General features: G+C 57.3%; 98 protein-coding genes and 6 tRNA genes (2 of these 104 running past the window's edge). 56 read left to right on the top strand and 48 right to left on the bottom strand.

The genetic code is table 11. The features are described from left to right. The 11 genes from ACGHP1_RS13800 to ACGHP1_RS13750 all read left to right on the top strand — a co-directional run. A protein-coding gene (locus ACGHP1_RS13800; RefSeq protein ID WP_390509691.1) for a hypothetical protein crosses the window boundary here: on the top strand, positions 1-665 show its 3' portion. The gene continues 1234 nt to the left of window position 1, outside the view; the window shows 665 of its 1899 coding nt (coding positions 1235-1899); its start codon lies beyond the left edge, outside the window; the stop codon is at positions 663-665. Positions 666-823: 158 nt separating this feature from the next. Next, positions 824-2131 carry a hypothetical protein gene (locus tag ACGHP1_RS13795; RefSeq protein ID WP_223388546.1) on the top strand — a complete coding sequence of 436 codons (1308 nt, stop codon included), beginning with the start codon at positions 824-826 and terminating at the stop codon, positions 2129-2131. Between the two features lie 18 nt (positions 2132-2149). Next, entirely contained in the window at positions 2150-2857 is a 708-nt protein-coding gene (locus ACGHP1_RS13790; protein WP_005937958.1) for a response regulator transcription factor, read from the top strand. 428 nt (positions 2858-3285) lie between these two features. Then, positions 3286-4710, top strand: coding sequence for a HAMP domain-containing sensor histidine kinase (locus ACGHP1_RS13785; protein WP_097781266.1), 1425 nt, complete (start codon positions 3286-3288; stop codon positions 4708-4710). A 62-nt stretch (positions 4711-4772) separates the two neighbouring features. After that, complete coding sequence (locus ACGHP1_RS13780; protein WP_005937952.1) at positions 4773-5720, top strand: DUF1385 domain-containing protein; 948 nt, start codon at positions 4773-4775, stop codon at positions 5718-5720. Next, positions 5714-6688, top strand: a complete 975-nt coding sequence (locus tag ACGHP1_RS13775; protein WP_005937949.1) for a HemK/PrmC family methyltransferase — start codon at positions 5714-5716, stop codon at positions 6686-6688. The genes ACGHP1_RS13780 and ACGHP1_RS13775 overlap by 7 nt, the downstream gene beginning before the upstream one ends. A gap of 117 nt (positions 6689-6805) precedes the next feature. Then, entirely contained in the window at positions 6806-7987 is a 1182-nt protein-coding gene (gene recA, locus ACGHP1_RS13770) for a recombinase RecA (RefSeq protein WP_390509689.1), read from the top strand. Further along, the gene (locus ACGHP1_RS13765; RefSeq protein ID WP_390509688.1) at positions 7988-8497 is read left to right on the top strand and encodes a regulatory protein RecX; all 510 of its coding nucleotides are present in this window, start codon (positions 7988-7990) and stop codon (positions 8495-8497) included. Positions 8498-8535: 38 nt separating this feature from the next. Continuing rightward, complete coding sequence (rimO, locus tag ACGHP1_RS13760) at positions 8536-9861, top strand: 30S ribosomal protein S12 methylthiotransferase RimO (protein WP_005937940.1); 1326 nt, start codon at positions 8536-8538, stop codon at positions 9859-9861. Positions 9862-9879: 18 nt separating this feature from the next. Then, positions 9880-10479 (top strand): CDP-diacylglycerol--glycerol-3-phosphate 3-phosphatidyltransferase, encoded by a 600-nt coding sequence (gene pgsA, locus ACGHP1_RS13755; protein ID WP_390509686.1) that lies wholly within the window; start codon positions 9880-9882, stop codon positions 10477-10479. 79 nt (positions 10480-10558) lie between these two features. Continuing rightward, complete coding sequence (locus tag ACGHP1_RS13750; RefSeq protein ID WP_390509684.1) at positions 10559-11206, top strand: hypothetical protein; 648 nt, start codon at positions 10559-10561, stop codon at positions 11204-11206. A gap of 269 nt (positions 11207-11475) precedes the next feature. On the opposite strand, the gene ACGHP1_RS13745 is transcribed toward ACGHP1_RS13750, so the two are convergent. Beyond that, positions 11476-12633 carry a trigger factor gene (locus tag ACGHP1_RS13745; protein WP_390509683.1) on the bottom strand — a complete coding sequence of 386 codons (1158 nt, stop codon included), beginning with the start codon at positions 12631-12633 and terminating at the stop codon, positions 11476-11478. Positions 12634-12987: 354 nt separating this feature from the next. On the opposite strand from ACGHP1_RS13745, the gene ACGHP1_RS13740 reads away from it, so the two are divergent. The 8 genes from ACGHP1_RS13740 (at position 12988) to ACGHP1_RS13705 (ending at position 22330) form a co-directional block, all read left to right on the top strand. Next, a complete protein-coding gene (locus ACGHP1_RS13740; protein WP_005937919.1) occupies positions 12988-14160 on the top strand; it encodes an NADP-dependent malic enzyme in 1173 nt (390 codons plus the stop codon). Positions 14161-14175: 15 nt separating this feature from the next. Then, on the top strand, positions 14176-15015 hold the full coding sequence (locus ACGHP1_RS13735; protein WP_005937916.1) for a fumarate hydratase: 840 nt from the start codon (positions 14176-14178) through the stop codon (positions 15013-15015). A 12-nt stretch (positions 15016-15027) separates the two neighbouring features. Continuing rightward, on the top strand, positions 15028-15582 hold the full coding sequence (locus ACGHP1_RS13730; RefSeq protein ID WP_097774412.1) for a Fe-S-containing hydro-lyase: 555 nt from the start codon (positions 15028-15030) through the stop codon (positions 15580-15582). A gap of 186 nt (positions 15583-15768) precedes the next feature. Then, positions 15769-16161 (top strand): metal-dependent transcriptional regulator, encoded by a 393-nt coding sequence (locus ACGHP1_RS13725; RefSeq protein WP_390556587.1) that lies wholly within the window; start codon positions 15769-15771, stop codon positions 16159-16161. A 161-nt stretch (positions 16162-16322) separates the two neighbouring features. Beyond that, positions 16323-19625 carry an SNF2-related protein gene (locus ACGHP1_RS13720; RefSeq protein WP_390509681.1) on the top strand — a complete coding sequence of 1101 codons (3303 nt, stop codon included), beginning with the start codon at positions 16323-16325 and terminating at the stop codon, positions 19623-19625. A gap of 15 nt (positions 19626-19640) precedes the next feature. Then, positions 19641-20630, top strand: coding sequence for a dipeptidase (locus tag ACGHP1_RS13715; RefSeq protein WP_223388554.1), 990 nt, complete (start codon positions 19641-19643; stop codon positions 20628-20630). Between the two features lie 22 nt (positions 20631-20652). Next, positions 20653-21504, top strand: coding sequence for a serine hydrolase (locus ACGHP1_RS13710; RefSeq protein ID WP_223388555.1), 852 nt, complete (start codon positions 20653-20655; stop codon positions 21502-21504). 52 nt (positions 21505-21556) lie between these two features. Next, positions 21557-22330 carry a TSUP family transporter gene (locus ACGHP1_RS13705; protein ID WP_097774417.1) on the top strand — a complete coding sequence of 258 codons (774 nt, stop codon included), beginning with the start codon at positions 21557-21559 and terminating at the stop codon, positions 22328-22330. A gap of 155 nt (positions 22331-22485) precedes the next feature. Here ACGHP1_RS13705 and ACGHP1_RS13700 read toward each other — a convergent pair whose 3' ends face one another. Beyond that, positions 22486-23343, bottom strand: coding sequence for a DegV family protein (locus ACGHP1_RS13700; protein WP_044953264.1), 858 nt, complete (start codon positions 23341-23343; stop codon positions 22486-22488). A 210-nt stretch (positions 23344-23553) separates the two neighbouring features. On the opposite strand from ACGHP1_RS13700, the gene ACGHP1_RS13695 reads away from it, so the two are divergent. The 8 genes from ACGHP1_RS13695 (at position 23554) to ACGHP1_RS13660 (ending at position 27791) form a co-directional block, all read left to right on the top strand. Beyond that, a complete protein-coding gene (locus ACGHP1_RS13695) occupies positions 23554-23943 on the top strand; it encodes a CPBP family intramembrane glutamic endopeptidase (protein WP_332376802.1) in 390 nt (129 codons plus the stop codon). Positions 23944-23953: 10 nt separating this feature from the next. Beyond that, on the top strand, positions 23954-24436 hold the full coding sequence (locus tag ACGHP1_RS13690; protein WP_005937887.1) for a nucleoside deaminase: 483 nt from the start codon (positions 23954-23956) through the stop codon (positions 24434-24436). Beyond that, a complete protein-coding gene (locus ACGHP1_RS13685; RefSeq protein WP_143405584.1) occupies positions 24433-24618 on the top strand; it encodes a hypothetical protein in 186 nt (61 codons plus the stop codon). The genes ACGHP1_RS13690 and ACGHP1_RS13685 overlap by 4 nt, the downstream gene beginning before the upstream one ends. 81 nt (positions 24619-24699) lie before the next feature. After that, complete coding sequence (gene ymfI, locus ACGHP1_RS13680; protein ID WP_390509678.1) at positions 24700-25659, top strand: elongation factor P 5-aminopentanone reductase; 960 nt, start codon at positions 24700-24702, stop codon at positions 25657-25659. 70 nt (positions 25660-25729) lie between these two features. Further along, a complete protein-coding gene (locus ACGHP1_RS13675; RefSeq protein ID WP_005937878.1) occupies positions 25730-27106 on the top strand; it encodes a sigma-70 family RNA polymerase sigma factor in 1377 nt (458 codons plus the stop codon). 240 nt (positions 27107-27346) lie between these two features. After that, positions 27347-27422, top strand: a tRNA-Thr gene (locus tag ACGHP1_RS13670). 213 nt (positions 27423-27635) lie between these two features. Next, positions 27636-27712, top strand: a tRNA-Asp gene (locus tag ACGHP1_RS13665). A gap of 3 nt (positions 27713-27715) precedes the next feature. After that, positions 27716-27791 (top strand) — tRNA-Thr (locus ACGHP1_RS13660). 132 nt (positions 27792-27923) lie between these two features. On the opposite strand, the gene ACGHP1_RS13655 is transcribed toward ACGHP1_RS13660, so the two are convergent. Next, a tRNA-Trp gene (locus ACGHP1_RS13655) sits at positions 27924-27999 on the bottom strand. A 70-nt stretch (positions 28000-28069) separates the two neighbouring features. Next, positions 28070-28528: an Rrf2 family transcriptional regulator gene (locus ACGHP1_RS13650; RefSeq protein WP_005937871.1), complete on the bottom strand. Its 459-nt coding sequence runs from the start codon at positions 28526-28528 to the stop codon at positions 28070-28072. Positions 28529-28657: 129 nt separating this feature from the next. Between ACGHP1_RS13650 and ACGHP1_RS13645 the strand changes: the two genes are divergently transcribed. From ACGHP1_RS13645 to ACGHP1_RS13610, 8 genes are all read left to right on the top strand, one after another. Continuing rightward, positions 28658-28981 (top strand): rhodanese-like domain-containing protein, encoded by a 324-nt coding sequence (locus ACGHP1_RS13645; RefSeq protein ID WP_005937868.1) that lies wholly within the window; start codon positions 28658-28660, stop codon positions 28979-28981. Positions 28982-29001: 20 nt separating this feature from the next. Then, positions 29002-29442: a hypothetical protein gene (locus ACGHP1_RS13640; protein WP_154256342.1), complete on the top strand. Its 441-nt coding sequence runs from the start codon at positions 29002-29004 to the stop codon at positions 29440-29442. A 133-nt stretch (positions 29443-29575) separates the two neighbouring features. Beyond that, positions 29576-30793, top strand: a complete 1218-nt coding sequence (locus ACGHP1_RS13635) for a cysteine desulfurase family protein (RefSeq protein ID WP_097774421.1) — start codon at positions 29576-29578, stop codon at positions 30791-30793. A 2-nt stretch (positions 30794-30795) separates the two neighbouring features. Beyond that, positions 30796-31239, top strand: coding sequence for a Fe-S cluster assembly scaffold protein NifU (gene nifU, locus ACGHP1_RS13630; RefSeq protein ID WP_005937858.1), 444 nt, complete (start codon positions 30796-30798; stop codon positions 31237-31239). 343 nt (positions 31240-31582) lie between these two features. Further along, positions 31583-32158: a twin-arginine translocase TatA/TatE family subunit gene (locus tag ACGHP1_RS13625; RefSeq protein WP_291015257.1), complete on the top strand. Its 576-nt coding sequence runs from the start codon at positions 31583-31585 to the stop codon at positions 32156-32158. Positions 32159-32249: 91 nt separating this feature from the next. Beyond that, positions 32250-32453 carry a twin-arginine translocase TatA/TatE family subunit gene (gene tatA, locus ACGHP1_RS13620; protein WP_005937852.1) on the top strand — a complete coding sequence of 68 codons (204 nt, stop codon included), beginning with the start codon at positions 32250-32252 and terminating at the stop codon, positions 32451-32453. Between the two features lie 2 nt (positions 32454-32455). Then, complete coding sequence (gene tatC / locus ACGHP1_RS13615; protein WP_097781276.1) at positions 32456-33259, top strand: twin-arginine translocase subunit TatC; 804 nt, start codon at positions 32456-32458, stop codon at positions 33257-33259. A 483-nt stretch (positions 33260-33742) separates the two neighbouring features. Continuing rightward, positions 33743-35512, top strand: coding sequence for a glycoside hydrolase family 2 protein (locus ACGHP1_RS13610; protein ID WP_390509677.1), 1770 nt, complete (start codon positions 33743-33745; stop codon positions 35510-35512). 63 nt (positions 35513-35575) lie between these two features. On the opposite strand, the gene ACGHP1_RS13605 is transcribed toward ACGHP1_RS13610, so the two are convergent. From ACGHP1_RS13605 to ACGHP1_RS13590, 4 genes are all read right to left on the bottom strand, one after another. Continuing rightward, positions 35576-36694 (bottom strand): foldase, encoded by a 1119-nt coding sequence (locus ACGHP1_RS13605; protein WP_390509675.1) that lies wholly within the window; start codon positions 36692-36694, stop codon positions 35576-35578. Positions 36695-36713: 19 nt separating this feature from the next. After that, complete coding sequence (mfd, locus tag ACGHP1_RS13600; protein ID WP_390509674.1) at positions 36714-40187, bottom strand: transcription-repair coupling factor; 3474 nt, start codon at positions 40185-40187, stop codon at positions 36714-36716. Positions 40188-40610: 423 nt separating this feature from the next. Beyond that, positions 40611-41189, bottom strand: a complete 579-nt coding sequence (gene pth / locus ACGHP1_RS13595) for an aminoacyl-tRNA hydrolase (RefSeq protein WP_338427953.1) — start codon at positions 41187-41189, stop codon at positions 40611-40613. 167 nt (positions 41190-41356) lie between these two features. Further along, a complete protein-coding gene (locus ACGHP1_RS13590) occupies positions 41357-42115 on the bottom strand; it encodes a DapH/DapD/GlmU-related protein (RefSeq protein WP_005937832.1) in 759 nt (252 codons plus the stop codon). Between the two features lie 422 nt (positions 42116-42537). Between ACGHP1_RS13590 and ppdK the strand changes: the two genes are divergently transcribed. Further along, positions 42538-45204: a pyruvate, phosphate dikinase gene (ppdK, locus tag ACGHP1_RS13585; protein ID WP_390509672.1), complete on the top strand. Its 2667-nt coding sequence runs from the start codon at positions 42538-42540 to the stop codon at positions 45202-45204. A gap of 525 nt (positions 45205-45729) precedes the next feature. On the opposite strand, the gene ACGHP1_RS13580 is transcribed toward ppdK, so the two are convergent. Continuing rightward, the gene (locus tag ACGHP1_RS13580; RefSeq protein WP_390509671.1) at positions 45730-46242 is read right to left on the bottom strand and encodes a transposase; all 513 of its coding nucleotides are present in this window, start codon (positions 46240-46242) and stop codon (positions 45730-45732) included. 177 nt (positions 46243-46419) lie between these two features. Next, the gene (locus tag ACGHP1_RS13575; RefSeq protein ID WP_390509669.1) at positions 46420-47874 is read right to left on the bottom strand and encodes a BglG family transcription antiterminator; all 1455 of its coding nucleotides are present in this window, start codon (positions 47872-47874) and stop codon (positions 46420-46422) included. Between the two features lie 157 nt (positions 47875-48031). Between ACGHP1_RS13575 and ACGHP1_RS13570 the strand changes: the two genes are divergently transcribed. From ACGHP1_RS13570 to ACGHP1_RS13550, 5 genes are all read left to right on the top strand, one after another. After that, positions 48032-49495 (top strand): glycoside hydrolase family 1 protein, encoded by a 1464-nt coding sequence (locus tag ACGHP1_RS13570; protein ID WP_390509668.1) that lies wholly within the window; start codon positions 48032-48034, stop codon positions 49493-49495. Between the two features lie 22 nt (positions 49496-49517). Continuing rightward, positions 49518-50936, top strand: coding sequence for a PTS transporter subunit EIIC (locus ACGHP1_RS13565; RefSeq protein WP_390509667.1), 1419 nt, complete (start codon positions 49518-49520; stop codon positions 50934-50936). Between the two features lie 12 nt (positions 50937-50948). Next, entirely contained in the window at positions 50949-52448 is a 1500-nt protein-coding gene (locus ACGHP1_RS13560) for a family 1 glycosylhydrolase (protein ID WP_390509666.1), read from the top strand. Next, the gene (locus ACGHP1_RS13555; protein WP_390509664.1) at positions 52445-53350 is read left to right on the top strand and encodes a D-2-hydroxyacid dehydrogenase; all 906 of its coding nucleotides are present in this window, start codon (positions 52445-52447) and stop codon (positions 53348-53350) included. The genes ACGHP1_RS13560 and ACGHP1_RS13555 overlap by 4 nt, the downstream gene beginning before the upstream one ends. Before the next feature lie 330 nt (positions 53351-53680). Next, the gene (locus ACGHP1_RS13550; RefSeq protein ID WP_390509663.1) at positions 53681-54016 is read left to right on the top strand and encodes a hypothetical protein; all 336 of its coding nucleotides are present in this window, start codon (positions 53681-53683) and stop codon (positions 54014-54016) included. A gap of 255 nt (positions 54017-54271) precedes the next feature. On the opposite strand, the gene ACGHP1_RS13545 is transcribed toward ACGHP1_RS13550, so the two are convergent. The 7 genes from ACGHP1_RS13545 to ACGHP1_RS13515 form a co-directional block, all read right to left on the bottom strand. Beyond that, positions 54272-54445 (bottom strand): hypothetical protein, encoded by a 174-nt coding sequence (locus ACGHP1_RS13545; RefSeq protein ID WP_390509662.1) that lies wholly within the window; start codon positions 54443-54445, stop codon positions 54272-54274. A 98-nt stretch (positions 54446-54543) separates the two neighbouring features. After that, positions 54544-55101 carry a LemA family protein gene (locus tag ACGHP1_RS13540; RefSeq protein ID WP_390509661.1) on the bottom strand — a complete coding sequence of 186 codons (558 nt, stop codon included), beginning with the start codon at positions 55099-55101 and terminating at the stop codon, positions 54544-54546. Positions 55102-55227: 126 nt separating this feature from the next. Next, positions 55228-56517 (bottom strand): sensor histidine kinase, encoded by a 1290-nt coding sequence (locus ACGHP1_RS13535; RefSeq protein WP_390509660.1) that lies wholly within the window; start codon positions 56515-56517, stop codon positions 55228-55230. Continuing rightward, positions 56514-57248, bottom strand: a complete 735-nt coding sequence (locus ACGHP1_RS13530) for a LytR/AlgR family response regulator transcription factor (protein ID WP_390509659.1) — start codon at positions 57246-57248, stop codon at positions 56514-56516. Before ACGHP1_RS13530 ends, ACGHP1_RS13535 begins: the two co-directional genes overlap by 4 nt. Positions 57249-57287: 39 nt before the next feature. Then, a complete protein-coding gene (nagA, locus tag ACGHP1_RS13525; protein WP_097777211.1) occupies positions 57288-58424 on the bottom strand; it encodes an N-acetylglucosamine-6-phosphate deacetylase in 1137 nt (378 codons plus the stop codon). A gap of 273 nt (positions 58425-58697) precedes the next feature. Further along, positions 58698-59048, bottom strand: coding sequence for a type II toxin-antitoxin system PemK/MazF family toxin (locus ACGHP1_RS13520; protein ID WP_005942608.1), 351 nt, complete (start codon positions 59046-59048; stop codon positions 58698-58700). Between the two features lie 136 nt (positions 59049-59184). Beyond that, a complete protein-coding gene (locus tag ACGHP1_RS13515) occupies positions 59185-59592 on the bottom strand; it encodes a holo-ACP synthase (protein ID WP_097774455.1) in 408 nt (135 codons plus the stop codon). A 161-nt stretch (positions 59593-59753) separates the two neighbouring features. Between ACGHP1_RS13515 and ACGHP1_RS13510 the strand changes: the two genes are divergently transcribed. Then, positions 59754-59999 (top strand): IreB family regulatory phosphoprotein, encoded by a 246-nt coding sequence (locus ACGHP1_RS13510; protein WP_097774456.1) that lies wholly within the window; start codon positions 59754-59756, stop codon positions 59997-59999. Between the two features lie 198 nt (positions 60000-60197). Here the strand turns inward: ACGHP1_RS13510 and ACGHP1_RS13505 are convergent, their stop codons facing one another. Together ACGHP1_RS13505 and cysK are read right to left on the bottom strand one after the other, a co-directional pair. Then, the gene (locus ACGHP1_RS13505; RefSeq protein ID WP_349137539.1) at positions 60198-61142 is read right to left on the bottom strand and encodes a tRNA-dihydrouridine synthase family protein; all 945 of its coding nucleotides are present in this window, start codon (positions 61140-61142) and stop codon (positions 60198-60200) included. 93 nt (positions 61143-61235) lie between these two features. After that, positions 61236-62168 (bottom strand): cysteine synthase A, encoded by a 933-nt coding sequence (gene cysK / locus ACGHP1_RS13500; RefSeq protein ID WP_349137538.1) that lies wholly within the window; start codon positions 62166-62168, stop codon positions 61236-61238. Positions 62169-62390: 222 nt separating this feature from the next. Here cysK and ACGHP1_RS13495 point away from each other — a divergent pair, with 222 nt between their 5' ends. From ACGHP1_RS13495 to ACGHP1_RS13485, 3 genes are all read left to right on the top strand, one after another. After that, a complete protein-coding gene (locus ACGHP1_RS13495; RefSeq protein WP_005942625.1) occupies positions 62391-62822 on the top strand; it encodes an Rrf2 family transcriptional regulator in 432 nt (143 codons plus the stop codon). A 231-nt stretch (positions 62823-63053) separates the two neighbouring features. Beyond that, positions 63054-63386, top strand: a complete 333-nt coding sequence (locus ACGHP1_RS13490; RefSeq protein WP_242702883.1) for a CidA/LrgA family protein — start codon at positions 63054-63056, stop codon at positions 63384-63386. Beyond that, positions 63367-64074, top strand: a complete 708-nt coding sequence (locus tag ACGHP1_RS13485; protein ID WP_298638691.1) for an LrgB family protein — start codon at positions 63367-63369, stop codon at positions 64072-64074. The genes ACGHP1_RS13490 and ACGHP1_RS13485 overlap by 20 nt, the downstream gene beginning before the upstream one ends. Before the next feature lie 134 nt (positions 64075-64208). On the opposite strand, the gene ACGHP1_RS13480 is transcribed toward ACGHP1_RS13485, so the two are convergent. The 4 genes from ACGHP1_RS13480 to ACGHP1_RS13465 form a co-directional block, all read right to left on the bottom strand. After that, positions 64209-64649, bottom strand: coding sequence for a winged helix DNA-binding protein (locus tag ACGHP1_RS13480; protein WP_390509658.1), 441 nt, complete (start codon positions 64647-64649; stop codon positions 64209-64211). A gap of 21 nt (positions 64650-64670) precedes the next feature. Beyond that, positions 64671-66029, bottom strand: coding sequence for a citrate/2-methylcitrate synthase (locus ACGHP1_RS13475; protein ID WP_082210853.1), 1359 nt, complete (start codon positions 66027-66029; stop codon positions 64671-64673). A 441-nt stretch (positions 66030-66470) separates the two neighbouring features. After that, positions 66471-66543, bottom strand: a tRNA-Pro gene (locus ACGHP1_RS13470). Positions 66544-66629: 86 nt separating this feature from the next. Then, the gene (locus ACGHP1_RS13465; protein WP_005942639.1) at positions 66630-67514 is read right to left on the bottom strand and encodes a YitT family protein; all 885 of its coding nucleotides are present in this window, start codon (positions 67512-67514) and stop codon (positions 66630-66632) included. Between the two features lie 407 nt (positions 67515-67921). Here ACGHP1_RS13465 and ACGHP1_RS13460 point away from each other — a divergent pair, with 407 nt between their 5' ends. From ACGHP1_RS13460 to ACGHP1_RS13450, 3 genes are all read left to right on the top strand, one after another. Further along, entirely contained in the window at positions 67922-69580 is a 1659-nt protein-coding gene (locus tag ACGHP1_RS13460) for a glutamine--tRNA ligase/YqeY domain fusion protein (protein WP_005942643.1), read from the top strand. A 37-nt stretch (positions 69581-69617) separates the two neighbouring features. After that, complete coding sequence (locus ACGHP1_RS13455; protein ID WP_332376745.1) at positions 69618-70004, top strand: FMN-binding protein; 387 nt, start codon at positions 69618-69620, stop codon at positions 70002-70004. Positions 70005-70080: 76 nt separating this feature from the next. Beyond that, a complete protein-coding gene (locus ACGHP1_RS13450) occupies positions 70081-71532 on the top strand; it encodes an aminoacyl-histidine dipeptidase (RefSeq protein WP_390509656.1) in 1452 nt (483 codons plus the stop codon). 128 nt (positions 71533-71660) lie between these two features. Here the strand turns inward: ACGHP1_RS13450 and ACGHP1_RS13445 are convergent, their stop codons facing one another. Beyond that, positions 71661-72758 (bottom strand): dipeptide epimerase, encoded by a 1098-nt coding sequence (locus ACGHP1_RS13445; RefSeq protein ID WP_097774465.1) that lies wholly within the window; start codon positions 72756-72758, stop codon positions 71661-71663. 134 nt (positions 72759-72892) lie between these two features. On the opposite strand from ACGHP1_RS13445, the gene ACGHP1_RS13440 reads away from it, so the two are divergent. Beyond that, positions 72893-74056, top strand: coding sequence for a DUF819 domain-containing protein (locus tag ACGHP1_RS13440; protein WP_005942653.1), 1164 nt, complete (start codon positions 72893-72895; stop codon positions 74054-74056). 63 nt (positions 74057-74119) lie between these two features. Here ACGHP1_RS13440 and ACGHP1_RS13435 read toward each other — a convergent pair whose 3' ends face one another. The 6 genes from ACGHP1_RS13435 to ACGHP1_RS13410 all read right to left on the bottom strand — a co-directional run bounded on the left by ACGHP1_RS13435 (position 74120) and on the right by ACGHP1_RS13410 (position 80663). Further along, positions 74120-74833 carry an ABC transporter ATP-binding protein gene (locus ACGHP1_RS13435; protein ID WP_005942657.1) on the bottom strand — a complete coding sequence of 238 codons (714 nt, stop codon included), beginning with the start codon at positions 74831-74833 and terminating at the stop codon, positions 74120-74122. Positions 74834-74836: 3 nt separating this feature from the next. Then, the gene (locus ACGHP1_RS13430) at positions 74837-75676 is read right to left on the bottom strand and encodes an ABC transporter ATP-binding protein (protein WP_005942660.1); all 840 of its coding nucleotides are present in this window, start codon (positions 75674-75676) and stop codon (positions 74837-74839) included. Then, a complete protein-coding gene (locus ACGHP1_RS13425; RefSeq protein WP_223388610.1) occupies positions 75669-76694 on the bottom strand; it encodes a branched-chain amino acid ABC transporter permease in 1026 nt (341 codons plus the stop codon). The genes ACGHP1_RS13430 and ACGHP1_RS13425 overlap by 8 nt, the downstream gene beginning before the upstream one ends. A 13-nt stretch (positions 76695-76707) precedes the next feature. Beyond that, the gene (locus ACGHP1_RS13420; protein ID WP_223388612.1) at positions 76708-77586 is read right to left on the bottom strand and encodes a branched-chain amino acid ABC transporter permease; all 879 of its coding nucleotides are present in this window, start codon (positions 77584-77586) and stop codon (positions 76708-76710) included. Between the two features lie 171 nt (positions 77587-77757). Beyond that, complete coding sequence (locus ACGHP1_RS13415; RefSeq protein WP_097781300.1) at positions 77758-78975, bottom strand: ABC transporter substrate-binding protein; 1218 nt, start codon at positions 78973-78975, stop codon at positions 77758-77760. A gap of 266 nt (positions 78976-79241) precedes the next feature. Beyond that, the gene (locus ACGHP1_RS13410; protein WP_223388614.1) at positions 79242-80663 is read right to left on the bottom strand and encodes an MATE family efflux transporter; all 1422 of its coding nucleotides are present in this window, start codon (positions 80661-80663) and stop codon (positions 79242-79244) included. A 388-nt stretch (positions 80664-81051) separates the two neighbouring features. On the opposite strand from ACGHP1_RS13410, the gene eno reads away from it, so the two are divergent. Both eno and asnA read left to right on the top strand, forming a co-directional pair. Further along, positions 81052-82350, top strand: a complete 1299-nt coding sequence (gene eno / locus ACGHP1_RS13405) for a phosphopyruvate hydratase (protein ID WP_005942684.1) — start codon at positions 81052-81054, stop codon at positions 82348-82350. A 442-nt stretch (positions 82351-82792) separates the two neighbouring features. Beyond that, the gene (asnA, locus tag ACGHP1_RS13400) at positions 82793-83806 is read left to right on the top strand and encodes an aspartate--ammonia ligase (RefSeq protein WP_390509655.1); all 1014 of its coding nucleotides are present in this window, start codon (positions 82793-82795) and stop codon (positions 83804-83806) included. Positions 83807-84058: 252 nt separating this feature from the next. Here asnA and ACGHP1_RS13395 read toward each other — a convergent pair whose 3' ends face one another. The 11 genes from ACGHP1_RS13395 to ACGHP1_RS13345 form a co-directional block, all read right to left on the bottom strand. Further along, positions 84059-85624, bottom strand: a complete 1566-nt coding sequence (locus ACGHP1_RS13395; protein ID WP_390509654.1) for an MFS transporter — start codon at positions 85622-85624, stop codon at positions 84059-84061. Between the two features lie 97 nt (positions 85625-85721). Then, the gene (locus ACGHP1_RS13390; protein ID WP_390509653.1) at positions 85722-88724 is read right to left on the bottom strand and encodes a glycoside hydrolase family 3 C-terminal domain-containing protein; all 3003 of its coding nucleotides are present in this window, start codon (positions 88722-88724) and stop codon (positions 85722-85724) included. A gap of 53 nt (positions 88725-88777) precedes the next feature. After that, a complete protein-coding gene (locus ACGHP1_RS13385; protein WP_390509651.1) occupies positions 88778-90697 on the bottom strand; it encodes a glycoside hydrolase family 2 protein in 1920 nt (639 codons plus the stop codon). A 262-nt stretch (positions 90698-90959) separates the two neighbouring features. Further along, complete coding sequence (locus ACGHP1_RS13380; protein WP_390509650.1) at positions 90960-92243, bottom strand: GHKL domain-containing protein; 1284 nt, start codon at positions 92241-92243, stop codon at positions 90960-90962. Beyond that, positions 92240-92950: a LytTR family DNA-binding domain-containing protein gene (locus ACGHP1_RS13375; RefSeq protein ID WP_005942793.1), complete on the bottom strand. Its 711-nt coding sequence runs from the start codon at positions 92948-92950 to the stop codon at positions 92240-92242. Before ACGHP1_RS13375 ends, ACGHP1_RS13380 begins: the two co-directional genes overlap by 4 nt. 215 nt (positions 92951-93165) lie before the next feature. Further along, positions 93166-93462, bottom strand: coding sequence for a type II toxin-antitoxin system RelE/ParE family toxin (locus tag ACGHP1_RS13370; RefSeq protein ID WP_005942795.1), 297 nt, complete (start codon positions 93460-93462; stop codon positions 93166-93168). After that, positions 93452-93733, bottom strand: a complete 282-nt coding sequence (locus ACGHP1_RS13365; RefSeq protein ID WP_390509649.1) for a type II toxin-antitoxin system prevent-host-death family antitoxin — start codon at positions 93731-93733, stop codon at positions 93452-93454. Before ACGHP1_RS13365 ends, ACGHP1_RS13370 begins: the two co-directional genes overlap by 11 nt. 231 nt (positions 93734-93964) lie before the next feature. Continuing rightward, complete coding sequence (locus tag ACGHP1_RS13360) at positions 93965-96256, bottom strand: recombinase family protein (protein WP_390509648.1); 2292 nt, start codon at positions 96254-96256, stop codon at positions 93965-93967. Between the two features lie 274 nt (positions 96257-96530). After that, positions 96531-97049, bottom strand: coding sequence for a ClbS/DfsB family four-helix bundle protein (locus tag ACGHP1_RS13355; protein ID WP_117485977.1), 519 nt, complete (start codon positions 97047-97049; stop codon positions 96531-96533). Positions 97050-97393: 344 nt separating this feature from the next. Continuing rightward, positions 97394-97469 (bottom strand) — tRNA-Val (locus tag ACGHP1_RS13350). A 67-nt stretch (positions 97470-97536) separates the two neighbouring features. Beyond that, positions 97537-98139 (bottom strand): TetR/AcrR family transcriptional regulator, encoded by a 603-nt coding sequence (locus tag ACGHP1_RS13345; RefSeq protein WP_118526731.1) that lies wholly within the window; start codon positions 98137-98139, stop codon positions 97537-97539. A gap of 249 nt (positions 98140-98388) precedes the next feature. Between ACGHP1_RS13345 and ACGHP1_RS13340 the strand changes: the two genes are divergently transcribed. Together ACGHP1_RS13340 and ACGHP1_RS13335 are read left to right on the top strand one after the other, a co-directional pair. Next, a complete protein-coding gene (locus ACGHP1_RS13340; protein WP_044953801.1) occupies positions 98389-100488 on the top strand; it encodes an RND family transporter in 2100 nt (699 codons plus the stop codon). A gap of 7 nt (positions 100489-100495) precedes the next feature. Continuing rightward, a complete protein-coding gene (locus tag ACGHP1_RS13335; protein WP_390509646.1) occupies positions 100496-102406 on the top strand; it encodes a hypothetical protein in 1911 nt (636 codons plus the stop codon). A 280-nt stretch (positions 102407-102686) separates the two neighbouring features. On the opposite strand, the gene ACGHP1_RS13330 is transcribed toward ACGHP1_RS13335, so the two are convergent. Both ACGHP1_RS13330 and ACGHP1_RS13325 read right to left on the bottom strand, forming a co-directional pair. After that, complete coding sequence (locus ACGHP1_RS13330; RefSeq protein WP_390509645.1) at positions 102687-103832, bottom strand: glycoside hydrolase family 105 protein; 1146 nt, start codon at positions 103830-103832, stop codon at positions 102687-102689. A 4-nt stretch (positions 103833-103836) separates the two neighbouring features. Next, the gene (locus tag ACGHP1_RS13325) at positions 103837-105393 is read right to left on the bottom strand and encodes a glycoside hydrolase family 28 protein (RefSeq protein WP_390509644.1); all 1557 of its coding nucleotides are present in this window, start codon (positions 105391-105393) and stop codon (positions 103837-103839) included. Positions 105394-105608: 215 nt separating this feature from the next. Between ACGHP1_RS13325 and ACGHP1_RS13320 the strand changes: the two genes are divergently transcribed. Further along, positions 105609-106427, top strand: a complete 819-nt coding sequence (locus ACGHP1_RS13320) for a helix-turn-helix domain-containing protein (RefSeq protein ID WP_154256274.1) — start codon at positions 105609-105611, stop codon at positions 106425-106427. 84 nt (positions 106428-106511) lie between these two features. Here the strand turns inward: ACGHP1_RS13320 and ACGHP1_RS13315 are convergent, their stop codons facing one another. From ACGHP1_RS13315 to ACGHP1_RS13295, 5 genes are all read right to left on the bottom strand, one after another. Continuing rightward, the gene (locus ACGHP1_RS13315) at positions 106512-107369 is read right to left on the bottom strand and encodes a carbohydrate ABC transporter permease (protein ID WP_097777291.1); all 858 of its coding nucleotides are present in this window, start codon (positions 107367-107369) and stop codon (positions 106512-106514) included. 10 nt (positions 107370-107379) lie between these two features. Further along, a complete protein-coding gene (locus ACGHP1_RS13310; protein WP_097777234.1) occupies positions 107380-108309 on the bottom strand; it encodes a carbohydrate ABC transporter permease in 930 nt (309 codons plus the stop codon). A gap of 205 nt (positions 108310-108514) precedes the next feature. Continuing rightward, complete coding sequence (locus ACGHP1_RS13305) at positions 108515-109906, bottom strand: ABC transporter substrate-binding protein (RefSeq protein ID WP_390509641.1); 1392 nt, start codon at positions 109904-109906, stop codon at positions 108515-108517. 599 nt (positions 109907-110505) lie between these two features. Then, positions 110506-111123 carry a thymidine kinase gene (locus ACGHP1_RS13300; protein ID WP_097773806.1) on the bottom strand — a complete coding sequence of 206 codons (618 nt, stop codon included), beginning with the start codon at positions 111121-111123 and terminating at the stop codon, positions 110506-110508. A gap of 246 nt (positions 111124-111369) precedes the next feature. After that, positions 111370-112011 carry a redox-sensing transcriptional repressor Rex gene (locus ACGHP1_RS13295; protein ID WP_097780807.1) on the bottom strand — a complete coding sequence of 214 codons (642 nt, stop codon included), beginning with the start codon at positions 112009-112011 and terminating at the stop codon, positions 111370-111372. A 231-nt stretch (positions 112012-112242) separates the two neighbouring features. Between ACGHP1_RS13295 and ACGHP1_RS13290 the strand changes: the two genes are divergently transcribed. Both ACGHP1_RS13290 and ACGHP1_RS13285 read left to right on the top strand, forming a co-directional pair. Continuing rightward, complete coding sequence (locus ACGHP1_RS13290) at positions 112243-112953, top strand: ClpP family protease (protein WP_390509639.1); 711 nt, start codon at positions 112243-112245, stop codon at positions 112951-112953. A gap of 102 nt (positions 112954-113055) precedes the next feature. After that, positions 113056-115343: the 5' portion of a DNA translocase FtsK gene (locus ACGHP1_RS13285; protein ID WP_298637501.1), read on the top strand. Its footprint extends 640 nt past the window's final position; the window shows 2288 of its 2928 coding nt (coding positions 1-2288); its start codon is at positions 113056-113058; the stop codon falls past the right edge of the window.

Genomic DNA, 115343 nt, shown 5'->3' with positions numbered 1-115343 from the left:
TGACGGCGACCATTGAAGGCAGCGATGCGTCCGTACCGAGCGGCAGCGCTGTGCCGGTGGGTGAAACCGTGCACCTGACAGCCACTGTGCCGGATGGACAGCACTTCATCGGCTGGACGGTGCTGGTAGGCGGTGAGGAACAGAAAGCAGACACCTTCCTGACGACCCCGGACGAGAACGACCCCACCAAGGTGACCTTTACCATGCCGGATAAGAACGTGGAAGTAAAGGCAACCTTCGAGAATGACCCCATTCCTGAACCCGACCCGGTTGGACCCAGCGATACCGGCAACATTCAGGGCGCGATCTCTGCTGTGGTGATCGGTGCTGCCGCAGGTGCTATTATCTATGAAGCCGGCACCGGCATCTACCGCGTCATCAATATGCCCGGCATCCCCATGCCCTCCAACCGTATCGAGCTGGCCGAGCTGCTGTGGGAGCACGCCGGGAAGCCTGAGCCTGTAAGCACCGCCCTCTACAGCGACATCGACGAGGGCGATACCGACGCACAAAAGGCCGCCCGCTGGGCAGTGGAGCAGGATCTGATGAAGGACGATGCGGACAACAATAAATTCCACCCGGCCTTCCCCGTCAGCAAGCTGCGCACCTGCCTGACCTGGAACGCCGCAAAAGAAAAAGGCTTGTTTGACAAGACCGAAGAATAAAAATCAGGACCCCGAAAGGGCTGCTGCACCAAATGTGGTGCGGCAGCCCCTTTTCTCGTTTTCGGGTGTTGGAATTGCGCCCGGCCCGTGGTATACTGACAATAGCATGTTTTCGGCCTTTGGCCGGACAAGTTTTCCACACAGAGGAGGCGCAGCGGTTGAAACATCCGAATCATTTTGGCCGGTGGTTGGCTTGCGTGCTGCTGTGCCTGCTTCTGGCAGGCTGCAGCATGCCCGGTGAACAGGTGCAGGTGGAAGAGCTTCTGCGTGCGCCCAAGCTTTCCGGCGATTACGGCGATGTGCAGACTGCCCTGAACGACTGGCTGGGGGAGAGCGCACAGCTCAAATATCCCATGCAGGGCGACCTGCTTTCGCCTTTCCTGCTGCAGGATCTGGACGGTGACGGCAGGCAGGATGCCGCCGTGCTTTACACCACCGCCCAAAGCTCCAACGTGTGCATTGCCATCCTGCAGAAGGATGATGCCGACATCTGGCATGTGCGCCAGAACGTAGAGGGCCTTGCAGACACGGTAGAGTCGGTGGGGCTGGCCCAGCTGCAGCCCGGCGATGCCACCCAACTGGTGGTGGGTTATACAGCGGCACAGGGCGACCATTATCTGGCTGTGTATTCCTACACCGACGGCGTGCTTTCCACGATCCTGGAGCAGCAGTACCAGCAGTATCTGGTGGAGGATATCACCGGCGGCGGCAATCAGGACCTGATCCTGATGTCTACGCTGGAGGACGGCGGCGTGCAGATCGAACTGCTGACCGTGGATAAAGAGGGCAGCTTCCAGCAGGTGGCTGTTATGGGCCTTTCCGCCAATCGGTTCGCCGGCTGCGCCTCGGTGGCGGCGGGTGTGGGTGCGGACGGCAGGCATTATCTGGTGCTGGATGGCTGGACCGGCATTTCCGGCAACAATCTGGCCAGCGTGCTGCTGCGTTTTGACGAGGACACGCAGCAGATGGTGCCTGCCGATCAGATCAGCACCGAAAAGCTTTACACCGCATCCCTGCGCAATGTGCCCAGTCTGGTCAGTCAGGATCTGGACGGCGACGGCATCGTGGAGATCCCCACCCAGCCGGACGAAGCGGGCCTGCTGAACATGAGCCAGAGCCGCCGCATGGATTTTATCGTGTGGATGGACTATACCAGCCCGCACCCGGAAAAAAGCTTCGGGCTGCTGGACGAAGAGACCAACTGCTATATCGAGCTGCCCATGGAGTGGGAGGGCAACCTCAAACTGACCGACAGCGAACAATATGATGGTGCAGTGGAGCTGCGCACGGTGGACGAAGACCAGCTGGTAATGACCCTGCGTCTGGTGCGCACCACCTCCAGCCTGAAGGGCTGGACCCGCCTTGGCATCGTGGCATCCCGCCAGATGCAGGCGAAGCTTGCCCCGGATGTGGAGATCCGTGATAAAAATTACCGCCTGTCCAAGGCGCTGTATCTGCTCAACTAAAGAACGGAGGAACAGTTCATGGTACGAGTGCTTGTCGTTGAAGATGAAGCCAACATCCGCGAGATGATCGCGCTGAACCTGCGCCTTGCGGGCATGGAGGCTGTGGAGGCCGAAAGCGCCGAGGCGGCTCTGCCGCTGCTGGAGAAGAAGCCGGGCTGCGATGCGGCCATTCTGGATGTGATGCTGCCGGGCATGAACGGCTTCTCCCTGTGCGAGACCATCCGCCGCACCGATCAGAAGATCGGCATTATCATCCTCAGCGCCAAGGGACAGGAGCAGGACAAGATCCGCGGCCTTTCTATTGGTGCCGATGACTATATGACCAAGCCTTTCAGCGTAAGCGAACTGCTGGCCCGTGTGAAAGCGCTGTGCCGCCGCGTCGGCCGTACTGCAGGCGGGGACGAAAAAGAAAAGGAAAACCCGCTGGGGATGCTCACCAGCGGCGAATTTGTGCTGGACGAGAACCGCCGCGTGCTGCTCAAGGCAGGCCAGCCTATTGAGCTGACGCAGGTGGAATTCCAGATCATGGAGCTGTTCTTCCGCAACCCCGGCATTGCGCTGGTGCGCGAGAAGATCTTGAAGGGTGTCTGGGGCGAGAACTATTTTGGTGACGTGAAGATCGTGGATGTGAACATCCGCCGTCTGCGCATGAAGGTGGAGGATGAACCCAGCCATCCCACCCATATCCTTACTGTGTGGGGCTACGGTTACAGATGGGAAGAATGATGCTTCCTGTGCAGAGCGTAGTCGCGTGGGTTGGGTTTAAGGGCTTTTGAAAAATGTATCGCCGCCGGGTATGTTCTCTTTTGTGTGCCAAAAGAGAACCAGAAAAGCACCCGCTACTTTCGAGGCGCGGGAGGCACGAATTAAGGGCTACTCGCCCTTAATAATCCCAAAGCAGTTGGGCTCCATACAAAAAATCCAAGTCGCTTTGCTAAAGGATTTTTTGTGTTACGCCGATTGAGAGTCGCTGCGCGACAGCCGAAGGCTGACAGCAGCAGATGTCGTTAACTGTTACGACCCCTTCCGTGAAAAAGTAAATTAGAAAAATCCGCAGATTTTTCTAATTTACAAATATAAAAAATAATTTTTCCGCTGATATTGTCAGAGCGAAGCGGAGACAATTCTAAATCGTTTGAAAGGAGGAGAACGCCATGCGAAGCGGGATCACCCGCCGGTGGCTGCGGGGCAATCTGCTCATCACCGTGCTGCTGGTGCTGCTGGCCGAAACCATGTTCCTGTACAACTACACACGCAGCTATTATAACAGCGTGCAGCAGACCATGTACCGGCGGTTCTCTTCGGTGTCCGGCCAGCTGAAAATGTACACCGGCGATACGGTGCAGAGCACGGCGGCTACCCGCAGCGTGGCCCTGCGCCGCATGGTGGAGCAGTTTGCCGATAAGGACAAATACGAGTTCATGCTGCTGGACAGCTATGGCGGGGTCATTGCGTCCTCCAGCGGCACAAATGCGGACGGCATTGTGACCGGCATCGACTTTGAGCAGGCGCAGGAGGCTTCTGATGGCCTTGGTGTGGCGGTCTACCGCACCCAGTCCGGTGAGCTGGTGATGGCGGCCTGTTATCTGGTGCCCTATGCCGCCGAGGATGTGGCGGCGATGCGTCTTGTCACCAGTCTGACCCTTGTGGGAGCGCAGATCAAGAACGCCATCGCGGTAAGTGTTGTGATCGCGGCGGTGATCCTTGCTTTCACCGTGATGTCCGGCCTGTACTTCATCCGCAGCATCGTGGTGCCGCTGGGACAGGTGGAGCGCACCGCAGCCAGCATCGCCCGGGGTGAGCTGGATGTGCGCCTGCCGGTCACCGGCAACGAGCACGACGAGGTGGACCGCCTGCGCGGCACCATCAACCAGATGGCCGAAGGGCTGGAAGAGACCGAGAAGATGAAGAACGAGTTCATCAGTTCCGTCTCTCACGAGCTGCGCACGCCGCTCACCTCCATCCGGGGCTGGGTGGAGACCCTGCGCACACTGGACGACCCGGCAGACGAGAACTACCGCAAGGGCCTTGAGATCATCAACAATGAGACGGGCCGCCTGTACAACATGGTGGAAGAGCTGCTGGATTTCAGCCGTCTGCAGAACGGCCGCATCCGTATGGACTGCCGCCCGCTGGACCTTGTGGCAGAGCTGACCGATGCGGTGCTGTTCTGTGAAGCACGCATCCAGCGCGAGGGCCTTGTGCTCAGCTACACCGAGCCGGAGGAGATGATCCCGGTCTATGCCGACCCGGACCGTCTGCGGCAGGTGTTCATCAACATCATGGACAACGCCATCAAGTACTCGGCCCCCGGCGGGCGCATCACGGTCAAGCTGTGGGCGGGCGAATACAAGGCTTTTGCGGAGATCATCGATCAGGGCCGCGGCATCCCGCCGGAAGACCTTGAGAATGTCAAGACCAAGTTCTACAAGGGCAGCAATTCGGTGCGGGGCAGCGGCATCGGCCTTGCGCTGGTGGATTCCATCATGACTGCACTGGACGGCACCATGGACATCAAGAGCACGCTGGGCCGCGGCACAGTGGTCACACTGGGCTTGCCGCTGTACCATAAGGCGTGAAGATTTTGTCACAATTCTGTGGTAAAATAACCGGGAAAAATATGATCCGATAGGAGAACCCAATGAATCAACCCAAAAAGGAACGTTTTAAGACCAGCGTCGGCGGGCAGGCGCTGATGGAAGGCATCATGATGCGCGGCCCGAAGCTCATCTGCTGCGCCGTGCGCAAGCCGGACGGCACCATTGAGACCAAGATCGACCCTGTGAAGAACCACGGCATCTGGACAAAGATCCCGCTGGTGCGCGGTGCCATCTCCATGATCGAAAGCCTGATCGTGGGCTACCGCTACATGATGTACTCGGCTCAGGTGAGCATGGGTGACGACTACGACCCCGAAGAGGAAGAGACTGCCTTTGAAAAATGGGTGGGCGACCACTTGGGCAAAAAGGCAGAGGACGCACTGCTGGCCTGTGCCGCCGTACTGGGCGGACTGCTGGCGATTTTGCTGTTCACCGTGCTGCCCACCCTCATCGTGGGCGGCGTGAACCACTTTGTAACATTGGGCCGCTGGGCCAAGGTGGTGCTGGAAGCGGTGCTGAAAGTTGGCATCTTCCTCACCTATATGGTGGCCATCTCCAAGATGAAGGAGATCCACCGCGTGTTTGAGTACCACGGTGCCGAGCACAAGACCATTGCCTGCTATGAGGCCGGTGATGAGCTGACCGTGGAGAATGTGCGCAAGTACACTCGGTTCCATCCGCGCTGCGGCACCAGCTTCCTCATTCTGGTGGTCATCGTCAGCGTGTTCCTCTACAGCGTGCTGCCGTGGGGCAGCATCGGCCTGCGGGTGCTGTTCAAGCTGCTGCTTCTGCCGCTGGTCATGGGCATCAGCTATGAGCTGCTCAAGTGGTGCGGCCGGTCCGATAACATTGCCACCCGCATCATCCGCCAGCCCGGCATCTGGGTGCAGCACCTGACCGTGTTTGAACCGGACGACAGCATGATCGAGGTGGCTATTGCCGCTGTGACCCCTGTGCTGCCCGAGGACCCGGAGGATGGCAGATGGTAATTGCTGGTTTGACCCCGCGCGAAGCGGTGCGGGCCGTGGAAGCCCGGCTTTCCGCTGCAGGGTGTCCGGATGCCGATTACGATGCACGGGAGCTGTTCCGCGTGGCAGCCGGGCGGGATGCCCGCCTTTCCGACCGGGTGCTGACCACGGAGGAAGCGGAAAAGCTGGAAGCCCTCTGCACGCGCCGTGAGCAGCGGGAACCGCTGCAATACCTGTGCGGGATCTGGAGCTTTCTGGATTTTGACCTTGCCGTTGGCCCCGGGGTGCTCTGCCCCCGGGCAGACACTGAGGTGGTAGCGGAAGCGGCTGCCAATACCCTGACGGGCATTGCAGCGCCCCGGGTGCTGGATCTCTGCGCGGGGACCGGCTGTCTGGGGCTGGGCGTCAAGCGCTTCTGCCCGGCGGCGCAGGTGACCTGCGTGGAAAAAAGCCCGGAAGCTTTTGTTTATCTGGAAAAGAACTGCCGCTGCGCCCTGAAAGGGCAGGGCGGGCAGACGGAGGACTTGCTGGAGCCTACCGCGTTTGAGCAGGCAGATGCCCCGGCCTTTGACTGGGGGCCGGCGCTGAACGCTCTGCGCGCAAAGGCAAAGCCAGCCTATGCGGTGCAGCCGGTGGAGGGCGACCTGTTCACATACTGGCAGGGCCTGCCGGAAGGGCAGCTTGATCTGATCGTATCCAACCCGCCCTACCTCACCGCCGAGGAAATGCGGCACCTGCAGCCCGAGGTGGCACAGGAACCGGCCATGGCGCTGGAAGCAGGAAAGGACGGCCTTGTGTTTTACCGTGCCCTTGCAGAGCATTACCAGAATGCACTGCGGCCCGGCGGAGCGCTGGTGCTGGAGATCGGCTGGCAGCAGCGGCAGGCTGTGGCGGCACTGCTGGCTGCAAACGGCTGGGCAGATATTGAGTGCCGCAAGGATTTTGGCGGCAATGACCGGTGCATGATCGCCCACAGACCCGAAAAATAAAAGTGAAAATAGAAACAACTTCTTGTTGTAATATTTTGATTTTGTGGTATACTATACTGGAAAGTATACGGACAGCCCGCGCACGGCGGGCAGCAGGAAGAAAAGGAGCAGCACGCTATGGCAAAAAATCAGAACAACAACACCGTTGCCCCGGCGACCAAAAAGACCGAGCCGGAGGCCAAAAAGGATGCGCTGGCCACTGCGCTGGCCCAGATCGAAAAGCAGTTCGGCAAGGGTGCCGTGATGAAGCTGGGTGATAACGCCTCCATGCAGGTGGATGCCATTTCCACCGGCAGTCTGGGTCTGGATCTGGCTCTGGGCGTGGGCGGTGTGCCCCGCGGCCGCATCATTGAGGTGTACGGCCCGGAATCCAGTGGTAAGACCACGCTGGCTCTGCACATTCTGGCCGAAGCCCAGAAGCAGGGCGGCGAAGTGGCCTTCATTGACGTGGAGCACGCACTGGACCCCACCTATGCCGAAGCGCTGGGCGTGGACATCAACAATCTGCTGGTCAGCCAGCCGGACACCGGCGAGCAGGCCATGGAAATCTGCGAAGCACTGGTGCGCTCCGGTGCCATCGATGCCATCGTGGTGGACTCGGTTGCCGCCATGGTGCCGAGGGCTGAGATCGAGGGCGAAATGGGCGACAGCCATGTGGGCCTGCAGGCCCGCCTGATGAGTCAGGCCATGCGCAAGCTGACTTCGGTCATCGGCAAGACCAACACGGTCTGCGTCTTCATCAACCAGCTGCGTGAAAAAGTGGGCGTGATGTACGGCAACCCGGAGGTCACCACCGGCGGCCGCGCCCTGAAATATTACGCCTCGGTGCGCATCGACATCCGCCGCGTGGAGGGCCTGAAGGACTCTTCCGGCCAGTTCATCGGCAACCACACCCGCGCCAAGATCGTCAAGAATAAGGTGGCACCTCCGTTCCGTGAGGCAGAGTTCGATATCATGTTCGGCGAGGGCATTTCCAAGATGAGCGAACTCATTGATGTGGGCGTGAAGCTGGGCATCGTGCAGAAGAGCGGCGCATGGTTCAACTATGGCGATATCCGTCTGGGTCAGGGCCGCGACAACGCAAAGCAGTTCCTGAAGGACAATCCCGAGATCGCAAACGACATCGAGGGCCAGATCCGCGCCAATGCCGATAAGCTGTACGCATCCCGCCGCCCGGCAGGCAAGGGCGCTGCGACCAAGGCCGAAGAACCCGCCAAGGCTGCAGATGCCAAGGAGCCGGTGGTCAAGGCTCCTGCCCGCAGCAGCGAGAGCGAACTGGATATCATGGTGGAGGACTAAATGTCCTTTTATAAACGCCGCCGCCCGAAGCCGGAAGAAGAAAAGTGCGCCGACCCGGCCAAGGCCCGCGCCCGCGCACTGGATGCGCTGGCCTCGCGCGAGATGTCCTCGGCACAGCTGTATGAACGGCTGTGCTATGGCTTTACCGAGCAGGCTGCAGCGGCTGCTGTGGCTGAGATGGTGGAGCTGGATTACGTAAACGATGACCGCTATGCCGAAGCCCGGGCACACAGCCTGCTTGCCGCCCGCAAGAGCCGCCGTGCGGCGGCCCAGAACCTGCGGCAGAAGGGCCTTTCCGGCGCGCAGATCGAGCAGGCGCTGGAAAGCGTCTATGCCCCGGACACAGACGGCGAAAGCCCGGAGTTGGAAGCTGCCGCCGCTCTGGTGCGCAGCCGCTACATGAAAAAGCTGGCCGATGGCCGCCGCGACCTTGTGGTGGCCGCCCTGCAGCGCCGCGGCTTTGCGTATTCGGTCATAAAAGAAGCGATAAAAAGAGCGGAAGAAGAATAAAAAGCACCCCTCAAAAGAGAAAGAGAGTATCATCCCCTATGAAAATTGCGTGTATTTCCCTTGGCTGCCCCAAGAATCAGGTCGATCTGGATGTGATGGTGCACATCCTGCTGTCTGCCGGCCACGAGACCGTGGCCGATCTGGCCGAAGCAGATGTGATCCTTGTGAACACCTGCGGCTTCATCGAGAGCGCCAAGACCGAAGCCATTGAAAACATTCTGGAAGCCTGCTCCTACAAGCAGCAGAACCCGGAGCTGAAGGTCATCGTCACCGGCTGTCTTGCCGAGCGCTACCGCAGCCAGATCGAGGAAGAGATCCCCGAGGTGGACGCGGTGGTGGGCTGTGCCTCCAACAAGGCCATCGACACCATCGTGGCCCGCCTGTTCCATGGTGAGGACCATCTGGAAAGCTACGGTGCCAAAAAGGACTTTCCGCTGGGCGGCAAGCGTGTCATCGGCACGCCTGCCCACTATGCGTACTTAAAGATCGCTGAAGGCTGCAACAACCGCTGCCACTACTGCGCCATCCCCGGCATCCGCGGCCCGCTGCACAGCCGCGATATGGCCGACTGCGTGGCCGAAGCCCGCTGGCTGGCCGGTGAGGGCGTGAAAGAGCTGATCGTGGTCGCACAGGACCCCACCGCTTACGGCGAGGACTGGGGCAAACCCGGCAGCATCTGCGAGCTGCTGGATAAGCTGAACAAGGTGCCGGGCCTCGAGTGGATCCGCATTATGTACGCTTACCCGGAGCGCATCACGGATGAGTTCATTGCCGCCATGAAGCGCAATGAGAAGGTGGTGCCCTACCTCGATCTGCCCATCCAGCACTGCAATGACACCATCCTCAAGAATATGAACCGCCGCTCCAACCGCGCCGAGCTGCTGGAGGTGATCGGCAAGCTGCGCCGCGAGATCCCCGGCATCACCCTGCGCACCACTCTGATCGCAGGCTTCCCCGGCGAGACCGAGGAGCAGTTCGAGGATCTGTGCAATTTTGTCAAGGAAGTAAAATTTGATCGTCTGGGCTGCTTTGCCTACTCTGCCGAGGAGAACACTGTTGCTGCCAAAATGGACGGCCAGATCGAGCAGGAAGTCAAGGACAAGCGCGCCGAACTGGTGATGCAGATCCAGACCGGCATCATGGCCCAAAAGCAGGCCGAAAAGGTGGGCCAGACCGTGCATGTGCTTTGCGACGGCATCGATGAGGAGAGCGGTCTGTACCTGTGCCGCACCACCGGCGATGCTCCTGAGGTGGACGGCAATGTGTGCGTTTCCAGCGAGGAACCGCTGTACCCCGGCCAGTTCTACGATGTTCTGGTGGACGACAGCGACCTTTACGATCTGTATGGTACTGTTGCAAAATAACAAATTGGAGGAATCTGTATGAATCTGCCCAATAAACTCACTTTGACCCGCATCCTGCTGGTGCCGGTGTTCATGGTCTTTGTGTCCCTCACCAGCCTGAGCGGCATCGCGGATGGCTCCTTCCAGCCGACGTATTACCTGATCGCAGGCATTGTCTTTGCTGCCGCCAGCTTTACTGATTTTCTGGACGGCCATCTGGCCCGCAAGTGGAACATGGTAACGGACTTCGGCAAGTTTGCCGACCCGCTGGCCGACAAACTGCTCACCACGGTGGCCTTCATTTACATGATGCGGGACGGCGTATGCAGCCCGGTGGTGCTGTGCATCATTCTGGCCCGCGAGTTTGCGGTGTCCGGCCTGCGCATGGTGGCAGCCGGTGCCAAGGACGGCAAGGTGATCGCCGCCAATATGTGGGGCAAGGTGAAGACCGTGCTGCAGATGCTGAGCATCATCTTCTACTTCTTTGGCATGGCGATTGCGGCGAATGTGTCCTGGGATGCCACGGTCATGGTTGTGGGAGTCTCGGTGGTGCTGTGCTGGCTGGTGGCTGCCGTGACGGCCATTTCCGGCATCAAGTACCTGTGGGACAACCGCAGCTTCATCAACACCGCAAAATAAAGCGTTTTTTGAAAAAGGGCAGGGAGACCTGCCCTTTTTCAAATTTTCGAGGAAATATTACAAGACGGAAAGGCTTTCCATGAAAAAATTTGCTGATACGGCGCGCCGCCTGCTCTCCATCGCACTGAACCTGTTCATCGTCTGGGCAGAGCCCATTGCCCTGCCCATGAGCTGGGATTGGGGCAAAGAGCAGATGTTCATTTTTTACACCGAGGATTCCAACATCCTTTCGGCCTGCATCTGCGCCATGGTGGCGGTGGGCCAGCTGGTATGCATCTTTACCGGCAGGGAACTGCCGCACTGGCTGCACACCCTCAAGTACATTGCCACCTGCTGCCTGACCATGACCTTTCTCACGGTGGTGTTCGTGCTGGGTCCCATGTATGAGGACGGCAACGGCTGGTACATCATGCTGTGCACCAGCTCCATGTTGTACCATCACCTGCTCAACCCGCTGGCGGCCATCTTCTCCTTTGTGCTGCTGGAGCGCTCACCGCACCTGCCCCACAGTACGGTCAAGTGGGCGCTGCTGCCCACGGCGCTGTACGGCGGCATCATTTTGTGGCTGAACATCCAGCGCGTGGTAGATGGGCCATATCCCTTCATGAAGGTGTATGACCAGAGCGTGCAGGCGTCGGTGCTGTGGTGCATCGCCATCCTGCTGATGAATTACTTCTATGCTTGGCTGCTCTGGAAGCTGAACGGCGGGAAGAAAGAAAAAGCCTGACGATCTGAAATGCCCTCCGCTTCGCTCTGGGCATATTCAGAGGATAATTTATCTTTAATTTGCAGCTCCGAAAAGCCTGCGGGCTTTTCGGAGCTGCTTTTTCACAGGAAGGGCCGGAGCTTTCAGATGCTGTTTTTCTTTGCGGCCCCTTCTGTGAAAAATGCAATACCGGACAGACCGCAGTCTGTCCGGTATTGCTAAAAAAAATAGTATTTCCGCTATTTATGCCCAGAGCAAAGCGGAGGGCATTCTAAATGGTTCTTGTGTTTTTACGCTACGGTGGAATTCTCTTCCAGCCAGTCCAGCACACAGGACTGCAGGGCGTTCAGGTGCGCACGGTTCTCACCGTAGGTGTCGGCATAGGTGCTCTCGGCATCGTCCAGCTCTTCCTGCGTGGGAGCAAGGCTCTTGGTCTCGGCCACGGCCTGAAGGATCAGGTCCTGCTTTGCCAGATGCTCAAAGTAAGCGTCGGATGCGGCCAGCATGGCATCGGCATCGGTGTAGCCCTGCGTCTGGGCAAAAGCATTCAGATCCATGCCGTAGGCGGTGGCGTACTGGTTGTAGTAGTTCAGGAACATGCGGATGTAATAGCTGGTGATCTCGCTGGGCAGCTCCTTGAAGGTGGAGTTCGACATCAGGTAGTCCACGATGGCGTTCTCGTAGTTGGTGGCATACAGCGCATCGTTAAGGTGGCTGCGCAACTGGTCGGCGGTGTGCAGATCATCGCTGGTGCCAAAGTTGGAGTCCACCCACTCGTCGGTCAGCTCAGGGGTCACGCTTTCGGAAATGGAGTTCAGGGTCACGCTGAACACGGCTTCCTTGCCGCTGAGGGTGATCGTGTTGCCCTCGGCATCGGTGGAATCGCCGTAGCCGTCCGGGAAGGTGACGGTCACATCAAAGGTATCGCCCACATTGTGCCCGATGATCTGGTCCTCAAAGCCATCGATGAAGGAACCGCTGCCAAGGGTCAGGTCGTAGCCGGTGGCAGTGCCGCCGGTAAAGGCCACGCCGTCCACGGTGCCGGTGTAATCAATGTTGGCAACATCTCCGCTCTGGGCGGAACGGCCGGTAACGGGCTGGGAAGAGGTGTACTGGTTCAGCAGGTTGTCCACCTGCTGCTGCAGTTCATCTTCGGTGGGGGTCAGGTCGTTCTCCTTCAGGGCAATGGAGCCGAAGTCCTCCGGCAGGGTCACATAGTCCAGCGCTTTGATGCCGCTCCAATAGCCGTTTTCGTCCAGACCATCGCTGTAATCAAAGGCCTCGTAGTCGAAGTCGGCAACAGAGCCAAACTGCGAGACGGATGCGGCAGCTGAAGAAGCGCTGTCGGTCTGCTTGTGCTTTGTCAGCATGAAACAGGCAAAAATGACGCACACCACTGCGGCGATGGCCAGCAGGATGCACAGGAGTTTTTTGGTGTTGTTTTTCAAAAGAAATACCTCCATAAAAATCGGCCTGATGCACAGCAAAAGACCGGTACAGGCAGAACAGATACCCATTTATTATATACGTTCTGACGGCAAAAGGAAAGTTCTTTGCAAAATTTCCACAAATCCTGCGGCGGGTTTGTATCACTTTTGCCCGTCTACAGGCGCAAAAGTGACCAAAACCGGTGGAAATGGGCGGGCGGTTCTGTTACAATAAAAATAAGTGAGCCTTCCCGGGAATATAAGGCCCCTCCCTGAGGGGGTTGTCGAGCGTATGCGAGACTGGAGGAGTTCCTCCTTCCGTCATCGCTGTGCAATGGAGAGGGCGAGGACGGTAAGATATTGGAGGAAATTCAAATGGATTACAATAAAGCTGCTCTGGAAATGCACGAGACCCACAAGGGCAAGGTGGGCATCGTAAGCAAGGTGGAGGTCGCCACCCGCGATGACCTGTCCACCGCCTACACTCCCGGTGTGGCCGAACCCTGCCGCAAGATCAAGGAAAACCCCGACGACGTGTATAAGTACACCTTCAAGGGCAACATGGTGGCTGTCGTTTCCAACGGAACCGCCGTGCTGGGCTTGGGCGATATCGGCCCAGAAGCCGGTCTGCCGGTCATGGAGGGCAAGGCGGTGCTGTTCAAGGAGTTCGGCGGCGTGGATGCCTTCCCCATCTGCATCGACGCCCACGACGCTGCCAGCGTCATTGCTGCCTGCAAGGCCATTGCGCCCACCTTTGGCGGCATCAATCTGGAGGATATCAAGAGCCCCGAGTGCTTTGAGATCGAAGAAACGCTGGAGCGTGAGCTGGACATCCCGGTGTTCCACGATGACCAGCACGGCACCGCGATCGTGGTCACTGCTGCCCTCATCAACGCCCTGCGTGTGGTGGGCAAGAAGATGGAAGATGTGCACATCGTGCTGAACGGCCCCGGTGCTGCCGGTACTGCCATCATCAAGATGCTCATGACCGCCGGTGCAAAGGACATCATTGCAGTGGACCAGTTCGGCACCCTGTACAAGGGCTGCAACAGCGCCGAAGCCCACAAGAACTGGCTGGGTGAGGTGACCAATCCCCGTCAGGTCAAGGGCGGCCTGAAGGAAGCACTGGAAGGTGCCGACGTGTTCATCGGCGTTTCCAAGCCCGGCATCCTGACCACTGAGCTGTGCAAGACCATGAACAAGGATGCCATCGTTTTTGCCATGGCCAACCCCACCCCGGAGATCATGCCGGACGAGGCCAAGGCCGGCGGCGTGCGGGTGATGGCCACCGGCCGCAGCGACTTCCCCAATCAGGTGAACAACGTGCTGTGCTTCCCCGGCCTGTTCAAGGGCGCACTGAGTGTGCGCGCCCGTGACATCAACAATGAGATGAAGCTGGCTGCAGCCTACGCCATCGCCGACCTCATCACCGATGCCGACCGCAGCGAGGAGAACATCATCCCCGGCGCGTTCGACCCCCGCGTGGCCGAGGCTGTGGCAAATGCCGTGGCAAAGGCTGCCCGCGAGACCGGCGTTGCCCGTCTGTAAGCGGAGGAAGCGTTTATGAGAACCATTTCCGCACAGGAGATCACGGATACCGTTGCACGGCTGTGCATCGAAGCCAACACCCGCCTGCCGCAGGACGTGCAGGCGGCGCTGGACAAGGCCCGGCAGGAAGAGCCGTGGCCGCTGGCAAAGAGCACTCTCGACCTTTTGTGGTCGAACCTTTCCGCCGCAAAAGAAGAAAACCTGCCCATCTGTCAGGATACCGGCATGGCCTGCGTGTTTGTGGAGCTTGGCACCGATGTGCACATCGACGGCAGCTTTGAAGCTGCCATCCATGAGGGCGTGCGCCGGGGTTACACCGACGGCTACCTGCGCAAGAGCATCGTGGCAGACCCTTTGCGCCGGGGCAATACCGGCGACAACACCCCGGCGGCCATCACAGTGCATCTGGTGGACGGCGAGGGCTGCCGCATCACGGTGGCACCCAAGGGCTTTGGCAGCGAGAACATGAGCCAGATCAAAATGCTCAAGCCCGCCGATGGCGTGGAGGGCTTCAAAAAGTTCGTGCTGGACACGGTGAAGCTGGCAGGCTCCAACCCCTGCCCGCCCATCGTGCTGGGCATCGGCGTGGGCGGCAGCTTTGACAAGGTGGCGTATCTGGCGAAGAAGGCCCTGCTGCGTCCGCTGGATGTGCCAAACCCAGACCCCTATTACGCACAGCTGGAGCAGGAGCTGCTTGCCGCCATCAACGAGCTGGGCATCGGCCCGCAGGGCTTTGGCGGCAGGACCACCTGTCTGGGCCTTGCCATTGAGCAGATGCCTACCCATGTGGCGGGCCTGCCTGCGGCGGTGAATGTTTCCTGCCATGTGACCCGCCGTGCAAGCGCGGAACTGTAAGGAGGGGCAAAGATGGAATACAGACTGACGACTCCCTGCACGGCCGAGGATCTTGCCCCGCTCAAGGCGGGCGACACCGTGCTGCTTTCCGGTGTGGTGTACACCGCCCGCGATCAGGCCCACAGGCGGATGACCGAAGCACTGGAAAAAGGCGAACCGCTGCCCTTTGATCTGACCGGCAGCGCCATCTACTACGTTGGCCCCACGCCGGAACGCCCGGGCCAGGTGATCGGCTCGGCGGGACCCACCACCAGCGGCCGTATGGACGCCATGAGCCCCCGTCTGCTGGACCTTGGCAACAAGATCATGATCGGCAAGGGCAAGCGGGACGATGCCGTAAAGGCGGCTGTGGTGCGCAACGGGGCTGTGTATCTGGCAGCGCTTGGCGGGGCCGGTGCGCTGATGGCAAAAAGCGTGCAGACGCTGGAAGTGATCGCGTGGCCGGACCTTGGCTGTGAAGCCGTGCGCCGCCTGATTGTGAAGGATATGCCGCTGACGGTGATCCTGGATGCCCACGGCGGCGACCTGTACCAGTCCGGCCCGGCGGCATATCTGGAAGCAAAATAATTTATCGCCTTTGCACAAAACGCGGCCGACTAAAAACCGGCAAAACAGCAGATTTGCGCAGGATAAATTTAGTTTGTTTTAACAAACTTCCGCGAATTGCTTGCACATCGGCAAAAAGTGTGATATCTTGTACTATATGAAACCGTGGTGCTTTGCATCCCGGCACAGACAGGAGGCAAACATACCATGCAGATCCACCAATCCGCAGAAGATTATCTTGAAACGATCCTGATGCTGAGTCAGCGTATGGGTAAAGTGCGCTCCATTGACGTTGTCAATGAGCTGGGCTTCACCAAGGCCAGCGTCAGCATTGCCATGAAGAAGCTGCGCGAGAACGGCTATATCGCGGTGGACGGCGAGGGCAACCTGACCCTGCTGGCACCGGGCCGCGAGATCGCAGAGCGCATCTATAGCCGTTACCGTCTGCTGACCCACTTCTTTATGCAGCTGGGCGTGGACGAAAAGACCGCCGCCGAAGATGCCTGCAAGGCAGAGCATATCCTCAGTGAGCAGACGCTGGAAAAGATCCGTGAGCGCGCCATTGAGACGGATGCTGAGCTTGGCAAGACTGTCAAGTGATCCCCGCAGCATTCCAAGATCGTAAAATGATCCCGTTCCTGAAAAGGAGCGGGATTTTTTTGTATGGAAATTGGGCGGCAGATCCCTCTTGCATCCGGGGTGCGGGTGCGGTATTCTTATAAGATAAGAAGGTTTTACAGCCAAACCGGGAGGAAACAGCCATGGATGCAGACGAGATCCGCACGCTTTTGGGCGATAACATTTTTGAGCGGGCCAAGAAATACCGCAAGCGCATCCAGCAGAGCACCTGCACCGTGAACGCCGATGGCGTGCGGCATATTTCGGCCATGGTACAGGGCAGCGGCGGCAGCTATTACTATACGCAGGCATGGCTGCGGGAGAACGGCAGCTTTGTCAGTGCGTCCTGCAGCTGCCCGTATAACCAGAACGGCGAGGGCACCTACTGCAAGCATATCGGTGCATTGCTGCTGGACGATGCCGAAAAGAATGCCCCTGCACCGGCGGCAAAGCCGGATGCGATTCCCGGTGTTGTGCGCGGCGCGGCGGGCCTTGCCCCGGAACCGGCCCGGCGGGACAGCTATGCCTCCGGGCTGGAAATGCTGTTTGGCAAAAAGTGGCACGGCGAAACGCCGGAGTCGGATCACGAGGCCCGCAGGCTGCTGGATACCTACAAGGAAGCAGCCCTTGAAAACCTTGGTGTGGACGAGACCGCCCAGCGCACCGGCTTTGCCCATCTGGAACCGGAGCTGACCCTCGTGCCCGGCGCACAGCCATGGCTGCGGCTGCGCATCTCGGACGGCGGGCGGCAGTATGTGGTAAAAAGCATCCCGAACCTGATGGAAGCCGTCGAGATGGGCAAAAGCGTCAGCTACGGCAAGGCACTGGCTTTTGTGCACCGGTGGGATGCCTTTGATGAAGAGTCCCGTGCGCTTTTGCAGCTGCTGCGCCGTCAGGTGAACGCAAGGCAGAGCATGGACAAAGCCGCCGTGCGGGTGTACGGCGGGGCCGAACAAGGCCCGGCGGGAGGCATGATCCTGACCGGCGAGATCTTTGATGACCTTGTGCAGCTGTACGAACATAGCGGTTTTTTGGGCGGGTACGAGCTGCGGGAAGGTCTGCCCGTCATTACCATGACCGTGGAGCGCCGCCGCGGCGGTGTGCAGGTGGAAGGCGAACCCGCACTTTCCGCTGTGCAGGGCCTTGACTATGATTACCTGTTCAGCGAGGATACGCTCTGGCGGCTGCAGCGGCCCGGGTGCACCCGCATCCTGCCCGCATTGCAGGCGCTGGGCGGCAAAAGCCTGTTCTTTACCAGCGCAGATGCCACGGCCTTTTGCAGCTATGTGCTGCCGGAGCTGGGCAGCAAGCTGAACATCGTGGACCCGGAACGTCTGCTGCTGAACCAGATCCCGCTGGAACCGGTGGTGCAGTTCTATCTGGACGCACCGGACAGCTTCCGCATCGAAGCACACGCGGAGTTTTTGTACGGGGAGGATAAGGTCACGCCGTTCGTGCCGTCTCCGGCAGGGCTTTTGCGGGATGTGCGCGCCGAGAGCCGGGCAAAGCGGCTGCTGGCCTCTTATCTGCAGCCCGGTGTGGGCGGCAGAGAGGAAGTGTACGGCACCGCTGACGAGGACGAGATCTACCGCATGTTGGAGGAGGGCGTGCCGGCCCTGCTGGCCGAGGGGGAAGTATACCTGACGGATGCCTTCCGCAGCCTGCAGGCCGCGCCGCCCCGCATCACGGTGGGCGTTTCGGTGCACGGCAGTGTGCTGGATCTGGAAGTGGATACCGGCGAGTTCCCGGTGGCAGAGCTGAAAGACCTGCTGCGCTCCCTGCACCAGAAAAAGCGCTACCACCGCCTGCGGGACGGCCGTCTGCTGCGGCTGGACGACAGTCTGGAAGGGCTGGACGAACTGAACGATACACTGGAACTTTCCGGGGCCAAGCTCAAGAGCGGCCACGCCGAGCTGCCGCTCTACCGTGCACCCAGTCTCGACTGGGCGCTCTCGGGCCAGAACGGCCTGCGTTTCAACCGCGACGATGCGTTCCGCCGCATCAGCCGCAGCTTTCACGCCGTGAAGGACAGCGAGTATACTCCGCCGGAAAGCCTGCACAATGTGCTGCGCAAGTACCAGCGGGATGGCTACCGCTGGCTGCGCACGCTGGACGGCTACGGCATGGGCGGCATTCTGGCCGACGATATGGGCCTTGGCAAGACCGTGCAGGTGCTCAGCTACCTGCTGGCCATGAAGGAAAGCGGCCAGCGCCTGCCCAGCCTCATCGTCTGCCCGGCATCGCTGGTGCTCAACTGGCAGGAGGAATGCCAGAAGTTCACGCCGCAGCTTTCCTGCGTGGCGGTGGACGGCGACGCTGCTCACCGGGCAGAGCTGGCAAAGCAGTGGGCGGAAGCCGACCTTGTGGTGACCAGCTATGACCTGATGCGCCGGGACGAGGAGCTTTACAGCGGGCAGCAATTCTACGCCTGCATTCTGGACGAAGCGCAGGCCATCAAGAACCACACTACCCAAAAGTACAAGGCGGTGTGCGGGGTGAACAGCAAAGTGCGGTTTGCCCTTACCGGCACCCCGGTGGAGAACCGCTTGGGCGAATTGTGGAGCATCTTCTCCTTCCTGATGCCGGGGTATCTGCCGCCCTACAAGACCTTCTGCGCCCGGTTTGAAAAGCCTATCGTGCAGGAGGACGACAAAGACGCACTGCGCCGTTTGAACCAGCTCACCGGGCCGTTCATCCTGCGGCGCATGAAGTCCGAGGTGCTCAAAGAGCTGCCCCCCAAGACCGAGAATCTCCACCGTATCGAGCTGGACGAGCAGCAACGCAAGCTCTACCTTGCCGCTGTGGTGGACGCGCGGGAAAAGCTGCGCGCTGCAAAGCCGGAGGATAAAATGGCGGTGTTCGCAGTGCTCATGCGCCTGCGGGAGATCTGCTGCGACCCGCGCCTTGTGGCAGACAACTGGGACGGCGGCAGTGCCAAGCTGGACGCCTGCATGGAGCTGGTGACGGCTGCTGTGGAGGGCGGACACCGCATCCTGCTGTTCAGCCAGTTCACCTCCATGCTGGAACTGCTGGCAAAACGGCTGGACGAAGCGGGCGTGAGCCACTTTACCCTGCAGGGCTCCACCCCAAAGCCGGTGCGTGCAGAGCTTGTGCGCCGGTTCAACAACGGCGAAGCGGACGTGTTCCTCATCTCGCTGCGGGCGGGCGGCACCGGCCTGAACCTGACGGCGGCAGATATCGTCATCCACTACGACCCATGGTGGAACGTGGCTGCGCAGAATCAGGCCACCGACCGCGCCTACCGCATCGGCCAGCGCAATCCGGTGCAGGTGTACAAGCTCATTGCGCAGGACACCATTGAAGAAAAGATCGTGGAGCTGCAGCAGGCAAAGCAGGACCTTGCCGAGACGGTCACCGGCTCGGCAGACGGAGCGATCCTGTCCATGAAACCAGAGGAATTGCTGCAGCTGCTGCAAGAGGAATAAAGAGGAGAAAACATCATGAAAGTCTGGGATCTGCACTGCGATACCCTCAGCGAGCTGCGCAAAGCCGAACATGCGGGCCGGCCCAAGAGCTTCGCGCAGAACGATCTGCATATCGACCTTGAAAAATTACAAAAAGGCGACTATCTGCTGCAGTGCTTTGCAGCATTCGTCAATCTGGGTGATAAGACGCCCGGAGCGGACCCGCTGGTGACAGCGCTGGAAGAGATCGACCAGTTCAAGCGCATCATGGCGGCATACCCGGAAAAAATTGCTCCGGTGTACACGGCGGCGGACATCCGCCGGAATGCTGCGGCGGGAAAGATCAGCGGGATGCTCACCATCGAGGAAGGTGCCTGCTGCAAGGGCAGCGTGGGGGTGCTGCGCCGGATGTATGAGATGGGCGTGCGCATGATGACCCTGACATGGAACCACGAAAACGAGCTGGCAAGCCCGCAGCGGAACCCCGGCGGGGTGCTGGTGCCCCAGACCGAAAAGGGCCTGACCGGGAAGGGCTTTGAATTTCTGGCCGAGATGGAACGGATGCACATGATCGTGGATGTGAGCCACCTTTCGGACAAGGGCTTCTGGGATATCGTGGAGCACGGTACCCGGCCTTTTGCGGCCAGCCACTCCAACTGCCGCGCACTGGCACCCCACACCCGCAACCTGACCGATGAGATGATCCGCGCCCTTTCGGAGCGCGGCGGCATTGCGGGCCTGAACTACTATGCGCCCTTTCTGGACACCGACCCCACCCACCCGGAAAACTGCCGCAGCACGGTGGAGCTGATCGCGAAGCATGCGGGCCACTACAAACAGGTGGGCGGTGCGCAGATGATTGCCCTTGGCAGCGATTTTGATGGCATCGATGGCCCCCACCAGCTGGAAAATGCTGCCTTCCTGCCGCTGCTGGCGGATGCCCTGCGCAAAGAGGGCTTTACTGAGGACGAGGTGGAAGGTATCTACTACCGCAATGCCATGCGCTTTTTTGAGGAAAACCTGTAATAACAACGGAGAATATGCCGATATGGATAAAAACATGACGCTGGAAAAGCGCATTGCTGCGGAGCTGTACTGCTATCAGGGCAAAATGAGCGTGTTCGTGGACGACCTGCAGGGCCATACCGTGGAGGTGGGCGCGGACGAAGAATTTGAGACGGCATCCACCATCAAGGCGTTTATTCTCGCTGCATTGTATTTGCAGGCGCAGCGCGGCAAAGCAGACCTTGCCGAAGAGATCACCTATGAGCAGAGCCAGTTCGTGGACGGCAGCGGTATGCTGCGCGCGCTGGGCGTGGGCGCAAAGCTCAAGGTGAAGGACACCGCCACCATGATGATCATTTGCTCGGACAACATTGCCACCAATATGATTATTGACTATCTGGGACTGGATACCATTAACGCCTGCATCCGGGAGTTGGGCTTTGCGCATACTGTGCTGCACAATCCACTCCACTTTGACCGCTACCGCCGGCTTGGCACCACCACGCCGCGCGACTACGCGGCGCTGTTCGCCCGCATTGCAAAAGGGGAGCTTGTCAGCCGGGAAGCCAGCGCGGAGATGCTTGCCATTCTGCGCCAGCAGCACTACAACACCATGCTGACCCACGACTTCCCGCAGTATTACCTCGACTGCGAGGAGACCGGCGCGCCGGAGCTGATCTGGGTGGCCAGCAAGAGCGGCAGCATGAACGCCTGCCGCAACGACGGCGGCATCGTCCACACCCCCTACGGCGAGTATGTCATTGTGCTGATGAACAAGGACTTTCACGATATCATCGAGTACAATGAACACCCCGCCATGGTGTACGGTGCCCGCGTCTCGCGGATGATCCTGAATCAGGTGCTGGCCTGTGAGGGCCGGCTGTCCCTGTCCTGAGACGCACGTTCTCCCAAAGAACAAAATTGGAAAAATAAAAGGAATTATAACAATGGGTATCACGCTCTCGCCATGGATGATGGCGTTTCTCGTTCTGATGACGGGCTTTGCAGGCTTTGTGGATTCGGCAGCCGGAGGCGGCGGTCTTATCAGCCTGCCGGCCTATCTGTTTGCCGGGCTGCCGCCCCACTACACCTATGCTACCAACAAATTCAGCGCCGCCTGCGGCACCACTTTTGCCACAGCCAACTTTTTCAAAAACGGTGCAATGAACCTGAAGGTGGGCATCCTTGCAGCCATTGGCAGCTTTGCGGGCAGTGCACTGGGGGCACATATCGTGCTGCTGCTCAGCGATGAACTGCTGCGCACCATGATGTTCCTCATCCTGCCAGTGGCGGCGGTGGTCATTTTGTGGCAGCGCGACCTGCCGGACCAGAACCGGGACGACGGAACCCTGAACCTGAAAAAGATCCTGCTGGCGCTGGGCATCGGCTTGGGCATCGGCCTGTACGACGGCATCGTGGGCCCGGGCACCGGCACCTTTGCCATCATTGCCTTTACCACCCTGATGGGCTTTGACCTGCGCACCGCCAACGGCAACGGCAAGGTGCTGAATCTTGCCAGCAACTACGCCAGCCTGTTCACCTATCTGATGAACGGTCTGGTGGTGTTCCACATCGGCATCCCCTGCGCCGTCAGCAACATTCTGGGCAACCTGCTGGGGTCCCATTTCGCCCTGAAAAAGGGTGCGCGCTTCATCCGTCCCATGATGCTGGTGGTGCTGGTGCTGCTGCTGGGCAAGCTCATCTCGGACGCAGTGCTGTGAGCGCCGGGCGCGCCAGAGGCTCCCTCTCCGAGGAAGCTGGCAAAACCGTCAGGTTTTGACTGGGGGAGCTTGCGCCCGTTTCCCGCTGCAAAAAACAAGCCGGGCAGCCCGCAGGCTGCCCGACTTTGCTCGGATGATCTTTTTTCGGTGGTCGCTTATTCCAGCACCAACCCTTTGTCAAAGAATGCCAGACCAAATGCACCGGGGCCTGCGTGGGTGCCGATGACGCAGCCGATCTGGCGCACCAGCGGTTCGCCCATGTGCAGATTTTCACGGAAGTAGTTCTCGATGGGCTGCACTTCCCGCAGGCTGGAAGAATAACCGGCAACAGCGGCAAAGTCCGGGCTGATGCCGCCCAGCTCTTCGATCTTCTTGAACAGGGCCACATAGGCACCGGGCAGGCCGCGGGCCTTACCGGCCATGGCTACCTTACCGTCCTTGATGGTGATGAGGGGCTTGATGCCCAGCATCCCGCCCGCGACGGCCACAGCGGCAGGCAGACGGCCGCCCTTGCGCAGATACTTCAGATCGTCGATTGCGGCAACCAGATGCAGGTGCTCCTTGGCGTGCTCCAGATCGGTGGCGATCTGCACCAGCGTCTTGCCTGCGTCACGCAGCTGCACGGCCAGACGCACCAGCAGCGATTCGCCCAGACACACGGTGGCACTGTCCACAAACAGCACGTTGTCTACATTGGCGAGGTCTGCGGCCAGCTTTGCGCACTGCCATGTGCCGGACAGCTCGTGGGACAGGAAGATGCCCAGCACTTCGTCCCCGGCGGCAGCGGCTTCCAGATAGAACTTCTCGAACAGCTCCGGGCTGGGCTGGCTGGTGGTGGGCAGCTTGCGGCAGCTGGCCAGATGGGCATAGTACTCGGTGGGGGTCATGTCGATGCCATCCCGCAGGATGCTGCCATCCTCCAGCGTCACGTTCAGAGGGATCACGGTCACGCCCAGCTGCTCGGCTTCGGCGGGCAGGATGTCGGACGCAGAATCGGTGAGAATACGGATCATAAAATACCTCCGGATTTCCGGTAAAAACAAATTCAAGTCATGTTTCCCGACGCTTTGCAACAAAACGTCGGGAAACATTATACCAGAATCCACAGGGAAAAGTCAATTGCCTGAGCGAAAATTGCTTCGTCCCAGCGCAAAATACTTGCATAAAAGCCGCTGCTTATGATAAGATAGGCGCTGAGAACCGCACGGCAGGGAGGGCAGGCCATGGAGCAAAAGGCAAAAACAAGGGCGCTGCTGGCTGCGTTCGGCTGCGCACTGACCTACCTGCTGGCAGGAAAAGTGCTGGCATTTCTGCCTGCCCCGGCGTGGGATGTGCGGGCGCTGAGTTTTGTGCACCACTGCATCGCTGCACCTGTCGTGGAGGAACTGGTGTTCCGCGGGGTCATCCAGCAGCTGGCGCAGCCCTTGGGCAGATGGCAGGCCGCGGCGCTGCAGGCGGTACTGTTTGCGGTGCAGCACGGCACCCCGGCGGGCATGGCGTGGGCGCTTGGCTGCGGCCTTGTGCTGGGCGCACTTCGTGAACGCACCGGCAGGGTATGGCCGGGAATGCTTTTGCATACATTGAATAATCTGCTGGTTTTTGCAGCAGGATAAAGGGGAACCTATGACCGATTCTGAACTGATGGGCCTTGCGCTGGAAGAAGCCCGCAAGGCGGCTGCACTGGGCGAGGTGCCGGTGGGGGCCGTGGTGGCCCGCAACGGCGAGGTGGTAGCTGCCGCCCACAACACCCGCGAGACCGAAAAAAACGCCCTGCATCACGCAGAGCTGCTGGCCATTGATGCCGCCTGCAAAAAGCTGGGCGGCTGGCGGCTGTGGGAGTGCGAGCTGTTCGTCACGCTGGAGCCGTGCCCCATGTGCGCCGGGGCCATCATCAACAGCCGCATCCGGCGGGTGGTATACGGCGCGGCAGACACCAAGGCGGGCTGCTGCGGCAGTGTGACCGACCTGTTTGCAATGCCCTTCAACCACCACCCGGTGGTGGAGCAGGGGCTGCGCGCAGAGGAAGCACAGGAGCTGCTGCAGGCGTTTTTCAAGGATCTGAGGGCACGGCTTGCGGCCCGGCCGAAGTGGAAACCGCCTGTATGACCGGCATGGAATATGAAGAAACCGTAAAAAAGTGGAAGCTGCGTGAAAAAGTAGGCGGCTTCCACTTTCTTTTTTCGGCAAATTGTGCTATATTATTTAATGGTGTTTTGTCGAAACCCATCTTATGCAGCTGTCTGCCGCGCCGAGCACCGGACTTTGACCGGATAAGAAATGGACGCTGAACGGACGGCGATGGGCCGCACAGACATCTCCTGCACGGCATACCTTTGCAGTGCAGAGATCACGACAGGAGGACTATACTCTTGTACGAAGATGAATTTGAACTGACGTTCAATCTGTCGGGTGAGGAGCCGCAGCCGGAACAGGCTGCACAGGAGCCGCCCGTACCGCCAAAGCCAAAGGCGGCAGCACCCGTGGTGGACGAACCCACCCGGGTGATGGTGCTGGAAAAGCCCCAGCCTGCGCCGCAGCCGGAAATGCCGGAGCCTGTGCAGGAAGAGCCGGAGAAAACACCTGCACCTACCGTGCACACAGCAGCCAATGGCCGCTGTGTGCTGATCTCCGGCGGCGACCGCGGCATTGGTGCCGCTGCGGCCCGGGCGTTCTATGCGGCGGGCTACCGCGTGGCGGTGCTGTACCACAGCAATGCCAAAGCCGCTGCAGAGCTGGAAAAACAGCTGCCCGGCATCACCGCCGTGCAGTGCGATGTGGCATCCCGCGCCAGCTGCGAGCTTGCGTTCCGCACCGCAGAACAGGCACTGGGCCGTGTGGATGTGCTGGTGAGCAATGCGGGCATCGCCCAGCAGAAGCTGTTCACCGACATCACCCCGGAAGAGTGGCAGCATATGCTGGACGTGAACCTGACCGGTGCGTTCCACCTGTGTCAGCTGGCGCTGCCGGGTATGATCCGCCGCAAGGCCGGACGCATCCTGACCGTGAGCAGCATGTGGGGCCAGACCGGCGGCAGCTGCGAGGTGCATTACTCTGCAGCAAAGGCAGGCCTGATCGGCCTGACCAAGGCTTTGGCCAAAGAAGAAGGCCCAAGCGGCATCACAGTGAACTGTGTTGCGCCCGGGGTCATTGATACCGATATGATGGCAGCATTCACCGCCGAGGATAAGGCCGCGCTGGCCGAAGAGACCCCTGTGGGCCGTCTTGGCAGCGCAGACGAAGTGGCGCAGCTGCTGGTGTTCCTTGCCGGCGAGGGTGCGGGCTACATCACCGGTCAGGTGTTCGGCGTGAACGGAGGACTTGTGATCTGATGCGCAGGAACACTTTATTACAGGATTTCCCCCGGCGGGAGCATCCCCGGAGCAAGAAGGAGAGAGCAAAATGGGCATGACTTTAAAGGAACTGTTGACGAAAGGCGAAGGCACCATTTCGGCCAAGGAGGCCAAGGCGCTGGCTGCACAGTGCAGAATGGATGAGGAAACGCTCTACACCCTTCTGGAAGAACGCGGCATCAAGGTTCTGGAAGAGGATGCAGAGCCTACGCTGGATGTGGACAGCATTATGGCCGAGGTCGAGAATGCCGAGAACAACAACGATGATATGGGCATCAGCGAGGACGAGGAAGAGCAGAGCGAGGAGAACCCTGCAGACCTGAAGGCTGCCATGGACGAACTGCTGGACGACCCCGTTAAGAACTACCTCAAGCAGATCGGCCAGATCCCGCTGCTGAGCGCGGAGCAGGAGGTGGAGCTGAGCCGCCGCATCCATGCCGGTGCCGAGGCGGCGCACATCCTGCAGGCCGACCGCCAGAAGTACGGCGGGCCGGAGTACATCAAAAAGAACAGCGCCCGCTTCTCGTTTGAAGAGGACGAGAACAGCCGCAGCTATACCGAAGATCTGGACGAGGAGGGCAACGAGAAGCCCAGCGAGGATGCCGAGGAAAAGGCTGCCGAAGAGGAAGCTATGGAGGCTGTGGAGAACGGCCCCCTGAGCGACGAAAAGCGCGCTGAGCTGCTCAAGACCCGCCGCGATGGCCTGAACGCCCGCCGCAGCCTGAGCGAAGCGAACCTGCGTCTGGTGGTGTCCATTGCCAAAAAGCATGTGGGCCACAATCTGGCATTCCTGGATCTGATCCAGGAGGGCAACATCGGCCTGATCAAGGCTGCCGAGAAGTTCGACTGCGACCGCGGCTTCCGCTTCTCCACCTATGCAACCTGGTGGATCCGTCAGGCCATCACCCGTGCCATTGCGGATCAGGCCCGTACCATCCGCATTCCGGTGCACATGGTGGAGACCATCAACCGGATGCGTCAGGCCACCAACCAGCTGGTGTACCAGAACGGCCACGAGCCGACCCCGGAAGAGTTGGCAAAGGCCATGGATATGAGCGTGGAGCGTGTGCGCGAGATCCAGCGCATGGCACAGGAGCCGGCAAGTCTGGAAAGCCCCGTGGGTGAGGAAGAGGATTCCTCTCTGGGCGATTTCGTCGCAGACGAAAACGCCGAAGCCCCTGGCAAGGCCGCAGACCGCGCCATGGTGGCACAGCAGATCAATCTGGCTCTCAAGAGCCTGACCCCTCGTGAAGAGAAGGTCATCCGCCTGCGCTTTGGTCTGGACGATGGCCGTCCCCGTACGCTGGAAGAGGTTGGCCGTGACTTTGGCGTTACCCGTGAGCGTGTGCGCCAGATCGAGGCAAAGGCGATCCGCAAGCTGCACAGCCGCAAGTGCCTGTCCCTGCTGAACGGCCTGATCGAGTGATAAAGTAAAACTCCCTCAGCCATCGCTGCGCGATGCCAGCTCCCTCAGAGAGGGAGCCCTTGGCAAAACCGGAAAGTTGTCCGTACTGCCAAAGGCCCCATCTCCGAGGGGGCTGTCTGCGTAAGCAGACTGGGGGAGTTTTTGCGTAAAAAACGACTTTTTTGCAAAAATCCAGATTTTTTTGCAAAAACCTCTTGCCAAACGGTGGAAACTGTGGTATTATAACTGAGCTGTGATTGCGCTGCTATAGCTCAGTTGGTAGAGCGCATCCTTGGTAAGGATGAGGTCTCCAGTTCGAATCTGGATAGCAGCTCCAGCTCAGATGCCCTGAAGTCGAAAGATTTCGGGGCGTTTTTCTTTGTGTAGATCGTTTCTGCTGTGCGGGTCCGGAACAGGGCAGAGCGGGCTTTGAACTGCTCTTTCAGGCTTTTTTGCGTTTTTCGTAAATTCATGCTTGACAAGCGGACGCTTTTTCGATATAATAAAGCACGTTCCGGCGGTAAGCGCCGCGCGAAACTTGAGCGATCATGGCCCGGTAGCTCAGTTGGTTAGAGCACCAGCCTGTCACGCTGGGGGTCGTCGGTTCGAGCCCGATCCGGGTCGCCATTTGCTGCTATAGCTCAGTTGGTAGAGCGCATCCTTGGTAAGGATGAGGTCTCCAGTTCGAATCTGGATAGCAGCTCCATAGCAGACACCTCGAAGCCTTAGGACTTCGGGGTGTTTTTTTGTTGTATGACTGCAAAAGCAGGCTGACGGAGCGCGGATTGCTTTGAGTACAAAAACAAAACGCACAGGCTCCGAAGAACCTGTGCGTTTATGGCAGGGGTAGTAAGTTTCGAACTCACGGCACGCGGTTTTGGAGACCGCTGCTCTACCAGCTGAGCTATACCCCTATAGGCATTCGCTGAATGCTTTGTTATTATAGCCGATGCAAAGGCGAATGTCAAGCATTTCTTTCAAGATTCAGGCATTTTTCGTGCCGCAGCTGCAACAGCCTTCTTTTTTATCGGATGCAGGCAGCTGGCTGGAAAGCTGTTCCAGCGTTACGCTGTCGATATACTGGTTGATCACCTCATCAAGGCCGGTCCAGAAGGGCAGGGTGAAGCACTGCTCCCACATGGGGCACTCGTTGGTCTCGCTGCCAAGGCAGGGAATGGGTGCCACGCTGCCCTCAATGGCGCGCAGGATCTCGCCGGCGGTGTAGTCGGCAGGGGCTTTGGTCAGGCGGTAGCCGCCCTGACTGCCGCGCTCGCTTTTTACAAGGCCCACACGGGCCAGCGGGGTCACGATCTGCTCCAAATATTTCAGGCTCAGGTTCTGCCGCTCACTGATCTCCTTCAGGCTCACGGTGGTGCCCGGCGCATAACGTGCCAGCTCGGCCATCAGGCGCAGGGCATAACGGCTTTTGGTCGAAAATTTCATGGCGATCCTCTCCTTATTGCTTCCTATAGTATAGCACGTTGCTCGGATTTTGCAAAGGTATCCTCTTGTGCAAACAAAAAAGGTCTGCTATCATAGGATGGATAAGAGGATATTATAAGGAGTGAGAGTATGAGTGAGAAGATCACGGCTGCCGATGCCATCCGTCTGCTGGATGCACACGAGGCGGCTGCTGTAGATGTCCGGGAGCCGGACGAGTTTGCCGTGGGCCACATCCCCGGCGCAAAGCTGCTGCCGCTGGGTCAGGTGCTGAGCCGTGCGGCTGAGGTGCTGCCGGATAAGAACGCTGTATGGCTGGTCTACTGCCGCACCGGCCGCCGCAGTGCCGATGCCGTGCGCAAGCTGGAAAGCCTTGGCTACACCCGCCTGTACGATCTGGGCGGCATCCTGAGCTGGCCCTATGAGATCGAGGGCGACTTTGAAGGGCATTTTTAAAAAGAAAGAAGGATAACTCCATGTCGTTCCACGCAAAAGATTTTGCCGGCAGTCACTGCGGCTGCCGCTACCAGCAGGACTACCGCCCTACCTTGGGCCGCGACGGCAAAAAGGAATCCGGCACGCTGGAGGTCATCAAGTTCTATTACGATGGTGCCATCCGCTTTGAGCAGCACTGCTACGGCGAAGCCGCAACCTTCGTGTTCGGCGTATGGGCGTCCGGCATGGACAAGGACGGCACCCTGCACTGGGTGCTGCCCGACCGCCGCAAGAGCTACTACGACGAGGCGTATCTGCCCAAAAAGCTGGACCGCGTGGACGAGACGGGCAATCTTTACTTTGACGGCAGCAATTTTCCGTGGAAGCTGGCGGACGATTTTGCCGAGGATAAGCGCTGGGGCTACCCCAAGTGGAAGGTGGTACTGGGAAAACTGACCGGAAAGGGCAAAAAAGGTGACTGAATCACGAAAATCCAGTATTCATATTGACATACTAGGGAATGATATGGTATAACTTATCCGTTGAAAGGATTCCGCATCTGCACAGGGCATGCAAGGCTCCCGCAGACGCGTTCAATAAGAAAGGATCATTCCTATGGAAAACATGGAAAAAGTGGTTTATCTGGATAATGCTGCCACCACTCCCTGTGCTCCCGAGGCACTGGAATTGATGGTCAAAGCCCTGAGCGGTGCCTGCGGCAACCCCAGCAGCCATTACAGTGTGGGCTATGAGGCTAAGGAATTCGTGGACACCGGTCGTGCGCAGGTGGCAAAGGCCATCAATGCAAGTCCGGCTGAGCTCTTCTTTACCAGCTGCGGCTCCGAGGCTGACAACTGGGCCGTAAAGGGCACCGCCTTCACCAAGGCACGCCAGAACAAAAAGCACCTCATCACCAGCGCTTTTGAGCACCATGCCATCATGCACAGCATGGCTGCACTGGAGCGCATGGGCTTTGAAGTGACCTATATCAAGCCCACCGCCGAGGGCTACATCCGCCCCGAGGACGTGGAAGCTGCCATCCGTCCCGATACCGCGCTGGTCAGCATCATGATGGCCAACAACGAGATCGGCACCATCCAGCCCATCAAGGAGATCGCCGAGGTCGCTCACAAGCACGGTGTCTGGATGCACACCGACGCGGTGCAGGCTGTGGGTGCCATCCCCGTGGATGTGAAGGAACTGGGCGTGGATATGCTGTCCATGAGCGCCCACAAGTTCAACGGCCCCAAGGGCATGGGTGCCCTGTATTGCCGCAAGGGCGTATGGCCCCAGAACCTGATCGATGGCGGCAGTCAGGAGGCCCGCCACCGTGCAGGCACCGAGAACGTGGCCGGCATTGCTGCCATGGGCAAGGCGCTGGAGATCGCCACGGCGCATCTGGATGAGCGCATGGCCCACGAGAGCGAGCTGCGCGATTATGTCATCGACCGCGTCCTCAAGAACATCCCGGAAGCCCGCCTGAACGGCGGCCGCAGCCCCCGTCTGCCCAACAATGTGAACATCAGCTTCCCGGGTCTGGAAGGCGAGACCATCCTGCTGGATCTGGATATGCACGGCATCTGCGCCTCCACCGGCTCTGCCTGCAACTCCGACAGTCTGGACCCCAGCCACGTCCTGCTGAGCATCGGCGTGCCTGAGGAGATCGGCCACGGCTCCATGCGGTTCACCTTTGGCCCGCAGAACACCATGGAAGAAGCAAAATATCTGTGCGACGTGCTGGAGGAAGTGATCCCCCGCCGCCGTGCTATGAGTTGTATGTGGCTGCAGGGCCAGAACACGGCCCGCCAGTTCAGCCTGAAGGGAGAGCAGTAATTATGGCAAGCATGTATAGCGCAAAGGTCATGGAGCATTTTGCAAATCCGCACAATGTGGGTGAGATCCCCGACGCAAACGGCGTGGGCGAAGTGGGCAACCCCAAGTGCGGCGATATCATGCGCATGTACCTGAAGATCGAGAACAACGTGATCGTGGATGTCAAGTTCCTCACCTTCGGCTGCGGTGCCGCCATCGCCACCAGCAGCATGGCCACCGACCTCATCAAGGGCAAGACCATCGACGAGGCGCTCAAGCTGACCAACAAGGCCGTTGTGGAAGCTCTGGAAGGTCTGCCTCCCATCAAGGTGCACTGCTCTGTTCTGGCAGAGCAGGCCGTCAAGGCTGCTCTGTCCGACTACTACCGCCGTCAGGGCATCGATCCGGAACCCATCGTGGGTAAGCTCGAAGAGGACTGCGACCACTGCGAGAGCTGCGGCCACTGATCCCCGCAAAGGACGCTTCAGGGGACACCGTTTTGTGCGGTGTCCTCTTTTTTGCAAAAGACTGCGCTGTTGTATCCTATCCAAAACGTAATAAAGCAAGTGTAAAATATTATTTGTTTACAAAAATACCCTGAATATACACTCGTTCATGAAAAATTCATATATTGTTCAGAATGAGTTCACCACTTTTCGGTATAAGTAGGGCAACACAGGCGCAAAGAGCGCCGAACTCCCACGGAAGCGGACGAAGAACAGGGCAAAGAACGGTTCGCGGCACGCACTGCAATGCAGGTGCGTCGGCCCCGGAAAACGTCCCGCCGCACAGGAAAGGAAACGAGTTAGTATGAAAATTGGTTTTTGGGAACTTGTCGTCATCGTGATCGTGGCGTTCGTGTTCATCGGCCCGGATCAGCTGCCTGTCTACGCAAAGAAGATCGGCAAGATGCTGCGTGAACTGAAAAAGTACACCGGCGCTGCTTCTGAGGAGATCCAGAAGAACGTTGTGGAGCCGCTGAATGAAATCCAGGCTCCCCTGAAGGAAGCTGTTGCCCCGCTGACCGATATCAAGAAGGATATCGACAACAGCGTCAAGGATGTGACCAAGAGCTTTACCGGTATCGGCAAGACCAGCAAGGAGGAAGCTGCCAAGGCGGAAGCCGCCGAGGAAGTGACCGAGCTGACCGAGGAGCCGGTGGAAGAGCTGGAAGAGGACGCTGCATCTGCTGCCAAGGCAGAGGAGAGCGCTCCCGCTGAGGAGACCACTGCACCTGCCGAGAAGGCCGAAGAACCCGCCGCCCCGGTTGAAAAGGCCGAGCCTGCTGCAGAAGCGGCTCCCGCACAGGAAGCTGCCGAGGCTGCTCCTGCGGCCGAGCCGGTGGAGGAAGACCCTCGTCAGAATGATGTTCTGCCGAAGGACTGATTACTTACTGGATGCACCCGCGCCCGCGGTTGCCTGATACATGCAATAAGCCCGCCACGCGGCGCGGCAAAGTAAAAAGGAGATTTTTATTATGCGTATTGGTACTAACGAACTGCTGATCATCCTGGTCGTCGCTCTGCTGATCTTTGGACCCAAGAACCTGCCGAAGCTGGGCAAGATGTTCGGCAAGACCATCAACGGCTTCAAGAAGGGCATGGAGGACGAGGAAGGCTCCGATGATTCCGAGGAGAAGACCGAGAAGCAGGTTTCCAAGAAGGACGAAGACGAGGAGTAATTGTGGCTACGAACGTTAAGCGCAAAAAGAAAAAAGCCGAAGTCATGGCAGAGGACGGCAGCATGACGCTGACCGGCCATCTGAAAGAACTGCGGAACAGGCTGATCATCTGCGCGGTGGTGTTCGTGGTGGGTGTTGTGGTCTCGCTGGCATACGCCGACCGTCTGATCGATCTGCTCACTGCCATGGGCCGCGACTATTACGAGTTTGTTTCCATTGCCCCGCAGGAAAAGCTGATGCAGTATTTCCGCGTCTCCATTCTGGCAGGCGTGGTGGTCACTGTGCCGGTGGCGTTCTACCACATCTATGCATTTGCAAGGCCGGGTCTGAAACGGAGCGAGAGCACCTTCTTCAAGCTGGTCATGCTGCTGGGCCTTATCCTGTTCTGCGTGGGCGTGCTGTTCGCCTACAAGCTCATGATGCCCTTCATGCTGCGTTTCCTCAGCACCGGCATCGAGGGTGCCGAGTACATCCAGACCACCACCAGTATCGAGAGCTATGTCAACCTCTGCTTGACCATGTTCATCATTTTTGGCTGCGTGTTTGAGATGCCTCTGATCACCATCATCCTGTCCAAGATGGGCATTATCAACCCGCAGCTGCTCAAGCAGGTGCGCGGCGTTGCCATCGTGATCATCTTCTTCATCGCGGCCGTTGTCACCCCGCCGGATATCGTGTCTCAGTGCATGGTGGCCGGCCCCATGGTGCTGCTGTACTTCATCAGCATTCTCCTGAGCGGCATCTTCTATAAGCCGAAAGAGGACGATGATGACGAAGAGGATGACGAGGATGAGGACGAAGAGTAAGCTCTGACTTCTGGTTTTCTGTTTTATCATTGCAAAAGCAAAGGCTGCTGCGCCATTTGGTGCAGCAGCCTTTTTGTATGTGGAAAATGCTTCCGGTGCAGAGCGTAATCGCGTGGGGCAGATTCTATGGCTTTTGCAAAAGGCATTACCGCCGAATATGTACTCTTTTGCACGCACAAAAGAGTACCAGAAAGGACGGCGGTGCCCGTAGGGCATGAAAGCCCCGGTGGGGCTTTCAAGGCGCAGACCGGTTTGCGCAGCAAATGCTGTGTGTTCAACACAGCAAGGTCTCCGCTACTTTCGAGGCGCGGGAGGCGGCGGCCTGCGGCTCCCTGCGTCTGCTTCGTGCCTTGCGCGGTGCAGGCTGCTGCCCCAACTCGTCCAGAGCGAACGCGGCGGCAATTCCAAATCGTTGCTGCTCAGTCTATACAAGCCACCCGCCCTGTGCTAGAATGAAACCAACAAATCAAAGGCGGTGAAACCATGCACCCACTCCCGGAATATCCTCGCCCGGCTATGCGCCGGGACAGCTATGAGAACCTGAACGGCCTGTGGAAGTACGCCATTACTCAGACGGCAGAATACCCCGCTGCGTGGGACGGCAGCATTCTGGTGCCCTACTCTCCGGAAACAAAGGCCTCCGGCGTGGGCCGCACCCTGCAGCCCGGCCAGTGGCTGCACTACCACTGCACCTTTGCTCCCCCTCCGGGAGAAGGGGGTCGGGTGCTGCTGCACTTCGGCGCGGTGGACGATGCCTGTGCGGTGCAGGTGAACGGTCATCTGGTGGGCGGCCATCGGGGCGGCTACTGGCCCTTCACACTGGATGTCACCGCCCAGCTCAACGATACGGGCCGCAACAGCCTGTGGGTGGCCGTGCAGGACCCCACGGACAGCGGTACGCAGGCCCGGGGCAAGCAGACCCTGAAGCCCGGCGGCATGTTCTATCCGGCCCAGAGCGGCATCTGGCAGACGGTCTGGCTGGAGCGTGTGCCGGAAAACTACATCCAGTCGCTCACGGTCACGCCGGACTACGATGCCCGCACCGTGACCGTGAAAGCCCATACTTCCATGCCCGGAGGTGCAGTGAACCTGTGGGCCGTGGTGCGGGCCGGGGGCGTGACCATTGCCGAGGACTGGGGCAGCGACGAAGCGGACCGGGACGGCGAGGTGACGCTGAACATCCCGGAGGAACATTTCTTTCCGTGGAGCCCGGATACCCCGTTTTTGTATGACCTGACCGTGGGCACCACGCAGGGAGGAGAGGAACAGTTCGACACCGTGCACAGCTACTTTGCCCTGCGCAAGTGGAGCTGTGAGCCGGATGCGCGGGGCGTGCTGCGCTTCTGCCTGAACGGAAAGCCCATCCTGCTCAACGGCCTGCTGGACCAGGGCTACTGGCCGCAGGGCCTGTATACCCCGCCTTCCGATGCAGCGGTGGAGCGGGAGCTGAGCGAGGTGAAAGCGCTGGGATTCAACCTGCTGCGCAAGCACGCCAAGATCGAGCCGCAGCGCTGGTACTACCACTGCGACAGGCTGGGCCTTGTGGTCTGGCAGGACATGGTGAACGGCGGCAGCAGATACAACCTGTGGTTCGTCACCTACCTGACCAATGTGCTGCAGCCCCTTGTGCGCCGCCTGCCCGACGCAGAGCCGCTCTGGGGCCTGCTGAGCCGCGGAAAAGCATCCAGCCGGGAAACATACCGCAAAGAGCTGCAAGCCACCGTGGAAGCCTTGCACTGCCATCCGTGCATTGGCTGCTGGGTACCCTTCAACGAAGGCTGGGGCCAGTTTGATGCGGCCGGGGCAGTGCAGGCCATCCGCACGCTGGACGATACCCGCCTTGTGGACGAGGCCAGCGGTTGGTATGATCAGGGCGGCGGAGATGTGTGCTCCATCCACAACTATTTCTATCCGCTGCATGTAAAGCCCGGAAGCCGTACCGTGGCCTTGAGTGAATACGGCGGCATTGCATGGCCCATGCCGGGGCACGAAGCACCGGGCAAAACCTACGGCTACGGCACGGCCAAGAGCCGCGCAGACCTGACCGCCCGCTGCAAAAAGCTGCAATTGGGCACGGTGCTGCCGCAGCTCAAAAAAGGACTCTCGGCGCTGGTGTACACCCAGCTGACGGATGTGGAAGATGAGGTGAACGGTCTGTTTACCTATGACCGGGCCGAGATCAAGCCGGATGCCAATGCCGTCCGCTCGGTGAATGCTGCCCTTGCCGCAGAGTTCGCAAAAGTGACGCGGTGAAAGAAAAAACTCCCTCAGTCATCGCTGCGCGATGACTGAGGGAGTTTTATGTTACAGCAGCTCTCAGCTGTTGGCGCTGTTGTTCACGATCTTTTTGGCGGGCAGTTTGTTCATGGCAGAGCTGTCCAGATCGTGTGCCAGCTCTGCACCGCCTGCGGCCAGTGCGTCGTCCAGCTCGCCGCCCTTCATATCGCTCAGGATCTGGCTGCGCAGGTCGTCCAGCGAAGAAACGCTCAGCGGGTCTACACGCACCATCAGGAGTAGGGTGGAGCCGTTGATCTGCACGGCAGCGGCTTCGCCGTAGGAAAGGCTGCGCAGAGCATCGGCAGCACCGTCCTGCGTAAAGGCCGAAGCAACATCGCTCTCGGTCAGCAGCTCGGTCTGGACGCTGGCGCTGTCGTCGGAGGTTTCGCTGTCCAGCACAGCGTAGATGTCCGGCAGGGCATTCTGTGCGGCCTCATGCAGGACACTCACCTGATCCGAGACCGTCTCGCCGCCTGCGGCGTTGACGCTGTCGGCAGCGGCCTGTGCCAGCTTGAGCATCTCGGCCTTCTGGTCATCGTCCGCAGAGGCGTAGGTGCTGGTATTGTACAGCGGGATGCTGATGTAACAGATCTCATACATGCTGTCGTCCAGATGGCTGGTCAGCTCGTCGTCCTCCACTGGGGTCTCGCCGTCCGGGCCGTAGACCATATCCAGCAGGGCGGTGTGCTCCACCTGCAGACGTTCATATGCCTTGACGGTCTCCAGACCAATGCCGTTGGCGGTGTAGGTGTCGCCGTACTGGTCCATCATCTGCTGGGCATAGCTGTCGGAAGAAGAGATCTGTTCGTCGGTCAGCTTGCCGCCCAGCTCCTTGAAGCGGGCATCCACAGCGGCCAGCGTTTCCAACGTTTCCTGCGTTTTCTGGGCCACATAGTCGCTCACAACTGCGGTCTCGCCGCTGTCAGAGTCGGTGGTGATGGTCTCTTTCAGGAAGGCTTTTACGTCGGTGGTGTCCTGATCGGTGCCGGCAAGCTGGGCGGCCTGCTGGTAAGCACCGTACTGTGCCAGCAGATACATGCCGGAGGTGATCTCAAAATCACCGATGCTGCCCACGGTGTTCGGGGCGGAAATGGTGCAGCCCACAAGGCTGAACACCAGTGCAAGTGCGCAGATCAGCGCGAGAAGTTTCTTTTTCATGGTAATGCTCCTATGATGTTTATTTTTGCTCGGCGGAGGCAAGGATCTCTGCCATCGCCTTGAGGATGCTTTGCAGCAGCTCCAGCGGCTTTTCGTCGGGCTGAAGCGTGACCGAGAGATAGGGCCGGTTGCCTGCACCGGCGGTGACGCGGCCATTGAAGGCCACCAGCAGGCCCCGGATCATGGGCAGCTCCAGACTTTCCAGCTGCAGGGTGAGGGTGTCCTTTTTCTGGGTCACTTCGGTCACGCCCACAGTGCTGGCCTGCACGCGCACCAGCGACACGTTCACCAGATCGCTCACCGAGGGCGGCGGGTCGCCGTAGCGGTCGATGAGCTCGTCCAGCACATCGGCGGCATCCTCTGCCGTCTGGATGGCGGCAATGCGCTTATAAGCTTCAATGCGGCCCGGGCCGTCTGCGATATATTTCTCCGGGATGAAGGCATCCACCCGCAGGTCCACAAGGCATTCGCTCTTGTCCCGCCGGACAGGTTCGCCCTTGGCCCGGGCAATGGCCTGCCCCAGCATCTTCACGTAGAGGTCGTAGCCCACGGCCTCCATGTGGCCGTGCTGGCTGTGGCCCAGAAGACTGCCCGCACCCCGGATCTGCAGATCCCGCATGGCGATGCGGAAGCCGGAGCCGAAGGCCGTGAACTCCCGGATAGCGGAGAGCCGCTTCTGGGCGATATCGGTCAGGGTCTTGTCCCGCCGGAAGGTGAAGTAGGCATAGGCCTTGCGGCCGGAGCGGCCCACCCGGCCTCTTATCTGGTACAGCTGGGCAAGGCCCATGCGGTCAGCGTCCTCGATGATGAGGGTGTTGCAGTTGCGCACGTCGATGCCGGTCTCGATGAGGGTGGTGCACACCAGAATATCGATCTCGCCGTTCAGCAGATGCTGCCACACGGGGTTCAGCTCTTCCTCGGTCATCTTGCCGTGGGCAATGCCGATGCGTGCGCCGGGCACCAGCTTGCTCACATGGGCGGCGCAGGCTTCGATGTTGTCCACCCGGTTGTGCAGGTAGTACACCTGCCCGCCCCGGGCAAGCTCCTTCTTCATGGCTTCGGCAAGGATCACGTCGTTGTATTCCAGCACAAAGGTCTCCACGGGCTGCCGCTCGATGGGCGGCTGCTCGATGGTGGAAAGGTCCCGGATGCCGCTCATGGCCATGTTCAGCGTGCGGGGGATGGGGGTAGCCGAAAGGGTGAGCATGTCCACCCCGATGAAGTTCTCCTTGAGCTTTTCCTTGTGCTTCACACCGAAGCGCTGCTCTTCATCGATGATGACAAGGCCGAGGTCATGGAACTTCACGTCCTTGGACAGCAGCCGGTGGGTGCCCACCACGATGTCCACACTGCCCGACTGCAGGCCCCGGAGGGTCTCCTTCTGCTGTTTTGCGGTGCGGAAGCGGGACATCATCTCCACCTTTACGGGAAAAGCTTCCATGCGGGAGAGGATGGTGTTGTAGTGCTGCCACGCCAGCAGGGTGGTGGGGGCAAGGATGGCGCACTGCTTGCCGCCCATCACGCACTTGAAGGCGGCGCGCAGGGCCACTTCGGTCTTGCCCACGCCCACGTCGCCGCACAGCAGGCGGTCCATGGGCCAGCCCTTTTCCATGTCCTGCTTGATCTCGGCGGTGGCGTTCAGCTGGTCGTCGGTCTCGTCGTAGTCAAAGCGGGTCTCAAAGTCCCGCTGCCAGTCGCCGTCCGGCGGGAAGGCGTAGCCCGTGGCCTGACGGCGGCGGGCGTAGAGCTCGATCAGTTCCTGCGCCATCTCCTCGGTGGCTTTTTTTACCTTGGCGCGGGTGCGTTGCCACTCGGCGCCGCCCAGCTTTGCCAGCTTTACCTTTTCCTCGTCGCCGGGGGCGGTGTAGCGGCTCAGCAGGTCCAGCTGGGTCACCGGTACATACAGCACGTCCGAGCCGGAGTACTGCACCTTCAGGTAATCTTTCGTGGCACCCTGCACTTCCAGCCGCTGGATGCCCGCATACATGCCAATGCCGTGGCTCTGGTGCACCACATAGTCCCCGGGCTTGATGTCCGAAAGGCTGGAAAGGGCGTTCTTGTTCTTTTTGCGCTTTTTGGTCTCGGCGGAGGTCTCTTCCTCCAGACCGTGCCTGCGGCTGGACAGCACCGCCGCATGGGCAAACGGAAAGGTGCACCCGGCGGTCAGATGGCCCGGCAGCACCTGTACGATGCCTTTTGTGGGCCGCACATCCCGGCTCATGCTCACGGAGTAGCCCTTGTCGGCAAGGTCGCGGGTGAGGGCGGCGGCACCCTTGGGCGTTCCGGAGAACAGGGTGACGGCATAGCCCTGCGCAATGAGCGGGTCAAGGTCTTCCCGCAGGGAAGCAAGGTCGCCGTTCCAGTTGGGGGCGGCAAAGGCCTCGGCGTTGATGAGGTCTTTCAGCTTAAATTCGTTCATGCCGCGCAGGAAGTTCTCGCACAGCAGGGTGCTCTGCTTCTGGGCGGCAGCGGCAAGGTCGTCCATGGTCTGGTAGAGTACATCCAGCCCGGGGCAGAGCACACCCTCTTCCAACAGGCCGGTCAGCTCTTCGCTGCGACGGAACTCGGTGGCCTTCTGGGCATCCCGGATGCCGCCCACCTCGTCCAGAATGAACAGCGGTGTGTCCAGATGATCCAGCAGGGTGGCCGGGCTCGGATAGCGCAGGCCGTAGTATTTATCCATGGCTTCCGGCATCAGGCCGGAGTCCAGCTGAGCAAGGTCGGCTTCCGTGGCCTTTTCCAGTGCGGTGCGGTGCCGGCCACGTGCCTTTTTGATGGCGGCACGCAGGGCCTCGGCAGTCTCGGCGGTATCGCCGAACAGCACCTCGCGGGCAGGGGAAAGATAGATCTTTTCCAGTGCGCTGTCCCGCCGCTGGGTGAGCAGGTCGAAGGAAGAAATGGAATCGATCTCGTCGTCCCAGTACTCCACGCGGGCAGGCTGGCGCATATCCGGCGCATAGATATCCACGATATCGCCGCGCACACTGAACTGTCCCGGGCCGTCCACCTGACTGCGCCGCACATACCCGGCGGCGAACAGCCGGGCCACAAGACCCTCACGGTTATACACCATGCCGGGTTTGAGGGTAAGAGTGTTCTTTAAAAATTCATCCCGGGGCACGGTGTACTGCAACAGCGCTTCGGCGGGCACGCAGACCGCGTTCAGCCGCCCGCCTGCAAGGGAACCCAGCACCGAAAGGCGGCGGTACTCGTACTCGCGGCCCGCGCCCTCCACTGGGCGCAGCATAAAGTCCCGGGGCGGGAACACCGCAGCGGCAAGCCCCAGTGCCTTGAGGTCGTCCGCAAAGTGGGTGGCCTCGGCCTCGCCGGGGGTCACGATGCACAGCACCCGGCCAAGGTCTTTTTGCAGCGCGGCGTACAGCAGGGCACGGCCTGCGGGCGGCAGACCGAACAGCGCTACCGGGCCGGGCTGTGCAAAGCTGGCGGCGATCTTCTGATATTCCGGTGTGGCCTTGAGTAAGGCTTCGTACATGGAAAAACCTCCTTTCCTACTGGGATGACGATTTGAAATTGCCGCCGCAGACGGGTTGCGGCACCCAGCATCTGCTTCACGCCTTGAGCGGCGCTCGCATCTTGCTGGCCGCTGCCCCAACAACTCCTCCCTGTTTCCGCCACTGGCGGCGGTCGTCGCTGTTGCGCTTTGGCAATGGCAGAGGAATGATTATTTTTTATTTGCAGCAGAGAAAAGCCTGCGGGCTTTTCTCTGCTGCTTTTTCACGAGAGGGGGCGTGACCTCAAAATGCATCAAAGAACATAAATGCAGCTTGCCAGTGCTGCCCCACTCGGTGAAAATGTGTTTGGAGCGGCCCGCAGGCCGCGACAAACACAAACAATAAAAATAAAATTCCGCTGAAAATGCCCAGAGCGCAAGCGGAGGGCGTTTTAAATGGGGCTCTTACCCGTTATATTTGCTCTGTGCCAGACTCAGCTTGCCGTCCATGATGAGCTTTGCGGCGGCTTCCAGATCAGGGTAGCGGCCGCTCAGAGCCTTGGCATCCTCTGCCGGGAACTTGCCCAGCACCCACGCGGCAAGGTCGTAGTCCGGGTGGGGCTTGGCACCCACGCCGATGCGGATGCGGGGGAAGTTCTCCCCGCCCAAGCGGGCGATGATGCTCTTCAGGCCGTTATGTCCGCCTGCGGAGCCGGAGGGCCGGATGCGCAGCTTGCCGGGGCTCTGGGTGATATCGTCGCACAGAACGATGACGTGGTCGGCGGGGATCTTGAAAAAGCCCGCCGTGGGGGCGATGGAGTCGCCCGAAAGGTTCATGTAGGTCAGGGGCTTGAGCAGCACCACCTTGTGGCCGTCCACTTCGCCCTGACCCCACAGGCCTTCAAATTTGGTTTTGCTGACCGAAATGCCCCACTTGTCGGCCAGATAGTCCAGCGCGGCATAGCCCGCATTGTGGCGGGTGCCGTCGTATTTTGTTTCCGGGTTGCCAAGACCGGCGATCAGCCAGATGTCATTTGTATTCATGAGTGTTATATTTTCCTTTTTGTGATAAATTGTCCGATGCAAGTCCTAAGTATAACATACGCGCGTGCAAAAAGATATACATTATAAGCGAAAAAGATGCACCTGCAAACAAAAACCGCCGCGCAGGGCCATCCTGTGCAGCGGTCTGTACGCGAAAAACGGACAGCTTACTTGCTCTGCTCGTCTTCCAGCTTCTTTTTTTTGGCAATGTAGGCTTCCATCTTGGGCTCTGCCCAGCCCTCCAGATTGGTCTGGCGGTCACGGGCGATGCCCAGCGCCTGTGCGGGCACGTCCTTGGTGATGGTGCTGCCGGCGGCGGTGTAGGCACCATCGCCCACCTTCACGGGGGCTACAAGGTTCGTGTTGCAGCCGATGAAGCAGTAATCGCCGATTGTAGTGCGGAACTTATCCTTGCCGTCGTAGTTGCAGGTGACGGTGCCGCAGCCGAAGTTGCAGTACTTGCCCACGTCGCTGTCGCCGATATAGGTCAGGTGGCTCACCGTGTTGCCACGGGCAAAGTTGGAGTTCTTGGTTTCTACATAGGCACCCAGATGCACGCCGTAGTCGGTGACGGTGTTCACCCGCACATGGGTGAAGGGGCCGATGTTGTTGTGAGGGCCGATGTGGCTGCTGTACACCTGACTGGCGTTGACGGTGCTGCCCTCGTCTACGATGCTGTCCTCAATGAGGGTGTTGGGGCCGATGATGCAACCCGCACCGATGACCGTTCTGCCGCGCAGGATGGTACCGGCCAGAATGACGGCACCCGGGGCGATGACCACGTCCGGTGCGATCTGCACGGTGCGGCTGTCGATGATCACGCCGTTTGCGATGTGCTGCAGCAGAATGACCTCGCGGGCGGCTTCGGCGGCATCCAGCTGCTCACGCGCTGCATTCAGCGCAGCAGAAGAAACAGAATTTTCCATACGATAGATCTCCCTTCCGGCACGGCGGCTCCCGGCGGGTGGATGATAAGGCCTGACCCGGAAAAATGATGCATCCATATCCAAAGATGGATACAACAGAAGCTTTGCGCCGACAAAAAAGAAAAGCTGAAATTACAGGGATAGAAAGTTGTATCCAACAGACGGATAATCCGCGTCAGAAAACAAAAAACCTCTCGAACTTTCTCCCATTTTATACTACCTTAAAACTTGGCAAATTTCAAGGGATTTGCATAAAAAATAACAGACAAATTCGGGATTTTGCATGGTGGAAAGGAATGGATTTTCTGGTATAATAGTTTAGCATTCACAAACAATGTTCATCGGTCGAGTTTTTAAGACAAGGCAAACGATGAGACTGCGGTGCGGCTGTGCTGCAGTCACGAATGGGAGGTAAACAACGCATGAGCAAAAAGTATCTGTACTACTTCAGCGAAGGCAATGATGCTTTCGGCGGCGACAAAGTCACCATGAAGAATACTCTGGGCGGCAAGGGTGCTGGTCTGGCAGAAATGACCGCAGCCGGTATGCCGGTGCCGCAGGGTTTCACCATCACCACCGACGCCTGCACCCAGTATTATGCAGACGGCCGTCAGATCAATGACGAGATCACTGCTGATATCTTTGAGCACCTCAAGGGTCTGGAAGAGATCACCGGCAAGAAGTTCGGCGATAACCAGAACCCCCTGCTGGTCTCCGTCCGTTCCGGCGCACGTCAGTCCATGCCCGGCATGATGGACACCATCCTGAACCTGGGCCTGAACGACGAGGCTGTTGAAGGTCTGGCAAAGAAGACCGGCAACGCCCGTTTTGCATACGACTGCTACCGCCGCTTTGTGCAGATGTTCGCGGACGTCGTTATGATGGTCCCGAAGAGCCTGTTCGAGGTCGAGATCGACAAGATGAAGGAAGCCAAGGGCGTCAAGAACGACGTTGACCTGACTGCTGATGACCTGAAGGAACTGGTCGGCACCTTCAAGAAGATCTACGAGGAGAACGAAGGCCGTCCCTTCCCGCAGGATCCCCGCGATCAGCTGATCGAGGCTGTCAAGGCCGTCTTCCGCAGCTGGGACAACCCCCGTGCAAATGTCTATCGTAAGATGAACGAGATCCCCTACGAGTGGGGCACCGCAGTCAACGTTCAGCAGATGGCATTCGGCAACTCTGGCGACCGCTCCGGCACCGGCGTTGCATTCACCCGTGACCCCGCCACCGGCGCTAAGAAGCTGATGGGCGAGTACCTGATCAATGCACAGGGCGAGGACGTTGTGGCCGGCGTGCGCACTCCTTCTCCCATCAGCCATCTGAAGGATCAGATGCCTGAGGTGTACGATCAGTTCGTTGAGATCGCGACCCGTCTGGAGAACTACTTCCGCGATATGCAGGATATGGAGTTCACCATCGAGGACGGCCATCTGTACATGCTGCAGACCCGTAACGGCAAGCGTACCGCTCAGGCTGCTCTGCAGATCGCATGTGATCTGGTGGACGAGGGCATGATTACCGAGCAGGAAGCTGTCCTGCGCGTGGAGCCCAAGCAGCTGGATACCCTGCTGCATCCCCAGTTCGACGCCGCTGCCCTGAAGGCCGCCGAGGTCGTCGGCAAGGGTCTGGCAGCTTCTCCCGGTTCTGCCTGCGGCCAGATCGTCTTTACTGCTGAAGAGGCAGAGGAGATGGTCAAGTCCGGCAAGATGAAGAAGGTCGTTCTGGTCCGTCTGGAGACCAGCCCCGAGGATATCGTGGGCATGCAGGTCTCTCAGGGCATCCTGACCGTCCGCGGCGGCATGACCAGCCACGCAGCTGTTGTTGCCCGTGGTATGGGCACCTGCTGTGTCTCCGGCTGCGGCAATGACAACGAGGTCAAGATCGACGAGGAAGCAAAGACCTTCGAGATCAATGGCCACAAGTTCGCCGAGGGTGACTGGATCTCCATCGACGGCTCTACCGGCAACATCTACGGCGAGCAGGTCGCTACCGTGGCCGCTACCGGCAATAAGAACTTCAACCGCTTCATGGGCTGGGCAGACGCTGCTCGTCAGCTGCTGGTCATGACCAACGCTGATAACCCGCGCGACGCACAGCAGGCAGTGGATCTGGGTGCTGAGGGCATCGGCCTGTGCCGTACCGAGCACATGTTCTTCGCAGAGGATCGCATCAAGGCTGTGCGTGAGATGATCTGTGCACGTACCGTGGAAGAGCGCGAAGCTGCTCTGGCCAAGGTCGAGCCGTTCCAGCAGGGTGACTTCGAGGCCATGTACCGCATCATGGGTGAGCGCCCGATGACCATTCGTTATCTGGATCCGCCTCTGCACGAGTTCCTGCCCACCAAGGACGAGGACATCAAGGAGCTGGCTGCCGATATGGGCATGACCTTCGATGATCTGAAGAACGTGGTTACTTCTCTGCACGAGTTCAACCCCATGATGGGTCACCGTGGCTGCCGTCTGGCTGTTACCTACCCTGAGATCGCTGCGATGCAGACCCGCGCTGTGATCAAGGCTGCTCTGAACGTCTCTGCTGAGACCGGCCATATGATCACCCCGCACATCATGATCCCGCTGGTCGGCGAGGTCAAGGAGCTGAAGTTCGTCAAGGACGTTGTGGTCAAGGTCGCAGACGAGCTGATCGCTGCTGCAGGCGTTGAGATGAAGTATCAGGTCGGTACCATGATCGAGATCCCCCGTGCAGCCCTGACTGCCGGCGAGATCGCCAAGGAAGCCGAGTTCTTCAGCTTCGGCACCAACGACCTGACCCAGATGACCTTCGGCTTCAGCCGTGATGATGCCGCCAAGTTCCTGGGCGCATACTACGAGAACAAGATCTACGAGAGCGATCCGTTCCAGCATCTGGATCAGATCGGCGTTGGCAAGCTGGTCAAGATGGCTGCCCACGACGGCCGCGAGACCCGTCCCGATCTGGGTCTGGGCATCTGCGGCGAGCACGGCGGCGACCCCACGAGCGTGGAGTTCTGCCACAATGTCGGTCTGGACTACGTCAGCTGCTCTCCCTTCCGTGTGCCTATCGCACGTCTGGCTGCCGCTCAGGCTGCTATTAAAAACCCGAGAGCATAAGGCTTTTATAACGAATTATCGTTAAAAATCGAGAATAAAATAAGGCTCACCGTCAATTTTGGCGGTGAGCCTTATTTGTTTGCTCATGTATGAGATGAATCATGTTTAACACAGAGCTGCTTCCCAGAAGCATCACAGATACACCTCCACGGTAAGGTCGGTCCACGCTGCACGGCGGAACTGGTGGGGCATCTGGTTGGCTTCCCGGTAACGTTTGGCGGTTTCAAAGTCGATGGTGAAGGTGAGGATTCAGAATACGCTTATTGCTGGTCAGAATGCCGTAATCCTTTTCCAGATCATCCCGGATCCTACGGTGACCTTTATCCGGGTGTTCTGCGTAAATCTGTTGGATCGACACAGAAATTTTCTCGCTTTCGAGTTCGTGCCGACTTTTTGGATGGTTCAGCCATTTGTAATAGGATGAACGTGCAATATGTACGAGCGGGCACAAATCCTGAATGGAGTATTCTTTCTCTTCATGCAGGATTTTTACTGTCTGGTATCGAATCAGAAGTCTGGTTAGGCTCAACGATTCCCCCTCTCCAGCTCTTGCAATTTTTTTAGCACGTCATTCTCCATCTGTGCTAAATAGAGCTGACGCTTCAATGTGGCAACTTCTAACTTAAGCTGTTCCTCTTCTGTCTGCGGAGCGTAATCTTTCTTGTGCCGGCCACGGTGATCTTTTAAAGCTGCTTCTCCTTTTTCTTTGTATTTCTTGACCCATGTATAGATTTTCTGATAACCGACCTTGTACTTTTTCACTATCTCTCCGTAATTGTACCCTTTTTCAATGCACTCTCTTACAAGTGCGATTCGTTCCTCGTAGGTAGTACTTCTCCCTTTGGTCATACGGCTGCCTCCTGTATAGCTCTTTAATTCCGTATGACTATTATACATCTTTATCCAGTTTCGCAACTGCCGATCTGACAAAATCCCATATTTTTTGCAGACCGTATCTAGCGTTTTCTGCCCCTTTAGATATTCTCCTACCGCTTGATATTTTAATTCGGATGAGTAGTGATGGTTTTTTCTTGACATGAAAATACCCCCAGAGTATTCAGAGTTTTTGTTTTTACTCTGTCTACTCTAGGGGTAGCATATCATTTCTGCACACCGGCTTTATGTGAATTATTATTGTACAAATCACGACCTTATCCCTTTACTGGGCAGACAACGGGAAGGCTTTTCTCTATCTGCAAAATCGACGCCTGTTGATTATTTATGATAGGAACGGTTATTCCGGAAGAAATAATCGTTCAGCAGGTTGATGTCCTGCTGGTTCAGGATTGGAGAGATGCGTAGCATGTCGATCTCCGTGGCAAAGGGGATGGCTGTTGTTGCAAGGATCAGTTCCACCGGTAAAGAGGAGGCCGTTAGCATCTTTTCCAGCTGATAGGCCGGGCATGTTCCAAGAAAATCGATCTCTCGAGAAAAGTAGTGCCGCAGTTTTAGACGAAGCAGATCAGCATAGCTGGCGCTGTCCACGATTACTAGCGTGCGTTTACGCTGAGGAGTCTCATCCATTGCAACAACCAGCCGCACTGCCAGGCGAGACACTTCGTTTTCCAGCAGATGATAGCCCATGATTTCTTGTGCAATCGGGATGATACGACAGGCAACTTCATAGGCAAACGGATAATTTTGCCTGATTTCTGAAACCAGCATGGAACGTTTGCGGAAGGTAAGATGATGGTAGGTCAGCATGGCAAAAATATGATCTTGCAGCGTAGGATTACTGCGGAAATCGAAGCCGTATTCCTTCTGGATCGTATCAAAAAAACGCTGCGATACTGCACTCATCTGCTGATTGTGGGATTCCAGCATGGCAGGCGAATGAAGAAACCGTTTATACCGAAGCTGCTGGAACATACAGATACGATCCATGTTGGTAAGCGTGATGCCGAACAGTGATTCTATTTCCTGAAACGGCAGCGGTATCTCCATGTATTCCAACTCCAGGTTAGAGGTCAGCTCATGGCCGGCCAGTTTTCGCTGAAAAAACAAAAAGTATTCCATTGCCAGCAATGTCATACTGATTCCGGTCACTACAAGTCCCTGCTCCAGAAGGGCATCTATCAGAAGATAGTACAGTTTGTCCAGCATACCATGCTGAGCATAAAACCGATTAATGGTTTTGTGCAGACAGTCCATGAATTGCATTTGGTAGTAAAGAAGGATTCCGGAGATCAGCCGCCGGATGCACTGTTCTTCCCCCTGTAGAATGATTCCATTTTTGCGTGAGATTTTCAGCGAGATACCGTTCACTGCGTTAATCAAATCCATCATGGAGTGAATATCGCGAGAGATAGTCGTTTTGGAGGTATACAGCTCGTTGGCAAGGGTGTCCATGGTCAGATAGTCCTCGGCGGTTAGCAGACGGAAGTAAAGATAAATCTCCCGTTCCTCGGCAAGCGTTGGCAGACTATTTGGAACATTGCTCGGGATCTGTTGTGTCAATAGCGTCCGATCCTGACGGCTTAACCAGTAACCGCTGCGGGGCGACGAATGAATCGTGATGGAAAGCTCCTCCAGATATTCGTTGATGATTCGCATTTCTGTACGCAGTGTCCGGGTGGAGATTCCGAGCGATGCAGCAATCTCACTGCCAAATACCGGTTTGTCATGTCCGGTCAGATATTTTAGGATCAATTCCTGACGGTTTGTCAGCACAACGACCACCTCCTCCTGAGCAATGCTAACAAAAACGTTTCAAAATGTCAACATCATTTCCGCACAAAGCGGAAAAAGAAAGAATGGCATTTGGGGCAAACTCCTTTTATACTGAATACACAACAAATGAACTCCGCAGCAGAAAGGAAGACCTTTTATGAAAAATTTTCCGAGTGACTTTTTGTGGGGCGGTGCTACTGCCGCCTGCCAGTGTGAAGGAGCCTGGCAGGAAGGTGGACGCGGCCTGTCAGTAGGTGATATGAAACCGTATCGTCCGCAATACAAGCGTACCGATTTGGAAAAGCAGCGAACTATGAACAGTGAGATTCTGAAAAAGGCTCACGAGGAAAAAGGATACGGGATTTATCCAAAACGATATGGCATCGATTTCTACCACAGGTTCAGGGAGGATATTGCCCTGTTTGCCGAACTCGGACTGAAAAGCTTCCGAATGTCAATTGCATGGACAAGAATTTTTCCAAACGGTAATGAGACTGAGCCGAATGAAGAAGGCTTACGATTTTACGATGAAGTATTTGATGAGTTGAAAAAATACGGAATCGAACCAATGGTTACTATGAACCATTACGATACCCCGCTTTATCTGATTGAGCACGAGGATGGGTGGAAAAATCCCAAAATGCTGGATTACTGGGAGCGGTACGTCCGTACCATTATGACCCGGTATAAAGGCAAGGTGAAATACTGGCTGCCGTTCAATGAAATCAATGCTATCCTGTTTATCCATTATATGGGGGCTGGCCTGCTGACCGATGTGGAAGGCGATCATATGGAGCAGTCTAAATACCAGATTGCACACAATCAGATCGTAGCAAATGCACTGGCCTGCAAGATCGGACGCGAGATTGATCCGGATGCTCAGTTCGGCTGTATGATTGCACGTTTTACCATGTATCCCGCAACATGCCGTCCGGAGGATGTCATGCAGTGTACACTGGATGAAAACTATGACAACTACTATTTTACGGACTGCCTGTTGCGGGGAGAGATCCCGGCCTACATGGAACGTTTCTATGAAGAAAAGGGCCTGCACATTGCAGTGACGGAAAAAAACCGGAAGATTCTGCGGGAGGGTATTGCCGATTGGGTCGGTTATTCTTACTATCAGTCCTCAATCGATAGCGCAGACAAGGAAAATATGGAGCAGACCAACTCTAACCTGATCACAGCCGTCAAGAACCCCTATCTGGAGTCCAGCGAATGGGGCTGGCAGAAGGACCCCATTGGTCTGCGCTATTCGCTGAACCAGATGTATGACCGGTATCATAAACCGATTTTCATTCTGGAAAATGGCCTGGATGCCGTTGACAAGTTGGAGGCGGACGGAAGCATCCATGACCCGTACCGCATTGATTATCTGGCCTCTCATATTGCACAGCTCAAGGAAGCTGTGCGGGATGGAGTGGATGTGCGCGGATATTATATGTGGGGTATAATCGACCTGATCTCTTCCGGAACACACGAGATGAGCAAGCGTTATGGTGTGATCTACGTGGATCAGGATGACTATGGAAAAGGAACTCTGCGACGTTCAAAAAAAGATTCCTTTTCATGGTATCAAAAATGTATTCGGTCAAATGGAGACGATTTGACAAGATAAAAAAGAAAAGGAGCATTATTCAATGGCGAACTATTCAAAAATGGCAAGTGAGATCATTGCCTGTGTAGGCGGAAAAGAAAACATCCGGGATTTGTTTCACTGCGCTACTAGATTGAGATTTTCTCTGGTCGATGAATCTAAGGCAGATCAGGAAAAGATCAAAAAGATTGATGGAGTATGGGGTTGTGCCAGCAAGATCGGGCAGCTGCAAATTATCATCGGGCAGACTGTTCCAGATGTTTATGCTGAGGTCTGTAACCAGACCGGCATTACTGCCAAAGCTGCCGTAGCAGATGACGAAAATACCCGCGAAGATCAGAAAAAGAGTCACCATAATATTCTGACGAAGTTCATGGACTTTATGACAGCATGCTTTAATCCGCTGATCCCTGCATTGGCCGGCGCAGGTGTGCTAAAAGGACTGCTTACCCTCGCAAGTACATACCAGTGGATTGATAATACGACTGGCATGTACGCCGTGTACAACGCTGCCGGTGATGCCGTATTCTATTTCCTTCCGTTCCTGCTGGCGGTTACCGCAGCCAAAAAGCTGAAAACAAGCGAACCTCTGGCCGCCGTGCTGGCTGGCATCCTGATGTACCCCAATATTTTGAACAACGCTGGCACCGCCAGTACGTTCTTTGGCATCCCGTTCACAATGGTCAAATACTCCAGCTCCGTTCTTCCGATCCTGATGAGTGTCTTTATCATGAGCTATGTATATAAGTGGCTCACGAAAGTTGTCCCTGATTTTCTGCGTGTTGTGTTTGTACCTCTGGGCACTCTGATTGTCATGGCACCTGTTGTACTGGTAGTCCTCGGGCCAATCGGCTACTACTTCGGCATCTATGTGGGCGAAGGCATCAAATTCCTGTTTGAGGTATCGCCGTTGCTCGCCGGTGTCATTGTTGGCGGCACAAGACAGTTTGTTGTCTTTGCAGGAATGCATATGAGCCTTGCACCTATCATGATCAACAATATCGGCACACTAGGTTATGATATGATTGGACCGGTCAACTGCGTTGCTACGATGGCTTGCGCAGGCATGTGCTTTGGCACATTCCTGAAGGCAAAGAAAGCTGAAAACAAGGCCAGCGTTGGTTCTGCATTCATTTCTGCATTCATCGGCATTACAGAGCCTGCTCTGTACGGCGTTGGTTTCCGCTTCAAAAAACCACTGATTGGTGCCGTTGTTGGCGGTGCTGTGGCTGGCGGTTTTGTTGCAGCCGCTGGTGGCAAGGCTGTTTCCTACGCAATGCCATCCATCATCTCTCTGCCTGCATACACAGGTACGATTCCTGTGATGCTGACTGGCCTGGCAATTGCATTTGTTGTATCGGCCATTGTTTCCTATGCAGTCGGTTTGGACGAGGAAATTGCAAAGGATGAGCGCACACTGGCTGCCGAAAAAAAGAATGTCAAACTGGGCAAGCGGAAGTAACGCTCAAGCCGGATGAACAAGTCTGAAAAGGAAGGTATCGTCATGCAAAAGGGGTTTCCGAAAAATTTTCTATGGGGTGGTGCAACAGCTGCTTCACAGGTAGAAGGTGGCTGGAATGCAGGTGGAAGAGGAGTGGACACGCAAGATTGTCGTCCCAACAATGCAGGCCTGACCCGTGCCCAGCGCAACAGCTGGGAAAACAAACAGATGACCAGCGAAAAATTTGAAAAGGCGCTAACCTGTCAGGACGAGGGTGATTATCCTTTCCGATGGGGTTCCCGTCAATACGACCACTATAAGGAAGATGTTGCCCTGTTTGCCGAAATGGGCATGAAGGTCTACCGGATGTCGGTAAGCTGGTCGCGCCTGTTTCCAAACGGAGATGACCCGACCCCCAATCCTGAGGGGCTGGCCTATTACCGGGCCGTATTTGAAGAGTGCAAGAAATACGGCATTAAAATTTTTGTAACAATGCTGCATTATGCTATCCCGGTACATCTGGTAAATGAATATGGTGGCTGGAAAAATCGCAAACTGGTCGAGTTCTATTGCCGCTACGCCCGTGCCCTGTTTGAAAATTACGGTGATATCGTAGACTATTGGCTGCCATTTAACGAGATCAATGCAGGACGGTTCAACCCGTATAATGGCTGCGGACTGATCAAAGATCGCGAAAAGAACTATGACCAGGCTGTACAGCAAGCGCTCCATCATCAGTTTGTGGCAAATGCACTGACGGTAAAAATGGCGCATGAAATGCTTCCGGGTAGTAAAGTCGGTTGCATGATTGCCCGCTTCTGCTACTATCCCGCTACTTGTCGCCCGGAAGACGTGATGCAGCAAATTCATGACGAACAGTATACCAACTGGTATTTCACGGATGTAATGGCGCGCGGCTATTATCCGGAATACATTCTGAACTATTTTGAACGGAAAAACATCCAGATTCAGATGGAGCCGGGCGATGAAGAGCTGCTCCGCAAATACACGGTTGATTTTATTTCCTGTTCCTACTACTTCACTCAGATCTCTACCACGGATACCGCATGGGAAAAGACAGACGGCAATCTGATCATTGCCAGCAAAAATCCTTATTTGGAATCCAGTGAATGGGGCTGGCAGAAGGATGCTCTCGGTCTGCGCATTACGCTGAACCAGATGTACGACCGCTATCATAAGCCGCTCTTCATTGCTGAAAATGGCCTTGGTGCAGTTGATAAAGTTGAAGCGGACGGAAGCATTCACGACCCGTACCGCATTGACTACCTTCGGGATCATATCCGCTGTATGAAGGATGCTATCGTAGAGGATGGCGTTGACCTGTTTGGTTATACGATGTGGGGCATCATCGATCTCGTATCCTGTGGTTCCATTGAGATGAGCAAGCGTTACGGCGTGATTTATGTGGACTGCGATGACTGGGGGCATGGCACCTTCGAGCGCAAAAAGAAAGACAGCTTTGAGTGGTATAAAAAGTGCATCCTGTCCAATGGCGAGGATCTTGGTGAATGAATATTGTCTGCAAAAAGCCTTATCTGATCTCCGGGCTTCGAGAAGCATTTCCCGAGGACCAGATTTTGGAAGAGAATCTTGAACAGGCGGATATCCTGATCTCAGAACCAAAGAATCTGCATCCACAGCTTCTGGAACTTATGCCGGCGCTGAAGCTTGTACTTGGTTCCAGAGCAGGCTATGACGTTGCCGATCTCGGCTATCTGAAATCCAGAGGCATCGCATTCTGCAATGCAAGAGGATTGTACTCAGTTCCTATTGCAGAAGATATCGTCTGCAAAATTCTGACATTTTCCACGAATGCCTGGCTGTACACCGAACAGAAAGCACGACGAATCTATCAAGCAACAGCTGAGCGCCGCTGTCTAAGCAGCCTGACCATTGGTTTTCTGGGAACCGGCTCCATCGCCAGTGAAGCAGCCAAACGTCTGGACCGCTTCGGGTGCAGGGTCATCGGATATAAGCACACAAAAGTTGACACGCTCCCATGGTTCCACGCACTGTACTATGGAGAAACCGGGCTGAAGACAGTCCTGGAACAGAGCGATATCGTAGTTGTTGCAGTCGATCTCAATGCTGGAACAAAACATCTGCTTAATGCGCAGACAATTCAGTGGATGCGAAAAGGTTCTGCTCTGATCAACATTGCAAGAGGCGGTGTAGTCGAGGAAGCTGCTTTGATCCAGGCACTGCGCAGTGGAAAACTGGGCTATGCTGGGTTGGATGTGTTTGAAACTGAGCCATTGCCAGCAGATTCCCCTCTATGGAACCTGCCGCAGGCAGTGATCACCCCACACGCCGCCGGCCTGTGCTATGAAAACCACGCCATGCTGGAACAACTTGTGATTGAAAATATCCAGAATTATAAAGCCGGGAGGCCTCTGCATAATCAAATCTTGTAAGAAGCTGCCTGCACATGGAAAATGATGATTCCTTAAAAAGTCTGCACGGATGATTTTTCGTTGCACCATGTAAAAAATCAGGCTTTTTCTGTTTTCTCTCTTTGCGGAAATATGCGACTGACAGATAGCATATTTCCGCAAGGGGAGTCTTTGTTTGTGTTATTGCCAGAATCCGTTTGGGGGAATTTATCGCTCAACAAGTATTTTATCATAGGGGACTTTTTATGGCTGAAAATCGTAGAAAATGCATTGACGCTTCTGTTATTTTCAGGTATGATAAAGAAGTCGTTCTATTAACAAAATGTGAATTGCCAAGAAAGAAGGAACATCATGAACTATGGCCTCCTGAGTCTGCTGCCGCCTGTTGTTGCGGTCATTCTCGCCATCTGGAGTAAAAATGTTATCCTTTCGCTGTTTTGCGGCGGCTTTGTGGGTGCAATGATCTTCTGCGGCGGAAACCCATTTGCAGCAGTACATTCAATGATCGGTGATTATTTTTTTATTCAGCTTACAGATTCCTATAATACTGCGACAGAACTCGTGAAGAAGCGGAAAGATGCATATAAAACAGCAGAGGATATGCTGATGGTTCTGGATGAGGATAATGAATTATCCCCGGAAAGAGTGGAAGAAATCATTGCCGATATGCAGGCTCAGGATATCTGAGACGAGTACGTAGGCGTGACAATGTTTGTTCTTCGGCAGGGGATTTGATAAAACGACGTACCACCGCAAACCCTAATGCTCTGCAATTTTGGCACCCGCTCAGGCTGCGATCAAGAATCCCCGCAAGTAATGGCGTAAGGGCTTGAACCGACACAAATAACACAAATAAAGCATAACAAATACCCCTCGGTTTCCTGCTACGGAAGCCGAGGGGTGTTTTGCGTATTAAGGGTGGAACGAATGCGCACCGTGATTTTATTCTGCCTTCAGGCGGAGCAAGGTGCCGGACTTTTCAATGCGGTAAAAGTCTGCGCTGCCGTCCACGCCGAAGTGCTTTTGCCGCATCCGCTGCTCTGCACGATCCGGCTCGACCACCACAAGGCAGTCGTACTGGCTGAGCAGGTTTTCCAGGGTATAATTTACCAGCATGGACACCAGCCGCGCCCCAACGGTGGCCGCGGCAATGCGATGAAAAAGCCCGGCGGCTCCGTAAGGAACTGCCGGGCTTTTACGATGAAGAAGAAGTTTTATTCGGGTCCCCGCCGAAAAGGCTGCGAGGGCTGGACAGGACAGGCCACCGGTGCATCCGGTGCAAACTGCAGGTATTCCCGCGGGGCAATGCCCAGCAGACCGGCCAGCAGGCCAAAGCGCTTTTGCTCCAGTGCACAGTTGAGCCGGGTGACGGAATCGTTGTAGATCAGGCTGCTGGTATAGACCATCCGGCTGTAGCAGTTGGCCGCTTCCATGCAGCGCTGGTAGGCGGGGTCTGCTTTCAGGGAAGGGTGGCTCTTGGCCGCAACGGTGATGTAGGACATGGCCTGTGCAAGATGCTGCTCCTGTTCCAGCACCTGCGCCGGTGTGGACAGGGCATTGATGGAGGGCGGCAGCAGCACCAGCTGGGCCGAAAGGCCGTGGGTGCGGGCCAGTTCCAGCAGGGCTTCCAAAGCACGGAAGCGGGAAGAAAGCTGCAGGCCGATCTGGTTCATGGCAGTGTTGACATTCTCGTTCAGCTCGCTGAGACGGCGGCGGACATAGCTGAGCCAGACCACGGCCAGCAAAATGACCGGGATGAGCAGAAATGCCATAGAAGACCCTCCCTGAAAAAATAAGCTCAGGCGGCAGTAGAACCGTCTGAGCTTACTATAGCGCAAAAGCAGTGCCGACTGGTGCAATTGGCACGAGTCGCCCATAAAATGCATTGAATCGACCTTTTACAGAGAGATGCGCAGCACAAACTGGTCCTGCTGCTGCGAAAAGCTGTACATGCCGCCATACTGCTCCACAATGGCGCAGATGCTGCGCACGCCAAGGCCGTGGCCGGGCTGGCTGGTGGTGGGGATGCCCTCGGCACAGAACTGCACCGGGAAGCTGCAGGAGTTTGCGATCTGTAAAAACAGTCTGCCGTCCTTTTGGTAGGCGGTAGTCTCCACAACAGCGGGCTTTCCAGCCTCGCGCTGGCGCTGCCCGGCGTGCAGGGCATTTTCCAGCGCGTTGGAAAGCAGCACACACAGGTCGCTGTCCGGCAAAGGCAGCACCAGAGGGATGGCGGCATGCACCCGGAAGTCGATGCCGCTGTTCTGCGCGCGGGTTGCAAAGGCCGAGAGAATGAGGTTTGCGGCCTCATTTTCACAGTAGACGTTCACCTTGCTGGCTTCGATCTCTGTGCACACGCTGTGGATGTATTCCTGCGCGGCTTCGGCACGGCCATTTTCGATGCAGGCGGAAATGTACTGTAAATGATGGCGCAGGTCGTGGCGGTAGGTGCTGGCCTTGCGCTGGCTTTCCCGCAGGGCATCGATCTCGCGCACAGCCTGCGCTACCTGCAGGTTCAGGCTGTTCTGGGTCTGCTCCAGCTGGCTGCGCAGCTTCTGCTCCTGTGTGGTCTGCAGCACAAAGACCAGATAGGCCAGACTACACACAAAGGGCATGAACTCCACTGCAGCCTGATTGCCGCTGGAGAGCAGATCGGTATAAATGCGGGTAAAGTAGTCAAAGACATAGCTCAGCAGCGGGATCACGCCGAACTGCAGCTGCAGCTTGAGCGAAGAGTGCGACAGCGCGCGCACCGAAGGCGCGATCCAGTGCACCAGTGCCAGCAGCAGCGGCAGGGTGACGACCAGCTCGGTGGCATCCTGCAGCGCGGTGCCGCCTGTCGGGAACAGCGCAATGACCAGCAGTGCGGCCCAGCGCCGCAGCTGGCAGCACAGGTAGGCTGTCAGCACGGCGATCAGTGACCAGAGCACCTTGCGGGTCATGGCGGCCAGCAGTATGACCAGCGGCAGGTGGGTAATGACCGGGTAGAGATACCGGGCAAAGCTGGTGCTCCACCGCAGGCTCACAACGCCCTGCAGCGCCAGCATCAGCACGGTGCATCCCGCAAGCAGGAGCTTGCGCTGGCGGGTCCATTCCAGCTCACAGAACGCGGCGGACAGCACGATGCCGAAAATACCCACCGAGGTAAGGTTGCACAGCGAAAGCGCATCTGCAAAGGGTGTGCTCATATCATCACCTGCTTTCGGCGGAAGGCATATTCCAGATACTGCCGCCGGATCTCCGCGGACTTGCCGTGCGGAATGGGGATCTGCGCAAGGTTTGTCAGGGTAACGGCGCGGGTGGAGATGTTCTGGATATACTCCATATTTACAAGGAAAGAGCGGTGCGTGCGCAGAAAGCTCTCGTGAGGGATCAGCTGGCGGGCCAGTTCGTCCATGCTGCCGGTGCTTTCCAGCACGGTGCCGTCCACCAGATGGAACAGCAGGGTGCGGCCCAGCACTTCACAGTAGAGCAGCTGGTCCAGATCGATGCGGGAGATGCCGGTCTTGCAGCGCAGGATCAGGCTGCGCTGGTCGGCGCGGCGGCACTCGGCGATCACCGAATCCGTCAGACGGAAAAAGCTGTCCTCCCAGATGGGCTTGATCTGGTAGAAATAGGCACCCACCACATAGGATTCCACTGCAAACTCGGCGGAAGAAGTGAGAAAGATGATCTTGACGACGTTATCGTACTGCCGGATCTCCTTGGCGGCGGTAATGCCGTTTTCGGCCGGCATGATGACATCCAGAAACAGGATATCGTACCGGGTGCCCTTTTCGATCTCGGCCAGCAGATCCAGCGGGCTGTGAAAGGCTGTGCACTGGATCTGGACACAGCGCTGGGCGCGATATTTTTCCAGCAGGGCAGAGAGCTGGTCCAGAACTGTTTGGTCATCGTCGCAGAAGGCGATCTGGATCATAACGGGTTTAACACATCCTTTGTTCGCGTCAGCCAGAAATTACAGCTGGGCCTTGCCCATGCAGTAGGTCTGCAGCACATCGTAGTTGTCGTCCAGCACCACAAGGTCGGCATCCTTGCCGATCTGGATGGAACCCTTGCGGTCATCCAGATGCAGGCAGCGTGCCGGGTTGATGGTGCAGGCGTTCAGTGCATAGTTGAAGGGCACCATGGCCTCCTCCACCAGAATGCGCAGGCCCTTGTTGATGTTCAAAGTGGAACCGGCCAGCGTGCCGTTGTCCAGATGGGCGCTGCCGTCCGGGTAGATGGTGATATGGTTGCCGCCAAAGATGTACTCGCTGCCAATGGGGGTGCCCTTGGCCATCAGTGCATCCGAGATCATGATGGCGTAATCCGGGCCTTTGCTCATGAAGTAGTTGTTCAGGGCAGCAGGGGTGGAGTGGCAGCCGTCGCAGATGATCTCGCCGTACATGGTGCGGATGCGGTAGGCTGCGCCCACCAGACCGTTGGCGCGGTGGGCGAAGGGGGACATGCCGTTGTACACATGGGTCATGGAGCGGGCACCGTTGGCATAGGCCATCACGGCCTGCTCATAGGTGGCGGCACTATGGCCGATGCTGACCACCACGCCGTGCTCGGTCAGGTAATGGGTCAGTGCAAACCCTTCGTCGTGTTCCGGTGCAAGGGTCACATAGCGGATGTGGCCGCGTGCTGCCTGCTGGTAGTGCTTGAACTGCTCCACGCTGGGCTTTGCGATGTACTCCGGAGGCTGTGCGCCCTTGTACTTCATATCGAGGTAGGGGCCTTCAAAGTGGATGCCAAGGATCTCGGCACCTTCGTAGCTGCCCTCCATCACGTCGGCCACATTGGCCACGGCGTTGGTCAGCACCTCCACGCTCTGGGTGACGGTAGTGGCCAGAAAGCTGGTCACACCCTCAGAGACGATATGCTTTGCCCAGTAGCGCAGGCCCTCCGGCTTTGCGTCGTTGGTGTCGAACTCGTAGGCACCATGGCAGTGGATATCCATAAAACCGGGCACGATGCGCTTGGAGCCATAGTCCACATCGGCCTGCTTTTCACCATAGGGGAAGATGCCGGTGATCTTGCCCTGCTCCAGCTCGACTGCGGCAGAAATGAACTGGTCGGCGATCCATACTTTTTTGCTCTGGATGATCATATAATCAGCCCTCCGATATCATCATAAAACCTACATATGCTGCACACGACAGCACAACCATTCTGCAGAAAAGTATAGCATTTTCTGGCGGGAATAACCAGCCTTCGCGCGCCTTTTCAAAAAAATTAAGCTGGAAAATGAAAAAACGATCGCAGTTTGCACAAAGAAACAGCGTAAAATCAGAAACCCGGAGCCTTTTTGAGCCGTTTTGGCCGAAAAAAGGTTCCGGGTTTTGTGCATGATCTTTTCAGAGAGCTGTTTTGCAACAGCCCCTTAATATGAAGTAAGCCCCAGGCTTACATCCAAAGCCTGATCCACACGTTTCTGATCTTCCGGCGTGATCTGCCCGGCCCGCTCCCGCAGGCGGTGTTTATCCAGCGTGCGGATCTGCTCCAGCAGCACCACGCTGTCCTTGGCAAGGCCGGTATCCGCTGCCCGGATATTGATGTGGGTGGGCAGGCGGGCCTTGTCCAGCCGGGATGTAATGGCCGCAGCGATCACGGTAGGGCTGTGCCGGTTGCCGATCTCGTTCTGCACGATCAGTACCGGGCGCACGCCGCCCTGCTCCGACCCCACCACCGGCGAAAGATCTGCGTAAAAAACTTCTCCTCTGTGTACCTCCATGGAATCTCCCTCCCTGCATTTGGAGGATGCGCCCCGCTTATGTGATGCGTCCGGCGCATCTTCGTCTGATCTCAGTATGAGCCGGCTGCGCGCCGGTTATGCAGCGCAGGGGATATTCCATTGTATGCACAAAGGCTTATAGAGTTTCCAGTATGCAGAAGGCCAGCGCCATGCCGCCCTCGTGGCTCAGAGAAAGCCGGGCGGCAAGGCCATGGGCCTGCATCCATTCCGCCGTTTGGCCGGAAAAATGATAGGCAGGTGCACCGCTTTCCAGCCGGACAGCCTCGATCTCACACAGGGAGAACGGCTCCCGCAGGCCGGTGCCTGCCGCCTTTAAAAAGGCTTCCTTGGCGGCAAAGTTGGCTGCGGCGCTGGCAAGCCGGTGGGCGGCGCTGCGCCCGGCGGGCAGTGGTTCGTCAAGGCTCAGCGCAGCGCGTTCGGCCTCGCCGTACACCCGGCGGATAAAGGCTGCAGCGTGTGCGCCGGTAAGGCTTTTTTCCAGATGCGCGATCTCGCACAGGTCGCAGCCGATGCCATACAGCATAAAGGCCCTCCTTCTGCCGCATTTGCGGCGGTGCAGGCCGTCAGCCTGCAAAATCAGGACCGGAAATTTTATGCAAACTGTGCAAATCCGGTCTGTTTAGCTTGAAGTTTCCTCGCAATTCGTGTACAATGAATGTAGTTCTTCCTAAGGGGGTGTATTCCGTGAGTGGCGAGACCGCTATTTTTTCGATCCACGACAAAAAGGACTATGAGATCCATGAGATCGTACAGCAGGTGTACGATGCTTTAAAGGAAAAAGGCTATAATCCGGTCAATCAGCTGGTGGGCTATATCTTGTCCGAAGACCCCACCTACATCACGACCTATAAAAATGCCCGTTCCATGATCCGCAAGGTGGATCGTGACGATCTGCTGCAGGCCATGCTGCGCAGTTATCTGAACGTCTGATATCGCTTGTCTGCTCATGCCCCGCCGTCGCTATGATGGCGGGGCTTTTTCATAATAGAATGCAGATGCCGTTTACCGTTACAGCCCCTCCGGTGAAAACGCAATTCAGAAAAATCCGCAGATCTTTCTGAATTGCAACTATATAAAATAAAATTTTCGCTGAAGATGGCCAGAGCGAAACGGAGGCCATTCCAACCGTCACGGCCGGAACGGCAGCGTAAAGATCTGGTTTACGACGACCTCATATTCCCACGGTTCCCGCGCCTTGCGCAGCTGCTTTTCCAGCTTTTCGGCCCCCTCAAACTTGTGGATGAGGTAGAACCAGTGTCCCTTCATGCGGCTCACCGCGCACCCGGCGCTGCCGAACAGTTCGGAGTATCCGTGGTAGAGGTCGTCAAGGTATCCGCGCAGCTCTTCCCGTGCGGCCGGTGCGCCGCCGCGTGCTTCACGGAAGAGCGCCGGGTCCGCAATGATGCCGCGCCCCACCATGATGCCGGACAGCTGCGGATACTGCGCTTCCAACGTGTGCAGGTCCGCAGCGGTGGTCACATCGCCGTTGTAGCACACGGGCATCCGGCACCCGGGCAGGGAGGCAGCAAAAGCGGCACGGTCGGCCTGCCCGCGGTAGAGCTGGCGCATCACACGCGGGTGGATGGTCAGCTCACAGATGGGATACCGGTTATAGATGTCCAGAATGGCAGCAAATTCTGCCGGCTTTTCCACGCCCAGCCGGGTCTTGACCGAGATAGGCCCTTCCGCATTGGCAAATACGGCGGCAAGAAAAGCGTCCAGCTTGACGGGGTCGCGCAGCATCCCGGAACCCTTGCCTTTGGCGGTGACGGTGCCGGAAGGACAGCCGAGGTTCAGGTTCACCTCGGTGTAGCCAAGGCCGCGCAGCTCGCCGATCATCCATGCGGCAAGTTCGCCGTCCTTTGCCAGCAGCTGCGGGATCACCGGTGCGCCGGGGTTTGCCGCAGGGGCAAGCTCGGCCATCTTCTTTTTAATGAGAACCCGGTTCTCCGGCGGGGAGATGAAAGGGGCATAGTAGCGGTCGGCATTGCCAGCAGGGCCGAACCATTTCTGGTGTGCCTGCCGCCACACCCGGTCGGTCAGGCCCTCCATGGGGGCAGCATAGTAATTCATGGGCAAATCTCCAAAGTGTTTGATAGGGATATTGTAACAAAAAACTCCCATCCTGTGAAGTCACAGAACGGGAGAAGTGAGCTTTTTGAAAGATCAGTCTGCAAACAGCGGGGTGGACAGGTAGCGGTCACCGGTATCGGGCAGCAGGACCACGATGTTCTTACCGGCATTCTCCGGGCGCTTTGCCAGCTGCAGGGCAGCATAAACAGCAGCACCGGAGGAGATACCCACCAGCACGCCTTCCTTGTGGCCGATCAGACGGCCGGTGGCAAAGGCATCGTCGTTCTCCACGGCGATGATTTCGTCATACACCTTGGTGTCCAGTACGTCCGGCACAAAGCCCGCGCCGATGCCCTGGATCTTGTGTGCGCCTGCGGTGCCCTTGCTCAGCACAGGAGAGGAAGCAGGCTCTACAGCCACCACCTTGACGTTCGGATCCTTGCTCTTCAGGTACTGGCCCACGCCGGTCACGGTGCCGCCGGTGCCCACGCCTGCCACAAAGATATCCACCTTGCCGTCGGTGTCCTCCCAGATCTCGGGGCCGGTGGTCTCGATGTGGGCCTGAGGGTTGGCCGGGTTCACGAACTGGCCGGGGATGAAGGAATTCGGGATCTCCTTTGCCAGCTCGTCGGCCTTGGCAATGGCACCCTTCATGCCTTTGGCACCCTCGCTCAGCACCAGCTCTGCACCGTAAGCCTTCATCAGCTGGCGGCGCTCCACGCTCATGGTCTCGGGCATCACGATGATGATGCGGTAGCCCTTGGCGGCTGCCACAGCGGCCAGACCGATGCCAGTATTGCCGGAGGTAGGCTCAATGATCACGGAACCTTCCTTCAGCAGGCCCTTTTCCTCGGCATCATCGATCATCTTTTTGGCGATGCGATCCTTGACAGAACCGGCCGGATTGAAGTATTCCAGCTTGGCAATGATGTGGGCAGGCAGCTCCTGCTCCTTTTCAATGTGGGTCAGCTCCAGCAACGGAGTATGACCGATCAGCTGATCTGCGGCAGTATAAATCTTGCTCATTGTAGTTTCCTCTCTGATACAGTTATGGGCACATGTGCCCTGCTGGACGACCCGATTCTAAAACCTTTATACCAACATCATTTGTGGGTTTGATGGTATTATAGACCCGTTCTGTGCGGTTGTCAATGGATTTTTTGAAAAAAGTGGGATTGAAATATTATTTACCCTGTTGTATAATAGGTTAAAAACTCAATCTATAACCAACAAAGGAAGTACACTATTATGATCGTGTCCACCAAAGGGCGCTATGCACTGCGCGTGATGATCGACCTTTCCGAGCATCAGTCTGAAAAATATGTCCCTCTCAAGGAGATCGCTGCCCGGCAGGAGATCTCGGAAAAATATCTGGAAAACATCCTTAAGGTGCTGGTGCAGAACGGCTTTCTGGAGGGCTTGCGCGGCAAGGGCGGCGGCTACCGGCTCACCCGCAGCCCGGATCAGTACACCGTGGGCGAGATCCTGATGCTGACCGAGGGCAGCCTTGCGCCGGTGAGCTGCCTGACCCCCAATGCGACCCCCTGCTCCCGCATGGCAAACTGCCGCACCTACGAGATGTGGAAGGGGCTGGACGATCTGATCTCCAATTATTTCGGCAATATCACACTGGCCGATCTCGCCCGGCCTGATCAGGCTGGGAATGATTATGTGATCTGACGGTATTTCTGATAACATGCAAAAAGGCGCACCGGCTTGACCGGCGCGCCTTTTTTTGCACAGTTCTCGGCGAAATGTGCAATTTTTCTTATCCAGAATCACGGTTGATGGATTGGGGCTCCTGCGGTATACTTTACCCTTGATGTGTCCATTTACGCTTTTGATCGAGGAAAGGGGAACTTTACTACGAAATATATTTTTCAGTTTGCGCGCATTCTTGCGTTTTGTTTTTTGGGCGAGATCCTTCATGTAGTGCTGCCACTGCCGGTCCCGGCCAGCGTCTACGGTCTGGTGCTGCTGCTGGCAGCGCTGAACTTCAAGCTGGTAAAGCTGGACGATGTGAAAGAGGTTGGAACCTATCTCACAGGCATCTTCCCGCTGTTGTTCGTGCCCGCTGCCGCCGGTGTGATGGAACTGTGGGCAGAGATGGGCGAGATGCTGCTGCCCATCCTCGTTGCCATTATCCCGGTCACTGTGCTGGTGATGGTGAGTGCAGGCAAGACCACGCAGGCCCTGACCGGCCGCAAGAAAAAGGAGGCTGACAATGACGCAGCTGCTGAATGATTTTCTGTCCGGCTCCGCAGCATGGGGCGTTCTGCTTACGCTGGCCGCGTTTGCACTGGGCACCCTTATCAATAAAGTGACAGGCAAAGCCATTTTTAACCCGCTGCTGCTGGGCAGCATCTTTGTGATCATCTTTCTGTCGGTGTGCGGCATCCCGTATGCAGACTACAAGGCCAGCGCGGCACCGGTGAACTATCTGCTGCTGCCCGCCACCGTGGCACTGGCCATTCCGCTGTATGAAAAGATCGACCTGCTGAAAGAGAACGCCGCCGCCATCATTGCGGGTATCTCGGTGGGCACGCTGGTGAGCCTTGGCAGCGCACTGGCGCTGGCACTGGCGCTGGACCTGACCCGTGAGCAGTATGCCACCCTGCTGCCCAAATCCGTGACCACCGCCATCAGCATGGATGTGGCCGCTGAGCTGGGCGGCATTGCTGCCCTGACCGGTGCGATCGTCATTGTTACCGGCATCGTGGGAGCGCTGCTGGCTGAGACGGTGTGCAAGATGTTCCACATCACCGACCCCATCGCCAAGGGCGTGGGCATCGGAACTTCGGCCCATGCCGTGGGCACCAGCAAAGCCCTGCAGATGGGCGAGGTGGAAGGTGCCATGAGCGGCCTTTCCATTGCGGTGGCCGGTGTGCTGACCGCAGTGCTCTGCCCGGTGTTTGTGAACCTGATCCGGTAAACGATTTAAAATAGCCGCTCTGGCTTTTTTCAGTAGAATTTATTTGTTGACCCGGGAACCTCAGTTTACAACAAAAAATGAGATAGGCAACCCCTTTCGGGGAAGTCTATCTCATTTTTTCGTTGAGGCTGTTTTTATACGCCGCTGTGTTCCCGTTCATCCTTCAGGATGGCCGTCACGCTCTGCATGGTGCTTACTGCACGATGCAGTTCTTCGTCGCCAAGCTCTGCACGCAGGCGGGCGTAACAGCGCTGCATGAACGCGCGCTCCTCCGCCATCAGCTCCACAGCCTTGCTGGAAAGCTCCACATAGGTGCGGCCCGCTTCACGGTCGGTCTTCCATGCCACAAAGCCCTTGTCCTGCAGCTTTTCAACGGCCTTGGAAAGCTCTGTCACCTTCAGGCCCATCACGGCAGCAAGGTCAGCCAGATAAACCTTACTGTCCGGGTGCTGTTCAGCCTGCATCTTGATGTAATATAAGATCAGGTAATCCGCCCGCTGGATGGTGCTGAACACCTTGTCGATATCAAAATTGTGCAGGAAGAACCATTCTTCCGGGTGATGTTTCAGTTCCATGCTCATCATGTATCCTCCCTGTTATTCCCGCTCATTGCGGCGGATATATTCGTGGGTGCCGCCAAGGCTCTTGTAGGCCGGGCGGATGATCTTGTTTGCGCTGAGCAGCTCTTCAATGCGGTGGGCGCTCCAGCCCATCACGCGGGCCACGGCGAACAGCGGCGTGTACAGCTCCATGGGGATGCCCAGCATATCGTACACAAAGCCGCTGTAGAAGTCCACATTGGGGCTGACACCCTTAAAAATTTTGCGCTCCTCCGCGATCAGCTGCGGGGCCATGTGCTCGATCTTGTTGTAAAGGGCAAGGTCCTTGTCGCGGCCCTTCTCGTGGGCCAGCTGTTCCACATAGCCCTTGAATACTACCTCACGGGGGTCACTGAGGGAGTACACCGCGTGGCCCATGCCGTAGATCAGGCCTTTGCGGTCAAATGCTTCGCCGTGCAGCAGCTTTTTCAGGTAGGCTTCCAGCTCTTCATCGTCCTCGGTGTCGTGCAGGTTTTCGCGGATGTTCTGCATCATCTGCATCACCATCAGGTTGGCACCGCCATGGCGCGGGCCTTTGAGGGAGCACAGGGCAGCCGCCATGGCCGAGTAGGTATCGGTGCCAGACGAAGTGACCACGCGGGTGGTAAAGGTGGAGTTGTTGCCGCCGCCGTGCTCGGCGTGCAGCAGCAATGCCACATCCAGAACGCGGGCTTCCAGCTCGGTGTACTTCATATCCGGGCGCAGCATCCGCAAAAAGTTCTCTGCGGTGGAAAGCTCCGGGTCCGGCCGGTGGATGTACATGCTGCCGTCTTTTTCGTAGTGGTTATAGGCATGGTAGCTGTACACGGCCAGCATGGGGAAGATGCCGGCCAGCTGGATGCTCTGGCGCAGCACATTGGAAATTTCCAGATCACCGGCCTTGGGGTCGTAGGATGCCAGTGTGAGCACGCTGCGGGCCATGGAGTTCATGATATCGTGGCTGGGGGCCTTCATGATCACATCACGGGTAAAGTTGGTGGGCATGGTGCGGCACTCGCCCAGCACGCGGCAGAACTCTTCCAGCTTTTCCTGCGTGGGCAGCTCACCAAACAGTAGCAGATAGCCCGCTTCCTCAAAGGCAAAGCGGCTGCCGGACGACCCGCGGATCAGGTCTTTCACGTCGTAGCCGCGGTAGAGCAGCTGACCGTCGGCAGGCTTTTTCACTCCGTCCACATACTGGAAGGCGCGGATATCGGAGATATTGGTCAGGCCTGCCAGCACGCCCTTGCCGTTTTCGTCGCGCAGGCCCGCTTTAACGCCAAACTCCTTGTACAGGTCCTTGCTGATGCGGTCGTGTTCGGCGCACAGCGGCTGCTGCTGGTCGAAGTATCCCATTACGTTCTGCAGATGATCCATTGGTAGTTGCTCCTTTCCCATTGCCGTCAGCTTGCGCTCACTTGGCAGGCCATCAGGAAGTTTTCTCTGCGAACAGCCCGGAACTTCAGTCCCGCCCTACTGCCTGTGGCAGCAGGGTACCACCCCCAGGACATTCGCTGGAGAAACTTCCTGCCGTCCTGCCCGAAAAAACCGTATTGATTCGGGACGGCATTCACTTACATTCAGAATACTCTTTAAGATTACAAAAAGGATATTTCGGTGTCAAGGTACTGTTTGTAAATAAAAAAAGAACAAAATCGGAAAGCTGCCGGGTGCGCATTTGCCCTTTAGCGCAGGGGCGGTTTTTAAGATGGTAACGCACAAATAAGGTATCTTCCAGCCGAATCTCAGGGGACTGGCAACAAATAAAGCCACGACGAAACCGCATTTGTAAACGGTTCATCGTGGCTTTTTGTCATATCGGAGTGGCGAGACTCGAACTCGCGGCCTCCTGCTCCCAAAGCAGGCGCGCTACCAACTGCGCAACACCCCGGCATCCGGCGGCACTGCTGCACCGCCGGAATATAGTATATCGTTTTTGGAGCGGTTCGTCAATAGCGGCGTGGCCCTGCCGTGCCTTTAATTAAAGGAGCGGAAGCCCTTGCCGATGATCTCGCTGGAGTTGACGATGGTGATAAAGCTCCGGGGGTCGTTCTCCCGCAGGAAGTTGCGCAGCTGCAGGGCCTGACGGCGGGTCAGCACCGTCACCAGCACGCTCAACTCGTGGTGGGTGTAAGCGCCGTAAGCCTTTTCCACGGTAGCGGAACGGTTCATTTCCTTGATGATGAAGTCCAGAATGGGCTGCGGGTTGGACGTCACGATGGTGCACACCTTGCGCAGGCGGATGTTCTCGATGGCACCGTCCACCACAAAGCTCTTGCCGATCAGGCCAAGGATGCAGTAAAGGCCGGTGCCCATGCCGAACCGCCATGCCGCCGCCAGCACAATGAGGATATCGCTGACCATCAGGGCTTTGCCGATCTCCATAGAGGTATATTTTGCCAGAATCAGGGCCACAATATCCGTACCGCCGGTGGATGCACCGATGTCGAACACGATCGCCGCACCCAGAGCCGGCAGGAACACGGCGAACACCAGATCCAGCATGGCATCGCCGCTCATGGAAACGTTGACGGGATAGAGCCACTCGCACACCGACACAAAAAAGGACAGCGCAAAGGAAGAATAGATCGTCCAGCCCATGGTCTTGATGCCCAGAAAGACGAAGCCCAGCACCACCAGAATCAGGTTGATGATCCACATAAAGCCGCCCACGTTGATCTTAGGGAACAGGTCTGCCAGCAGAATGGACAGGCCCGAGGTGCCGCCAAATGCAAAATGATTGGGATTTTTAAAGTAAACGATGCCGACCGCCGTCAGGATCAGGCCGAGATTCAGCTCACCGAAGAAATTTAAATTCTTCAGCATATTTTTCCTGCTGAACGCTTCTTTTAAACTGTTCATGGGGTTCCTCCTATTTTAAACACGGCAAAATGCGCTGTATGCCATGCAAAAATATACTCTCCTTGCACGGCGGTGTCAAGGGATAGGGAAAAAGTTGTGGAAAACAACATGAATTGGGGATTTTTCGGATGGGAGAACTCCTTCAGTCAAAGCCTGACGGCTTTGCCAGCTCCCTCGGGGAGGGAGCCTTTGGCAAAGAGAGAAAGCTTTACCGTACTGCCAAGGGCCCCATCTCTGAGGGGGCTGGCACCGAAGGTGACTGGAGGAGTTAAGCTCCCCCTCTCGGGGGAGCTGGCGAGCGTATGCGAGACTGAGAGGGTTTTCTCTTGAAGAAATCGGCAGAATAGTGTATTATATAGTATTATGGAATATATAGGCACTTTGTGCCTTTGACAGGGGGAAAACACATGGCAGATAAAAACTTTCTGACCGACATCATCGACGCTGATCTGGCCGAGGGCAAGATCAGCGAGATCCATACCCGCTTCCCGCCCGAGCCAAACGGCTACCTGCACATTGGCAGTGCCAAGGCCATCTACATCAACTGGTCCATTGCAAACCAGTACGGCGGTAAGTTCAACCTGCGTCTGGACGACACCAACCCTGCCCGCGAGGGTGAGGAGTACGTGAACAGCATCATCGAGGATCTGCACTGGCTGGGTGCCGACCCCAACGGCGGCATCTTCTACGGCAGCGACTACTTTGATAAATGCTACGAGTATGCCGAAAAGCTCATCATGGAGGGCAAGGCCTACGTGGACGACCTGACCCGCGACGAAATGCGCGAGTACCGCGGTGCCGATGCCGGCAAGCCTTCCCGTCCCTCTCCGTGGCGCGACCGCACCCCGGAAGAGAATCTTGACCTGTTCCGCCGGATGCGTGCCGGTGAGTTCCAGGAGGGCGAAAAGACCCTGCGTGCCAAGATCGATCTGGCCAGCCCCAACATGAACATGCGTGACCCGGCTATCTACCGCATCAAGTACGCCGAGCATCACCGTCAGGGCAGCAAGTGGTGCATCTACCCGATGTACGACTTCGCACACCCCATTCAGGATGCCATTGAGGGCATCACCCACAGCATGTGCAGTCTGGAGTTCGAGAACCACCGTCCGCTGTACAACTGGGTCATCGAGAACATTTTCGGCACTGCCTTCCCCAAGCAGCGCGAGTTTGCACGCCTGAACATGACCAACACCGTCATGAGCAAGCGCTACCTGCGTGAGCTGGTGGAAATGGGCATTGTGGACGGCTGGGACGACCCCCGTATGCCCACCCTGTGCGGCCTGCGCCGCCGCGGCTACACCCCCACCTCCATCTTCACCTTCGTGCGGGAGGCCGGCATTTCTAAATCCGACAACCTGATCGACATGCGCCAGCTGGAAGCCTGCATCCGCAGCGAGCTGGACCTGACCGCTCAGCGCCGCATTGCCGTGCTGGACCCCGTAAAGCTGATCGTAGACAACTACCCGGAGGACAAGACCGAGTACTTTGATGTAGCCAACAACCCCAACCGCGAAGCCAACGATACCACCACCCGCAAGGTGGCCTTTACCAAAGAGCTGTGGATCGAGAATGAGGACTTTGCCGAGGTGCCGCCTCCCAAGTTCAAGCGCCTGACCATTGGCGGTGAGGTGCGTCTGATGGGCGCTTACATCGTCAAGTGCACCGGCGTGGAGAAGAATGCCGACGGCAGCATTGCCGCCATCCACTGCACCGCCGACCTTGAGACGGGCAACGGCAATCCCGCCGACGGCCGCAAGGTCAAGGGCACCATCCATTGGGTGAGTGCCGCCCATGCCGTGGATGCCGAGGTGCGCCTGTACGACAAGCTGTTCACCGAGGCCAACATGAACGCCATCCCCGAGGGCAGCGACTACAAGGACTACCTGAATCCGGAAAGCGTTGTTGTGTGCAAGGGCTGCAAGCTGGAAGAAAGCCTGAAGGACGCAAAGCCCGGTGAGAAGTTCCAGTTCGTGCGCACCGGCTTCTTTACCCCGGACTCCAAGAACCCCGGCGTTTACAACCGCGTCGTCACCCTGCGCGACAGTTTCAAACCCGCAAAGTAAAAAATATATCACGTCAAAAGGGAGCATTTGATCTTTTATGAAGAAACTCACCCGGAATGTTATCATCATGGCTGTTGTCACTGTCATTATGGCAGTTGTGCTCGGCCTGTACATCAAGAACACCGGCACTGTGCCCGCTGCCGACAACGCCGCCAGCCTGACGGATGGCATCTATACGTCCAGCGCTCAGGGCTGCCTGAGTGATGTGACCGTCACCGTCACTGTCACCGGCGGCCGGGTGACCGGTGTGGAGATCGATGCATCCGGCGAGACTCCCGAACTGGGTGGCACCGCTGCTGAAACTCTGGCAGACCAGCTGACCAAGGCCGGTTCCACCAGCGGTGTGGACGCTGTTGCCGGTGCTACCATGACCAGCGACGCTGTGTTCACCGCCATGGACGACTGCCTGAGTCAGGCAGAGTAAAGACCCGAAAGACCGGCATGGCTCACAGCTCTGCCGGTCTTCTTTCTTAAAATACAGCACAAGGAGAGGGAACATTATGGGCGTATTATCCAATCTGGAACCAGCTTCGGTTTTTTATTACTTTGAGGAGATCTGCGGCATTCCGCACACCTCCCACCACGAAAAGGCACTGAGCGACTACTGCGTGCAGTTCGCCAAGGCCCACGGCCTTTCCTGCCGTCAGGACGAGATGGGCAATGTGCTCATTAAGGCACCGGCCACACCCGGATACGAGAAGGAGCCGGGCCTGATCCTGCAGGGCCATCTGGACATGGTGGGCGACAAGACCGCCGACTGCCCGCTGGATCTTGAGAAGGATGCCATCCACCCGGTCGTAGACGGCGGCTATGTGTGCGCCGAGGGCACGACCCTTGGTGGCGACGACGGCATTGCCGTGGCCTATGCGCTGGCTGTTCTGGACGCAAAGGACATTCCCCACCCTGCGCTGGAGGTCGTGCTGACCGTCTGCGAGGAGGTGGGCCTGCTGGGTGCATCTGCCATGGATTTTTCTGACCTTGAGGGCCGGATTCTGGTGAACATCGACTCCGAGGAAGAAGGAGTGCTGACCGCAGGCTGTGCAGGCGGACGCCGCGTTGAATGCCATCTGCCCATTGCCCGTGTTCCTGTGACCGGCACCGCCGTGAAGGCGGACATCGCGGGGCTTGCGGGAGGGCACTCCGGCACCGAGATTCACAAAGGCCGCGCCAACGCCATCGCTCTGCTGGGGCGCTACCTGACCCTGCTGTCTGACCACGGTGCAGAGTACGCTGTGCTCACCCTCTCCGGCGGTGCAAAGGAAAACGTCATCCCGAAAGAAAGCAGCGTTACGCTGGTGCTGCCCGCCGGTATCACCGAAGCCGTGCGCGCTGCCGGGGCAGACTTTACCGCGCAGATGAAAGCAGAATTCGGCACTGCAGACCCCGCCATCTGCCTGCAGCTCACCGAGGAGGGCTGCGGCGAATACGATGCACTGGATGCGAACTCCGCCGAGCGTCTGCGCAAAGCCCTGCTGCTGATGCCCTGGGGTGTGCAGAGCATGAGCATGGATGTGCCCGGCCTTGTGGAGACCTCGCTGAATCTGGGCGTTGCCGAGATGGACGAGCAGGAAGCCATTCTGCGCTTTTCCATCCGCAGCTCGATGCCTTCGGCCAAGGAGCTGCTGTGCTGCAAGGTACAGACCCTGACCGAGCTGCTGGGCGGCAGCGTGCGGTTCCACGGCGACTACCCTGCTTGGACCTACGCCCGCGAAAGCGCCCTGCGCGACCGCTGCGTAGCTGTGTACGAGGCGCAGTACGGTGCAAAGCCCCAGATCGTTGCCATTCATGCGGGCCTGGAATGCGGTATCCTCTCGGGCAAGATCGAAGGGCTGGACTGCATCTCCTTCGGCCCGAACCTGCTGCACGTCCACACCCCCAATGAGCGCGCCGACATTGCATCGGTGGCCCGTGTGTGGGAATACCTGAAGGCTATTCTGGCTTACAAAGAGTAAAACCCTCTCAGTCACAGCTTGCGCTGTGCCAGCTCCCCCGAAAGGGGGAGCTTTCTTTGTGCTGACTGTAAAGATGCAAAAAGCTCCCCCTTTCGGGGGAGCTGCTGAACGAAGTGAAGCTGAGAGGGTCAGTCCAAATACTTGATCTTGCCCGGCTCAATGCCCTTGATGCCAAGGCCCGGCTCGTTGGAAACCGTGATGTCTTTTTCGTTGAACACTGCACCGCCGAGGATGGGGTCCTCACTGCACAGCACGGGGCCGTCCAGATCCACGCGGGTGATGATCTGCTTTGCGCAGGCCAGATGCACGGCGGCATTCACGCTGATCTTGGCTTCCAGCATACAGCCGATCATGCACTCCACGCCGTACACCTCGGCAGCGGATGCGATCTTGAGGGCGTTGTACAGGCCGCCGCACTTCATCAGCTTGATGTTCACGAGGTCTGCGGCTCCCATCTGCATGATGGTCAGTGCGTCCTGCGGGGAGAACACGCTCTCGTCGGCCAGCACCGGCACATAGGAGCGCTCGGTAACATACTTCAGGCCTTCAAAATCGTGGGCCTTGACCGGCTGCTCCACGAATTCAAGATCAAGGCCCTTCTCCTGCATTCCGTTCAGGATGCGCACGGCTTCCTTGGGGGTCCAGCCCTGATTTGCGTCGATGCGGATGCAGGTCTCCTTGGGCACAGCACCGCGGATGGCGCTCAGGCGTGCAATATCCTTTTCCGGCTCCTTGCCCACCTTGACCTTCAGGCAGTCGTAGCCGCGGTCGATGGCGTTCAGGGCATCGCGCACCATCTCTTCGGGGTCGTTGACGCTGATGGTGATGTCGGTGACGATGGACTTCTTTGCGCCGCCCATCAGCTTGTACACAGGGATTTTGTACAGCTGGCCGTACAGATCCCACAGGGCCATATCCACAGCAGCCTTGGCGCTGGTGTTCTTCTGGATGCAGGCATTCAGTGCGATCATCAGGTCTTCAAAGTCGTCCACATCGCGGCCGATGATGGTCTTTGCGATATGGTCGCGGATGGCACCGATGATGGCACCGGTGGTGTCGCCGGTGATCACACCGGTGGGAGGTGCCTCACCATAACCCACAGCGCCGGTGTCGGTGTGGATCTCTACGATCACATCCTCCACGCTGCTGACCGAGCGCAGAGCCGTCTTAAAAGGCACGCGCAGCGGCACGGAGATCAGACCGAGACGTACTTCCGTGATTTTCATGCAAAAACCTACCCCTTTCGATAAAAAAATGTTGCCAGATTATGAAATCTATGGTAGTATTGTATACGAAATTGTCGATATTGTAAAGACAATTGTCCGCAAAAAATTGCACAAAAAGAAAGGGGATTGGGTTCATGATCACAAACGGTTTCACCTACATCGCCGTGCTGGTGTTCATTGCCGCACTGCTGGTGTGGCTGCAACGCTACACGAAGTCGAAATTCTTCGACTATGCACCACCTATCGTTCTGCTGTACCTCATTACCATGATTCTCTGCACGCTGGGTGCATGGGACATGGAGGCCACCAAGCCTGCCTACTCCGTGCTGAAAAACAACCTGCTGTATGCAATGATCTTCCTGATGCTGCTGCGCTGCGACATCCGCAAGATCATCAAGCTGGGTCCCAAGATGCTGGGCGGCTTCTTTGCCGCTTCCGTCTCCATCTCGTTGGCCTTCATTGCCACCTTCGCCATCATGAAGGGGCCCCTTGGCTCCGAAGCATGGAAGGCACTGGGCGCTCTGTGCGGCAGCTGGATGGGCGGCTCCGGCAACATGATCGCCGTGCAGGCTGCGCTGGACATCGGCGAAGCTGACATGGCCTACGCACTGGTGGTGGACTCCATTGACTACTCCATCTGGGTCATGTTCCTGCTGTGGGCCATCAACCTTGCTCCCAAGTTCAACAAGTGGGTCAAGGCCGACACCACCACGCTGGATGAAGTGTCCCGCCGTCTGGAAGAGGACGCAAAGGGCAACGAGGATAAGGCCAGCTTTGTCAACCTGATCTTCCTGCTGGGTCTGGCTCTGGTGATCTCCGCCTTCGGTCAGGACATCGGCGCAGCCCTGAACGGCGCAATGCCCTTCCTGGACAAGGCCACCTGGACCGTCCTGCTCATCACGTTGTCCGGCCTGATCGGCGCTGTCACCCCCGTGGGCCGCATGGCAGGCAGCACCGAGCTGTCCAACCTGCTGCTGTACTCCGTGGTGGCATTGCTTGCCTCCCGCGCAAGCTTCCTGGAGCTGACCGATGCACCCGCATGGATCCTGGCAGGCTTTATGATCCTGGCCATCCACGGCATCATTCTGGTGCTGCTGGCAAAGATCTTCCATCTGGATATGTTCACCTGCGGTGTTGCATCTCTGGCAAACATCGGCGGTTCCGCATCCGCTCCCATTCTGGCTGGTGCCTACAGCGGCGCTCTGGTGCCTGTTGGCGTTTTGATGGCTCTGATGGGCTACGTCATTGGCACGGCAGGCGGCTTGATCACCGCAAATATCATGTCTCTGCTGGCATAACAAATACTGCAAAAAAGGGGCTGTTGCATGTGCAACAGCCCCTTTTCTTATACGATTTTTTGCTTAGCCGCCCAGATATGCGCTGCGCACGCGCTCGTTGGTCAGCAGTTCGGCACCAGTGCCCTCCATGACTACACGGCCCGTCTCAAGGACATAGGCACGGTCTGCCACGGAAAGAGCCATCTGTGCGTTCTGCTCCACCAGCAGGATGGTCATGCCTTCCTTGTGCACGTTCTGGATGATGTCGAAGATCTCCTGCACCAGCAGCGGCGAAAGGCCCATGGAAGGCTCGTCCAGCATCAGCATGGAAGCGTTGCTCATCAGTGCACGGCCCATAGCCAGCATCTGCTGCTCGCCGCCGGACATGGTACCGGCCAGCTGCTTGCGGCGCTCCTTCAGGCGGGGGAACAGCTCAAACACCTTTTCCTTGTTGGGTGCAATGGTGGAAGCAGGCTGGGTGTATGCACCCATGTCCAGATTTTCTTCCACGGTCATGTGCAGGAACACATGGCGGCCTTCCGGCACATGGGCAAGGCCTGCTTCCACGATCTTGTGGGCGCGCATGCCCTTGATGCTGCTGCCCTTGTACAGGATGTCGCCGGTCTTGGGCTTCAGCAGGCCGGAAATGGTCTTTAAGGTGGTGGATTTGCCAGCACCGTTGGCACCGATCAGGGTGACAATCTCGCCCTGATCCACCTCGAAGGAGATGTCCTTGACGGCGTGGATGTTGCCGTAATAGACGTTGATGTTATCAACTTTCAGTAACGTATCAGCCATGGCTTAGCCCTCCTTCTTGCCCAGATAGGCTTCGATGACCTGCGGGTTGTTGCGGATCTCATCCGGCGTGCCCTTGGCGATGATGCGGCCGAAGTTCAGCACGGCAATGCCCTCGCAGATGCCCATGACCAGGCTCATATCATGCTCGATCAGCAGCACGGCGATGTTGAACTCGTCGCGGATGCGGCGGATGGTCTCGGTCAGCTCTGCAGTCTCGGAGGGATTCATACCGGCAGCAGGCTCGTCCAGCAGCAGCAGCTTCGGGCTGGTGGCCAGTGCACGCATGATCTCCAGACGGCGCTGTGCGCCGTAGGGCAGGCTGCCTGCCTGCACATTGGCGAGGTCTGCCATGTGGAAGATATCCAGCAGCTCCAGAGCACGCTCGGTGCACTTCTTCTCTTCCTTCCAGTAGTTGGGCAGGCGGATCAGGGAGGAGGCCAGATTGTACTTCATGGACTCGTGCAGGCCCACCTTGATGTTATCGATGACGCTCAGTTCCTTGAACAGGCGGATGTTCTGGAAGGTACGGGCCACGCCCATGCGGTTGACCTGATAGGTCTTTTTGCCGGCGGTGGGCATACCATCGATCAGGATGGAGCCGCGGGTGGGCTGGTAGACGTTGGTCAGCAGGTTGAACACGGTGGTCTTACCGGCACCGTTGGGGCCGATCAGACCGGTAATCTCGTTGCGGCCGATCATCAGGTTGAAGCCATCCACGGCGGTCAGACCGCCGAAGTCGATGCCCAGCTCACGCACGTCCAGAATGGGCTTTTTGTCCTTGTCGCGGTCGGTCAAAAAGCCGCCGGAGGGCACACTGTGCAGCTTAGTCTGGTATTCACTCATGGTCCTTGCCCTCCTTTGCTTTCTTCTGGAACAGTTCGCCGTTCATGATCTTTTCCACAATGCGGTTCATGGAGAAGTCGTAGCTGCCAAGCAGGCCGCCCGGACGGAAGATCATCATGAGGACCAGCACCAGCGAGTAGACTACCATGCGGTAGCTGTCAAAGCTGCGGGTCGCCTCGGGCAGAATGGTAAGCACGGTCGCGGACAGGATGGAGCCCAGCATGGAGCCCATGCCGCCCAGAACCACCATGACCAGAATTTCGATGGACTTCATGAAGCCGAAGGTGGAGGGGTCCAGAACGCCCAGATAGCAGGCGTACAGGCCGCCGGCCAGACCGGCAAAGGCGGCGGAGAATGCAAAGGCCATGACCTTATAATAAGTAGTCTGGATGCCGCAGCTTTCGGCAGCGATCTCGTTATCGCGGATGGCCAGCACGGCACGGCCGTGGCGGCTCTTCATCATGGCGTGGATGGCAAAGCAGGTAATGACCACGCAGATGAACACATTGGCGAAGTTAGAATACTTGGGGATGTTCTTCAGGCCCTTGGCACCGTAGAACAGCTTGAAGCCCAGCACATCATCGATGTTGTTCAGGGTGATGCGGATGATCTCGCCAAAGCCCAGCGTCAGGATGGCCAGATAATCACCGGTCAGGCGCAGAGCAGGAATGCCGATCAGCACGCCGAACAGGCCCGCCACGATGCAGGCCAGCACCAGACCCACGACAAAAGCGACACCGGAGGGCAGATTGCTGTATTTCGTGAACAGGGCACAGGTGTAAGCACCCACGGCCATGAAACCGGCGTGGCCCAGCGGCAGCTGGCCCAGATAACCGGTGGCAACGTTCAGCGAGACAGCCAGAATGATGTTGATGCCCACGGTGAGAAGCACCTTGTTCTGGTAGGTGGACAGCACGTTCTGGGTGAGGAAGGACAGGCCCACGAACAGCAGAGCCACCAGCACGGCGTTCATCAGGTAGCGCACGGGCATTTTGAGCGTTTTGCGTTTGGTATTCATCTTCATGCCCTCCTTACACCTTTTCCTGAACCTTGCGGCCAAGGAAGCCGGTGGGCTTGACCAGCAGCACGATGATCAGGATCGCAAACGTGACGGCATCCTTCCATGCGGAAAGGCCGATGGCGGAAACAAAGCACTCACACAGGCCGATGGCGATGCCGCCGATCATGGCACCGGGGATGGAGCCGATGCCGCCCAGAACGGCTGCAACGAAGGCCTTCAGGCCAAGCATGGAGCCCATGGTGGGGGTCGCCTGCGGGTAGCTGCAGCAGTACAGCACCGAGCCGATACCGGCCAGTGCGGAGCCCACCGCAAAGGTAAAGGAAATGGTGCTGTTGACGTTAATGCCCATCAGGCGGGCAGCGTCCATATCCTCAGACACGGCACGCATGGCCTTGCCGAGCTTGGTCTTCTGCACAAGGAAGGTGAGCACCAGCATGGACAGCACCGTGACCAGCAGGGTGATGACAGAGGTGAGGCCCAGCGGCACAGAGCCGATGCGGAAGGTCTGGTTGGTGTAGTAGGCCGGAATGACCTTTGCACCGGAACCAAGGATCAGCTCTGCAGTGTACTCCAGGAAGAAGGACACGCCGATTGCCGTGATCAGCAGGGAGATACGGGGTGCGCTGCGCAGCGGGGTGTAGGCGATCTTCTCGATCACAACGCCCAGCAGCGTGCAGGTGATGATGGTGGCGCACACAGCAGTGACCGGGCCAAGGCCCAGCTGATTCATCACGAACCAGGACATGTACGCACCAACCATAATGACATCGCCATGGGCAAAGTTCAGCAGCAGGATGATGCCGTACACCATGCTGTAACCCAGTGCGATCAGTGCATAGATGCTGCCAAGGGACAAGCCGTTGATCAGCTGGCTAAAAAACACTGTCATGGACTGATACTTCCTTTCTTTGCGGCGTTTGCACGCCTTTTGGGGAATGCACTTTTTTACCAAAAAAGCGGAGACGGCCGAGCAAAACCTGTTCCGGCGGTCTCCGCAATGGGTCTTTTATTTCTGAGTGCTGCCTTTATGCCGCACACCGGTGCGCAGGATCAAAGCAGATCAGAACATTTCCTTCAGAACGGGGGTTGCACCGTCGAAGCACAGGATAGCGGTCTGCTTGACGGGGTTGTGGTGCTCATCGAAGGTGAAGGTGCCGGTGATGCCATCGATGGTGCCGCCTGCGATAGCATCGATGACGGCCTGCTTATAGTCGTCATCACCGGCAGCCAGACCGGCATCCTCAGCAGCCTGAATGCCATAGACAACGGTCATGGCAGCATCGTAGCCCAGAGGAGCGAAGCCGTTGGGGTACTCCTCACCGTACTCAGCCTTGTAGGCATCCTCAAAGTCGGGGTTGGAGCCCTTTGCGTAGTTTGCGCAGAAGTAGGCATCCTTCAGCTGGTCGGCAGTTGCGTAGCCTTCCAGACCATCCCAGCCGTCGCCGCCCAGGAAGGGAACTGCCAGACCGATGCTCTCAGCCTGAGCCAGGATCTGACCGACTTCCTGATAGTAGTTGGGGCAGAACACCACTTCGGGAGCCTTGCCCAGAATGGTGGTCAGCTGGGTCTTGTAGTCCACATCGCCCTCAGAGTAGGTCTCCTGATCGACGATGGTGCCGCCCAGGCTCTCGAACTCGTTGACGAAGTTCTCTGCCAGACCCTCGTTGTAGTCAGCGCCCTTCTGGAAGATGACGGCTGCCTTGGTGTAGCCCAACCGCTGGTAAGCGTAGTCAGCCATCTTGATGCCCTGGAACGGGTCGGTGAAGGTTGCGCGGAACACATTCTCGTTCACGGTGTCGGTCTCGGCATCGTAGGTGACAGCCTCAGCGGTAGCGGAAGCGGTGACCATGGGCATGTTGTAGTCTGCGCTCTCGGCAGCAAGTGCCAGAGTCGGGGTGGTGGTAACATCGCCCACCAGAGCGGTGATGCCCTGATCGCACATCTTGGTGAAGCAGGTAACAGCCTGAGTTGCATCGCCCTGCTCATCCATGGCGATGATCTCCAGCTGCTTGCCGTTGATGCCGCCCTTTTCGTTGACCTGCTTCAGGTACAGGGTAGCGCCGTTGACAACGGCCTGACCGTAAACGGAAACATCACCGGTCAGAGGTCCAAGAACGCCCACCTTGATGGTGTCGCCGGAAGCAGCGGCACCAGAAGCTGCGGTAGAGGCGGAAGCAGCAGTGCTGTTGGAAGAACCGCCGCATGCAGTCAGAACGCCGGCTGCAGCAACAACACCTGCAGCGGCCAGGAAATTACGACGAGAAATCATCTTTTTCATAGTGAATATCCTCCTTAGGAGCATTCGTGCTTCAGTATAAAAACGGAAGCAAGGCCCTCTTTCCCTCAAAGCGACCTTGCTTCGTTATCAATATTATAGACCTGTGAGCCAAAATCCGCAATTCACAAACCGTCCATACTTTCAGGGGCATTTTGTGGACTTTGTCGCCAAAATAGCCAAAAGCAATGGGTCTGTTTTGTGCACTATTTCAATTGCTTCATTTTGTTTGTGTGTCAGGTGAACACAATTCACAAGTTGCAAAAGGGTTACAGGGTCTCCATTTCGGCATCTGCGGCGAACTCGGCCTCTGCACGTGCCTCGGCAGCTTTGCCCTCTGCTTCCGCTTTGGCCAGAGACTCTGCAAGGACCTTGCGGATGGCGGTGAAGTAGAACACCAGCGACAGGCCGGTGCCGATGCACCAGCCCACGGGCCATGCCATCCAGATGCCCGTGCTGCCCAGAGCAGTGCTGCTCAGCACAATGGCGATGCCCACGCGCAGGATCAGGTCGGAGAAGGTGGCGATCATAAAGCGCACCATCATGCCGCAGCCGCGCAGGATGCCGTCAGTGACCAGCTTGAGCGACACCACAAAATAGAAGGGAGACAGGATGCGCAGGAACAGCATACCGGTGTCGATGGCCGGACCCTGCGGGTCATTCATGAACAGCAGCAGCAGGAAGCGGCCGAAGAAGAAGTACAGGAGCACGATGGGCACGCAGATGATCCACACCAGATTGCGGCCTGCGCCAAAGCCCTTGTGCACACGGTCCATCTTGCCCGCGCCCATGTTCTGGGAGGTGTAGTTGGAGATGCCGTTGCCCAGCGTGGTAAAGGAAGTGATGACCATGTTGTTCAGCTTGACGGCTGCAGAGTAGCCTGCAATGACGCTGGCACCAAAGGTGTTGATGACGCTCTGCAGGATGATGTTGCCCACAGAGACGAAGCTCTGCTGCAGGATGCTGGGGATGGCGACCATGGCTACCTTGCCCAGCATGTTCCAGGAGAACAGCACGACCTTGTTCTTGGATTTGAAGGCGCTGATGCGGCGGAACACCACCACCATGGCCAGCACGCAGCTCACACCCTGACACAGGAAGGTGGCCCATGCCACACCGGCTACGCCCATCTTGAGACCGGCCACGAACAGGATGTCCACGCCGATGTTGGACAGGGACGAGACTGCCAGAAAATAGAAGGGCGTTTTGCTGTCGCCCAGAGCGGAGAAGATGCCGGTGGCGATGTTGTAGAAGAACATGAAGGGCAGGCCCAGCACGTAGATATCCAGATACAGCGAAGAATCCGCAAGGATCTCCTCCGGGGTGTTGATGAGCTCCAGCAGGCTGTGGCAGCCCACAAGGCCGATCAGCATCAGCACGGCGCACAGCACGGCAGAGCCGATCAGGGAAGTGTAGACCGAAGTCTTCATCTCATCGTAGTCCTTTGCGCCAAAGTAGCGGGACACGATGACCGAGCAGCCAATGTTGCAGCCAAAGGCAAATGCAATGAAGATCAGGGTGATCTCGTAGCTGTTGCCCACAGCAGCCAGTGCATTCTCGCCGATGAACTTGCCTGCAACAAGGCTGTCGGCAATGTTGTACAGCTGCTGGAAGATGATGCTGCCGAACATGGGCAGGCAGAACTGCCACAAAACCTGTGACGGCTTGCCGACCGTCAGATCCTTATTCATATAGAAAATCCTCCTCTATCTACCATAAAGAAACATATTAGAACCAAAAACAGTATAGAGTCATCCTGACAAAAAGTAAAGAAAAATTTTAGTATATCTGCCATATTAAATTAATATGATAGGCATGACGCATCCCCGCTGCTGCCAGTGGGCAAACTGTAGAGACCAGCTGTTTCCTGCTTTGCCGGAATGTTCTGCCCCATCAGCTGCCGTTTTTTGCCCCTTAAAAAGTTTACATCCACAAACATGCGCATCGGCTCTTGCACCGGGCCGGAAAGCGTGGTAGGATACTATTGGTTAGTTAGACATAACTATCATAATTGGCCGTCACCCGTCTGCCCGTCCCGGGCAGCACAGGGAAGGAAATGATATTCAGGAGGTTTTCGAGATGAACTATCTGGAAATTGAATCTGTTGTAGGCCGCGAGATCCTGGACTCCCGCGGCAACCCCACCGTGGAAGCGGAGATCACTCTGGCCGACGGCACTGTGGCACGCGGCTGCGCACCTTCCGGCGCATCCACTGGTGAGTTTGAAGCTCTGGAGCTGCGGGACGGCGACAAGGGCCGCTATCTGGGCAAGGGCGTGACCAAGGCTGTTGAGAACATCAACACCGTCATTGCTGATGCTGTTGTGGGCATGGATGCCTCCGACATCTACGCCATCGACGCTGCCATGATCAAGGCCGACGGCACCAAAGATAAATCCAATCTGGGCGCAAACGCCATTCTGGCCGTGTCCATTGCCGCCTGCCGTGCAGCCGCTGCTTCTCTGGATATGCCGCTGTACCGCTTTCTGGGCGGTGTGAACGGCAACCGCCTGCCCGTGCCCATGATGAACATTCTGAACGGCGGCGCACACGCCACCAACACCGTGGATACGCAGGAGTTCATGATCATGCCCGTGGGCGCGCCCTCCTTCAAGGAAGCTTTGCGCTGGTGCGCGGAGGTATTCCACGCTCTGGCTTCCATCCTGAAGGCCAAGGGGCTGGCTACCTCCGTGGGCGATGAGGGCGGCTTTGCCCCCAACCTGTCCAGCGACGAGGAGACCATTGAGACCATTCTGGCCGCCATCGAAAAGGCCGGTTACGTGCCCGGCAAGGACTTCATGCTGGCTATGGATGCCGCGTCCTCCGAGTGGAAGAGCCCCAAGGGCAAGGGCTTCTACAAGCTGCCCAAGGCCGGCACCGAGTTCACCTCCAGCGAGCTGATCGCACACTGGAAGAGTCTGGTGGAAAAGTACCCCATCATCTCCATCGAGGACGGCCTGGATGAAGAGGACTGGGAAGGCTGGCAGGAGATGACCCGCGAGCTGGGCGGCAAGGTCCAGCTGGTGGGCGACGACCTCTTTGTGACCAACACCGAGCGTCTGGCCAAGGGCATCGGGCTGGGTGCAGGCAACGCAATCCTGATCAAACTGAACCAGATCGGCTCTGTTTCCGAGACGCTGGAGGCCATCAAGATGGCCCACAAGGCCGGTTACACCGCCATCAGCTCTCACCGCTCCGGCGAGACCGAGGACACCACCATTGCCGATCTGGCCGTGGCGCTGAACACCTGCCAGATCAAGACCGGTGCTCCCAGCCGTACCGAGCGTGTTGCAAAGTACAACCAGCTGCTGCGCATTGAGGAGCAGCTGGGCGGCAGCGCCGTTTACCCCGGCATGGCAGCTTTCAACGTAAAGCGCTGAAGCTGTTGAAAACCAATTGATCTTCCGGCACCCGTACTGCTTTTGCAGCGGCGCGGGTGCCGTTTTGTTTTCTCCCAATTTTTTCCTGCAATCCGCTGCTCTGCCCAGCCGTATTCCATGCATGCCGGGCATTTTGGCCCGAAATTGCAAAAAAGGAGCAAAACATTCATGTTATCTACTCTGATCTCTCTGCACAAGCTGCTGGGCACCGGCGATTTTGTAAAAGTGCTGCTGATCCTGCTGAAGGGGCTTTTCGGCTGATGCAAAGCCGCCCTTCTCACTGCGGAAACGGGACTGCCTTACCGGCGGTCTCTTTTTTTGCCTTCTCACTTTACTTTCTTAAAAAAATATGCCATAATGAAACAAGTATTTTCCGGTTCAAAAGCCGTGCCCTGTACTGGGAAATCAGGGCCAGAATCCAACAGAAGAGGGGTATTTTGTTATGAGCAAAACCATCATCCCGGCAAACTATACGCCCGCGCTGAACCTGTACGACACGCAGCGCGCCATTGGTACGGTCAAGCGTCTGTTTGCCGACACCCTGTGCGCCACACTGAACCTGTACCGCGTGTCTGCTCCGCTGTTTCTGGAAGCATCCACCGGTCTGAACGATGACCTGAACGGTGTCGAGCGCAAGGTTACCTTTGATATCAAGGAAAGCGGCATTGAGGCACAGGTGGTGCAGTCACTGGCAAAGTGGAAGCGCAAGGCCCTGAAGGACTACGATTTCCGTGTGGGCAAGGGCCTGTACTGCGATATGAACGCTATCCGCCGCGACGAAGATCTGGACAACCTGCACTCCATCTATGTGGACCAGTGGGACTGGGAAAAGGTAATCCGTCTGGAAGACCGCAACGAGGCTTACCTCAAGAGCGTGGTGCGCTCCATCGTGTCCGCTGTCTGCGCCACCGAGATGAACCTGCACGCCATGTTCCCCCAGTTGCAGGAGCTGCCGCTGCACAGCCCCAACGTCACCTTCATCACCACGCAGGAGCTGGAGGACCAGTACCCGGACCTGACCCCGAAGGAGTGTGAGAACGCCTTTGTGAAGGAGCACGGCACCACCTTCCTGATGAAGATCGGCGCTCCGCTGAAGAGCGGTAAGCCCCATGACGGCCGTGCCCCCGACTATGACGACTGGGATCTGAACGGCGATCTGCTGTTCTGGAACGACCCGCTGCAGTGCAGCTATGAGCTGAGCAGCATGGGCATCCGCGTCAGCCCTGAAAGCATGGACAAGCAGCTGACCATGGCTGGCTGCGACGACCGCCGCGCCCTGCCCTTCCACAAGGCCGTACTGAACGGTGAGCTGCCTTACTCCATCGGCGGCGGCATCGGCCAGAGCCGCCTGTGCATGCTGCTGCTGGGCAGCGCCCACATTGGCGAAGTGCAGGCCAGCGTCTGGGACGCAGCCACCCGCGAAGCCTGCGCCAAGGCAGGCATCCCGCTGCTGTAAGCAGGTTTTCCACACAAAGATTCAAAAGGCAGGATACCACCCTCATGGTGGTACCCTGCCTTTGTTCGTTTTCTGCCTGTATCCGGGGAGAAATAGTTCGAGTCCTGTACCACCACCAAACAAAAAATCCCCAGACGAATGTCTGAGGATTTTTTGTGGTGGAGAATTAGGAACTCGAACGCCAGACCCCCTGCGTGGGCAGCAGCGTGCCGCTTGCGCCGGTGAGATCAGTATTCAGTTCCATACAGCGTCTCAGCTCCGGTATTCCGCCGGCAGCTGATCCATGGTCTGCCACTTGTCCATGGCTTCTTCCAGCTTCATGCCCTTAGCCACTGAATCGCGGCGGCAGGCGTTGACAGCCTGGATCTCCTTCATCTTGGCACCGGTCAGGGTGTAGCCCTTCATGGCGATGAGGGTAGCCGCCCATGCCACCATGGGGATGATGCAGAACAGCACGATGACCACCCAGTTCATGCCCGGGGTGTAGGGGTCATACTGGGTGGGCAGGCTCTGCAGGCCCACAAAGCTGACCGCGATGCCCACAACGGTAGCGGACAGGCTGGACACCAGCTTGTCCACCAGACTGAACAGGGTGCCCATGATGCCGGGGATATACTTGCCGCTGCGGTAGGTCTCGTAGTCGGAGCAGTCGGCCACCATGGGGATGGGCATATCGGCGGTGGCGTAGTAAGCACCGTAGCCGATGCCGAAGAAAGCGATGAACAGGATGGTATACAGGTTGATGGAAAGGCCGTTCTCGCCCAGAATGGACAGTGTGAAGGCATCGCCGCGGCCCCAGAGCAGCAGCAGCACCAGCACGCCCACATAGCACACCAGCGCCACGCTGACGTACTTCATCAGGCTGGCCTTCTGGCCCTCCTTCTGGCTGGTGCGGACGGTGAGCAGGAAGAAGGGCACGCTGAACACATAGCCCAGCACCATCATGGGCAGGTACAGGCCGTCGTAGTTGCCCATCATGCAGCCGTACAGCATGCACAGCACGGTGGTGTTGGTGGCGATGGAAAGTGCCAGCTTGCAGCCTGCACCGGCCACCATCAGCCGCTGCATGGGATCGTTGTTTTTGATGATCTGGATGTACTCCCGCACTTTGATCTTCTCGGTCTTTTCGCCGCCGATGCCAAAGTACTTGGGCTGGTCCTTCTCCCAGATGCCGATGACAGCCAGCAGGGTGAGCAGGATGGAGATGACGATGCCCACCGGAGCCAGCGTGCGGAAGAACCCGGCGGAAGCGTAGCCGCCCTCATAGTTCTTGGCAAGGATGGGGGCAAAGAACTGCATGGCACCCATGCCCAGCAGGCTGCCCACCGTGTTGAAGATGGTAAACAGGGGACGCTGCTTGGGGTCATTGGTCAGCACGGTCTGGCCGGAGCGGGTGCAGCTGGTCTGGAAGGTGTAGCCGATGACCCACACGGCATACAGGGCAACGAACGCAGCGTAGCGCAGCCCCATGGCACTGGCGGGGATGAGCGGGGTGAGGCAGTACAGCACCAGAATGCTTGCTGCCATGATGAGGTTGCCGATGACCATGAAGGGCCGGAACTTGCCGAACCTGCCGTTGGTGCGGTCCATGAGGGCACCAATGATGGGGTCGGTGACGGCATCGAACAGGCGCATGCCGGTGACCATCACCGAAGCAAACAGCATGCTCAGGGCCAGCACTTTGCTGCCGAAGGTCGCGATGTAGGAAAGCACCAGCACATAGTACACATTCGTTGCGCCGTTGTTCAGCGGAAACAGCACCAGCTGGTAGGTTTTGGCGCGGTTCACACTCGACGCCGTTGTTTTTTGTTCGCCCATTGCGGTCTCTCCTTTTGTCTTTGATAAAAAGCGGCAGCCCGCCCCGCCTTCGGGGCAGGCTGCCGTAACATGGGGTCAGGGATCGTGCAGACCGGAATTACTTCTGGTCAACAGCAGGAGCGGTGTCTGCCAGCTCCTTCTTGCGCTTGAGGGCCTTGCTCAGCTGCCATGCGCACAGCACGGTCAGCACAGCCAGCACGGCGATCAGTGCATAGATCGCAGTCTGCCACCAGGGCAGCACGGTCTTCAGCGTATCGCTTGCAGACCAGCCGTTCATGGCGTTGGAGTTGACCACGGTGTACAGGATGTGATGCATTGCATTGCGCATCTGGGTCACGATGTAGGCATCGTTCTCGTAGTTGGCAGCCTTGGTGGTGTGGATCTTGGGCATCGGGCTGTCCCAGATGTCGGAACCGGCGATCAGGCCGTCCACCAGATCCATGTACTGGCTGGAGCCGGAGAAGTCGGTGATGCACATGCCGCGCATGCCCAGCTCCTCGCGCAGGAAGCCGTTCAGCAGGTTGGCGTTGGCACCGCACCAGGTTGCGCCCCAGCGGTTGAAGCCGGTCATCACGCACCATGCGCCGCCATCCGTGATGGCCTTATCGGCCACTTCCAGATAGATCTCGCGGGCGGTCTGCTCGTTCAGCCAAGTGTTGACACCGCGGCGGCTGGTCTCGGAGTCGTTCAGGGCAACGTGCTTCAGGTAGACATACACGCCCTTGGACTGGATGCCCTGCACCTCGGCAGCGCAGATGGTGCCGGCCACAAAGGGATCCTCGGCGTAGTACTCGAAGTTACGGCCGGAGTAGGCGGTACGGTGCATGTTGATGCCGGGGCCGTACAGGCCGGAGTAACCCATGGCAAGGCAGTCCTCACCGATGCACTTGCCCACTTCGTTGATCAGGTCCACATTGAAGGTGGCAGCCATGACATCCTCGGAGGTGTAGCACATGGCGGATGCACCGCCGGTCAGGGCAGCGGTCAGGCCCTGCGGGCCGTTCTCGTCCTTGGTAGCGGTCTTGCCGATGGAGGCAGCCGCTGCAGTGTTGTGGAAGCCCAGAGTGATGGTGTTGACCATCTCATCGAAGGTCAGCTGATCCAGCAGGGTCTCCCATTGGGGATCGTCGAAGTCCTTGCCGATCATGGAAGCGAGGGTCAGGCCGTTCTTGGCACCCAGAGTGGGCATCTCGACGCTGTCGGCCTCGGTGCCGTCGTACTGGGTAAAGGCCAGATCTGCAGCCAGCGTTTCGTTGGCGGTCAGGGCAGCAGGCTGGGTGGGGACCGTGCCGGTCCAGTCAGAGCGGCTCATCCAGGTCACGCTGCCGGGAGCATCGCTGCTCTTGTTGGGGTCGGACTCATCGAACAGGTTGGTGATGGCGGTGCCGTTGGCGCTGGCTGCATAGGTGGTGGTATCCAGTGCCTCGTTGGTCCACTTCCAGACCAGAGAAGCATCGCCGTCCTCGGTCATGCGGCCATTGGTGCCGGCCACGGTGTAGCCCTTGGCAGCAAGGATGTTGTTGACAGCGTTGTGAGAATCGGTAGCAGCGGTGAAGTAGTAGTCACCGGCATCCAGAATGTAGGTCTTGGCGTTGTTTGCGTCGTAGGTGCGCAGCTCGCTCTTCTTCACTGTGATGGTCACATCCTCGGAAGCGCCGGGAGCCAGCACATCGGTCTTGGCAAAGCCGCACAGCTCTGCAGCGGCCTTCTCGATGCCGTTTGCCTTATCGTAGTCGGTGTAGGGAGACTGGAAGTAGACCTGCACGGTCTCCTTGCCGGAATAGGTCTTGCCGGTGTTGGTGACCTTCAGGGTGACGGTGAAGGCGTCGTCAGACTCGGTCACATTGAAGTTGCTGTAAGCGAAGGTGGTGTAGCTGTCGCCGTAGCCGAAGGGATAGGCAACGGTGGTGGCCCAGTCATAGTCACCTGCCTTGGCAGTGCCCATGACCACATCCTCGTAACGGGTCTCGAAGTAGCGGTAGCCCAGATAGATGCCTTCCTGATAGACGCTGTACATGCCCTGCACGTCTGCACCCTCGGTCAGCAGGTTGTACTCTGCTGCGTTGGGGTAAGCCTGGGTGTAGAAGTTGTACATGGCAGGGTTTGCCAGATTGTCGTACAGATAGGTGTCCACCAGAGAGCCGGAGGGGGTCACAGTGCCGGCGAGCAGCTGGCCCACACCGTTGATGCCGGTCTGGCCCACATCGCCGATCCACATGGCGGCATCGATGCCGTAGTCCTCGCCGCAGATGGCAGGGTTGAGGAAGTCCATTTCCAGTGCGTTGGAGCTGTTGATCAGGACGACGATGGACTTGAAGGTGCCGTTATCCTTCAGTGCCTTCAGATTCTTCAGCAGCTCGATCTCCTCGGCGGACAGCTCCAGATAGTTGCCGCTGCCCTCGGAACCGGAGATCCAGCTGTCGTTGGTGCCGTTGGCACCGCTGGGCAGGTCTGCGCCCTCACCGCCGGAGCGGGAGAACACCACGATGGCAGCATCGCCGTACTCGGCAAAGCTGCTCTCGGCGCTGGACAGTGCGCTCCACGGAGCTTCATTGACAGCGTACTGGGTGTTTGCTTCCAGCGTATCCGAGATGGAGGCCGGGGTAATGCGGCTGTAGTTCTTCATCATGCTGTCGGACTTGTACAGATCCCACAGCGTCTGGTTGACCTGAATGCCCTGAGCTTCCAGTGCTTCCTTCAGGTTGGGGGCCTTGCTGGTATCCACGGAACCGGAGCCGGTGCCGCCGTACATCAGATCCACAGAGCCATGGCCGAACAGGCTGACCTTGGCACTGTCTGCCAGCGGCAGGGCAGCGTTGTCGTTCTTCAGCAGGGCAGCGCCCTCGGCCTCAACGGTGGCGCACAGCTCTGCTTCGTAAGCCTCGCGCTCTTCGTCGGAAGCAAAGCCCGCTTTGAAGTATTCGGTATCTTCCGTAGTGTCGCCCTTGATGATCTTATAGGTCGATGCATTCAGAGCAACGTTCAGGGTGGTGGCGTACTGATTTGCAATCATGTTGCCCACGATGGCGGCGATGGTCAAAATCGCCGTCAGCGCAGTGAGCACCGACCACAAACGTACTTTGGATTTCTTGGTATTCATTGGTTCTCCTCCTTTTCATTTATAACAACCGCCAGACAGCGGAATGTCCTTGTTTATACCCAGTTTGCACTCTTGGACTTGGTCTTCACCAGCTTGTAGCCGGGGTTCGGCTCTGCCACACTGCAGAAGGATGCGGTGTCGATGCAGTCGCCTGCAACGGCCTTCAGCTCCACCTTGCCATGCAGCGGCACGCGGAACCTGAAGATATGCTCGCCGGTCTGCTCTGCCAGCTTTTTGCCGTCCGCATACAGGGCGACGGTGTGCTGGTTGGAGTAGACCTTGACCTCGATCTCCTTCTCGGTACGGTCGGTGAACCGCTTGGAGCAGATGTGGACGAAGTGTTCCTCGCTCCACCATGCTTTATAGAGGTAGAAGCTGTCCTTTTTGGTCTTTCGGTCAAAGGTGACAAGACCCTTGTGGTTCATGCCCGGCTCGCCGCCCTGATCCCGGGCATCGGCTGCAAAATCGAACATGTTCCACACATGGGTCGCCCACAGCCACGGGTGGCGATCAAAGCACTTCAGCATATACTCGTGGTACTTGGCCTGATATTCCTCGGTGTGGTCGCCCCGGCGGGGGTGGGCACTGTGGAGGTTGGGCATGCCCTCGGCACCGTACTCGGAAAAGCCCAGCGGACGGTTGGGGTATACCAGATGGAAAAAGTCTATCCACAGGTCATTCATGAACAGCCCCGGCACATACCAGCCCAGATACAGGTTCCAGCTGACCAGATCGGTGATGTGTGCCACCGGGTTGAAGGGGCCGCACATGGCGTAGCAGGCCAGCGTGGTCAGGCGGGTGGAATCCATCTTGTGGCACAGTTCGTTGAGCACCCGATGGTTGTCCAGCATATCCGCCTTGTCCTTGGTGGAAATAGTGATCTCGTTGGACACACCCCAGCAGACGATGGAGGGGTGGTTGTAGTTCTGGTGGATGAGCTCCTTCATCTGGCTGATGGTGTTTTCCCGGCCATTGGGCAGATGCTCGGAGATGTAGGGGATCTCTGCCCAGACCACCATGCCGTACTGGTCGCACAGGTCGTAGAAATACTGGTCGTGCTGGTAGTGGGCCAGCCGGACGGTGTTTGCACCCAGCTCCCGGATCAGCGCCATGTCCTCATCATGCATCTCCCGGGTGATGGCGTTGCCCAGACCCTTGCGGTCCTGATGGCGAGACACACCGTGAAGGGGATAGGGCCTGCCGTTGAGGAAAAAGCCCTTCTTTGGGTCTACAGAGAAGCTGCGCAGGCCCACCTTGGTGGTCACTTCATCCACCGGCTTGCCGTCCTGCAGCAGACGAACCACACAGGTGTACAGGTATGGGTCTTTGATGCCGTTCCACAGGTGGGGAGCATCCAGATGGAGAAAAGTATTTTCGCCCTCGCCCTTTGCAGCGGTGCGGCCCTCAGCATCCAGCAGCTCCACCGTCACGGTGCCGCTGCCTTCCACCAGCGTTTCCACCTGGATGTCGGCGCTGTTCTCCTGCAGGGCCGGGGTGATCTTCACGCCTGTATCGCCAAAGTGTCCCAGCGCAATGTGGTTTTTGTTCACCACCAGCAGGCTCACATCCCGGTAGATGCCGCCGTAGAAGGTGAAGTCTGCTTTCTGGGGGTAAACGCGGTCGTTGACGCTGTTGTCCACCCGCACCGTGAGCTGGTTCTCTGCCTGAAGCAGCTCCGTGACCTCTGCCCGGAAGGTGGAGTAGCCGCCGTCATGGGTGCAGAGCTGCTGACCGTTCAGTAGCACGGCGGCGCTGGCGTTGACACCCTCGAACTGCAGCCACACCTGCTGCTGTGCCGGGTCGTATACCGGTGCTGCAAAGCGGGTGCAGTAGGTGCAGCAGCCCCGCCAGTAATCGTTGCCGCCGTCCTGACCGTCCCTGGCGTTCCATGTATGGGGCAGCTCTACGGCGGTGGTAACGCCGTTCGGGCCGGTGAACTGCCAGTCCTTCATGAGCTTTGCAATACTACGCATCCGATTCCTCCTGTTTTTGCTGTGGTACAGTGATTTTTTTTCGTTTTTTGCTCTTTGTCATTATTTTATCAGAGTGGCCGTATTTCGCAAGATGCGTGCGAAAATCGGTCGTTTTGCGTGCGCATTCGGTTTTGGACTGCCAAATGTGAACTGATATATTTGTAAGTTTTTCACAAGCAGATGTATCCAACAAGCCGCAAAAAGAAAACCGCCGCAGTCCTTCCGTTTCCGGAACTTCTGCGGCGGCTGCCGTTTTCTTAACTTATTTTTGCAGCGGAAAGATGATCTTTTCCGCAAAAAACTCTCCCTGCTCTTCCAAGGTCAAAGTGCCTTTGTACTTCTGCACGATGCGACGGATCACCTTCAGCTCGTATTGTGCAGAGCGGCTTGCCTGCTGTTCCGGCGGGCGCAGCGGGCTGATGATGTTCACCACCACAAAACCCTGCCGCACACAGACCAGCAGATCGATGACCCTGCACTCCGGCCGGGAGACCTGCACCGCGCTTTCCACGGCGTGATCCAGCGCATTGGCAAACATTGCGTACAGATCCCCCGCTTCAAAAAAGCCCAGACAGCTGCCGTTTGCCACAGCATTCAGCTGGATGCCCCGGGACTCGCACAGCAGACTCTTCTCGGTCAGCACCACATCCAGCACCTCGTTGCCGGTGTTGCGGTTCGCGTCATACAGGCGGGCTGCGCGCTCGGCCTCATCAATGCGCTCCGGCGGTACCTCTTCGGGCGACAGCTTGCGGAGATTGGCAATCTGCACTTTCAGCTCATGGCAGCGCTTGTTGATGATCTGCACGTTCTGCCGGGCCACCTGATACTGCTGACGCTGACGCTCGTACAGCAGATTCAGTTCACTCATCTCTTTTTCCATGGCAGACTTCTTGAACAGCTCACTCTGAAAATACAGCAGGGTGATAAAATAGAACTGCCCGATCAGAATGGTAACGGTAAGGCTCAGCGGAGTCTGTTCTGCACGGGCATTGTCCAGCACGGCGGCCTGCACCATGAACAGGATGCCAATGAAGAACGCGCTGAACAGCTGCCGGGGCCCGATGTTGTATTCTCCTTTATAAGGAAGCTGCCGTGCCAGCAGGATGTACACCGCCGCAAAGAATACCGCCCCAGACAGCAGCTGTACCAGAACCGCCCAAGGGGAAGCCATGTTCAGCGGGTGTCCATACCGGGTAAACTGCAGCTCCAGAAAGCACCAGCTCTCGTAGGCGCACTGCGCGATGAGCAGGCTCCATACTGCGCAGTACAGGGCACCTTTTTTATTGATATCCGTACACAGATAGATCATCCCGCCCAGCAGCGCAAAAAAGGAGATGTAAAGCACCAGCAGCAGGAGCTGCTGCTGCCACAGTGTTGTGGACTGTGCCAGAGGGTCCAGCAGCTGCGCCAGCAAAAGCAGCGGGAGCAGCATCCCGCAGGCGCACGCCCAGAAATGGGTGCGATGCCGCAAAGGCAGACAAAAGACCAGCGCCGCGCCCCAGCGCAGCAGTGCCCGGAGCAGGCTGTTCAGCAGCGATGTGGTCACAGCACACCTCCCATGTAGGACGCTACTGCGGTAAGAAAGGCCGTGCGCTGCCGTCGGCTGATCTCCAGCCGGTCGTTTTTCACAAGGGCAAAGTCGTTTTCAATGCCCTTGACGTAGGCCAGGTTGACCAGATAGCATTGGTTGCAGCGGACAAAATGATACTCGGCAAGCTGCTTTTCGGCACTTTGCAGGCTGGCGCGTGCCGCGAACTCGCCTTTGGAGGTGTGGTAGTACAGCATCCGGCTGTGGGTCTCCAGATAATAGATATCAGCGGTATCCAGCAGCTGGATGCCGCCGCCCGCCAGCTGCAGCACCACCTGCCCGCCTCTGCGCCGCTGCACCCGCTGGATGGCGCGGGAAAGCTTGGTGCAGAACTGATAATAGTTCACCGGCTTCAGCACATAATCCAGTGCATCCACCTCGTAGCCCCGGATGGCATACTGTGCCATGTTGGTCACAAAGACCAGCACCACATCCGCGTCCACGGCCCGGATAGCTTCGGCCGCTCCAAAACCGTCCAGCCGTGGCATCTCCACATCCATAAAAATGATGTCGAACCCCGGCGTATAGTGCTCTGCGATCTCAGCACCGTCTGTGATGAGACTGATCTCCACCTGCAGGCCCTGCTCCTGCGCATATTGCCGGACGAATCGGTTCAGGCTTTCCCGTGTTTCTTCCTGATCCTCTACGATCGCAATTTTGAACATCCTGCACCCACCTTCTCACTGCGTCTGATCGCCGTATGGCTCTTTTTATTGAAACACACTTTTCTATGAAATGCAATGGAAAACCTTGTGGGGAAAACAGATGCGGTTCTCGTCCTGCTCTGACGTGGGTTAGTGGATGGCGCAGCAAAAAAGCCCCAGACAACCGTCTGAGGACTTTTGTGACAGAGCATTGCCAAGGGCAGGCAAACCTGGATTTATTCTAGATACTGCGGCAGATTCCACGCACCTCGCAGCACACGGTGGACCTCCACAGTCTTTATTTCATCGTTGACGCGGTAAAACACAAGATACTGGTCAACGACCATCCTACGGTAAGCAGGGTCGAGGCGGTAGATCTCGCACATTTTCGGGGTATCGCCCAATTTTGTGATCTTCTCCCGCAGCTCTTTCAGTACGCGGCTAGCTGTTTTAGGGTAAAAGCCAGACAGATATCGGGCGATATCGTTCAGGTCCTGTACAGCAAGGGGCAGATATTTGATTTTATACGTCATACTGCTTGCCCAGCGTCTCCCATACACTTTCGTGGTCTGCCCATTGCATGTCGGGGTCAGCCGCCTGCTGCTTTGCCTTGGCAAGTGCCTCGGCAACATACCGCTGGTGCAAGAACTCCTCGTACTTGGCGTAGTCCTCAATGTTGATGAGAACTGATTCCCCACGGCCATGATTCGTGATAATCACATGGTCGTGGTCTTTGAGCATTTCCGAAATTTCGGCGTAATGGTTGCGCAGATCCCGGGAAGGGCGAACGAACGTTTGCATCATACGGGACACCTCCTGTCAGGAATATTGTATCACAAAATGACTACGGACGCAAGGCTGATGATTCTTGTTAGGGCGTGCGGAGCCCCAAACCCTGCTAAGAACGAGTACGGCAAACTGGAACTTGTCGGGGCAAAGCCCCTCCATTTTGCTACGCAAGACCGTTCTGTCACTTAAAAGCCCCACTGGGGCTTTCATTGTTCTGCTTCGCTCCACAAACGCGAATTGTTACACTTAAAAAAGCGGAATTTCACCATCATAGTTTTCTGCTTTTTCCAATAGCGGTCCTTTAGCTCCCATCGTAAACGCGATGTCGCTACTGCGGATAGAGAGCAGCTCCATTCCGGGTCTCACCTTCAAAAAATCCATCATTTTCTTCGTAAGAAGAATTTGCCCCTCCTGTGAAATCTCTACCCAGCAGTAGGAACGCCCCTTGTATTTGATAAATTCGCCAGAACCTGCTGAGTAGTCAAGCAACGGTGGAGTATCGTCCAAAATGTGACCAAGTTTTGACGGATGCAAAAGGCCTTTCCGGGTGACGCAGAAGCCACCGGTAATCTTACTTCCGGTAAAAAGATATACTTTTCCTTCATCTGCAATGTGATATTCTTCCATTGCCTGCGGTGGAATCCGCAATGTTCCATCCGCCCGAATGAGTGATTTCCCGAAAATAAATTTTCCTCCCTTATTCATTTGTGGCATAAAAACACCTCCTGAAATTCCGATTTGTTGAACTGAGCCGAGTATACCAGGCCTTGTTAAGAATATCAAAAGGCAGGATATCGCCCTCATGGTGATACCCTGCCTTTGCTTGTCCCGGTTCTCGTCCTGTACTGTCCACCAAAACAAAAAGACCTGACTCGAATGAGTCTGGCGGCATCTTTCTTGATAGACATTCCTATGCATTGGGAACCGCGGGCTAAGCAACAGCCCACTGGGCTGATTGCTTACTCTGCTTCGCAGAGCCGCCCTGTTCGAGTCCTGTACCGTCCGGCTCCGACGTGGGTTAGTGGATGACGCAACAAAAAAGCCCCTGACCAAAGTCAGAGGCTCTTGTTTTGGTGGAGCATTGTCCACAGCACTCGAACCCAACACCTCTTCACGGGAGATGGTTTTGGAATCGTCCGTGAAGTTGAAATTGAGCACGACCCGGTCGTCAAAAACGTAGACCGAGTTGACAAAGGTATCAATGATCTGCCGCTGGTGTTCCATGTCCCTCATGTCACCCTTGCGGAATTTTTCAAACCAGAACCGCATCCATTCGCGGGTCAGGACTGGCTTTTTCAGCTCTTCTTCCAGAATGCTGGTGTTCAGGGCTTCCTTCCGGGCTTCCAGTTCGTCCAACCGCTGCTTGGTGGTCGGGGTCAGGATGCCCTGTTCAATGGCTTCCAGAAGGTTTGCCAGCCGCTTCTCCGTGTCCCGGAGCTGCTCTTTCAGGACAGGCAGCCGGTTGTTCTCCTTCTGCTGGGCATCCATGACCAAATCTATCAGCCGTTCGATGATTTCATCGCTGAAAATCACCTTAATGGCGGTGTCCACCACGAACCGCTCCAACGGCTCCTTGCGGATGGCTTTCAGGTCACAGTGCGCCTTGCCGTGGCGTTTGGCGTTGCCGCACTTGTAGTAATAGTAGGTGTTTCCCATGTGGCTGGTGCCACTTTCGCCACCCATCAGGGTGCCGCACTTGCCACAGAACAGCTTGGTGGTCAGCAGATAGCTCACATCCTCTTTTGCAGGCCGACCATGGGCGATCCTGTTCTGCTCGAAACGCTGCTGCACCCGGTCAAACAAGTCCTGGTCAACAATGGCCGGAATGCCACCCGGCGTCACAATGTCCTTGTAGCGATATTCGCCGATGTAGCGGCGGTTGCGGAAGATCTGGAAGAAGCTGTTCTTTACGAACGGCTTCCCGGTGCGGGTGCGCAGCCCTCGCTCATTCAGGGATGCGGCAATCTTCTCAGCCGGTTCGCCGTCGGCGTACCGGGTGAAGATCTCCTGCACGATGGGAGCCGTTTCCGGGTCGATATGGTACAGCCTGTCCTCCTTGCCAATGGTGAAGCCCAGCGGAACCACACCGCCGTTATACTTGCACTGAAGGGCATTTTCGCGCTCACCGCGCGCCACTTTCAGGGCGAGCTCGGCGGAATAGTATTCCGCCATGCCGATCAGCATACTCTCCACCATAATGCCTTCAGGCCCTTGCGAAATGGGTTCCATGGCGGACACCAGATGGACGCCGTTCTTTTCCAGCTGGTACTTGTAGTTCACGGCATCGAATCGGTTCCGGGCAAAGCGGTCCAGCTTCCAGACCAGAACCACATCGAAGATTTTCTTTCCGCTGTCTTTGATCATCCGCTGAAAGTCCGGGCGGTCATCCGTTTTGGCAGAGTAGGCACGGTCAATGTAGGTGCCGACCACGGTGATGCCGTTCTTCTCGGCGTAGTCCTTGCAGTCGCGCAGTTGTCCTTCAATGGACGCTTCTCGCTGGCTGTCAGATGAATAGCGGGCGTAGATCACGGCGGTCATGGTTGCACCTCCTTGGCGTGTATTCGACTTGCCTTTATATTATCGGGTCAAGCGCAGCTTGTCAACAATCTGCGAGCAGATTGAAATGTGAAAATTGCGAAACGCAGCGAAAAAGGTGAGAGCAAGAATCGTCCCGTGGCCACAAATTTTCAATTCTTGAAAATATTGTGCCCTTCCGGGACTGCACTTCTGCAACGCTCCCGCATTTTTGAAGTGCTCTTGTTGGGGCGTGCCTGCCCCAAACCCTGCTGTTGAGGTTGCGATAAACTGGAAGTTATAGAGCTATCTTTTTCCATTTTCTAATCTTAGTTCTAAAGGTTCCGAATGGAGCAACTGTGTTAACATGTATGAATTTGTATACTTCCCAGACAGCTGTTTTAGTTGCCTCGTCAGCCCATTTTCTCATATGTGGTTTGAATAATTCTTCCTCACTTAGCGAATCAATCATTGCATAAATAGAATTGATATTCTCATTCAACATGTCTTTCAACTCTTGCAGTGACAGGTGCGCATATGTATCTGTGAACCACTGATATAATTCACCAAGCTGATTCCACTTAAAGTTATCAGAGGGAGTTTTGACCTGAATACCCTTTCTTTCGTCTGCTTCCCATTTAAGAATGAGAGCTGTCCATCCAACCTGATAAGCAAGATTTTCTGCAGGAGTTCGATCAACCTCATCAATTCTCTCATCTTTTAAGGATTCTGGAATATCATTAAATTCTGATATATACTTTGCAAAGCTTTTATTTATCTCGTTTTTAAGTTCGTCTTTATTCACATATGTTCTCACTATTCTATCTCCTCAAATTCCGATTTGTTGAGTTGAGTATACCATACCGTCAGTCGAAAGAACACCCCTATATGCAAGAACTTTTCCTTTTTACTACGTACGTGCGTACCGGCCATGTACGCACGTACGTAGCGATTGCCCCCAATGCGCCATATAGAGTGGACGACCAAGTTCGCACAAAGCGAACTTGATTGCGCAAAACAAAAGGCAGGATACCACCGTCATGGTGATACCCTGCCTTTGCTTGTTTACTGCTCTGCGTACTCTTGCCGCAGAACCTCCCGTAAACAAAAAACGTACCCGAACCCTTTTTCGTAAAGAATCGGGTTCGAGTACGAACTGTATGGTGGACGGTACAGGACTCGAACCTGTGACCTCCTGCACGTCAAGCAGATGCTCTACCAGCTGAGCTAACCGTCCATAAGTCATATCGACTTGAATAGTTTACCACAGCCTGTGCAAAAAAGCAATACTTTTCTGTAATTTTTTATTTTTCCACCTTCAGCGACCTGCGGACGATATCGTACAGCACCGGCTTCATGGCTTCAATATCATCGGGTTTGCCCTCCAGCACGCTGGAATAGCACACCGACATGCACATGCTGCCCAGTGCCGTGATGCGCTGGTAGATCTCCCGCTCGGTGCGGCCGGCCATTTCCGGGCTGGTCAGCACCACATTCAGCAGCTTGCGCATCAGCGGCTCGGCTTCGCGGCTGGCCTCGATCTGATCCAGCCCCGGCCATATGAAGTTGTGCTCCAGAAACTTGAGCACCAGCGTATCCTTCCGCAGCGCTTCGATGATGTGGTCGATCACCGCCACCATCTTGTCCGGGAAGTTTTCGAGCTCTGTCTGCTTTTCCACCGCTTCGCACGCGTCGCTCAGCAGCTGGTAGCTCACCCGGCCCAGCAGCGCCTGCATCACCGCACCCTTATCCTGAAAATACAGATAAAAGGTGCCCTTGGCCACCTTGGCCCGGCTGGTGATGTCCTCTACGCTGGTTTTTGCGGCACCTCGCTCCAGAAACAGATCATAGGCTGCTTCCAGCAGCGCCCGGCGCTTCTCCTGCTTTTTGCCCTCCACGGTACCCATATTCCCTGACGATTCCTCTTTTCCGCTCGGTTTCATTCGCTCATTTGTGTTATCTCAATCATTTTAGCAGTCCTTTTCCGATAGTGCAAGCCCAAAAAGCTATACAATTTCAGGCAGTTGATAAGAAAACTGACTTTTGGTCATTTTTGTGCTTGACACCCGGTTTGTCATGATTATAATAGTGTTTGCTTGGAAATGACCACCAGTCATTTTGCTAAGATTTTTAACCATTTTCTATGGAGGGTTCTCATGAAAAAGATCGCACAGGGCATTGTGCGGCTGCGCAAGCTGATCCTGACAGTAGCATTCCTGCTGTTGATCCCTTCCGCAATCGGCGCAATTGCTACCCGAATCAACTATGACATCCTCACCTACCTGCCGCAGGATCTGGACTCCATGATCGGCGAGGTAGCCCTTGAGGACGATTTCCATCTGGCCTCCACCGGTATGATCACGGTAGAAGGCTTACCCACAAACGAACTAATCGCCATGAAGAAGGACATCGAGGCTGTTCCCGGCGTGACCCAGACCTTCTGGCTCAGCGATGTGATCGACCCCAGCATCCCCACCGAGATGCTGCCCGCCGATGTGCAGCAGTTCATGTTCGGCAAGAACGATTCCACCATGCTGATCGTCCGCTTTGACGCCCCCAGCGCCAGCGACGAGACCATGGAAGCCGTCGCTCAGATCGAAAAGCTGCTGCGCAAGGACTGCTTCTTCGGCGGTATGAGCGTTATCCTGCAGGACACCAAGGCACTGGTCAATCAGGAAATGCCCATGTACATCCTGATCGCCGTGGGTGCCAGCCTTCTGGTGCTGTTCCTTTCGCTGGAAAGCACCATCACCCCGCTGCTGTTCATGCTGGGTCTTTTGTTCCCCATTGCGTACAACTTCGGCACCAACATCTTTCTGGGCCAGATCAGCTACATCACCGAAGCGCTGGCCACCGTGCTGCAGCTGGGTGTCACGATGGACTTCTCCATCTTCCTGCTGCACCGCTATCAGGAAGAGAAGGAGCTGCGCTCTTCCAACGAGGAGGCCATGACCAGCGCCATCTGCAAGACCATGACCTCCATCTCCGCTTCCAGCCTGACCACCATTGCAGGCTTCCTGGCACTGTGTGCCATGCGTCTGACGCTGGGCCGCGATATCGGCCTTGTCATGGCAAAGGGCGTTGCCCTCGGTGTCATCTGCACCGTGGTCATCCTGCCCTCCCTGATCCTTACCTTTGATAAATGGGTGGAAAAGTACAAGCACCGCACCGTGATCCCCAAGCTGAAAAAGCTCAGCTACTTTGTTTCCAACCACTCGGTGCCCATCGTGGTTATCTTTATCCTCATCCTCATCCCCTTTGCCATCGCGCAGAACAAGACCGAGGTGTACTACACCCTGTTCGACTCCCTGCCGCAGGACCTGACCGGCATCGTGGGCACCAACAAGCTGGGCGAGGACTTCGGCATGACCACCAGCCACTTCATTCTGGTGCATGACGACCTGACTGCCACCGAGGTGAGCGACCTGTGCGATGAACTCAAGGACGTGGATGGCATTACGCAGGTGGTAAGTCTGGATTCCATCACCGGCCCGGGCTTCCAGACCGAGCTGCTTCCCGACAGCATCATGGAGATCCTGCAGTCCGGCGGCTACAAGCTGATCCTTGCCAACAGCTCTTATAAGACTGGCACGGACGCCATCAACAACCAGCTGGACGAGATGATTTCCCTCATCAAGACCGTTGACCCCGAGGGCGTCATCACCGGCGAGGGTGCCATGACGAAAGACCTGATCGAAGTGGCAGATGTGGACTTCAAGAACGTCAACGTCTGGTCCATCATGGCCGTTCTGGTCATCATCGCCGTTTCCTTCAAGAGCATTTCCATCCCGGCGCTGCTGGTGGCCAGCATTGAAGCCGCCATCGCCATCAACATGGGCATCCCGTACTTCACCGGTACGCAGCTGCCCTTCATTGCAAGCATCGTCATTGGCACCATCCAGCTGGGTGCTACCGTGGACTACTCCATCCTGATGACCACCCGTTACCACGAGGAGCGCGCCTTTGGCCGCACCCCGAAGGAAGCCGCCCAGCAGTCGCTGGAGCACTGCAGCCAGTCCATCCTGACCAGCGGCCTGACCTTCTTTGCCGCCACCGTCGGTGTGGCTGCCATCAGTAAGATGGAGCTGCTGAAGAGCATCTGCCTGCTGATCTCCCGCGGCGCACTGATCAGCATGGTGGTCATTCTGGTGATGCTGCCCGCAGCCCTGATGCTGTGCGACTGGATCATCCGCCACACCACCCTCAAGTGGATGGTACCCGAATCCGCCAACGCCAAGAAGTCTGAAAAGGAGTAATTACATTATGAAAAAATCGCTTCGTTTCGCCAGTGCGGCGCTGGCTCTCACCCTCGCCGCAGGCTGTGCAATGCCCGCATTTGCAGCTGGTAAGAGCAGCTTTTCCAAATCCGAGACCGTCTATGCTGTGATGAACGGCGACGGCTCCATCAAGAGCACCACCGTCAGCGAGCATCTGTACAGCGCCTCCGGCCTTGCAAACGTTACCGACAAGACCACCCTGACCGACATCCAGAACACTGAGAGCGATGCCGAGTTCACCCAGAACGGGGAAGAGCTGGTGTGGAACACCAACGACACCGATGTTTACTACAAGGGCAATACCGACAAGGCCCTGCCCATCGATGTGAAGGTGACCTACGCTCTGGACGGTCAGGAAGCTGCCCTTGAGGACATCATTGGCAAGAGCGGCCACCTGACTGTGACCGTCAACCTGAAGAACAACGAGACCGGCACCGTGAACGTGAACGGCAAGGACCGCACCATCGTCACTCCGCTGATCACCGCTGTGGGCGTCATTCTGGGCGGGGATGCTGCCAACGTGACCGCAGAACACGGTATGATCGAAAGCGCCGCCAAAAGCAGCGTTGCCGCCTTTGTCACCCTGCCGGGCGTGAAGGATTCCCTGTCCGGCCTGCTGCCCGATGAGGTGGACAGCATCGAAGACTATCTGCAGGACACCGTGACTGTGGAAGCCGATGTGGAAGACTTTACCTGCCCGCAGGTCATGGTGGCCTGCGCTACCAGCACGGCCGCTCTGGGCACGAGCAACGTGTTCGACCTGAGCAGCATCAACGACCTGACCGATGGCATCAACCAGCTGAACGATGCCATGAGCCAGCTCATGGACGGCGCTTCCCAGCTGGTGGACGGCACCTCTCAGCTGGCAGGCGGTGTTCTGGCCCTGCTGGACGGTGCCAACACCCTGAACAACGGCGCTGCCGCTCTGGACGACGGCCTTGGCCAGCTGACCAACGGTCTGGACACCCTGAGCGCCAACAATGCAGCACTGAACGCCGGTGCGCAGCAGGTGGCGGACGGTGTGCTGGCTTCTGCCAACAAGACCCTGAAGGAAGGCGGCCTGATCGACGAGGACATGACATGGTCGAACTACGAGGCTGTGATCGACAACATCCTCACCATGAACGATAAGACCCTTGCTGCCGGCCGCAAAAAGATGGTGCGCACCATCTGGGAGCAGGCTCCTAGCTTCAAGGACAGCCAGCTGGATCTGGCCCTGTATCTGTCCGCGACCAAGACGAACCACGATCTGGAAGCAGCCCTGAAGCTGATGCAGAACTTTGACGCTTCCATGCTGACCGGCGCTCTGGAGATGGTGACCAATGCCGATGCAAAGAACACCGCCAAGGCCGAGCTGAAGTATCAGGTGGAGAACAGTCAGGATATGGCCGATGTCCGCGCCCTGAAGACCAGCCTTTCTCAGATCCAGTTCTTTGTTTCCAGCGTGAACCAGTACACCGCAGGCGTGCAGACCGCTGCGGACGGTGCCCACTCCGCAAAGGATGGCAGCGCACAGCTGGCTGCAGGCACCAAGACCCTGTATGACGGCGTGAACACCCTGAACACCGGTGCAGGTCAGTTGAATGACGGCGCTGGCCAGCTGAACGACGGTCTGAACCAGTTCAACGAGGAAGGCATCTCCAAGCTGACCGGCGCGCTGGATCAGGATCAGCTCCATGGCCTGAAGACCGTGCTGGACGAGATGACCGACCGCCTGAACGACTACACCAGCTTTGCCGGTGCACCGGACGATGCCGAGAGCAGCGTGAAGTTCGTCTACAAGACCGCTGAAACCGTGGCTGCTGCCGACACCACTGTAGCCGAGACCGAGACGGTGAAGGAAGGCAATATCTTTACCCGCCTGTGGCAGCGCATCGTGAACCTGTTCAAGTTCTGATAAGACATCTTCGAGAATTCATGTTGAACCTCTTTCCATAGAGAAGGGGCTGTTGCAAAGCAGCCCCAACGAAAAAATGAGATAGGCTTCCCCGAAAGGGGCTGCCTATCTCATTTTTTTTTGAGATCTGCCTTTGAGTTTTCAGCATTCTGCCCGTTTTGTACGGTGAATGCGGCAGTTTTCAACATTTTAAAGGGACGCTGTTTTGCAACAGCCCCGCGGGCGATGGAATGGCCCGACTCGTGTCCGGCAAGAAAGCTGCCCGCCCACGATATGCAGTTTACTTGCGTGCGATCATTTCGGTGTAAGCCAGCACCAGCGGGCCGACACCCTTGGCATCGTTGCAGACCACCGGCTCGCTGAAGTAGTAGGCCAGGGAGCCGTCGCGGTGATCCTTGCCGCCAAGACCCGCCACCAGGCAGATGCCGTCCAGCTGCAGACTGCCATCCGGGTTCTTGGAGAGGTACTTGTCGCAGGTGCCGTAGAAGGCCTTTTCGGCCCATGCGGCCATGCGTTTGGGCAGGTAGCCCAGACGCACGCCTTTGAGCACCGCGTAGGCAAACAGAGCGGTGCCGCTGGTCTCGAGGTAGTTGCCCTCCACACCGGGGTGGTCCATCACCTGCCAGAACATGCCGGTCTCCTCGTCCTGGAATTTGTGCACATCCTCAATGGTCTGCTTGAGCATTGCCATGATGCCGCGGTACTCGTTGTACAGCTGCTCGTCCATCCGCTCCAGCACGTCCACCATGGCTACCATGAACCAGCCCATGGCACGCAGCCAGAAGTTGGGGCTGCAGCCGGTGACGGGGTCGGCCCAGTACATCTGGCGGCTCTCATCGTAGCCGTGGTAGTACAGGCCGGTCTTTTCGTCCCGCATGTGCTTTTTGATATTCATGAACTGTTTGTAGCTGTCGATGCAGCCCTGCATCTTGTTAAAGCGGGTCTCGTACTCCATGTAGAAGGGCTGGGCCATGTAGGTGCCGTCCAGCCACACCTGCCACGGGTAGATGTCCTTGTGCCAGAAATTCCCCTCTTTGGTGCGGGGCTGGGTGGCCAGCTGGCTGCGGATGGTCTCGATGGCCTTGCGGTACTTTTCCTCCCCAAAGATATCGTACAGGGTGAACAGGTTTTTGCCCTGATTCACGTTATCCAGATTGTACTCCTTGGGGTCGTAGGTCTTGATGGAGCCATCCTCCTGCACAAAGGAATCAATGAAGCTCTTGGAGAAGTTCAGATACTTCTCGTCGCCGGTGGTCTTGTACAGGCTCAGGCAGGCCGTGATCATGCAGCCGTCGATGTAGTTCCACTTGTTGGGCTTGCCGCTGCGCACCTTCTCGATGTTCCACATGGGTGCTTCGGCGCTGGAATTGGCGATCAGGTAGTCCACGTAATCGCCCAGCATGGCAAGAATTTCTTCATGGGTCATGGTATCAGTCCTCCTCAAAATGGCCGACATTTGCAAAGTGCAGGCGTTCGCCCTCGTAGCCCTCGATCTTCACGTTGTGCAGGTCGATCTCTTTGACGTTCTCGGCGTAGATGGCCAGCTTCTTCACCAGAGGGCGGTTATCTGCCATAGCGGCCTGACCGGCCTCGGCATTGGGGTCAAAGGTGATCGTGACGTTCTTCATGGAAACGCGCTCAATAGGCTGCTCCGGCAGGCCGTCGAAGTAGCATCCCGCGAACTGAGCGTCGGTGGCGACGATGTCCTCCATGGTCAGGCTGCCCAGCTTCGGGGTGTACTCGTCCACAGGCATGGCATCGCGGCACTGCACATAGGGGCCGTGGCCGTCCGGGTCACAGAAGTAGAACATGTTGATGACGAAGGGTGCCTTGACACCGCGCATCTCCACGTTGCGGAACACCAGCCCGTCGATGACGGCGGTGTTGCCGCGGCCACGGCGGGTCTTGACGCGCAGGCCGCGGTCGGTGTGATCCATCAGGCACTGGGTGACCACCATATCCTTCACACCGCCGCTCATCTCGCTGCCAATGACGATGCCGCCATGGCCTTTGTCCAACAGGCAGTTGCGGATAACGGTGTGCTCACAGCTCTTTTTCAGCTTCATGCCAAGGAATACCTTGCTGGCCTTCATGGCAATGCAGTCGTCGCCCACATGGATGTTCACGCCGATGATGCGGATATACTCACAGCTTTCGGGGTCGATGCCGTCGGTGTTGGGGGCATTGTAAGGATTGTTGATATTGAAGTTCAGCAGGTCAAGGTGCTTGACAAAGATGGGGTGGATCGTCCACGAATAGCTGTTCTGCACCGTGATGCCGTGCAGGCAGATGTTCTCGCTGTCCACAGCAGCCACAGCGCGGGGCCGCCATGCGATGCGCTTGATCTTGGGCGTTACCCACCAGTCGCCGTTCTCGGCATCGCAGTCCAGCGTGCCCTCGCCGGTCACAACGACATCGTGCACCTGCGTGATGTTCAAAAGGCCGGCAAAGCTGCTCAGGGGGTTGCCCTCCCAGCCGGTCAGGTAGTATTCGTCCACCTCGTTCTCGCTGGGGATCACGCCGGGCAGGATGGGATAGTGGGTGCGGTCGTTGTCGCCCAGCAGCACAGCGCCCTTTTCAAGGTACAGGGTGGTGCAGCTCTTCATGAACAGGCTGCAGGTGCGGTAACGGCCTGCGGGCACGTACACTGTGCCGCCATTGGGGCAGGTGGAAAGAGCCGCCTGCAACTTGAGGGTGTTGTCCGTGGTGCCGTCGGCCACCAGACCGTAGCGGGAAGCATCCACAAAGAAGGTCTCGGCCTCGGTGGTAAAGGTGCAGGTCAGGCTTTCGCCCTCGGCCTGCACACCCACCGTGTACTCCGTACCGGGCAGCAGGGAGAACAGGGAGAACACGTTGGTCTGGCAGGCTTCGTAGACGGTTTCTCCGTTCAGGGTAACGGTGAACGGGTGGGCCGGACGATAGCACAGGCCGTTTTCCAGCTCGAAAACAGCGCTGCGCGTCATGGAACGGATAAGCGACAGATTCATGAGAGAACCTCCTGATGGTTTTGTCTTGCCCGCAGGAAGCGGACATGATATGATAAAGATTAGAATGAAGGGAACCCCTTCCGTCGAACCCTCGCGGGTTTGCCACTTCCATCCGTGATGGAGGCTTTGGCATACCGGAAAGCTTTTCCTCTTCACCAGAGGCTCCCTCTTTGAGGGAGCTGGCGCGGCATCAGCCGCGACTGAAGGAGTTACCTATGAGATCAGAACGTGAAAAGATCACCGGCAAGGTGGCCGCTGCCACCCTGCGTCTGAATGCGAACCGCTACGAGCTGCCGCCGGATGAGGACACCTGCTATCTGCTGCTGGTGTCGGAGGGCAGCGTCACGCTGGAATACGAGGGCGGGAATGTGCTGGTAAACCCCGGCAGCGCCGTGCTGCTTGGCCCCGGCGGCTGCCGCTTTGCACAGACCGGCAGCGCCGTGCCGCAGATCGTGGGGTGCCACTTTCCGCTGGGGATGCTGCATGATTTGAAAAACACAGCCGGGCGGGATTTCGGCCGCCTGTTTGCGCCCGGGGAGCGCACAGTGCTGTATGCACCGGTGCAGTGGCAGAGCCGCATCCGTACCCTGCTGGAAATGATGGCCAGCGCCAGCACCGAGCAGGATTACCCCGGCCCGCTGTACCTGCTGCTGATCCTGCACTATGTGGAGCAGGAGTGCATTGCCGAGAGCAGCGCTGTGGCGCGTCCCCACAACGAAACGGTGGAGCAGATCTGCGCCTACCTTGCGGCCAATTACCGGCAGAAGTTTTCCCTCACCGAGGTGGCGGCGCAGTTTTATCTTTCGCCCTACTACCTGAGCCGTTTGTTCCGGCGGGTAACGGGCCAGTCCATCGTGGATTACATCAACAACCGCCGCATCGAAGCGGCCCAGAAGCTGCTGGAAACGACCGAGCTTTCCATCAGTGCGGTGGCCGAGCAGACCGGCTTTGCCAGCGCCGCCCATTTCCGCCGGGTGTTCCGTGAGGTGATGGGTACTGGCCCACTGCAGTACCGCAAAGGACATAAGAAATAAGAAACACCCCCTGCGCCATCTACGGGAACGGCACAGGGGGTGTTTGTTTGTATCAGATGATCTTATGCTGTGCGGGGAAAGGGCTTAGCCCTTGACGGCACCGGCAGAGATACCTTCAACGAACTGGTCCTGTGCACAGAAGAAGACGATCAGCTGCGGCAGGATGGAGATGAGGGACAGAGCAAGGATCTTGTTCCATGCGAAACCGGTATCACCGTCCATGGACAGCTTGACGAACAGGGACATCGGGTACTTACCGGGAGTGCTGACGTAAAGCAGCGGACCCATGAAGTCGTTGCAGCTCCACATGAACTGGAACAGTGCGCAGGACACCAGAGCGGGGCCAAGCATGGGCACGATGACCTTGTACAGGGTCTGGAAGGAGGAGCAGCCGTCGATGGCAGCGGCTTCGTCCAGATCACGGGGGACATTGCGCATGAACTGCACCAGCTGGTAGACGAAGTAGGTCTCGGTCGCAAATGCGCAGTGCACCCAGATAGCCAGATAGAAGGGGCTGTCCAGCCAGCCGAACTTGTTGTACAGCAGGTACTGCGGCACATTCAGAACGACCTGCGGCAGGAACAGGGTGGCCAGCATGATGTTGAACATCAGCTTACGGCCGGGGAAATCGAAGCGGCCAAAGCCGTAGGCAGCCACACAGGCGGAGACCACCGTGCAGATCACCTTGGGGATGACGTAGCTGTAGGTGTTCAGCATGGCCTGCAGGATGTTGATGGAACCGCCGAAGTTGTTCAGTGCGCCGCGGTAGCCATCCAGAGTGGGGTGCTTGATCCACAGGCTGATGCCTGCAAAGATCTCGCTGTTGTCCTTAAAGGTAGCGCTGATCATCCACAGCAGAGGATAGATCATGATGACGCCGACCAGAATCAGGACGAAATACTTGAAGAAGGTCGCGATTTTGTTCGATGTTTTCATTCCCATACTGGTCACCTTACCTTTCGTCAGAGTAGTAGACCCACTTCTTCTGGCTGGTGAATGCAATGATCGTCAGGATGCAGACGATGATGAACATGATCCATGCCAGAGCGGATGCCATACCCATGTCATAGGACTTGAATGCGTAGTTGTAGACCAGCAGAGAGATCAGCGTGGTGGAACCACGGGGGCCGCCGTTGGTGATGATGTAGGGGCCATTGAACTCCTGGAAAGCCTGGCAGATCTGAGTGACCAGATTGTAGAAGATGATGGGGGTGATCATCGGAACGGTGATGGAGAAGAACTGACGCCACTTGCCGGCACCATCAATGGTAGCGGCTTCGTACAGGTCTGCAGGCACGCCCTTCAGCGCGGCCAGGAACAGCACCATGGCGGAACCGAACTGCCAGATACGCAGGAAGCAGATGATCCACAGCGCGTAGCTGGGGTCAGACAGCCACTCGGGGCCCTGCACCAGACCAAAGGTGACAGCGCGCAGCACGGTGTTGAGCAGGCCGTCCACGCTGAACACAGCCTTCCACAGAACGGCGATTGCAACAGAGCCGCCCAGAATGGAGGGGATGTAGTACACAGTACGGAACAGGTTGACGCATGCGATCTTGAAGTTCAGGATGTATGCGATGAACAGCGCAAAGACCAGCTTCAGCGGCACGGTGATGAAAGCGTACTTGAAGGTGATGAGCAGCGCCTTGGTGATCTTGGTGGTGGTAAAGGCCGTGATGTAGTTGGCCAGACCAACGAACTGGGTGCCGCTCTTGAAGAAGTTCATATCGGTGAAGCTGTAGTACAGCGACTGACCGAAGGGAACTGCCTTAAAGACGACGAAGCCGATGATCCAGGGGATCAGATAAAACAGACCCTGATATTTGTCCAGCCATTTCTGGAACGGGGTGCGCCCGACGGCGGGAGCATTGCTTTCTTTCATCTGGGAAATCCTCCTTTTTAAGGAATTTCGGAGCATGAGACGGACGAAGGGGTAACAGACTGGATACAGCTTTGTCAAGAATTTGTAACATATCCCTGACAAAAAAGGGGCATCTGCCGTATGGGCGGCAGGTGCCCCTCCGTATTAGCCAAAGGGTGCCCTTTATATGTACGTTACCGCACACAGCGGCACTCTGAAGAAAAACTTAGCCGATGGTGTAACCAACAGACTCCATGCCGTCCAGCAGGGTGTCAACAACGTCTGCACCGGAAACGCCGTCGTAGTCAACGGTGTCGAACACTTCCTGATAGATGCCGGTGCCGGAAGCTTTCAGGTCGTTGTTCTCGAACAGGGGATCCAGCTTGTTGGTGGTGAAGGCCATGACCTTGGCGTTTGCCTCAGCAACCAGATCCTTGACAGCGCCGGCAGCCTGAGCAGCAGCCAGACCAGCCTTGGAAGCGGGGATGCCGCACTCGGAACCCATGATGGAAGCGCCCTTCTCCTCGTTCAGCAGGAAGTTGATCAGGGTAGCAGCCTCGGCAACGCACTTGCTGGTCTTGGTGATGGCCAGACCCATGGAGACCTTGGAGAAGCCGCCGTTGTTGTCGCCGAACTTGATCTCTTCGCCAACGGTGAAGCCGTCCTTGTTGGCATCATCCAGAGCGGAGGAGTACTTGGAAGCAGCGGAATCCCACTCGAAGATGCCTGCGATCTTACCGGTGATCCACTCGTTGGACTGGTGGGTAGCGGTATCAGAGTTTGCGGAGTAGTAGGTCTTCAGGTTCATCATGACGTGGCCATCCACCAGGCTCTTGATGAAGTCGATGCCCTCAGCGATCTCGTCCTCGGTGTAGTTCAGGGTAGAGGTGACGGGATCAGCCCAGTCCTTGCCGTACTTGGACTCGAGGTAGAAGACCATCAGGATCATACGGTCGTATGCGCCCAGGTGCATGGGGTAGTAATCGTCGCCCAGCTTCTCCTTGAATGCCTTGCCGGCAGCCATCAGATCATCCAGAGACTTGGGAACTTCGGTGATGCCAGCCTTGTTGAAGGTGGTCATGTTCCAGAAGAAGATACGGCCGGTCATGGAAACGGGCACGCACTGCTGGCTGTTTGCAACGTAGCAGGCGTCCATGGCAGCGGCATCCCACTGGGTCAGATCCAGGAACTTGGAAACGGTGTTCAGGTCCACGAACTTGCTGCCGTCGGCAGAGTAGTTGTACAGCCAGTTCCAGTTTACCTGGCACACATCCTGTGCGTTGCCAGCGATGAAGGCAGCTGCCATCTTCTCTTCCCAGCCGGACCATGCGGCGAAGGTGGGCTCGATGGTGATGTTGGTGTGCTCAGCCTGGAACTCCTTGATGGCGTTCTGGTAAGCCTCGTGACGGCTGTCGCCGCCCCACCAGCTGATGGTCATGGAAACAGGGCCGTCAGACAGTGCCAGGCTCTCGTCTGCAGAAGCAGCGGGAGCGGAAGAAGCGGTGGAAGCAGCAGAGCTGGATGCAGCAGAGTTGCCGCCGCAGGCAGCCAGAAGGCCGGCAGCGCCCACAGCGCCGGTGACCTTCATAAAATCACGACGAGAAATTGCCTTGCTCATTTTTGTTCTCCTCCTAAATACAGAAAACATCATCTCGAACGGGGGTTCTGCACATACCCCGTTGTATACAATTATGATAACAAAACAACAACCAAAAAGAAAGACGCAAATTGCAGATATCTAAACAAAAACGTACAAATATTGCTCTTGTTTTCGCGCAAGAATTGACGCCTTCGCTGAAATGAATAAACTTGGCTCGAAAAACTGTGCAACATGTATACTTCGCTATTTTGCATAGAAAACTGGGATGCATCATAGGGGGAACGTCGAATTTTGCAATAATTTTGTAAACATTCCGTTTCAGAACGTGGAAACGTTGCATACATTGTGGACGAACAACAGCTTAAAAAGCCCGGATGGGAGTCTTTGAACTGATATATCAATAGCGCAAAAAATGTGCACTCTGATATATCAATTGTTTGCGGCGGGCATCCGGCACCGGTCTTCGGGCATGGAAATCGGTGCTTTTTCGCCCTTTGGGGGGGTGAAGAAGCACCGACAGCGACATATTTTGCGCTGTTGTGTGGACTGCGCCTGTGGGCCGGGAATAAAAAAGAAAGGCTGCCGTGTCGTTGGACACAGCAGCCTTGTATACAAGTTTATTCGACCCGCGAAGCAGCTTTTTCGGCGTAGAACGCGCGCTTTGCCTTGAAGTAGCACTGGGGGCACATGCTCACGTACTGCACATCGTTTTCCAGATCGATGGCTACCTGCTCGCCCTCAAAGACGAATCTGCCGTTCACCTTGCGGCAGTTGCAGATGGCCTTGCGGCCGCAGGTGCAGATAGTCTTCATCTCCTCGATGGTGTGGGCCAGCTCCAGCAGGCGGGTAGAGCCGGGAAAGCCCTTGAGCGAAAAATCTGCCCGCAGGCCGTAGCAGATCACCGGAATGTTCAAATCCACCGTTACCATGAACAGCTGCTCGGCCTGCTGCGCAGTGAAAAACTGGCTCTCGTCGCACAGCACGCAGGCCAGCGGCGCACCGTCAGCGTTGGCCGTGCGCACAGCCTCGAACACGTCCGTCTCCGGCGGGATCAGCAGATCAGCCTTGCGGCGCACGCCCAGACGGCTCACCAGCTCACCGCCGCCCTTGGTGTCCACCTGTGGCTTGAGGATCAGCACCCGCATCCCCTGTTCTTCGTAGTTGTGGGCTACCTGCATCAGGGCGGTGCTCTTGCCGCTGTTCATTGCGCCGTAGCGGAAATACAGTTTTGCCATTTGAAAAACTCTCCTTACAGAACGAACCCTCTCAGCCAAAGCCTGACGGCTTTGCCAGCTCCCCCGATGGGGGAGCTTTTCTGTATCTTTCGGGCAGGCTGTCCCTGCGCCGGAGAAGCAGAAACTTTCCCGTCCCCACTGACAAAGCTCCCCTTTCGGGGGAGCTGTCGAGCATATGCGAGACTGAGAGGGTTCAGCGGCATCTCAGGCTTTAACTGAGAGGGTTCTCTTATTTAACAGGTATATTCAGTCCTGATTGCGCAGGCGGTAGCCAAGGCTCATCAGGCTGTCGCCCAGATGGACGTTCTCCACCACCACATCGGGATACGGCACAGAGAGGTCATAGTGGGAGAAGTTCCAGAAGCCCTCGATGCCCAGATCCACCAGACGGCCGCTGACCTGTTCCGCACCGTCGCGGGGCACACAGAGCACTGCGACCTTGGGGTGATGCTCGGCACAGAAAGACTCCAGCTCGTCGATATGGCGGATCTGGATGCCGCTGATCTCCTTGCCCACCTCGCTCTGTGCCACATCAAAGGCGGCGATCAGGCGGTAGCCGTTGGTGTCGGTGGTGATAAAGCGGCTCACTGCCTTGCCCAGACGGCCGCAGCCGATCAGGATGGTGGGCAGGCGGTCACCGTTGCCGAACAGCAGGCCTTCCAGAATGGAGAGCAGGTTTTCCACCGAGTAGCCAATGCCCTGCCGGCCATTCACATCGCCGATGCAGTTGAAGTCCTGTCGTACCTGCGAAGCGGTGGTGCCCATCTGAGCAGCCAGCTCGCGGGAAGAAATGCTGTTGATGCCGTCTTCCTGCAGAGAGCGCAGATAACGGTAATATTTGGGAAGACGCTTGATAACGGGAAGCGAAGCCTTTGCAGGGGTGTTCATAGAATACTTTCTCCTTTCGCTCTATCGCAGTACTTGCCGCAGCTGCCTGCTTTACAGATGCGGCGCAGAGAAACCCTGATCCGTTTACGGGTTCATATTGCAGATATTACAGTCAATTATTTAAAGTATACTGCACCGATGGAGAATGTCAAATCATTCTCAAAAAATTTTTATGAAATGTTACCGCTTTTTTGCTGCAGCGGGTCTGCATAGCCCGGCACAGGCTGGGGAATGCTGACAGAAAACGCAGGAGGAAAGCATATGAATGATGAAACGCAGCTGACCGACGCGCGTCGGCTGGAAAAGGAAGAGATCGAAGATCTGGGCACGGTCACGCTGGCCCGCGGGGAGCATGTGATCCACTGCCTGACCGTCATCGGCCAGATCGAAGGCCATTCGGAAGCGCCGCAGGGCCAGAAGACCACGAAGTATGAGCATGTCATCCCGCAGCTGGTGGCCGCGCAGGAAGACCCCCGCATCGAGGGCCTGCTGGTGTTGCTGAACACGGTAGGCGGGGATGTGGAAGCGGGCCTTGCGCTGGCGGAGCTGATCGCCAGCGTGTCCAAACCCAGTGCAACGCTTGTGCTGGGCGGCGGGCACTCCATCGGTATCCCGCTTGCCGTCAGCGCCCGGCGCAGTTTCATCGTGCCCACAGCCACCATGACCGTGCACCCGGTGCGGCATTCCGGCGTCATTCTGGGGGTGCCGCAGACCATGCGCAGCTTTGAGCAGATGCAGCAGCGCATCACCGGCTTTGTGGCGGCCCACAGCGGCATGACCGAAAAACGCTACACCGACCTGATGCTCCACACCGGCGAGCTGGTGATGGACATGGGCACCGTGCTGGATGGACGCCGGGCCGTGAAGGAAAAGCTCATTGATGAGCTGGGCGGGCTTTCGGATGCGCTGGCGTGGCTGTATAAAGAGATTGAACGCAAATGAAGGCCGATTTTGTACAACAATAGGTTTGCCATTTTCTTCCCTGCGTGGTACAATAATAAAATCAAATAGTGTGTCTACTACAAACGCGGGGAACAAAGAAACATGGCAACAAAAAAACGTAAAACGACAACACGGCGCGCAGCATCGCGCAAAAAACGCGCCGAACAGCGGCTTCCGGCGGGGCTTGGCACCCTGTTTGCAGGCCTTTTGCTGGTGGTGCTGGCCTTTGTGGAGGGAGATTCGGCATGGAAGGCCCTGCACGATGTGCTGTTCGGACTTTTTGGCTGCGGCAGCTTTGTACTGGGCGCGGCAGTGTGCTGCCTTGCTGTGCAGTATACCCGGGGCGAAGACCTTCTGCCCAAGATCTTCAAGCTGGTTCTGGGGCTGGTGTTTGCCTGCGGCACGGTGATCGTTTTTTCCGATATCCAGCCGCAGGGCATGTCGGCATTCCAGATGACGGCTGCCTGCTACGCAAACGGCGTGAATGCATGGATCGGCGGCGGTGCGCTGGGTGCACTGCTGGGCGGCAGCCTGCTGCTGCTGTGCGGACGGCCTGCGGCAACCCTTATCATGATCGTGCTGGCACTGTGTGTCAGCCTGTACATTTTTGATCTGACCCCGGCAGAGGTGTGGCAATGGCTGTGCGCTGCGTTTGGCGGCGTGCACGCAAAGGGTGCGGCCATGGCGCAGCAGAGCGCAGCCCGCCGCGCTGAACGTGCCGCTGCCCGCGCGGCAGAAGCCGAGGCTGAGGAAGACTACGACGAAGCAGAAGATGAATACCGGGATGAGGAAGATGCCGAAGAGGAGATGGAAACTCCGGCTTTCCGCATCGGTGTGCCGGACTGGCTGAACGGCATCCGCCACTGGGGCCACAAGGTGACCGAAGAGATGGAGGCGGAGGAGCCGGAGGCCGCCCCGCAGCCGGAGCCGCCCGCAGATACTTCCGGCCAGCCGCTTGCCCAGCCGGAGCCTGCCGCCCCGGCCATCACGCCGGTGCAGGTACGGGTATCCCGGCCCCGGGCTTCCTTTGACGTAGACCTTGGCCCCGACCACACTGAGGTGAAGGAGGGCGGCAGCGAACCCATCGAGCCGCTCATCGTGGGCCCGGGCGGCACCTTTGGGCAGAACCCGCTGCGCCCGGCCCCCAGACCTGCCACGCAGCCCATCGTACAGGACGCAGTGGAGACCGATGCATCCGATTTCTTTGCAAAGGCTGCACAGCCGGTGCAGCCTGCGGCAGCGGAAAGCTTTGATACTCCGGTCATGACCCCGGCAATGCCGACGGCCCAGCCGGAAAGCCCGGCAGCGGCAGTCACGCCGGAGATGCCCGCCGTGCCCATCCAGCCCGCAGTCCCGGCGGCACCCGCCCGGGTGAGCGCCGAAAACGCCGTTGCCATGCGCGGCACACCCGACGAGGACGGCTGGATCAGCATTACCAGCGAACCGGTGGAGGAAAAGGATATCAGCACGCTGGTGGCAGCGGCAATGGAAAAGCCTGCCGCTTCCGAGCAGGCCGCGGCAGCGGCCCCTGTGGACGAGACCGAACCGGTGGATACTTATCAGTACCAGTATCCGCCCATTGAGCTGTTTGAAAAATCGCAGGACGAGACCGACCCCGGCGCGCAGGAAGAGCTGAAAGCCAACGCCCAGAAGCTGGTGGACACGCTGGAAAGCTTTGGCGTGCGCACCCGTGTGCTGGATATCTCCCGGGGCCCCTCCGTCACCCGGTACGAGGTGCAGCCCATGGCGGGTGTCAAGATCAGCCGCATCACCTCGCTGGCAGACGATATCGCCCTGAACCTTGCGGTGGCGGACGTGCGTATGGAAGCACCCATCCCCGGCAAGCCTGCCGTGGGCATTGAGGTGCCCAACCACAAAAAGACCCCGGTGTATATCCGCAGCGTGTTCGAGAGTCAGAGCTTTTTGCGCATGACCTCACCTCTGGGCATTGCGCTTGGCAAGGACATTGCCGGTGTGGCACAGGTGGCAGATCTGTGCAAGATGCCCCATCTGCTCATTGCAGGCAGCACCGGCAGCGGTAAATCCGTGTGCGTGAACAGCATCATCATGAGCCTGCTGTTCCGCTCCAGCCCGGAGGACGTGAAGCTGCTGCTGATCGACCCCAAGGTGGTGGAGCTGGCCGAGTACAACGGCATTCCCCACCTGCTGATGCCGGTGGTCACCGAGCCGAAAAAGGCCGCAGGTGCCCTTGGCAGCGCGGTGCAGGAGATGGAGCGCCGCTATCATCTGTTTGCAGAGAACAATGTGCGCGACATCAAGTCTTTCAACAAGCTGGCCGCAGAACGGCCTGATCTGGAAAAGATGCCCTACATCGCCATTATCATCGACGAGCTGGCCGATCTGATGATGGTGGTGGGCAAGGATGTGGA

It is taken from the genome of Faecalibacterium sp. i21-0019-B1, assembly GCF_042852915.1.
GTDB lineage: Bacteria > Bacillota > Clostridia > Oscillospirales > Ruminococcaceae > Faecalibacterium > Faecalibacterium taiwanense.
Note: the sequence above shows the minus strand (reverse complement) of the source record. Positions and strands in the feature narration are given on the sequence as shown.

Coding starts and splice junctions, on each gene's coding strand:
- cysK (WP_349137538.1), bottom strand. CDS start 62,168: ATGAGCAAGATTTATACTGCCGCAGATCAGCTGATCGGTCATACTCCG.
- pth (WP_338427953.1), bottom strand. CDS start 41,189: ATGAATACAAATGACATCTGGCTGATCGCCGGTCTTGGCAACCCGGAA.
- ACGHP1_RS13645 (WP_005937868.1), top strand. CDS start 28,658: ATGAGTGAGAAGATCACGGCTGCCGATGCCATCCGTCTGCTGGATGCA.
- ACGHP1_RS13310 (WP_097777234.1), bottom strand. CDS start 108,309: ATGAAAGAAAGCAATGCTCCCGCCGTCGGGCGCACCCCGTTCCAGAAA.
- ACGHP1_RS13425 (WP_223388610.1), bottom strand. CDS start 76,694: ATGAATACCAAACGCAAAACGCTCAAAATGCCCGTGCGCTACCTGATG.
- ACGHP1_RS13450 (WP_390509656.1), top strand. CDS start 70,081: ATGGGCGTATTATCCAATCTGGAACCAGCTTCGGTTTTTTATTACTTT.
- ACGHP1_RS13535 (WP_390509660.1), bottom strand. CDS start 56,517: ATGAGCACACCCTTTGCAGATGCGCTTTCGCTGTGCAACCTTACCTCG.
- ACGHP1_RS13730 (WP_097774412.1), top strand. CDS start 15,028: ATGGAATACAGACTGACGACTCCCTGCACGGCCGAGGATCTTGCCCCG.
- ACGHP1_RS13560 (WP_390509666.1), top strand. CDS start 50,949: ATGAACAAGTCTGAAAAGGAAGGTATCGTCATGCAAAAGGGGTTTCCG.
- ACGHP1_RS13390 (WP_390509653.1), bottom strand. CDS start 88,724: ATGAATACCAAGAAATCCAAAGTACGTTTGTGGTCGGTGCTCACTGCG.
- ACGHP1_RS13295 (WP_097780807.1), bottom strand. CDS start 112,011: ATGAACACCCCTGCAAAGGCTTCGCTTCCCGTTATCAAGCGTCTTCCC.
- ACGHP1_RS13790 (WP_005937958.1), top strand. CDS start 2,150: ATGGTACGAGTGCTTGTCGTTGAAGATGAAGCCAACATCCGCGAGATG.
- ACGHP1_RS13605 (WP_390509675.1), bottom strand. CDS start 36,694: ATGAAAAAGAAACTTCTCGCGCTGATCTGCGCACTTGCACTGGTGTTC.
- ACGHP1_RS13475 (WP_082210853.1), bottom strand. CDS start 66,029: ATGGATCATCTGCAGAACGTAATGGGATACTTCGACCAGCAGCAGCCG.
- ACGHP1_RS13765 (WP_390509688.1), top strand. CDS start 7,988: ATGTCCTTTTATAAACGCCGCCGCCCGAAGCCGGAAGAAGAAAAGTGC.
- ACGHP1_RS13410 (WP_223388614.1), bottom strand. CDS start 80,663: ATGAATAAGGATCTGACGGTCGGCAAGCCGTCACAGGTTTTGTGGCAG.
- eno (WP_005942684.1), top strand. CDS start 81,052: ATGAACTATCTGGAAATTGAATCTGTTGTAGGCCGCGAGATCCTGGAC.
- ACGHP1_RS13515 (WP_097774455.1), bottom strand. CDS start 59,592: ATGCTGTATGGCATCGGCTGCGACCTGTGCGAGATCGCGCATCTGGAA.
- ACGHP1_RS13480 (WP_390509658.1), bottom strand. CDS start 64,649: ATGGAACTGAAACATCACCCGGAAGAATGGTTCTTCCTGCACAATTTT.
- ACGHP1_RS13690 (WP_005937887.1), top strand. CDS start 23,954: ATGACCGATTCTGAACTGATGGGCCTTGCGCTGGAAGAAGCCCGCAAG.
- recA (WP_390509689.1), top strand. CDS start 6,806: ATGGCAAAAAATCAGAACAACAACACCGTTGCCCCGGCGACCAAAAAG.
- ACGHP1_RS13335 (WP_390509646.1), top strand. CDS start 100,496: ATGAAAAAATCGCTTCGTTTCGCCAGTGCGGCGCTGGCTCTCACCCTC.
- ACGHP1_RS13315 (WP_097777291.1), bottom strand. CDS start 107,369: ATGGGAATGAAAACATCGAACAAAATCGCGACCTTCTTCAAGTATTTC.
- ACGHP1_RS13365 (WP_390509649.1), bottom strand. CDS start 93,733: ATGATGCAAACGTTCGTTCGCCCTTCCCGGGATCTGCGCAACCATTAC.
- ACGHP1_RS13700 (WP_044953264.1), bottom strand. CDS start 23,343: ATGATCCGTATTCTCACCGATTCTGCGTCCGACATCCTGCCCGCCGAA.
- ACGHP1_RS13415 (WP_097781300.1), bottom strand. CDS start 78,975: ATGAAAAAGATGATTTCTCGTCGTAATTTCCTGGCCGCTGCAGGTGTT.
- ACGHP1_RS13740 (WP_005937919.1), top strand. CDS start 12,988: ATGGATTACAATAAAGCTGCTCTGGAAATGCACGAGACCCACAAGGGC.
- ACGHP1_RS13555 (WP_390509664.1), top strand. CDS start 52,445: ATGAATATTGTCTGCAAAAAGCCTTATCTGATCTCCGGGCTTCGAGAA.
- ACGHP1_RS13685 (WP_143405584.1), top strand. CDS start 24,433: ATGACCGGCATGGAATATGAAGAAACCGTAAAAAAGTGGAAGCTGCGT.
- ACGHP1_RS13710 (WP_223388555.1), top strand. CDS start 20,653: ATGGATAAAAACATGACGCTGGAAAAGCGCATTGCTGCGGAGCTGTAC.
- ACGHP1_RS13430 (WP_005942660.1), bottom strand. CDS start 75,676: ATGAGTGAATACCAGACTAAGCTGCACAGTGTGCCCTCCGGCGGCTTT.
- rimO (WP_005937940.1), top strand. CDS start 8,536: ATGAAAATTGCGTGTATTTCCCTTGGCTGCCCCAAGAATCAGGTCGAT.
- ACGHP1_RS13735 (WP_005937916.1), top strand. CDS start 14,176: ATGAGAACCATTTCCGCACAGGAGATCACGGATACCGTTGCACGGCTG.
- ACGHP1_RS13785 (WP_097781266.1), top strand. CDS start 3,286: ATGCGAAGCGGGATCACCCGCCGGTGGCTGCGGGGCAATCTGCTCATC.
- ACGHP1_RS13360 (WP_390509648.1), bottom strand. CDS start 96,256: ATGACCGCCGTGATCTACGCCCGCTATTCATCTGACAGCCAGCGAGAA.
- ACGHP1_RS13780 (WP_005937952.1), top strand. CDS start 4,773: ATGAATCAACCCAAAAAGGAACGTTTTAAGACCAGCGTCGGCGGGCAG.
- ACGHP1_RS13340 (WP_044953801.1), top strand. CDS start 98,389: ATGAAAAAGATCGCACAGGGCATTGTGCGGCTGCGCAAGCTGATCCTG.
- ACGHP1_RS13580 (WP_390509671.1), bottom strand. CDS start 46,242: ATGTCAAGAAAAAACCATCACTACTCATCCGAATTAAAATATCAAGCG.
- ACGHP1_RS13395 (WP_390509654.1), bottom strand. CDS start 85,624: ATGGGCGAACAAAAAACAACGGCGTCGAGTGTGAACCGCGCCAAAACC.
- nagA (WP_097777211.1), bottom strand. CDS start 58,424: ATGATCATCCAGAGCAAAAAAGTATGGATCGCCGACCAGTTCATTTCT.
- ACGHP1_RS13495 (WP_005942625.1), top strand. CDS start 62,391: ATGATCGTGTCCACCAAAGGGCGCTATGCACTGCGCGTGATGATCGAC.
- ACGHP1_RS13320 (WP_154256274.1), top strand. CDS start 105,609: ATGAGATCAGAACGTGAAAAGATCACCGGCAAGGTGGCCGCTGCCACC.
- ACGHP1_RS13775 (WP_005937949.1), top strand. CDS start 5,714: ATGGTAATTGCTGGTTTGACCCCGCGCGAAGCGGTGCGGGCCGTGGAA.
- mfd (WP_390509674.1), bottom strand. CDS start 40,187: ATGTACGAAGCCTTACTCAAGGCCACACCGGAATATCAGAAGATCGCC.
- ACGHP1_RS13695 (WP_332376802.1), top strand. CDS start 23,554: ATGGAGCAAAAGGCAAAAACAAGGGCGCTGCTGGCTGCGTTCGGCTGC.
- ACGHP1_RS13300 (WP_097773806.1), bottom strand. CDS start 111,123: ATGGCAAAACTGTATTTCCGCTACGGCGCAATGAACAGCGGCAAGAGC.
- ACGHP1_RS13720 (WP_390509681.1), top strand. CDS start 16,323: ATGGATGCAGACGAGATCCGCACGCTTTTGGGCGATAACATTTTTGAG.
- ACGHP1_RS13520 (WP_005942608.1), bottom strand. CDS start 59,048: ATGGAGGTACACAGAGGAGAAGTTTTTTACGCAGATCTTTCGCCGGTG.
- ACGHP1_RS13505 (WP_349137539.1), bottom strand. CDS start 61,142: ATGAATTACTATGCTGCCCCCATGGAGGGCCTGACCGACCGGGTGTGG.
- ACGHP1_RS13465 (WP_005942639.1), bottom strand. CDS start 67,514: ATGAACAGTTTAAAAGAAGCGTTCAGCAGGAAAAATATGCTGAAGAAT.
- ACGHP1_RS13715 (WP_223388554.1), top strand. CDS start 19,641: ATGAAAGTCTGGGATCTGCACTGCGATACCCTCAGCGAGCTGCGCAAA.
- ACGHP1_RS13455 (WP_332376745.1), top strand. CDS start 69,618: ATGAAGAAACTCACCCGGAATGTTATCATCATGGCTGTTGTCACTGTC.
- ACGHP1_RS13640 (WP_154256342.1), top strand. CDS start 29,002: ATGTCGTTCCACGCAAAAGATTTTGCCGGCAGTCACTGCGGCTGCCGC.
- ACGHP1_RS13545 (WP_390509662.1), bottom strand. CDS start 54,445: ATGCTGGTAAATTATACCCTGGAAAACCTGCTCAGCCAGTACGACTGC.
- ACGHP1_RS13330 (WP_390509645.1), bottom strand. CDS start 103,832: ATGACCCATGAAGAAATTCTTGCCATGCTGGGCGATTACGTGGACTAC.
- asnA (WP_390509655.1), top strand. CDS start 82,793: ATGAGCAAAACCATCATCCCGGCAAACTATACGCCCGCGCTGAACCTG.
- ACGHP1_RS13610 (WP_390509677.1), top strand. CDS start 33,743: ATGCACCCACTCCCGGAATATCCTCGCCCGGCTATGCGCCGGGACAGC.
- ACGHP1_RS13750 (WP_390509684.1), top strand. CDS start 10,559: ATGAAAAAATTTGCTGATACGGCGCGCCGCCTGCTCTCCATCGCACTG.
- ACGHP1_RS13530 (WP_390509659.1), bottom strand. CDS start 57,248: ATGATCCAGATCGCCTTCTGCGACGATGACCAAACAGTTCTGGACCAG.
- ACGHP1_RS13325 (WP_390509644.1), bottom strand. CDS start 105,393: ATGAATCTGTCGCTTATCCGTTCCATGACGCGCAGCGCTGTTTTCGAG.
- ACGHP1_RS13565 (WP_390509667.1), top strand. CDS start 49,518: ATGGCGAACTATTCAAAAATGGCAAGTGAGATCATTGCCTGTGTAGGC.
- ACGHP1_RS13345 (WP_118526731.1), bottom strand. CDS start 98,139: ATGGGTACCGTGGAGGGCAAAAAGCAGGAGAAGCGCCGGGCGCTGCTG.
- ACGHP1_RS13485 (WP_298638691.1), top strand. CDS start 63,367: ATGACGCAGCTGCTGAATGATTTTCTGTCCGGCTCCGCAGCATGGGGC.
- pgsA (WP_390509686.1), top strand. CDS start 9,880: ATGAATCTGCCCAATAAACTCACTTTGACCCGCATCCTGCTGGTGCCG.
- tatA (WP_005937852.1), top strand. CDS start 32,250: ATGCGTATTGGTACTAACGAACTGCTGATCATCCTGGTCGTCGCTCTG.
- ACGHP1_RS13445 (WP_097774465.1), bottom strand. CDS start 72,758: ATGAAAATCACGGAAGTACGTCTCGGTCTGATCTCCGTGCCGCTGCGC.
- ACGHP1_RS13370 (WP_005942795.1), bottom strand. CDS start 93,462: ATGACGTATAAAATCAAATATCTGCCCCTTGCTGTACAGGACCTGAAC.
- ppdK (WP_390509672.1), top strand. CDS start 42,538: ATGAGCAAAAAGTATCTGTACTACTTCAGCGAAGGCAATGATGCTTTC.
- ACGHP1_RS13675 (WP_005937878.1), top strand. CDS start 25,730: ATGGGCATGACTTTAAAGGAACTGTTGACGAAAGGCGAAGGCACCATT.
- ACGHP1_RS13705 (WP_097774417.1), top strand. CDS start 21,557: ATGGGTATCACGCTCTCGCCATGGATGATGGCGTTTCTCGTTCTGATG.
- ACGHP1_RS13570 (WP_390509668.1), top strand. CDS start 48,032: ATGAAAAATTTTCCGAGTGACTTTTTGTGGGGCGGTGCTACTGCCGCC.
- ACGHP1_RS13635 (WP_097774421.1), top strand. CDS start 29,576: ATGGAAAACATGGAAAAAGTGGTTTATCTGGATAATGCTGCCACCACT.
- ACGHP1_RS13625 (WP_291015257.1), top strand. CDS start 31,583: ATGAAAATTGGTTTTTGGGAACTTGTCGTCATCGTGATCGTGGCGTTC.
- ACGHP1_RS13590 (WP_005937832.1), bottom strand. CDS start 42,115: ATGGAAAATTCTGTTTCTTCTGCTGCGCTGAATGCAGCGCGTGAGCAG.
- ACGHP1_RS13435 (WP_005942657.1), bottom strand. CDS start 74,833: ATGGCTGATACGTTACTGAAAGTTGATAACATCAACGTCTATTACGGC.
- ACGHP1_RS13440 (WP_005942653.1), top strand. CDS start 72,893: ATGATCACAAACGGTTTCACCTACATCGCCGTGCTGGTGTTCATTGCC.
- ACGHP1_RS13385 (WP_390509651.1), bottom strand. CDS start 90,697: ATGCGTAGTATTGCAAAGCTCATGAAGGACTGGCAGTTCACCGGCCCG.
- ACGHP1_RS13550 (WP_390509663.1), top strand. CDS start 53,681: ATGAACTATGGCCTCCTGAGTCTGCTGCCGCCTGTTGTTGCGGTCATT.
- ACGHP1_RS13650 (WP_005937871.1), bottom strand. CDS start 28,528: ATGAAATTTTCGACCAAAAGCCGTTATGCCCTGCGCCTGATGGCCGAG.
- ACGHP1_RS13375 (WP_005942793.1), bottom strand. CDS start 92,950: ATGTTCAAAATTGCGATCGTAGAGGATCAGGAAGAAACACGGGAAAGC.
- ACGHP1_RS13540 (WP_390509661.1), bottom strand. CDS start 55,101: ATGGCATTTCTGCTCATCCCGGTCATTTTGCTGGCCGTGGTCTGGCTC.
- ACGHP1_RS13725 (WP_390556587.1), top strand. CDS start 15,769: ATGCAGATCCACCAATCCGCAGAAGATTATCTTGAAACGATCCTGATG.
- nifU (WP_005937858.1), top strand. CDS start 30,796: ATGGCAAGCATGTATAGCGCAAAGGTCATGGAGCATTTTGCAAATCCG.
- ACGHP1_RS13290 (WP_390509639.1), top strand. CDS start 112,243: ATGCTGACAGAAAACGCAGGAGGAAAGCATATGAATGATGAAACGCAG.
- ACGHP1_RS13305 (WP_390509641.1), bottom strand. CDS start 109,906: ATGAGCAAGGCAATTTCTCGTCGTGATTTTATGAAGGTCACCGGCGCT.
- ACGHP1_RS13460 (WP_005942643.1), top strand. CDS start 67,922: ATGGCAGATAAAAACTTTCTGACCGACATCATCGACGCTGATCTGGCC.
- ACGHP1_RS13420 (WP_223388612.1), bottom strand. CDS start 77,586: ATGACAGTGTTTTTTAGCCAGCTGATCAACGGCTTGTCCCTTGGCAGC.